This is a genomic window from Roseovarius litorisediminis, from assembly GCF_900172295.1.
Taxonomy (GTDB): domain Bacteria; phylum Pseudomonadota; class Alphaproteobacteria; order Rhodobacterales; family Rhodobacteraceae; genus Roseovarius; species Roseovarius litorisediminis.
Genome location: NZ_FWFL01000004.1, coordinates 114719 through 229382, shown reverse-complemented (window position 1 = coordinate 229382; position 114664 = coordinate 114719). Strand labels below are relative to the sequence as shown.

Genomic DNA, 114664 nt, shown 5'->3' with positions numbered 1-114664 from the left:
AATGCTGCAGTGCTATTTTCTTGCGCGACTCGGATCCATCGGCAAATCTGAACCCATCGCAACGGTTCTTATGAACCCGCGCGTTACGCAAAGGCCCCTCGGGACCGGCGCGGTTGGCAGCGGGCCTTCGGGTTTGCGGCGGATTGCAAAGGTTTGTGGGTTATCGGCCAGATCGTGGTTGTTCTTCGGAATGTCCCGCATCTGCCAGTAGCTTACGGGTTTGAGCGGGTCACAAACCGCCTTCGGGTATGGATGTGACAGCGAAGGCTCTTCGGAGCCCGAGCGGCTGATCCGGGGGCCCTTCGGGGTACGTGGTTCAGTAAGGCGTCAGGGTGTGGCTTTGGCCACAATGCAAAGACCGCGTCTGCGCACCTGGCGCCTTTTCCTATTCTGCCTTCCCCAGATTTTACCGCCCCAAATGCAAACGGGGCCCGTTTACCTTTCAGCAAACCGGCCCCGCCGTCAGTTGGATGCTTACCGCGTCTATGCACCTGTGCGGGCATGAATACACCCGGCTGAGGTTCAAATCAACTATATGTCGCGTGGACAGGCAAAGAATTCACAACATCTGATGCATTTTGGCAAATGTTGCGGCCATCGCCCAGGCGCGACCCTCTGCCCCTGTCATTTCCGGCAAACCTTGCCTATAGAACGGAACAAACAACATCCGGATTCCCAATATGCCCTGTACCCTCTGCGCCGCCGATGACCCCCTTGTCGCCCATCCCGTCCCCGGCGGCCCCGCTGGTGCCGAGGCGCAGATCTGCCAGGTTTGCGATGCCCAGATTATCGGCACGCCGGACCCCAATCACTGGCGCTGCCTGTCTTCTTCGATGTGGTCCGAAGATGCGCCCACCCAGGTGCTGGCCGCCCGGATGCTGGCGCGGCTTTCCGATCACGACTGGGCCCGGGATTTGTCCGATCAGCTTTGGCTGGATGACGACATGCGCGCCTGGGTCGACAACATTCCCCGGGCCAGCGATCACAAAGACAGCAATGGCGTGCCACTTGCGGCGGGGGATACGGTGGTGCTGATCAAGGATTTGCCGGTCAAGGGCGCAAACTTCACCGCCAAACGCGGCACAGCCGTGCATCGTATATCGCTGGTGCAGGATAACCCCGCCCATATTGAAGGCCGGGTTGAAGGCCAGCGTATTGTCATCCTGACCGAGTTCGTGAAAAAGCGCTGAGGCGTGTGGGTGGGTCTGAGCGGCTGATCGCCACCCCTCGTGAATTCCCAATTCGTTTGACGAAACCAAGGCCTATCCGTGCTATCATGCGGGGTATCCATATGGAGGACTCACCCATGAAACGTTTTCCCATTGCCGCTGCCTTTTGTCTTTTAGCAGCCCCTGCTTTCGCCTTTCACTGCCCTGCCGATATGAAAGACATCGACGCGGCGCTTGAGGCGGGCACAGCCATTTCCGAAGCGGAGCTGAGCGAGGTGAAAACCCTGCGCGCCGACGGTGAAGCTCTGCACAAGGCAGGTGATCACCAGGGTGCGGTGGACACGCTGGCCAAGGCCAAGGCGATTCTTGGTTTGAATTAAACGGACTTGCAGGTGTCCCGTTCTGACAGCGGGGCAGGGCTAGGGCGTTACGAGATCAAGTTGATCCGAAGCTTGATCTTAAAAAAAAAGGCCCACACCATCGGTATGGTCCGGGCGTTCCGCCTTATTGTTGTGAGGCACCAATAAGCCGAAACGCTTTAGTTAACCGCGCCTTCCAGAACCTCACCGGCTTTCTGGATGTCCTTGCCTGCACCTTGAATGGTTTCGCACCCTGCAAGGGTCAGGCAGGCGATCAGGCCAAATGTCACGATTCGCATGATGTGTTCTCCTGATTGGATCGTTGCCCGGATATATCGCGGCCTTGCAGGTAGTAAAAGGTGCATTGCATTACCCCGCAATGGGGAGTGAGCCCTGTTGTTGTTTTTCCATGCGCCCCCGTGTGCCAGCGACCGCATTCTGTGCTAGACTTCGGATAGCCGGATCAACCGGCCAGAGGAGGGACCGACAATGACACCGGAATTTCGCCAGACAATCGTGCAGGGCCGCATCAACAACTATTACGAGATCATGCGCACGTCGATTTTCACATTTACCGGGCTTGCGGCCATTATCCAGTTGGGGCCAGATGGCTATTCTGCCCCGTTGACCATGTTAGTGGTCGCCGTAACAGCTTATGCCATTCTGGCCGGGGGAACAGCGCTGGACGATGTGATTAACCTGGCCGAAGACATGGATGACGACATGGCGCAATCTGCATATGGCAAGGGCGTCAAGGCCCGCAACATCCCAATGCTCAAGATGATATCGTCAGGATTGATGGCGTTGATCGGCGTGGCCGAGCTTTTCGCGATCTTTACCTGAGGCAAGGCAACGCCTGACCCAGATCAAAGCATGCGTTGACGGCTTCCTTTATCCGGGGCGGCAAGAATGCGCCAGACATCGGAGGTTGCCTTGCTACAGCTTGGTTTCATTTTACACCTGTTCATCGGATCAACTCTGGCGGGGTCTGCAATCATCGCGGCGTTGCTCATGGGCCATGATGCCGTGACGCCGATTTTGATCGCGGCTGCCGTCGGGTTTGTTGCGGCGTTTCCGGTCACCTATGCGCTGACGCGCAAGCTGCTGGAAAGCCAATAGCCGCCGCGATTGTACCAGCTTTCGGAAAAGCCGGAATTTTTTACAAATGCCGTCCCCGGTTTGCGCAGACCATACCTTCTCAGCCCAGCCATGCGCGAACTGCGGCCTCAAACTCACGTGGTTTTTCAGCATGCAGCCAATGGCCGGCACCAGGAATTTTCAGGAACTGCGCTTTGGGGAACAATTCCTTGATATGGGGACGGTATTCGCGTTTGACATAGTCTGAATTTGCGCCGGACAGAAACAGCGTTTTGCCGTCGTAACTGCTTGAAATATCTGGGAAGCCCATGATGTAGGCCATGTCCTTTTCCAGCACGTCCAGGTTTAAGGTCCAGCGCCGGTTTTTTACGTCAAGGGATTGAAGAAAAAAGGAAATAAGTTGTCGGTCGTCGATATGGGGCTCCAGCAGCGGGGCCGCATCTGCGCGCCTTTCGATACCGCTCAGATCAATGGCCTTCATCGCCTTGATATACTGTATCTGGCTATGGCTATAAGTAACTGGCGCAATATCGGCCACAATCAGGCGATTGACCAGTTCAGGCCGGGTCAGGGCCAGAACCATGGATGCCTTGCCCCCCATGGAATGGCCCAGCACATCAAAAGGGCCGTCAAGCCGTTCCAGGGCCATGGCCAGATCCCCGGCCAGATCCTCGTAAGAATGCGTTTCCTCCCAGGGGCTTGAGCCGTGGTTGCGGTTGTCGATGGCAACCACCTGTCTTTCATCCGACAGCCGTTTCGCTATAACGCCCCAGTTCCGGGCCGAGCCATACAGCCCGTGAGCGATGAGCAATCCGGGTTTGTCGGTGCGTGTGCCGTGTTCAATCATGCTTAACATGCCCTTTGAATATCGCCTGCCAGCGTTAAGGGCCAGACCTATTGAGGCATGGGGTCTTTCGCGCTAATCTGTCCGGCGGAGGAAATCCAAGTGACTGATACAGAACGGTTTAATTCCAGAGTAGAGCAGCTGGAAGCGCAGCTTCGCGCCAAATTGGGCGTCCGGGGCAGAAATCTTGAGGCCCGTCTGCGCCGTGCCGGGCGACGCTTGCCCAAGCGCCTGCACCAGGCCGGGAAAGTCATAACCGAAGCGCAATCAAAGATGGCGCATCCGAAATTGGCTCGCCTGACCGACGCGGAACAGGTCGACCGCGCTTTTTCACATTTGGGGGCTTATCTAGACACCATCGACCGCGCCGACCGCCTCAAAGGCGCTTTACTGGGCATACTGGGCGGATTGGTGTTTAACCTGATATTGTTGATGGTTGCCGTGTATGGACTGCTGCGCTGGCAGGGAATAATCTGATAACATATTGATGTGGAAACAAAAACCCCGCGCGACAAAGCCGCGCGGGGTTTCTTTTTTTACTGAGTGATCAGAGGTTTGGATAAAGCGGGAAACGCGCGCACATTTCGGCGACTTCACCGCGCACCTTGGCCTCGACCGCCTCGTTGCCGTCAGCGCCATTGGCGGCCAGCCCATCAATCACTTCGACAATCCAGTCTGCGATCTGACGGAATTCGGCCTCGCCAAAACCGCGGGTGGTGCCGGCCGGTGTGCCCAGACGGATGCCCGAGGTAACGGTGGGTTTTTCCGGGTCAAACGGGATGCCGTTTTTGTTGGTCGTGATATGGGCACGGCCCAAAGCAGCATCGGTAATGTTACCGGTCACTTTCTTGGGGCGAAGATCAACCAGCATAACATGGGTGTCGGTGCCGCCGGTGACGATATCCAGACCACCCTTGATCAGCTGATCCGCAAGCGCGTTTGCGTTGGCCTTGACCTGTTGAATATATGTCTTGAATTCGGGGCGCAGCGCCTCGCCGAAAGCCACGGCCTTGGCTGCGATTACATGCATCAGTGGGCCGCCCTGGATACCGGGGAAGATGGCTGAATTAACCTTTTTGGCGATGTCTTCATCGTTGGTGACGATCATGCCGCCACGCGGTCCGCGCAGGGTTTTGTGGGTGGTGGTGGTCGCAACATGGGCATGCGGGAAGGGCGAGGGATGCTCGCCTGCGGCAACGAGGCCTGCAAAATGCGCCATGTCGACATGCAGATAGGCACCAACCATATCCGCGATTTCGCGCATGCGGGCAAAATCGATCACACGCGGAATGGCCGAGCCACCGGCGATGATCATCTTGGGATTATGTTCTTTGGCCAGTTCTTCGATCTGATCATAGTCAATCAGGTTATCTTGCTTGCGCACACCATATTGGACGGCGTTGAACCACTTGCCTGACTGGTTGGGGGCCGCGCCATGGGTCAGGTGACCACCCGACGCCAGGTTCATGCCCAGAATGGTATCACCCGGTTTCAGCAGCGCCTGAAACACACCCTGGTTTGCCTGGCTGCCCGAGTTCGGCTGAACGTTGGCAAATTCACAGCCAAACAGCTGCTTTGCACGTTCTATTGCCAGGTTTTCAGCCACGTCTACGTATTGGCAGCCGCCATAGTAGCGACGGCCGGGATAACCTTCGGCATATTTGTTGGTCATGACGCTGCCCTGCGCTTCCATCACCGCCGCTGAGACGATGTTTTCGGATGCAATCAGCTCGATCTCATCACGCTGGCGGCCCAGCTCGGATTTGATGGCGCCATAAAGCTCTGGGTCGCGGGAAGAGAGGGATTCGGTGAAGAAACCGGAATCAGACATGAGAATGTACTCCGTCAGGGGTTGCGTTTTGCAGATTTCCTATCGGAAACACGCCTTGGGCGAAAGACTTTAAAGCGACAAATCCGCTTGCAGGACCGTCACGGCTGGTAAGGCGCGTCAACTTGTGGTTCGATCGGAACCGCAAGACGCGCTTTGGAAACAGGACCGGACAGAATGGCCAAGAGAATCGCCTTTGTGGCAAGCGATGTGCCTTCGGCGCAGACTGCGCGAGCGGCGCTAGCGTCGCGTTTCGGCGATGTGCCCGAAGATGAAGCGGATGTGATCGTCGCCCTGGGGGGGGACGGTTTCATGCTGCACACGCTTCATCGCACGCAAGGCTTGCGTGCGCCGGTCTATGGTATGAATCGGGGCACGGTTGGCTTTCTGATGAACGAGTACAGTGAATCTGATCTGCTTGAACGGCTGGATATGGCGGTAGAAGAAGTCATCAACCCTTTGTCAATGAAAGCAGAATCCATCGACGGCAAAATACACAAAGCTTTGGCAATCAACGAGGTTTCATTGCTGCGTGCGGGTCCGCAAGCCGCCAAGCTGAAGATTACAATAGACGGTCGTTTGCGGTTGGAAGAGCTGGTTTGCGATGGGGCGCTGGTGGCCACCCCCGCAGGCTCAACCGCTTATAACTACAGCGCGCATGGGCCAATCCTTCCCATCGGCTCGGATGTTCTGGCGCTGACGGCGATGGCGGCTTTTCGGCCGCGTCGCTGGCAGGGGGCGCTGTTACCCAAAACCGCCAAGGTGCGGTTTGACGTGTTAGATCCCGAAAAACGCCCCGTCATGGCGGACGCCGACAGCCGCTGGGTTGAAAATGTGCTTTGGGTCGAGATTCAGTCAGAGCCCAGCATCGAACACCACATCCTGTTTGACCCCGGTCATGGTCTGGAAGAGCGCCTGCTGCGCGAGCAGTTCGTCTGACCGTTGACGCGCGCAGATCTGGCCACCCTGCAGGTGTCAGTCATCTTTTTGGGCGAACGCCGCAAGCGTTTTGGGTTTGAGCAGGATCAACCGCTGGCTCTGACGTTTCAGAACACCCTCGTTTTCCCAATCACGGATCAGCCGATTGACGCTTTCTCGCGTCAGCCCCGCAAGATCACCCAAATCAGACTGCGAAAATACCTGCGTCAGCTCTATCGTGTCTGGCTCGGCCTGAGTGCCCCATTTTTCGAAGAGCCGTAGCAGAACAAGGGCCAGCCGGGATTGCCCGTCAGAGGTAAAATACGCCGTATAGGTTGCCGATGTCTGGCGTAGCCGACGGCACAGAACATCGATTACGTTGATCGCAGCCTCGGGGTTTTCCTTTAACAACGTCATGACGGTTGCGCGGTTCATGACCTTGCCCTTGACCACCGTGGTGGCAACTGCATCCGCGCTGCGTGGTGCCCTGTCGAACACCGCCAGTTCCCCCACAATTTCGCCAGGACCAAGGTGGGTCAGGATTGACCGACGCCCGGAGGTCGAGGTACGGCTGATTTCCACACGGCCCTGTTCGATCAGCATGACAGTGTCATCTCCGTCGCCGGTTGAAAAAATCGTTTTGCCAGCAGCGATTTTAACCTGGCGACCGTGGTCGGCAAGAAGCTGTTGAAACCGGTCGCCCAGGCCGCCGGGAATGTTGCCATCATTCGACATGGGGCAGAGCCTGATGGGAATTGGTCAAAAAATTGCACCTTTTTTCGGCGGAGTGTGATGTGAATCACAGCAGTGGCTAAGAATGGCTGACATAGTGATCTTGCGCTTCAGTTGGTTGGTAGTTCAAATACCTTTTCCCGATACTAATCTATTTTCCTGAGTGGCTGAAGCGTGCCGAGATGACACTTTCGTCTACCTCCAGAGGAGGCGTAAGTGAAAGACCGGCTTGGCTGTCTGGCGAAGCGTCCGTGAGTGCGCTGCGCCAGGCAGCCTTCCCTTTGTCTTCTGGCCCGCAAAGGCCAAAAAGGCCCCGGTTTTGTGCCGGGGCCTTTTTTTATTTCGCGTAGCCGATGCTTTGAAGGGCTTCTTTTATCTCGTCCAGAATGGCCGGGTCATCAATGGTGGCGGGCATTTTATATTCGGTCCCGTCGGCGATTTTCACCATGATCGCCCTCAGGATTTTACCCGAGCGGGTCTTGGGCAGCCGATCGACCACCAGCGCAAGTTTGAACGCGGCGACCGGGCCGATTTTGTCACGGACAAGCTTGACGCATTCCTTGGCGATCTCATCATGCGGTCGGTTAACGCCTTTGGTGAGGCAGACAAAGCCGACAGGCAGTTGCCCCTTGAGCTGATCGGTGACCCCGATGACGGCGCATTCGGCCACATCGGGGTGAGAGGCCAGAACCTCTTCCATTCCGCCGGTGGACAGGCGGTGGCCGGCAACGTTGATCACGTCATCGGTGCGGGCCATGATCCAGATATAGCCATCCTTGTCGATCATCCCGGCATCACCGGTCTCGTAATAGCCGGGGAATGTGTTGAGGTAGGATTTGTGGAACCGGTCCCCGGCATTCCACAGTGTGGGCAGGGTGCCGGGGGGCAGCGGGAGTTTGACGGCAATCGCGCCCAGCTCACCAGCGGGCAGCTCGTGGCCGGCGTCGTCCAGGATGTGGATATCATAGCCCGGCATCGGCACGGTGGGAGAGCCGATTTTGACCGGCAGCGCCTCGATCCCCACCGGGTTACCGGCGATGGTATAGCCGGTTTCGGTCTGCCACCAGTGATCATAGACCGGTTTGCCGGTCATCGCCTGGGTCCATTCGATGGTATCGGGATCGGCGCGTTCACCAGCAAGGTAGATCGCATTCAGGCCGCTGAGGTCATATTTCTTGAGGTATTCGCCTTTGGGATCCTCACGCTTGACCGCGCGAAAGGCGGTGGGGGCGGTGAAGAAGCTTTTGACTTTATGTTCTTCGATGATGCGCCAGAAAGTACCCGCATCAGGCGTGCCGATGGGTTTGCCTTCGAACACAATGGTGGTGTTGCCGTGGATAAGCGGCCCGTAGCAGATATAGGAATGGCCAACGACCCAGCCCACATCCGAGGCGGCCCAGAATACATCGCCGGGATCCACGTTGTAGATGTTCTTCATCGTCCAGTTCAGCGCCACCAGGTGGCCGCCAGTGGGGCGAACAACACCTTTGGGCGCGCCGGTGGTGCCTGACGTATAAAGGATATAGGCGGGGTGATTGCCCTCGACCGGGACACAGCCGGCAGGCTCAACACCCGCCTGAAACCCGTGCCAGTCGAAATCAAAGCCGTCTTTCAGTTTGGCAACTTCTTGTTCGCGCTGGAAAATCACGCAGAACTCGGGCTTGTGTCTGGCCAGTTCAATAGCGCCTTCGACCAGCGGTTTGTAATGCACAACGCGGCCCGGTTCGAGCCCGCAGGAGGCGGCGATGATCGCCTTTGGCTGGGCGTCATCAAGGCGGACGGCCAGCTCATTCGCGGCGAACCCGCCGAACACGACCGAGTGGATTGCCCCAAGACGGGAGCAGGCCAGCATCGCCTCAAGCGCCTCGGGGATCATCGGCATGTAGATGACAACGCGGTCGCCTTTTTCAACGCCCTTGGCGCGCAGGGCACCGGCCAGCGATGCGACGCGGGTTTGCAGCTCGGCATAGCTGATCTTGTGTTTGGTATCGGTGATCGGGCTGTCGTAGATGATCGCGGTGCGGGCCCCATTGCCGGCCTCGACATGGCGGTCGACGGCGTTGTAGCAGGTGTTGACCTTGCCGTCGCAGAACCATTCGTACATAGGCGCGTTTTCGTCAAACAGCGCCTTGGTGGGTTTCTCATCCCAGTCGATTGCGTTGGCGGCTTGCATCCAGAACCCCTCGGGGTCCTGTTTCCAGCTGTCATAGACCTCTTTGTATCCCATGGTATTCTCCTCCGATCCGTTAAAGATGTGTTACGGGCCGCTGAACGTCCGGGCAATAGAGTTGGTGTTAGGCGTGTCAGATTACCGCATAAAATTTGCATTTATCAGGCTAGTAGGCCTGCAAATTTTTGCAAAGCCGTAATTTTTATGCGAATACGCAGCGCAGAAAGATTGTTTTGCAAATCTGCAAATATAAATCTGCAAATCCCGCGAATCTGAGTGGACCTGCGGCTAGCCGTAATGCGCCACCGGCGTGCCTGCGATAGCGGCCATATTCAGCAAGCCGCGCGCGGTGATCGACGGAGTAACGATATGTGCGCGATTGCCCATGCCCATAAGAATTGGTCCGACCTCAAGCCCACTGGCCTTCATTTTAAGAATGTTGCGCGACGCAGAAGCCGCGTCAGCGTTGGAAAAGATCAGAACATTGGCTGACCCCTCCATCCGGTTGTCCGGCAAAAGCCGCGCGCGCAATTCCGGGTCAAGCGCTGCATCGACATTCATTTCGCCTTCATAGCAAAAATCACGTTCCTTTTGATCCAGCAGGGAGATGGCTTCGCGCAGGCGCTTGCCCGAATCTTCGCCCTGATTTCCGAATTGCGATTGCGAACAGAAGGCGACGTTGGGGGTAACCCCAAAACGACGCACGTGGCGGGCGGCCCCGATTGCAGTTTCAGCCAGATACTCGGGGTCCGGGAAGGGGCGTACATGCGTGTCTGCGATGAACAAAGGCCCGTCTTCCAGGATAATCAGCGATAACGCACCATGGGGATGATGTTCGGCATCACTCAGCACCTGCGTGACATAGTTGAGATGCCAGCGGTATTCGCCGAACGTGCCGCAGATCAGGCTGTCGGCCTCGTCTCGGTGGACCATGACCGCGCCGATGGCGGTGGTGTTGGTGCGCATGACAGCCTTGGCCAGATCAGGGGTGACCCCGCGGCGCTTCATGATTTCATGATAGCTGCCCCAGTAATCGCGGTAGCGCGGATCGTCTTCGGGATTGACGATGTTGAAGTCGCGCTCGGGCCGGATATCAAGGCCCAACCTTTCGCAGCGTTGTTCAATTACAGTCGGGCGGCCGATCAGGATGGGCTGTTCGCTGGTTTCCTCAAGGATCGCCTGTGCGGCGCGCAGCACGCGCTCATCTTCGCCTTCGGCAAAAACGATGCGCCGCGAAACCTGTGCGGCGGCCTGAAAGACAGGGCGCATCAACAGCGCTGATTTGTAAACGCTGGCGTCAAGTTTTGCCTTATAGGCCGTGAGGTCGTCAATCGGACGTGCGGCCACGCCAGTGTCCATTGCCGCGCGCGCCACGGTGGTGGATACGATGCCGGAAAGCCTTGGGTCAAACGGTTTGGGGATCAGATAATCGGCACCAAAGGTCAGTTGTTCGCCACGATAGGCGGCGGCCGCTTCTGCACTGGTTGTGGCGCGGGCGAGGGCGGCGATACCTTCGACACAGGCAATCTGCATGGCATCGTTGATTTCGGATGCACCCACATCCAGCGCCCCCCGAAAGATGAATGGAAAGCACAGAACGTTATTGACCTGATTGGGGAAATCGCTGCGGCCAGTGGCGATGATAGCATCCGGTGCCACTTCGCGCGCTTCGTTTGGCATGATCTCGGGGGTGGGGTTGGCCAATGCAAAAATGATCGGACGTTTGGCCATTTTCGCGACGTGTTCAGGTTTGAGCACCTTGGGGCCTGACAGGCCAAGAAACAGATCGGCGCCTTCGATCACGTCGTCCAGTGTGCGTTTGTCACTGTCCTGGGCAAAGGCGGCTTTTTGAGGGTTCATATCCTCAACCCGGCCTTTGTAGACCAGTCCGTGAATATCACACAGCCAGATATTTTCGCGTTTCACGCCCAGTTTCAGCAGCATGTTCAGACAGGCGATACCTGCCGCCCCACCGCCCGTCGAAGCGATTTTGATGTCTTCGAATTTCTTGCCTGCCACATGCAGGGCGTTGGTGGCAGCGGCCCCGACAACGATGGCAGTGCCATGCTGATCGTCATGGAAAACCGGGATGTTCATCCGTTCGCGGCACAGTTTTTCGACGATGAAACAGTCAGGTGCCTTGATATCTTCTAGGTTGATCGCGCCAAAGGTCGGCTCTAACGCACAGACGATATCGGCCAGTTTTTCAGGGTCGCTTTCGTTCACCTCGATATCGAAACAGTCGATATTGGCGAATTTTTTGAATAGAACGGCCTTGCCTTCCATCACCGGTTTGCTTGCCAGGGCGCCGATGTTTCCAAGCCCCAGCACGGCGGTGCCGTTGGTGACAACGGCAACCAGATTGGCACGCGCGGTGTACCGGCTGGCATTGGCGGGGTCTTCTTTGATCTCAAGGCAGGCCTCGGCGACGCCGGGGGAATAAGCACGCGCCAGATCGCGGCCGTTGGCCAACGGCTTGGTTGCGCGGATTTCCAGTTTTCCGGGCTTGGGGAACTCGTGATATTGCAGGGCCGCCTGGCGCAGATTATCCTTTTGGCTATCGGTCATGATCTCTCCCTCTGGCGGCATTGTTTAATGTTAAACTATTTTTATTTCGCCGCAAATACCCCAGAAAGTGATGAGGTTTCAAGAGTAGCTTGCATCTTGCAGAGCGCGGACGCAATCTTGAATTTCTTTTTGCGCCAGGTACGCTTTGGCGGTTTTCCCGGAGGATGCAGAATGCCCTATACCCTGACAAAAGCTGTCTGCACCATCTGTGTGCATGCCAACGCACCCAATCCAGGGCTGGCTTTGTGCGCGCCTGTTTCAGTGTTCAACCTGTTTTCAGTTGTTTTCAGGCCGTGCCGGGCGGACTGGGGCTGACATTTTGGATGCACGTTCAATAATAGCGGCGTTGCGCGACCGGCACCCCCTGACCGGCAGAGAGTTGAACTGGTTTGCCAATGGTCTGGCCGATGGTCGTGTCAGCGATGCTCAGGCCGGGGCCTTTGCCATGGCGGCGGTGTTGAATGGGCTGGGTGAAGAGGGTCGTGTGGCCCTGACTCTTGCCATGCGGGACAGTGGCGAGACGTTGAAATGGGATCTGCCCGGGCCCGTGATTGACAAGCATTCCACCGGCGGACTGGGTGATTGTGTCAGCCTGGTTCTGGCGCCGGCGCTGGCGGCTTGCGGAGCATTTGTGCCGATGATTTCGGGCCGTGGGCTGGGCCATACCGGCGGCACGCTGGACAAACTCGAGGCCATTCCGGGTTTGCGCTGTACTCTGGATGATTGGCAATTCCGTCAGGTGATGAATTCTGCAGGCTGCGCTATTGTCGCTGCCTCGGACAGGATAGCGCCGGCGGACCGGCGGCTATATGCGGTGCGCGATGTGACAGCAACGGTCGAAAGCCTTGATCTGATCACCGCCTCAATCCTTTCCAAGAAACTGGCGGCAGGCCTTGAGGCGCTGGTGCTGGATGTAAAGGTCGGCAGTGGCGCTTTCATGAAAGATATGACAGCGGCCCGTGCCCTTGCGACCGCACTGGTGGAAACGGCCAATGCGGCGGGGTGCCGGACAACTGCCGTGATCAGTGACATGAACCAGCCACTGGCACCCGCGCTAGGCAACGCACTTGAGGTTGCCGAGGCGATGAAGGTTCTGACCGGGGCCAGGACGGGGCGGCTGTTTGATCTGTGCGCGGAACTGGGCGGCGATGTGCTTTGTCTGTCAGGGCTTTGCGCCGACACTGAAAAAGGTTTTGCCATGATCCGCGCGGCGATTGCCAGCGGTCGTGCAGCCGAAACATTTGGCCGGATGGTGGCCGCCATGGGCGGACCGCAGCAGTTTGTCGAAAACTGGCCACGTTTCCTGCCCGAGGCAACGGTGATCCGGGAACTGACCGCCCGAAGGGCAGGGTATATTACCGCCATGGATGGTGAGGCGATGGGTCTTGCGGTGATCCGTCTTGGCGGAGGGCGGCAAGTGGAAAGTGACCGAATTGATCCGTCGGTGGGGCTGGATAAAGTGCTCGCACTTGGAAGCAGGGTAGCCCCGGGTCAGCCATTGCTTCGGATCCATGCCGCGCGCCCGGAGCAGGCCGACCAGGCCGAGCAAATTTTGCAGCAGGCGATCCGGATTGACGATTTGCAATCCGATCCGGCACCGCTGATTTATGAAAGGAGTGTCTAGATGCCCCGCGCCTTTCTGGTTGTGATGGATTCCGTCGGCATTGGCGGCGCACCGGATGCGGACCAGTTTTATAACGGCAAATTACCCGACACAGGCGCGAATACACTGGCGCACATTGCACAATCCCTGAAAGGCGGGCTGCACCTGCCGCATTTGACGGCGCTTGGTCTGGGGGCGGCAGTAAAACTGGCCTCGGGCATCGAGGCTCCGGGACTGGGGGGCGCGCCTGCGGGCCTTTGGGGGGCCGCAACCGCCGTGTCGCAAGGCAAAGACACGCCTTCAGGGCATTGGGAACTGGCCGGCCTGCCGGTTCCATGGGAATGGCATTATTTCCCCGATCAGATGCCTGCTTTTCCCGACCAAGTCGTCGATGCTGTGAAAAAGGTGGCAGGTGTGGGGGGGATATTGGGCAATTGCCATGCATCCGGCACGGAGATCATAGCGCGACTGGGCGAGGAACATATTCGCAGCGGATGGCCTATCTGTTACACCTCGGCTGACAGCGTTTTCCAGATTGCGGCGCATGAAGAGCATTTCGGGTTGGACCGGTTGCTGGACCTGTGCCGCGCCGTGGCGCCAACGCTGCACGAGATGAAAGTGGGCCGCGTGATTGCCCGGCCCTTCACCGGCAGCCCCGGCAGTTTTACCCGCACCGCCAATCGTCGGGATTTTGCGATTCCACCGCCGCAACCCACGCTTTGCGATTGGGTGCAGGCCAGCGGGGGGCGCGTGCATGCAATCGGTAAAATTGGTGATATTTTTTCGATGCAGGGCATTGATGATGTGGTCACAGGTTCCGATGCACAGCTTATGGATCATCTGGCGCACGCCGTGGATCAGGCTGAGCGCGGCAGCCTGACGTTTGCCAATTTCGTTGAGTTTGACAGCCTTTACGGACATCGCCGTGATGTCGCGGGCTATGGCGCTGCGCTTGAACGGTTTGACACGGGTATCGGCCAAATTCTGTCGGCATTGCATCAGAGCGACATTTTGGTAATCACCGCTGATCATGGCAATGACCCGACGTGGCCGGGGACGGATCACACCCGTGAAAGGGTGCCTGTTCTGGTTGCCGGGTATGGTGTCGGCACCATGGGTTTGGTGAATTTCGCTGACGTGGCGGCCAGTATTGCGGCACATCTGAATGTCACCTCGATGGGACCCGGGCAATCATTTTTGCCGGTTCGATGAGCGGATCGGCGTTGCCCTTTTGGCTGCTTTCTGGAATGACAGGCGCATCAGCCGCAAAATGTCCGGAAAATGGAGAGACCATGAACCAGCATCTCACCGTCGTGAATCACCCCCTGGTCCAGCACAAGTTGACACTTATGCGGGAAAAGGAAACGTCGACCGCCGTGTTCCGTCAGCTTTTACGAGAAATCAGCCAGTTATTGGCTTATGAGGTTACGCATGAATTGCCGATGACAACCAAGCGGATCGAGACGCCACTGGTTGAAATGGACGCACCGGTACTGGCGGGGCGAAAGCTGGCGCTGATTTCGATCCTGCGGGCAGGCAATGGTTTGCTGGATGGCATGCTTGAACTGATACCCTCGGCCCGGGTTGGGTTTGTCGGGCTGTACCGTGACGAAAAAACGCTGAAGCCGGTCAAGTATTACTTCAAGGTACCGGATTTGCTGGGCGAGCGTCTGGTGATTGTGGTTGATCCGATGCTGGCCACCGGCAACTCGTCAGCGGCGGCTGTCGAAATGCTGAAAGAGGCCGGGGCCAAAGATATCCGGTTTCTTTGCCTGCTTGCGGCACCCGAGGGTGTTGCGCGCATGAAAGAAGCGCATCCCGACGTGCCGATCGTGACAGCAGCACTGGACGAACGATTAAATGACAAAGGATATATCCTGCCCGGACTAGGGGATGCGGGTGACCGCATGTTTGGCACTAAATAGGGGCTGACCTGTTTACTCGGGCGTCAATCTAAGGCAGAGTTTCTGCACATCGTGCGGGGATAAAATGAGAGTTTTCAAGGTAATCGCGGTGGCTGCCATCGCTGCGTCGCTGGTCTTGACTGACGCACAAGCGCAGGTCCTTTCTGACTCGCTCGTTCCGGCCGAAACTCCGCCGGTCGCCTACTCGGGGCGTCAGTATGTTGACAGCAAAGGCTGCGTATTCATTCGGGCCAGTATTGACGGAGCCGTGAGCTGGGTTCCGCGGGTAACGCCCGGTCGCAAAGTGATTTGCGGCTTCCAGCCGACCTTTGCGCCAGCGGCTCCGGCAGCGGAACCTTCTTCCCAAGTCATTGAAGCAAAATCAAATCCCACCCCCCCTGAAGCGATGCCAGCGGTGTCAGCGAAACCAAAACGGTCCAGTTCGCCGAAATCTGTGGCCCGGAAAAAGCCGGTTGTAGCGTCGGGCAGTCCGCGCAAAAGCCGGACTGTGGCAAGCAGTGCAACGCCAACCTGTGTGGGAAACGGTGACGTATCCCGTAAATATCTGAAGTCCCAAAATGCCGGGTTGAACGACTGCGATCCGAAACTGCGCGCCGGGGCGCGCGTTGCGCCGCGCCATGTCTACGAATCGCAACTGGCCAGCCAGAGCGGGATATATGTTCCGGATGGATACAAACCGGCCTGGGAAGATGATCGCCTGAACCGCCACCGGGCGCACCAGACGTTTCAGGGTAAGGCCCGGATGGACCGGATCTGGACAAAAACCATCCCGCGTCGTTTGATTGTTCGCAGCGCTGCAACCAAGATAAACAGCGCAACAAGCGCGCAATATGCTCAGGTAGATGCCAACCGGAATTCGACCGTATCAAGCCGTTCATCCCTTCCCCAAAAACCTGCACGCGCTGTCAGTCACCGCTACGTGCAAGCCGGAGTTTTCGGGGTGCCGTCAAATGCCAAAGCCGCGGCACAGCGCATCATAAAGGCGGGTCTTCCCGCGCGGATGGGGACGATGCAAAGGGGCGGTAAGACTTACTCGCTGGTTTTAGCTGGTCCGTTCCCGAACCAATCCAGCCTTGGCATTGCTCTGAAAAAAGTTCGCAGTCTTGGATTTGGCGACGCGTTTCTACGTAAATAATGACTAAAGCGTTTCGCGATTAACCTGAAGTATGGGTGTGTCGCGAAACGCTTTAGGGTGTCACGCTTCTAGCCTGAGAAGCGTGAACCAGGAGTGGTGCGTGCTTTGCACAGCCGGGGTGCCTTCAGCCGCCACATATGCCTTGCAGCCGCAGCCAGTTTGCGTCGCTTAAAACCGCCTCGGGGGCGCCGGCAACAAAGGGATCAGCCTCTATCAGGCCAAGGGTTGTTTCACCCGAAATGTCTTTGGCATAGGCGTAAGGTGTTGACCGTACTGACCAGGTTTTGAAAGCCTTTAGCAGATTGTCATCGCCCAGAGCGCGTTTTGGTCTGGTCAAAAGATGTTTGGCATAAGCCTGCAACACTTCGTCCTTTAGCGCGCCCGTCGTCAGCAGGCGAAAACTGGACCAGAGCCCGCTATAGGAGAGCAACTCTTCCAGCGGGTCCTGTATCTGGCTGCGCAGATGTTCCGCCACGATATAGCCGGCAACAACGTCGGGTTCTTCAAAATCCTCGACAAGGGCGCGGTTGATGACAATTGTGCCACCTGGCAGGTGGATGGCCCCCTGCACGCCATTGCGCACGACCACAAGTTTGCCGGATCCATCGGGTGCCGGCAGGCGGTTTGCCAGTTGCGCCAGTGCCCGCAGGCCGCCACTGTCGCGACAGGGCGGGCCGGTTACCTTCTGGACATGGCCCAGCAATGCCTGGCCGATCTCGGCACGTTTCACGTCGGGCACGACCGAGACCGCGTGCTGGCGCGTGGCGCCGGGCAGCCAGAACAGCGCCAGTCCGGCGACCATTGCGACAGAGGCCGCAAACATCACCAGCCGCAAACGGCCGGGATGTGGCCGATGACGGGCAATCGCTGCGCGCAACTTTTCGATGGCGGCGATCACATCGGCCTCGGATTCAGGCAGTTCCAAAGTTTCGCCGGGATCGCCATCGGGATGGTATATGGCAGGGAGTTGGCCCGGGTTGGCGCGTTCGATGGCAGGCAGTGACCAATGCGCCAGCGCCCGGTCGCGCATGTCTGTGATGGTCAGCGTGGCATCACCGATAGAAACAATCACGTCACAACGCTGCGCATCCGGCGACGCACGCCAAAGGCCCGAGGCCTCAATCCGCTGATATTCGTTGAGTGCTGTCATGTTTTGCCGGGCCTGCTCTGCCTCTTTGCGGCAACGATAGCACGGCCCAGACACGCCGGGCAATCATGCATCAAGCAAAGTGGCGTGCCTGTCAGCGCACTACGTTCTGAAAAATCTCATGAAAGGCCGGGCGATCACAGATCCTTGGCAATCTTCCGCAGTTCGAATTTCTGGATTTTCCCGGTAGAGGTTTTGGGCAGTTCCAGAAACACAACCGTTTTAGGGGTTTTGAACCCGGCAAGATGTTCGCGGGCAAAGGCCATAAGTTCGGCCGCATCTGCCACCTCGCCTTCTTTTATTTCGACAAAGGCACAGGGGGTTTCTCCCCATTTTTCATCCGGTCGCGCGACCACAGCACAGAGCATCACCGCAGGGTGGCGCATCAGCACGCCTTCGACCTCGACCGAACTGATGTTTTCGCCACCCGAGATGATGATATCCTTGGCCCGGTCCGAAATTTGCAGATAGCCGTCGGGATGCTGCACGGCGATGTCGCCGGAATGGAAATAACCGCCTGCAAATGCCTCGTCGGTGGCCTTGGGGTTCTTGAGATAGCCCTTCATCACCGAATTGCCGCGGATCATGATCTCGCCCGGGGTTTTGCCGTCCATGGGCACCTGCTGCATTGTCTCGGGGTCCAACGCGGTGATGTCCTCCATCATCGGCATCAGCACGCCGGTGCGTGCCTTGATGGCATAACGCTCTTCATCAGGCAGGTTGTCCCATTTTTCGTGCCACAGGCATTCGGTGACATGGCCATAGGTCTCGGTCAGACCATACACTTGCGTGACCTTGAAACCCAGAGGCTCGATCTTGGCCAGGGTAGCAGCGGGTGGCGGGGCACCAGCAGTAAAGACATCAACGATATGGTCGAACGTGCGACGGTGCTCGGGCTTGGCATGCACAATGGTATTGAGAACAATCGGGGCTGCCCCGAAATGCGTGACGCCTTCGTCGGCGATGGCATCATAGATCGCCTTGGCCGTGATATCGCGGCAGCAGACCACGGTGCCACCCAACATCGGCATAAGCCATGTGTGGTTCCAGTTATTACAGTGGAAAAGCGGCACAATCGTCAGGTAACGCGGGTGCAGGGTAAGTTGCCAGCTGACCACCGTGCCCATGGTCATAAGGTATGCCCCGCGATGGTGATAGACCACGCCCTTGGGTCGTCCGGTTGTGCCGGAGGTGTAGTTCAGCGCAAGGCTTTCCCATTCGTCTTTTGGCATGACCCAGTCAAATGCGGGATCGCCTGTGGCCAGCAAGTCCTCATAGCTCATATTGTCGCCGCTGGCGGGATAGCCGGCCTGTTCGTCGGCCACTTCGATCAGCATCGGTGCCTGGCCTTCCATCATTTCGATTGCCTGACGGGTGACAGGTAGAAATTGTGGGTCAACCAGCACCACTTTGGCCTCACCATGGTCGAAAATATAGGCGATGGTTTCGGCCTCAAGCCGTGTGTTGATCGTGTTGAGTACCGCACCGCAGGCTGGAATGCCAAAGCTGGCCTCGCAATGGGCCGGTATGTTGGGTAACAGGGTGGCGACGACATCGCCGGGTGCCACGCCAAGTTGCGACAGCCCCGAGGCCAGTCGCGAACACCGCGCGTAATATTCCGAGTAGGTTTTGCGAAAATTGCCATAAACTACAGCGTCGTGATCCGGGAAGAGATGTGCGGCACGTCTTAGGTGCGACAACGGTGTCAGCGGCACGAAATTCGCGGCATTCTTATTCAGACCGGTTTCGTCATTCATCCAACCCATCGGACCCTCCTTGATTCCCAACGTGTAAAAGGCTTCTGCCAACCATATTGCGTTTGCTTATAGGGTCAAACCTTAAATGTCAGACAATTGAAAGCGGCAGCCTCTGAAGTGGCTGGATCAGCAAACCCATTTCAAGATACCTAATTTCGGAAAAACGCTTTAACGTGTCGCGCATGATCATCTCACCCGGGCGCAACTATATCTTTGTGCACATCCCCAAGACTGGTGGGACCTCAATGGCGCTGGCGCTTGAAGGGCGGGCGATGAAGGATGATATCCTGATCGGCGATACGCCCAAGGCGCAGCGCCGGAAAAAGCGTTTGAAAAAGACCCAGGCGGCCGGTCGATTGTGGAAGCATTCGACCCTGGCGGATATTGACGGGCTGATGGCACCAAGCCGGATCAGGCAGGCCTTTACCTTTACCCTTGTTCGCAATCCCTGGGATCGAATGGTCAGTTACTACCACTGGCTGCGCGAACAAAGCTTTGACCACCCGGCAATAGATCTGGCACGGGAAAATGATTTCAGCAGCTTTCTGAACGCCCCCCAGACCAAGGCAACGCTTCAGGCCAATCCCTACGCAAGCCACATGATCTCTGTTGAAGGGGATGAATGTTGCCGTGCCTATATCAGATTGGAAAATTTGAATGAGGACGCCGCGCCGCTTTGGGCGCATCTAGGGTTCAAGCTGAGGTTACCCGTGGCCAACCGGTCAGACCGGCTTGCTGACTACCGATCATACTATACCAGGGACGACGCTGAATTGCTTGCAAGGCTTTGCGCCAGCGATATCACTCGGTTTGAGTACAGTTTCTGATCGCACTGCCGTTTCCAGGGCAAGCATATCTTGGTACAATTCTTTGGTTCAACAACGCCTCTAAACGGTTTAGCCCTGAGCTGAAACTCGTCCGGAGATGTTTGATGACTCAACGCCCCATCCGTATAGCCCTCAATGGCTTTGGCCGTATAGGCCGCACGCTTTTGCGCATTCTGATGCAGGACGCAAAGGACATAGAGCTTGTACTGATCAACGAAATTGAACCCTTGGATACCTGTGCCTATCTGTTTCAGTACGACAGCATCTTTGGACCGTGGAAGGGAACCGTCGCTGTCGCGGATCAGACCCTGATCGTGGATGGTGTGGCGATCCCGTTTCTGGCCCAGCCAGATCTGCGCGCGCTTGACCTGTCGGGGATTGACCTGGTGCTGGAATGTACAGGCATGGGGGGAACACGTGCCATCGCCGAGCGCGGGCTTGAGGCCGGGGCAGGGGCTGTACTGGTTTCAGGTCCGTCATCCGAGGCCGATATCACGCTGGTGCTGGGGGCCAACGAAGACCAACTGGGTAATCACCGCATCATTTCGAACGCGTCGTGCACCACCAACGCTCTGGCGCCACTGGTGCGGTTGCTCGACGAGGCGTTCGGTGTGATCAGCGGGCAAATGACGACGGTGCACTGCTATACCGGCAGCCAGCCAACGGTTGACAAACCCCGCGGCGCGCCCGAACGCAGCCGCGCAGCCGCCCTGTCGATGGTGCCGACGACGACCAGCGCACAGCATCAGACGGATCTGGTGTTGCCCCATATGAAAGGCCGGATTGAGGCACGTGCAATTCGTGTTCCCACTGCAAGCGTATCGGCGATTGATCTGACGGTTCAGACCGATGACCCGGTGAGCGCGACGACAGTCAATGCCATCTTCAGGGCTGCTGCGCAAAAGTCGCTTGTTTTTGGCTGGACCGAGCAACCGCTGGTCTCAAGCGATCTGCGGGGCCGTTCCGAATCGATCGTGCTATGTGGACCCGAGACATCGGTCTCGGTAGGGGGGCTGTTGCGGGTCTTTGGCTGGTACGACAACGAGTGGGGATTTTCCTGCAGAATGCTAGATATGGCCCGTTTGATCGGCCTGCGCGGCTGAATGGCAAACGGACCTCAGAAATGCTGGTCTCAGCTGTCGTGGTGCATGGAACGGTATCAGCCCGCCAGCCAAGACACCCCGTCGAATGTCAGGGACACCCCGTTGTTGTCCGCTAAGCGGTTTGGGACTTGGTCAGCGGAAACCATCAGGGCCAGCGGCCGCGTGCGCCGCGTAAACAGGCCTAAGTCTTGTCCATCCGTTTGTTTTTGCTGGGCTCATGATGCTAACAAGCAGCGCGCTCTTCCAGCTTTGGAAGCGGCAGGTCTTTCTCCGAAATCGCCACGACGAGCTTTCGTCGCTTCTTGGGTGTTCTTGGGTTCATACCGGCGTCTACATGATCGGATGCGCTGACCGCGTGGTGTACATCGGACAGAGCAATCAACTCAGCCAACGATCTATCGACAGTCTGGGGCGTGTTTATCGCAGGATCCCAGACACAGCGCTTCCCTGGTCTATAGCGTTTGCGCCCTTCGCTTACGAGGACATGGATGAGCATGAAAGCGCAGCCATTCGAGCATATGCGCCCGAATTCAACACTTCGATACCGAGCATGAACAAGAGTCTTGGACGCATGCCGGTCATAGCGGGCACCGCTCAAATCTTCGCGGATCAGGCATCGCGACGACGACGGGCCCAAAGGCGCTCTGCGCCGACGCAAAGACCGGAGAGGATCACGACCTACGTCGAACACAAAGGCGTAAAGATCCACATTGACGAGAAAAGGTCAAACGAAGTCGGTGAGCGCCACCTATTCTTTGAGTGGATGGCAAAAAGCTACGGCAAGGTGATCGCCAGCGGAACAGAACCTGATAAGGCAACCGCTGCCAACAGGGTAATCGACGCCGCGGAAGAACACCTCGCGCTGCCATATCGTTTCAAGATCAACCTGTGCGATGACGGTTCGGTGGTTACGAGGGAAGGCGAGTATCTCGGCACTTGGAAGACGGACGAAAATGGCTACCCCTCTTTTACGCCAGACGGCGAGTCTGAGGTGCTGTTCTTTGAAATGTGGATCGGGATGCTCTGCCAAAAGATAGCTGACTGGCATGAGGCGCAGGATCAAGTCCAGACATCGTGAACGGGCCATGGATTGTCATGCGTAGATGTGAAAGCTGTGGAACGACCCATTGCGGTCACTCGACCAAGGCCTCCATCGCTGCGCTGCGGCCCGTCAAAGGAACCATTCGCTGCGAGTGCAGAATCCGATGGATTGCGAATTTACACATCGCGGATAATTAACCATGCAAACAATTCACTTGAAGGTCCGGTTTGGCAATGAAATGCCAGCAGTTAGAAATCCTCTTGGTTTCAGCGGAACGTGGCGAAACACACAGCCCACCGGCAGGGTGGCATTGCACTCTCCGGATCGCCCGCCAATTTTCTCTCAGCCGTCGGCGATCACTCTGCCAGCCCTGTCCAGATGCTCGACATGACCTGACCCATAGGGTTATCCCGGCGTCTGATCGCAAAAATCTCCGTGTGGCGTGGTGGGTAACCTTCGATGGTTAAGGGAACGAGTTGTCCCGTCGTCAGTTCATTCGCCATCAGGTGTTCCGGAATGCCCCCCCATCCCAGCCCGGCCACGATGATAGATTTCTTTGCTTGAAAATCCGAGACTGTCCAGCGTTGCCCGCCCGAGAGCAGGTCGCGGGTTTGATCATAATCTCGCCCTCCCGTGCCAGACACAATGACTTGCGTATAGCTTTGCATCTCCCGTTTGGACCGAACACCGGAACGCTTTGCTGCCAGAAAGTCGGGGCTGGCGACAGGTCGGATCGTGATTGAGCCAACCGGTAACGTATCAACCTCATCGATAGGGACACCTTCGAGACCGGCGAGGATCAAATCGGCATCTCCTGCCATCAGTCGGGCCAGTGGGCCGCCCATCATCTCGGTCGACACCTTGATGTGCGTCTCGGGAAAGCTTCTTCCGACCTCGCTTAGCACGTTTAGGATCGGTTCCAGCGAGATGGTTGCCGTCATGGCGATGGAAATCATGGGTTCTTGTTCACTGCGCAGTCCCGCAGCCACTGATTTCAGTCCATGTACTTGCTCCAGAACCCGTGTCGTCTCGCGAAAAAAGACTTCACCTTCCGGCGTCAAGCTGGGTCTGTAGGCATCACGCGAGAACAGATCAAATCCCAGCTCCGCCTCCAGCTTTCGAATTTGGTGACTGACGGCAGACTGTGCCTTGTTCAAGCGGTCCGCCGCCGCGCGGAAGGTTCCAGCGGCGACGATGGCGTCGAGCGCGATAAGCTGATCCAGGGTCATCGGTTACACATATGATCTAATAATTAGATCATTATTATGAAAACTCAATATTATCAATAGCACTTTTGCGTTGCTATCAAACACCCGCAACAACAAATGGAGCATATTATGAAACTCTACTACATCCCTGGCGCCTGCTCGGTTGCCAGCCACATCATGCTGAATGAAGTTGGAGCTTCCTTCGAGATCGAGGCAGTCGATCCCGCGGCAGGTAAAACTGAAACCGGTCGTGACTTTCGCGAAATCAATGTCAACGGTTATGTTCCTGCGCTGGAAACGGAGAGCGGCGACATTCTGACCGAAGGCGCGTCCGTCCTGCAGTTCATTGCAGACAGCAATCCGGACCGTGCCTATTCCCCAGCCCCAGGCAGCATCGAGCGCGCGCGCGTCCAGCAATTCCTGAATTACGGTGCGGCTGAACTGCATAAATCCTGGGGCCCACTTTTTGCAGGCGACTCGACCGATGCCGAGAAAGCGGCCGCATCGACAAAGGTTCAGCTGAAGTTCGACTATCTGGAAAGGGTCCTGTCCGACGGACGTGAATTTCTCGTTGGCAATCAGTTCTCTGCCGCAGACGCATACATCTTTATTCTTTCGTTCTGGGCGAACTTCAAGAATATCGATCTGAACGGCTGGCCCAAGCTGTCGGCCTATGTCACCCGGATCGCAGAGCGGCCCGCAACCCAAGCCGCCTTCGCTGCGGAAGGTCTCGCGTGATGGCCGAGCACGATCAAGCTGAAATCGAAAAGCTTTTGGGGCGCTACTTCGACGGTCTCTATAACTCGGACAGCGCCATGCTGCGAACGGTGTTTCACGACGACCTCGTCTATGTGAACGGGACCGCCGGCGACTATGAAATCAAGGGGCTGGAAGCATACATGGCACGAATAGATAAGCGCACACCGCCAGTTTCACGTGGCGACGCCCGAGAAGAGCAAATTGAACGGATCACCCTCAAGGGAGATCGCATCGGCATTGTTGAGGCGCGCATGACCATGATGGGGCGGAACTATCAAGACCTGCTGACGCTCATAAACACAGACGATGGATGGCGGGTGCTGACCAAAGTCTTCTCATTCGTCGAAAGAAAGGGCTGACAGCATGCCTTATGTGAATATCAAAGTGACTCAAGAGGGTGGCCCCAATGGCACGGGTCCTTCGGTAGAGGAAAAGGCGCAACTTGTCGCCGGTGTGTCGGACTTGCTGGAAACGGTTTTGGGCAAAGACCCCGCCACGACATTTGTGGTGATCGACGAGGTGCCGCTCGACAATTGGGGGATTCGGGGTAAGCGCGTCAGCGTAATCCGCGCCGAGCAGTCTTGAGGCCACCGACCCAAGATATCGTATTTGCAACCAATATCGGCGCGCTTGCGAGCGCGCCGATATGAAGGAGGTATTCCATGCGTATTATGACCAATTTCTTTACGACGCGAAAAACTAATCCGGTTTTTCGCCCTAAAAACGACCGAGGCTCCAGTGCGTCTTTTCATTCACTAACAGACTGGTTCGCGCTACCGAGCAAAGGTGGGCACGTTCTGCTGCGTCGATTGCCCACCGAAAAAGACCAGGTGTCCCGTCCAGGACATAGCTTAAAATGATACGCAGCGGCTTCAAAAAACCGATCGTGATCGGCTACGCATGGATGTCCATAGCCGTATTGATCTGGGCCAGTTGGCTTGTGTTGACGTCCTCTGGGCGCATCACCGCACTCACGGTTTTTGATCTGGCAGGGTTTCGGGCCTTAGTTCCGACCATTTTTTTGGCCCCATTGCTTTGGAAACAGCGACGGGAAGTTGCCAGACTTGGCATTCTGAAATGCCTGCTCTTGTTCGCCTACGGTGCGCCCTTCACGCTTTGTGTCGCGTACGGGTTGCAATTCGCGCCGGTCGCCCATGCAGGCGCAACGGTTCCCGGTCTGATGCCGGTATTCGCCACCGTACTTAGCTACGTTTTTCTGGATCAGAAATTAACCTGTCGGCAACTGGCGTCCACCTTGCTCATTCTGTCAGGAGCCATGGCGATCTTGCTTCAATCATCCACGGTATCCGGCGAAGGTGAGCTGTGGGTCGGTCACCTGTTTTTCCTGTTGGGCTCTTTCTGCTGGGCCTGCTTTGCCGTGACGATGAAAGCACACGACATTTCACCTTATCTGGCAACTGCGATCGTCGGCAGTATTTCAACGGCGGTTCTCGTCCCTTTTTGGGCACAACCTGAACTGTCCAGGCTGACTTCGGCACATGTGGCCGACGTTGCGTTTCAGGCAGTGTTTCAAGGCGTCATATCGGGCTTGATCGCGCTGTTTGCATTTGGCCAGGCGCTTCGCTTGGCCGGTGCCCAGGTAACTGCTGTTTCCGCCCTAACACCGGGTGTCGCAACTATACTGGCTATTCCAGTGCTCGGCCAAATCCCGGACCGTGCAGATATTCTGGTCTTGGTGGTCGTGGTGGCGGGTTTGGTCATTGGAACATCTAAGACGAGCAAAATCTCGGGCAAGAATCCAACTTTCAAACGAAATCCCAGGCTGCCGACTTGCAGCAGTCATCTCCGCGATAGGAGCCTTCACTAATGATTTCCAAGCAAACACCAGAAACTAAGCTGTTGCAATTTTGGCAGGTTCTTCGGCAGGAAGCGCGCGTCATGGCACAAACAGAGCCGTTTCTCGCGCCGAAACTAAGTCGCATGCTTCTGCGCCACGGTTCACTGCAAGAGGCTCTTGCAACTCGGCTCGCCAATGACCTCACTTGCTCGGACATGAGCGAAGATGCGTTCCGAACATTGCTGCTGGAAATGCTCAACGAAGATCCGGCTATCGTTGCGAGCTCGGTCCGCGATCTTGTAGCGGTCCATTCAAATGACCCCGCATGCAGGACGTATGTCCATGCCTTTTTGAACTATAAGGGCTTTCATGCCGTACAGGTGCATCGCATTGCCCACCAACTGTGGGAAACCGGAAGAACGGAGCTTGCCGCTTGGCTTTCGAACCGCGTCTCATTGATCCTTGGGCCTGACATTCATCCTGCCGCCCAGCTTGGAACGGGAATCATGCTGGATCACGGATCAGGCGTAGTCATCGGTGAAACGGCCGTGGTCGAGGATGATGTGACCATATTACAGAACGTCACTTTGGGCGGCACCGGAAAGACGCGGGGTGACCGCCATCCCAAGGTGCGGCGCGGAGTTATGATTGGCGCCGGCGCCAACATCATCGGAAATGTTGAAATTGGTGCGTTCAGCAAAGTCGGAGCGGGAAGCGTGGTGCTCAAAGACGTACCCCAAGGATGTACGGTCGCTGGTATGCCTGCGCGAATTGTGCGTCTGCATAGGCACGCAGACTTCCGACTTGAAGAACCCGCCCGACCCATCCACGGCTGAATTTTCCCGTGCCGCAACTCTCGTCGAAGATCTGCGGTTATCGTTATCGGCGACGTGACCAATAACGCCTACCTTGGCCCCTGGCTGTGGAAAGCCGCCGTAGAAAAGGCCGGAAGCTTTGATATCGACAAGATCAAGCTGGCCAATCCTGGCATTGAGATTGACAATGCCCCCGAGGGCTACGTCCGAATTCACGAAACAAACCACCATCTCTACAGCAGGTTGCGTGTCGGGCGGGCGCGCGCAGATGGCCAGTTTGACGTGGTGTATGAATCTGAGCTGAAAGAGCCGGATCCGTTCCCAGAAGGTTATCAGTAACTCTGATACTCCAGGCGGCGCAGCTTAGGCGGCGCCGCCTGACCAAATTAACATTCACATTCAAACTTAGTTGGGTTGTTCGCCCAGCCGCCACCAGTGGACCTACCGTGCAGGCGTGATCAGCTTTGCCGCCACCGATACCCCGACCGAGGACCAGCAGGCCGAGGTCATGGACCACTTCGAGCGTCTGGCCTTCGCGGGGCTGGACCCGACGCAATATGACGTGCTTTGGGTCCGACATACCCACGAAGACCGTGTCGAGCTTCACTTCTGCACGCCGCGCTTGGAGCTGACCTCGGGCCGTAGCCTGAACATCGCGCCGCCCGGCTATGAGAAAGCCTTCGACAGCCTGCGCGACGTGATGAACCAGCGCCACGGTTGGGCCGACCCGATGGAGTTGGAGCGCATCCAAGAGGTCCGCGACACCATCGAGACACCAACGCGTGCGCAGGGGCGCGACGAGCTGCACGCGTGGATTTTGGATCAAGTCAGCGTTGGCCTAATCACTGACCGTGGCAGCATGCTCGACGCCCTTGCCGATGCTGGCTTCGACATCCCGCGCGCGGGTAAAGCCTACCTGACCGCCCAAGACCCCGACACCGGCGAGCGCTGGCGTTTGAAAGGAGAAATCTTCCATGAAAACTGGCAAGCCGACCCGGCTGAGCGAGAAGTTGAACGCGGAGCTGGACACGATCCGGCAGGATTACGCCGCCTCGATGGCATCCCAGCTAGAGAGCTTCAGGACCGATTTGAACAGCATTGCGACCAACGCGCAGCGTACAATCGAGATCGATACCCGCACCTTTCTGCAACAGAACAAGAGCTGGCTGACGATCTCGCCTTGGCTGATCACGGGGACGTTCTTGGTGGGGATCGTCTCGATGATGGCCGCGAGCTTGCTTTGGACGCTGATGCTGACCAGCTCGGAACTTACGGACTTGGGCTTGACGCGGATCGACAGGGAGGACGGGATCTGGCTGGTGCTGGACCCGACCAAAACGCGCCTGAGGACCTGCACGCTGGGCGGCAGATCAGTGACCTGCATCAAGATCGAGGAGGACTAGATGACGACACCCCTGACAGCCTTGGAACGCGATTTGCTCGCCTGCGTCGAGCGGTTGGTGACGGCCTGCGAGGTCTCAGCAAAGGAGTTGAGCGGGTTAGAGGAACGCTCGACGACCAGGATGCAGAGCCAGATGGATGGATTGGCCGCCTGCGTGTCGGTGCTCATTCAATCGCAAGTGGCGTCCGTGGATGCGTTGAACGGCTTGTTGAGCGAGGGCTCGAACTACGGGAGGCTGCGCACGCAACTCGAGACCAGCTTGAAATTAGTGAAAGCCGCCGAGAGGCAATTGAAACAGAACTAGAGACGCGGGAGGTCGAGATGGATCGGGGGATGACGCACTAGGGCTCAGGTTGCGCGAAAAGGTGGCTTAATCCATTGTCTTTCGGGCTCTAGTGACTTCCTATGAAGCCAGCAAAGAGCATTTTTTCGTAGGAGAGTTTCCCAGTGCAACTGAACCCGATGCATTTAACAGTCGCCAAGCTTCTGGACGGGCGGTTGTTCCGTATACCGGAATATCAACGCGCCTATTCATGGCAAAAGAAGCAACGCGCAGACCTATTCAAAGATATCCAAGAAGCTCACAATTCAGGGCGCGAGCACTTTATGGCGACAATTGTCGCGCTGTCGCGAGATACCAAAGCCATCGGAGCTGATGAGTATAAAATTGTTGAATTGGTCGATGGTCAGCAACGTATCACAACTATCGTCGTGCTTCTCAAGGCGATTGAACAGGCGTTGTCTGCGGATGACAAGCAAACCGCTAAGATGAAGGCTGACCTGTCCGAACTTCTCGTCAAGAGTGACGATCATGAAATGATCTTACTTCAAACCAATCATGACAGCAGTTCAGTTTTCAAAGATTACATAAAGACTGGAGAAGTTAGTGAAGATGAAAGATCAACATCAGCTGATCAAAATTTGATTGACGCTGCGAAAGAGTGCGCGAGGTTCGTCGAAAATTGGCAGCAGACTGACAATCTGATTGAACTTTATGGTACGATCCGCAACCGCCTATCTGTCATTTTTCACGAGATCGCTGACGAAGCAATCGTCTATCGGGTCTTTGAGGTACTTAACAGTCGTGGCCTAGACGTAAAATGGATCGATAAGACCAAAAGCCAGCTAATGGCGTCGATTTTCGAATACTCCAATGACCAAAAGGGGCAAGTGGACGGCCTTCATGAGATGCACACAATTTGGAAGGCCATCTATCAAAACCTTGGCCTTCGACAAGACCTTGGAGATGAGGCTCTAAGATTTGCAGGGACATTTGCAAAAAGTGATGAGGATCCCAGAAAGATACTGAGTGAAGAGAAAGCTTCTCAAGAACTCCAGCGGGTTGCGGGTAAGGAAATCAAAACACTTATTGGCTGTGCTAGCGACCTGCAAAAAACGGTTAAGGTGGTGAAGCAGTTACACGACAACCCTCGGCTTAGGGCCCCTGCAAAAATCTTGCATGCAAGGTTTTTGGCCGTGGCGATCTTGCTTCGCAAATTTGATAAAGCCAAAGAGAAAGAGCTCCTCAATGCATGGGAGCGTGTGACATTTCGTATTTTTGGCCTGGGCGATGCAGATGCTCGGAATAAGATCGCAGACTATGTGATGTTGGGGTTTGCAGTTCATAAGAAAACTAAATCTGCAAGCGAAATCCTCGAAGCCATACGGGAGATTGGTGAAGATTATCAGATAGATGATGTCATAACTGGCCCTAAATATTGGGATGACTGCTACAAGGGCTGGACGGAAGAGTTGAGATACGTGTTGTTTCGATATGATGAACATCTAGCGGCAAACGCGGGGGAAGAGATCAATGCGCTTCAGTGGGAAAAAATTTGGCAAAACGACGCATCAAGTTCGATTGAGCACATTGTACCACAAAACAGTGGCCGTTCCGACATTCACAACATTGGCAATTTGACGATGTTACCGCCTAAAGTAAATTCATCTCTGGGTGGAAAGTCGCCAAGTGAAAAGGCGGAGCGGTATACAGATTCTGGGCTGCGCGGGACGATCCAGGTTGGGAAGGAAATCACGAAAAGCCAAAAGTGGACTAAAGCAGATGTTGCTCGGAGGAGAGATGAAATCGAGGCTTTCGTAAAAGATGTGTGGGCTGACTGAGGTGTATGACAAGAACCTCACGCGCTTGACATTTGGTAACACATGTGTCACTAAGGGGTCAGATGAATAAGCTTGTTGTCTATGTCACCGAAACGGGGAAAACGCCGTTCGACGATTGGTTCAATGGTCTGGATACGGCGGCGGCATTGAAGGTTCGAACGGCGCTTGCACGGATAGAGACTGGAAACCTTGGCGACGTGAAGCCGGTCGGGCAAGGCGTGTCAGAGCGGCGCATCACCCTCGGCCCCGGCTACCGCGTCTATTTTGGCAAAGACGGCGATACGCTTGTGATCCTGCTCTGTGGCGGCACGAAAAAGCGCCAGTCGAAAGATATCGAGCAGGCAAAAGCATATTGGGACGACTACAAGGCCCGCAAAGAGAAAGATGACTGACATGCCACTGACCAAAGACTTCAAAGACACGATCAAAGCCCGCGCCGATCGCGATCCTGAGTTCCGCGCGGGTCTGTTCCGCGAAGCTATCGAGGCGATGCTCAGCGACGATCTGGAGACCGGTAAGGTGCTGCTGCGCGACTATGTCAACGCCACGGTGGGGTTCGAGGCCTTGGCCCAAGACATGCAAAAAGACCCCAAGAGCCTGATGCGGATGCTCAGCGCCAAGGGAAACCCGCGCGCGGACAATTTGCTGGCGATGGTATCGCGGTTGAAGCAGCGTGAGGGTATGTCCTTTTCAATCACTCAGAATACTGAATTTCACGCATAGCCGCGGTTTGGATGTTTTCAATACAACGCTTGCGTGCAACGGTCTGAGCAAGCTTGGCCAATTTTGACTTGAGAAATTACTGATGAATAACGGATGTTTCGACCTTACGAGTAACGCGTTTCATATTTTGAAGGCAGGCTACGACGCAGATAGATCAGACATCGCCGAATTAGTTGAAGATGCCGAGTTTGATGAGGTTTTTGCGCCTCAAGAAATCCAACGCGCCCAGCAAAGCCTGTTGGCACCAAATTCTCGATTAGAACAAGAAATCTCATGGCTGCCAGAGTTGAGCCTAGCTCAAACGACCAATGTCCTGAGCCTTGTCGGTTTTGGTGACCTTGAGGCGCTTATTGAAACATCAAAGCACGCCCCTGAACTGGCCAAGGCTAACATTTTGGCACATTTCGCGGGCACGGGAAACGTTAACGACACCCTGTTTCATTCACTGGTGTCAGCGTGGGACGAGATCGATCAAGAGAACATCCTCACTTTCCTCAATGACAATCGTCTGAGCGCAGGATTTCCAAGTGTCGAGCGCCCGCAGATGCGGAACGCGCTTGTGGAGCTCGAAAGACAGCATGCCAGATCGGCGGCGGTGGGGATTTGGAGCCTAGATCGCCCTGGTGAAGTCATGGACCGAATTGTCGAAGCAGAGCTTAGAAGGCATCCTTCGAGTTCGTTCTTGGAGCAGTTTGTTCGCGGTTATGATACGTTAAGTGAACCTGACTTAGCCCGCATAAGCGATGAGATCGACGAGGTCATATCGGACGCTGAAAATACCGACGCCGATCTAGCAGCACTTGTAACAAGAGCATCTGACCTTCTGGTTCGTTGGGATGACGTGAATCAGCCGGTTCAGGTCTATGAACAGCATCAAGGCCATGAAGAAGGGCGATCAAAGCGGATCTACGAAAAACTGAGATCGCTTTGCTTGGATCTCGCCAACAATCGCAGCGAATTTACTGAAGCACGTAGGCTTTCTGAGGCTTTGTTGCGGACCTTCCCTGAGCTTGAATCCGTCGCCGAAGTCCTGAAAGGGGATGTGGCGGCACTTCAAAACTTAGACGAACAACAAAAACTACACGAGGAATACAAGCCGCTTATTGATGCGTGCGAGGCGGCTAAAACAAAGCTGCCGACACCGGTTTCCACTGTCCTCAAGATATTCAAGGATACGGTATCCAAGGGGGGAAATGACCCCATTGCCTTTAACATCCTGCGCGACCTTGCATTGCACATCAACAACGATTGCAATGACCCGCAGACCGCTTTCAAACTGCTTGACGGGGCTCTGACATTTGCTGGCGCTCGACCGCCTCAGGAACTTAAAAAAACGCTTGAAGAAGAGCGGGCGGTTTTGCACCGAAATTGGAAAATGAACGAGCTTGAAAAGAATTCGGGCAATTTGACCGCGATGTCGCAAACTGTGGAGGATTTGCTGAAATATGCACGTGGATCGGAGCGTGCCGAACTTCAGCAGCTAAAGACTAAGCTGGATCGAAAGAGGCTCGGCAAAAAGGTGAAGTGGGGAATTTATGCCTCAATCGCAGCAGTCATAGGGTTCTTTGTGATTGCAGATGAGATGGACAGACCATCTAACCGTTCAACCTATCAGCCATCCGCTCCACGTGTCGCGACGCCAACCCCAACGCCCGCGCCAGCGACAAGCGCGGCGGTTGAGACTATCCCGCCGGTCGGGCAGGGCCTAACACTCAATCGCTCTCAAATCCGCTACTGTGTTTTTCAGGGGCAACGGCTTGATATCATCAGAACACTAACCACAACGGACAATCAAATTGACCGTTTCAATGCGCTGATTGGCGACTTCAATTCACGATGTTCAAGTTTTCGATATAGAAGCGGCGATCTAAGCGCTGCTGAGCGCGAGGCCCGTGAAAATGCCGCTGATTTGCGAGCAGATGCAAGAAGGATCGTTTCTTCATGGTAAGCTCGCCTCCTATGTCCATGAACGCTGAAAGTGTCGCGCAGTTGTGCGTTGAGTTTTGGAAATTGTCAAACGCAACCAAGAAGGCTATCGAGCGCCTTCCCGAAAGTGAAAGCCGCCGATTGAAGGGCCAGTTGAACTTCTCAGATCGCCAGTTGGCTATGCTTGTCGATCAGCTCGGTTTAAAGCTAATCGATTTCGAAACGGAGGGGTTCCATGCTGGATTGGCCACTTCCGCCGATAATGCCGGAGACTATCCCGATGAAGCTGATCTCATCGTCTCAAAAACACTGGAGCCGACCGTAATGGCGGATATGAAAGTAATAAGGCTAGGACGCGTTCTTGTTGAGCCAGCCAAAAGTGAAAAGGAATAAGAATTGTATCTTGGTATTGATCTCGGAACTTCGAACTCAGCAGTCGTTGGCCATATCGATGGTGCGACGCGTCTCTTCAAGACATCGGACGGCACTGATGTGTTGCCCAGTGTCATCTATCTGGACAAGCGCGGGCACAGGTTCATCGGGAAATCGGCCTATGACCGCTTGCTTTCAGCTCCGCAGAATGTCGCCCAAGGCTTCAAGCGCTCGATGGGGACCAAGAATCCGATCTCCTTTGCTGGGCAAACTTGGACGCCAGTTGAGTGTAGTGCCGAAATAATCAAAGCGCTGGTAGGTCAAGCGATGACCGAGGCTGGCAACCAGGAAGTTGAGGGCGTGGTCATCACGACCCCCGCCGCATTCAACCAAATGCAGAGCGAGGACACGATTGCCGCCGCGCGATTGGCCGGTTTGGAGAAAGTAAGCCTGTTGCAGGAACCAGTTGCCGCCGCTTTGGCCGCAATCGCACACAGCAAACAGAAGGACGGTGTTTTCTTGGTCTACGATCTCGGAGGCGGGACGTTTGACTTGGCATTGGTTATGAGCACCGCGGGCGTGGTCAACGTGATCGCTCATGAGGGCATAAACATGCTTGGTGGTCGTGACTTTGACAGAATCATATTCGACAGCATTGTGCGGCCTTGGCTTTCACAGACCTTCAACCTTCCAGCGGATTTTCAGCGCAACGAAAAATACAAGCACCTGACGGACGTCTGCCGCCATGCCGCAGAAAAAGCGAAGATCCAGCTTTCGGCGTCTTCGACGGCCTCAATCTTTGCGACAGAGGATGAAGTGCGCGCGACTGATGAAGACGGTGAAGAAATCTATATTTCAATCGATTTGACGAGAGAGCAGATGACCGACCTGATCAAAGATCGGATTGATGACTCGATAGCTCTTTGCCGAAAGATTATCACGGCTAACGGATACAAGAATGACGACATCTCCAAAATCGTTCCGATTGGCGGCCCGTCAAAGATGCCTATCATACGAGACATGCTAGAGGCTGGTCTCGCAATCGAAGTGGAAAGCGGACTTGATCCAATGACCGCAGTTGCGACCGGCGCTGCAATTTTTGCGGAAAGCCGGGAATGGGCTGGTGAAAGCTCTACGCAGAAGAGTGGGAAACAAAGGGAAGCGGTCACTGGCAGCGTCTCATTGGCCCTAGACTTTAAGTCCCGCGTCGCAAGTGAAGCGGCCAAGGTCCGGCTGAAACCGGCGGCGGACATGCCTACGGGGCATGAGGTGGAAATCCTTGACGAAGAAGGGTCTTCGACAGGCAGAATTCCAATTGATGGGCCGCTCAGCATCAACGTAAATGTTCGCAAGAACGGCGAAAACCGGTTCAAAGTGACCGTATTCGACCAACAGGGCAAGGCAGTCGAGGACGCGTCACGCGAAATCGTCATTACCCGAGCGGAAGCAAGTGCTGCAAGTGTCCCGATGACCTACACTCTCGCGGTCAAGATTCAGCATGGCTTTGTCGGATACGAGCGGAACAAGTTAGAGGTCCTTGTGAAGAAAGGGACAGCATTGCCCGCACAAGGCAAGCAAACCTTCCGAACTGGCAAGACACTAGTCGGAGGCGAAGATGATTTCATCGCGGTCGAGTTTTATGAGATGGCAGATGACATCGACACACCAGAGCACAACCTACATATCGGCAACTTCCGTTTGAACAGCCGCGACGAATTGGAACGTGGCGAGCGGATCAATCGTGGGGATGATTTTGTCATCGATTGGAAAATGAGTGACAATGGTACGCTCAGCTTTTCGGTCGAATTGCCATCTTTGGGACGTGTTATCGACGCCACCAATCTTTACCGATCCGAAGATGGCGGCATCAACTATGACGGCCAGCGCGGGGCAGAGGTTGCCACAACTATGCTCGCCCGTGTTGAGAGTGATCTAGACGAGCTTGAAACCACGCTCGATGAAGATGCTGATCCCAGCGGTGACATCCGCAAGCGGATTGAGCGCCAGCACGCGGCACTTTCGACCTCTGTTGACGCGGACACACATCGCTCGGTAGCCGAAGAAGCGCGCAAACTGCGCCAGGAGGTGGCGTTGCTGAGAATGTCACCTGAGAACGAAGAGCGAGTGCTGGACGATGAAGTCGCCAAGGCTGAAACTTCTTTCGACGAATTGCGAGACATTGCGCAGCCAGTAGATACTGAGCGGCACGACAAGCTTTTGGTGACGACCCGTCGCTCGATTCGGGAAAAGAACTATGATGCCGCGCGCCGATCACTTGATGAGATGCAGGGCATTCGCATGAAGGTGCTCTCTGAAAGCCCTGATTTCTTGATCGAAATCTTCCGGCGCTTGGCAGAAGAGCATCACCTGGCAGTCGATGAAGCGCTTCATGCTCAATTGGTCGACGCAGGAGTCGAGGCCGCAAAATCAGGCGATGTGCAAAGGCTGCGGATGATCATAGGGCAGATGTTTGGTAATAGGGTCTCGACCGGAGCAGATGCGACCGAAATCGTCGAATTGGCCCACCTATTGGGGAGCTGATCTGGCAACGGAGATCAGTTTCCACCTATGGGTTGGTCCGTCTCAATCGCTACCGATGGTGTTGGCATTGCCAGCACCATTTCGGCGAGTTGAGACAGAAAGCACATTCTAGCCTTCGAAAATGTTTAGCTCTCTGCGCCGATGTTTCATTAAAATTCGCAAGAATTTCTGTGCGATCATAATGGCCACAGGACCGAGGACGACCAGCGCCAGATAGAGCGATCGTGCGATATCCCAATCCGGCTGACCTGATGTCGCGATCATCCCGGTGCCGCCAACCAAAAGTGAAATGGCGCCTACAACACCGATTTGGCGGGCGAAAGTGAACACGTCGTGGTCGCAGGGGTCCAAGTCTGACTTTGAGGATTTCAGCGGCTGATATGTGTCGGTCATGTCGGTCTCCTGATTAAAGGGTTTCAAAGTAGTGGCTGGCGACCTGCGCGGGGCTTTCGCCCGTCTGTGCGGCCTGCGCGGCGACAAACCCGATGATTTTGCCGAGCTTGGCGATAGGCAGGTTTGTTCCGCGCCTTTCAGCCTCGGACAAGACAGCGATGGCACTTGCCTCAGCCAGTTCGGGGTCGTCACTCTTGTGGATTTTGCCGCGCCCCGCCAGCAGCCAGTCAAGATTCACTCTGAACGCCTCGCTGATGTTCAGAGCTGTAAGCGCGGGCAAATCCCGTTTTTCCTGCTCATAGTTTTTATACGCGCGGTCAGACACATCGATGGCCGCGGCCATAACAGGCTGAGTAATATCGTTTATTTTGCGAATTTCTCGCAAACGAAGGCCAATGCCGCTCAAGTCCGTTGACACGATGCACCTATGAGTTAATAATTCACCCATATGTGCACTTCTAGAGTGATTTGGGTGATCCTGTTCACTCTTGCAGTGTTTTCAACTGAAATCCAACGGAAAGGTGAGCCGTGACCAAACCTCTCGAAACACCAAAGGAACTGGCCGAGCGCGTAGGTCTGCCCGTGACCAACATCCGATATCTGATCCGCGAGGATATGCTGGACCATATCTTCACTGCACCTGGACAGCGTAACCCCAAGATTCCGAGCGGCGCTTGGGAGAAGTATGTCTCTCAATTTACGGTTAAAGCCCAAAAGCCGGAGCGATGTAGAGCAGGCCGAGAAATGGGGTCTGACAAATGACACGGCACACACCCATCATGGCCAGCGAGACGACCGCAGCCCGCTTGCTCGATCTGCGCACCACCGAGTTCAAGGCATTGGTCGATGAAGGCCACCTGCCGCCGGGGCATGAAATTGCGCCCGGCGTTGTTCGTTGGGATATCGAGGTTCTCAAACGGATATCGGTAGGGGATGTGACAGAGCTATGGGATCAAATTCAGTGGTAGGCCGACGCAAGAAATACCTTTGGCAGCATCCTTCGGGCCGTTGGTATGTGCGCAAGAGCGTCAACGGCAAGATGTTCTATCTGGGACGGATCACGGCGGAGGAAGGCACGGCTGAGTTCGACCAGCAGTATTGGGAGATTGTCAGCGGGAAGAAAGCGGTCGCAAAGACATCATGGGGTGCTTTAATTGATGCGCTACGAGAGACAGACAAGTGGGCGGGCTATTCCCCCCGTTACCGCAACGACCTTGAGCAAGTTTTTGAATATTTGACTGAAAAGATCGGGCGAGCGGACGTGGCACGCCTTACCCAAGCCGACATTTACGATGCGATGGAGAGGAACCGGCATCGCGTCCGCTTTGCCAATTACATCCCGACTGCGATTAGCATGCTATCCAAGCTGGCGATCCGTAGGCGGTGGCGCAAAGACAATCCTGCGATTGATATCGAGCCGCTCAGAGTTCCCAAGGACCGCCAGAGGCCGCATTTGCCTTGGACAGATCGGGCGGTGGAAAAGATGCGCGAAGAAGGCGAGCCATTGCCCCGCCTGATTTTCGAGATTGGCGTTGGAAGTGTGCAGCGCCCCGGTGACTGGGTAGATTTTCAATGGGGCGACTATGATGGCGACACCCTCAAGTTGCGCCAGAACAAGACAGACACAGCGCTTTCCCTGCCGTGTACGATTGCGCTCAAGGCGGCGCTGGACGAGGCGAAAGCTAATCTGGGGTTCGCGCCGCACCCATCGCGCCACATCCTAACCCGTGCTGATGGTTCGAAGATGGATTATCACGCGATGGCGCGTGTCATGGTGCGCGAACGTAAGCGGCTAGACCTGATGGCCTATGATCAGCATGCGCTGCGGTATCGCGGGGTGATGGAATTGGCGTGGGCAGGCTGCACTGACGATGAAATCGCCAGCTACAGCGGTCACACATCCAAAGCGATGATCATCAAATATGCGGGGGAGGCGCGGCAAATCATGCGGGCGCGACAGGCAGCAGCAAAGCGCAAATAATCCCGAACAGACCAGCACAGAACGTGAAACTGATACCAGAGGTGATACCCAATGAGTAGAAAAATTCGTAACCCATTGATTTTATTGGAGGCGAGTACCGGAATCGAACCGGTGTACACGGATTTGCAATCCGCTGCGTCACCACTCCGCCAACTCGCCATCCAGGGTGGTGAAAACCGATTATCTGATCGCCGTAGCCTGCGCAAGTGGTCCGAGGCGGGTTTTCGCTCCCCATAGACATTGCTGTGTCCGGGCATCTGTGTCAAAACCATGGAAATAGAAATCCCCACGCAAGAGTTTAACTCATGACCAACTATGCAACCCGGCGCACAATGATGGTGGATACCCAGATCCGGCCATCAGATGTTACGAAATTCCCGATTATCGACGCGATGCTGTCGGTTCCGCGCGAGGCATTTGTGCCACGCCATCTGCGTGAGGCGGCCTATGTGGGCGAGAATATTCAGTTGGGTGGCGCCCGGGTCGTGCTGGAGCCGCGGACTTTGGCCAAGATGCTGGATGCACTGGAAATTCGCGGGGATGATCTGGTTTTGGATATCGGCAGCGGCCTTGGGTATTCAGCGGCTGTGATGGCACGTATGGCCGAAGCTGTGGTGGCGGTTGAAGAAGATAAGGAACTGGTTGCCGAAGCGCAGGGCCTATTGGCGGAAAATGGGGCCGATAACGTGATTTTGCATGAGGGCCCGCTGAACGAAGGCGCGCCAGAGCATGGCCCGTATGATGTCATCACCTTGCAGGGGGCGGTCGAGCACTTACCTGAAGCTTTGACTGATCAACTGAAGGATGGTGGTCGTATTGCCTGCCTGTTCATGGAAGGCGCTCTTGGTGTCGTGCGCATCGGGTACAAGATAGATGGCCAGATCAACTGGCGGTTTTCTTTCAATGCCGGTGCTCCTGTTCTGCCTGGATTTGAAAGGCACGCAGCCTTTACATTTTAAAGTCTGCCCATCGTAACGCCGAGGGAACATGTTGAAACTCGTTGTTGTTCAAAGACTTTCACTTTTGATTTTCAGCCTGGCGTTCCTGGTTGGCTCACCCTCGGTCGCCCGGGCTGAAACTTTGGCCGACGCACTTGCAAGCGCTTATACTCATAGCGGATTGCTTGATCAGAACAGGGCGCTGTTGCGTGCTGCTGACGAAGGTGTGGCGCAGGCTGTGTCGCGACTAAGGCCGATTATTGATTGGTCATCGGACATGACACGCAATTTTGGGCGTACTAAAAATTTGGGCAGAATCACCTCGACCGGATCGACAGATGTGAATCTGGGGATAACCGCAAGTCTGTTGCTTTACGATTATGGACAGACCAAATTCAGCATAGAGGCGGCAAAGGAAACTGTTCTTGCGACCCGGCAGACACTGATCAGTATAGAACAGCAAGTTCTGCTGCGCGCGGTTCAGGCTTATATGAATGTCATTCGTAATGGCGAATTTGTTGCACTTCGCGAAAGCAACCTGCGTCTTCTGCGTCAGGAATTGCGCGCGGCACAGGATCGGTTCGACGTAGGTGAAGTGACGCGCACCGATGTGGCACAAGCCGAGGCACGTCTGGCTGCCGCACAAAGCGGTCTGGCTGCAGCGCAGGGTGATCTTGTTCAGGCAATCGAAGAATTCAGGGCGGCAATCGGGCGCAAGCCTGGAAAACTGAAAACGCCAACGCGTTTGCCAAGTCTTTCGGATAAGGTAGATGCAGCCAAACAAGCCGCAGTGCGCCGCCATCCTGATTTGCTGAAAGCGCAGCATGATGTGGCAACGGCAGATTTGAACATTCTGGTGGCAGATGCTGCTATGAAGCCGTCGGTCAATCTGACCGGCCGTTTGGGAGCGGGCAAGGAACTGGGCGACGATGACAATGCCCGCACTGGTAGTTTCGGGGTTCAGGTCACCGGGCCGATTTATCGGGGTGGTCAACTGAGTGCGGCCAAGCGTCAGGCAATGGCGCAACGTGATGCACAACGTGGTGCGCTGCATTTGGCACGCCTTCAGGTGGAGCAGGACGTGGGCAACGCCTATGCCAATCTGCGTGCGACCCGGGCCAGTCGTGATTCCAGTCAGGAGCAGGTTCGTGCTGCCACAGTGGCCTTTCGCGGTGTGCGTGAAGAGGCCAAGTTAGGCGCACGGACAACGCTTGACGTGCTGGATGCTGAACAGGAACTTCTGGATGCACGGGCAAATCTGATTTCAGCAGATGCCGATGTGTATATTGCTGCATATGCGGTTTTAGCAGCAATGGGGCAACTTACCGCGAAAGACCTCAACCTGGGTGTTCAGACCTACGATGCGAATGCCTATTTCGACCTGGTCAAAGATGCCCCGACACCCGCGAGCAAGCAGGGCCAGAAATTAGACCGGGTTCTGCGTGCTTTGAATAAAGACTAAAACCCTTTCTAATTGGTTGTATGAAAAGGCACTGCCGGGTAAACTGACCCTAGGCAAGAGTGGTAATTAAATGTCCGAACCGGTTAAAAATGTAGAGATTGAGGACGTCCTTTCGTCTATCCGTCGGCTTGTGTCGACCGATATCCGTAAAGAGCGTTCAGCCCTTGAATCGGCGCCAGAGGGCGCAGAAAAATTGGTACTGACGCCGTCGTTGCGGATTGATGAGCACGGCCAAAAGCAAGATCACGAAAATGGTTCGATGGATGACGACCTACCTCAAGACGACGGGGCGGATGACGTGATTCAGGCTTCGTTGCCTAAGCCCGAAACGTTGCGGTTTTTGACCGGTGCTGCCAGATGTGATGAATTTGAACTGATTGATGCGCCAAACATCGAAATAGCTGAAGAGCAGGATGCACCCGAAGCCGGAACTGATCAGCTAATTGCGCATCGGGTCGACCGGGATGACGCAAGGGCCGAATATGGTCTGGAAGAAGTTGATGAAACGACGGATGCCGCCGACATGGATGCAGGTCAGGTTGACGAAGATTCAATACTTCAGGGCGAGGACCATAGTGCTTTGCGTGCACGTGTTGCCGAATTTGAAAAGTTTGTAGCCACCCGCGATGACCAGTGGGAACCGGATGGATCATCTGACGATGCCTACGCAGGCAGCGAAGTTTCACCTTTGCCGTGGAGCGATCAGATGGCGGATGAAGAAGACGAGGCGGAACAAATTTCTGAAGCGATTGCAGTGGATGAAAATGTTGACGCCGAAGGCCAGATAGAGGAATTCGCAGAAGCAGAAGCAGAAGCAGAAGCAGAAGCAGAAGCAGAAGCAGAAGCAGAAGCAGAAGCAGAAGCAGAAGCAGAAGCAGAAGCAGAAGCAGAAGCAGAAGCAGAAGCAGAAGCAGAAGCAGAAGCAGAAGCAGAAGCAGAAGCAGAAGCAGAACTGCTTCCGGCATTCAAAACCGCAAGGCCTGTTTCGGTTTATTCAGATGCTGAAAGGGTTGAGGACATTCAAACGGTCCAGGCCACCAATGCGCCAGGCAATGACGATTGCCTTGCCGGTGACATGTCGATGAATTCAGATAACGCCATTCTGGACGAAGAGACGCTGCGCGATCTGGTCAGTGAAATTGTACGGCAGGAACTGCAGGGTGCGCTTGGCGAACGGATCACGCGCAACGTACGCAAGCTGGTACGGCGGGAAATTCACCGGGCGTTGACCAGTCAGGACCTGGAATAGGCGGCAGGTTGTTCTGCCAGTCTTAACAATAAATCCAGATCCATATGGGCCTCCAGATGCAGGGCCAATGCGTCAAGCGCTTCGTCAACGCTCTGGGCGTACTCCAGATCAGACGAGGCCCCTAGGCCGTTCAGAAAAGCCGCGCGAAACCTGTCGGATGTGAACATGCCGTGCAGATAAGCGCCACGGATTTGTCCATTGGCGGATGTGGCACCTTCGGGCTGGCCTCTGACTTCCAGCCATGCGCGGCTGCAATCGGGGCCGTTGGTTTCGCCCAGATGGATTTCATACCCTTCGACCAGATCGCCTGTTGGCAGATAACGGGCCTGCGTCAGGGCCAGGCGTTTTTCAGGTTTCATAACGGTGTTAACGTTCAGATGCCCAAGCCCCGCAACTGATCCCGGGGGCCCCTCAATGCCTTCGGGATCAGCTATCTGGTGCCCCAGAATCTGGTAACCGCCGCAAATGCCCAGAACATGACCACCGCGCCGAATATGGGCCTGAAGATCAATATCCCACCCGTTTTTGCGAAAATCGGCAAGATCCCCGATAGTCGACTTGCTGCCGGGGATCAGAATCAGATTGGCGTCGCCGGGCAGCGGCTGGCCGGGCTTGATCATTTCGACGCTCACCCCTGGTTCAGCGGAAAGCGGGTCCAGATCATCAAAATTTGCAATGCGCGAAAGGTGCGGCACGGCCACTTTGAACGCGCCGTCTGTTTTAGAGGCGATGTCCATGACATCTTCGGCAGGCAGGCGCCAGGCTTGATCGAACCATGGGATCACCCCCAAAGACGGCCAGCCGGTGCGTTTTATGATTTCTTCAAGGCCCTCATCGAAAAGTGAGGGGTCGCCGCGGAATTTATTGATGGCAAACCCCTTGATCCGCCCCGCATCTTCGAGGGGCAGGATGACCTGGGTGCCCACAATCTGCGCGATGACCCCACCGCGATCAATATCACCAACAAGTATGACCGGCACGCCAGCGGCCTCGGCGAAACCCATATTGGCAATGTCCCCTTGGCGCAGGTTGATCTCGGCCGGGCTGCCGGCCCCTTCGATCAGAACCAGATCGGCGCTTTTGCAAAGGCGGTGAAAGCTTTCCAACGTCGGGGTCAGCAACTGCGGCTTGGCTTTGGCGTAATCGCGGGCGCGCAAAGTGGCAAAACGTTTGCCCTGCAAGATTACCTGCGCGCCTGTGTCGGTTTCGGGCTTCAGCAAGACCGGATTCATGTCCGTATGTGGCGCGCGGCCAGCCGCCATTGCCTGCAACGCCTGAGCGCGACCAATCTCGCCACCGTCACATGTGACTGCAGCGTTGTTCGACATGTTTTGCGGTTTGAAGGGGGCAACCCTGAGTCCGCGGCGCAGAAAAGCTCGTGCAAGCCCGGCGACAACCATCGACTTGCCCACGTTCGAACCCGCACCCTGTATCATGATTGCCTTGGCCATCTCATACACCTTGACTGATTTCAGCCAGTGATACAAAGGGCCAGAGGTCAGGGAAAGGCGTGAACCGACATAGCACTTTGATTTTCTGCCAGAATGCTAAACGGCGGTTCCTGCCTTGCCAGATAAAACGAAAAGCCCCGCCGTAAGGCAGGGCTTTCGGAAACCAGGTGGCTTCTGATTGTGTTATGCGGCTTCGGCCTGGGCTGCCGCATTGCGGCGCTCACTTTCCTCGCGCGACAGGGCAACCGATGTACGGACACCCTTGGCGACAAATTCCATCAGCCCCGATACGACACGTTCGTTCGGGTCGATCCCGGCGCAGGACAGCACTTCGCGCCCATCGCGCGAACGGGCCCAGCGGGCGATCTGTTCCGGACCATTGCCATATTTCTTGTCGTCAGAGATGGCATCATCCAGTGCGGCCAATACAACGGCTGCGAAAAGTTTACGTGCACGATTGCCCTGTTCGCTTTTGAAGGCTGTGCCGTCAACGAAATCTTTCATGATTCGTCCTTGATCTTATTGCTCTTGTGTTTCGGGCGTGGCGCTTGTTATGACGAAGTTTGTCTGATTCGGATAGAGCATAAATGCATAACTTCTATGCAGTTTATGCATGGCTTCTGCAGGTGCAGCACGATATCTCGTCGTATTGCCACCACCCTGATCCCCAGATATAGGGTGCATCACCCTCTTATCAACCTTTTGTCATGGTTTAGTCACAATGCCCAAAATCAATGGAAATGAGATCCGCCCCGGTAACGTACTGGAACATAACGGCGGGCTTTGGAGTGCGGTCAAGGTCGACCACGTCAAGCCCGGCAAGGGTGGTGCCTTTGCCCAGGTTGAACTCCGAAACCTGCGCAACGGCTCAAAGCTGAACGAGCGCTTTCGCAGCGCGGACAAGGTCGAGCGTGTGCGCCTTGAACAAAAAGATCAGCAATTCCTGTACGAAGAAAACGGCATGCTGAACTTCATGGACACCGAAACCTATGAACAAATCCATCTGCCTGCAGATATTCTGGGCGACCGTCGGCCGTTTCTGCAGGATGGCATGACGATCACGGTAGAGTTCCATGAAAGCGAGGCGCTGAATGCAACCCTGCCGCAGAAAGTGGTCTGCAAGATTGTCGAGACTGAACCAGTCGTCAAGGGTCAGACGGCTGCCAACAGCTTTAAGCCGGCTATTCTTGATAATGGCGTCAAGGTTATGGTGCCGCCCTTTGTGGGCCCGGACGAAGATATTGTCGTAAACACCGAAACTATGGAATACGCCGAACGCGCCTGAAGTTGCGTGTTTTGGTACGATAAAAGGGGCTGGCAACGGCCCCTTTTTGCGTTCAGCCGTATGTCACAGTTGCGTCGCCTGCCAGCATGGTACCCTTGGCCCGATCAAATCGCAGATAGGCAATCGCCTGATTGCCCGACTGTGTAAAAAGCGTGCCCGCGGGTTTGCCATTGGCTGTGATCTGGGTGCCCACGGGGGCTGTGCCCTGAATGTTGACCCGGGTCAGGCCCTTACGCAGTTCAGTCTTGTGTTTCATCCTTGCGGTCACTTCCTGCCCTACGTAACAGCCTTTGCGGAAATCAACACCATTGAGGCGTTCAAACCCGGCTTCCAGAATGAAAGTGTCGGGCGTCAGTTCAATGCCGGATTCGGGAATGCAATGGGCGACTCGGATGGCGTTCCAGTCGGTGCCGTCATCGCCGTCTTGGTCCCCATAAAGGCGCCATCCCATGGCGTTGTGGCGCGGGTCGGGCAGGGCGCCACCGGGGGCAGGACCGGTCCCCTGCCGGACTTTACAGCCCGCCTCGCTCAGGGAAACATCGGCACGCAATTTGTACATGTTCAACCGCTGGACCAGGCCCGGTGCAAGGCTGGCGTCGACATCCAGCAGGATTTTATCGCCCCGCCGCACCAGAAAGAAATCGGCCACATACTTGCCCTGTGGCGTCAGGAACGCGGTATAGACAAGCCCATGATCCAGTTTCGTGATGTCGTTGGTGATCAATCCCTGAAGGAAATGCGCGGCATCGGTGCCGCCAATTTCATAGATCGCGCGTGTCATATAGCTCTCCCGTTGGCCGACCTTCTGTAATATAGGTCAGGACGCCAGGCACAACAGGGGGGCATTTCATGCGCGCGGCATTATCGGTGGTGATTCCGACCCTGAATGCAGCGACTGCGCTGCCAGCTTGTCTTGGTGCGCTGATCGAAGGGCTTGAGGCCGGGCTGATCCGCGAGTTGATCATATCCGACGGTGGCTCGGACGATGGCACATTGCAATTGGCGGACGAGGCCGGGGCGGTGATTGTCCAGGGCGCTGCATCGCGCGGTCGGCAGCTGCGGCACGGGGCCGAGATTTCGCAGGGTGACTGGTTGCTTTTCGTGCACGCGGATACAATTTTACCCGCCGGATGGTCCGGGATGATCAGGGAGCATATGACTACTGAACAACCAGCCCATTTTCGGTTGAGCTTTGATGTCAGCGGGTTAATGCCGGGACTGGTTGCAGGATGGGCCAACCTGCGGTCGCGCCTTCTTGGTCTGCCATATGGGGATCAGGGCCTGCTGATATCACGTGCAGACTATGATGCTGTAGGGGGCTTCAGGGATATGCCGCTGATGGAAGACGTCGCGATGGCCCGGGCCCTGCGCGGCCGCCTGAAATCGTTACCCATGACGGTGCGCACCAGTGCTGCGAAATACCAGCGTGATGGCTGGTTGCGGCGGGGCGCGCGCAATTTAATGCTGTTGTTGCGTTATTTTGCGGGGGCTGATCCGGCCCGGCTGGCCGGGCGGTACTAATTTTCAGAATTTCGGATTATGCGTGGCCTCATATCCGGCCTGAACTTCGGTATTGTCATATTCGGTTGCGACCCATTCCTCGAACCCGATAGGTGCGCGGGCATTGCGCGTCTCATACAGATCAAAGATATAATCCAGAATGCCCGTGCGTGACCATTTGAGATGGATATATTTGAGCCCCAACATCTTGCGGGCTTCGGACAGGGGGCGTCCCTCGATCACCAGCAAATAGATGGCCGAGGCAAAGCCGGCGCGATCTGCACCCGACTTGCAATGCATGACAAAGGGTTTCTCTATCTCGCGAAAAGCGCGAATTACCGCCAGAATATCCTCGCGCGGGGCCGCATAGCGGGCGTGAAGGGTGCAATTGACAAGCGTCAATCCGAGACTGGCACAGCTTTCTTCTTCAACAAGATAATGTGCCGCGCCGGCAGCCCCCCTCAGATTCAGTACAGTGCGGACGCCCATTGCCTTGAGTTTGACAAACCGCTCGTGCGTGGGCTGGTTCGACCGGAAAACGCCCTGTGCCACAGGATGAAAATTGGTCCAGACCTTGCGTAACACCGCATGGTCGAACCACATGTTGTAGATATGCGCCCGGCGACGGTTTTCCGGCGTCGACAGATCAGTATTGTAGGACGCGCGCAGCCGTCTTTCCCAATCGGCGATGCGTTTGAAAAGCTTCATAAACAGGGTGCGCTCCGTTTTGGGGCTTGCTTGGGCCCGGGTCGGACCCATGTAGGGGCAAGAGCCGTGCATGGCAAGCTGATGATCCGCGATTGACGTTGCGGGGTGACAACGTAGAGTTCGCCCGAACATGCAGGAGACTTGCAGATGAGTCTGTCAAACGGCCGCCCCTACCTGGCCATTCCCGGCCCTTCGGTCATGCCGGAAGCGGTGTTGCGTGCAATGCACCGGGCTGCGCCCAATATCTATGAAGGCGAACTGATTGATATGACGGCAGGGCTGGTACCCGATCTGGCCCGAGTAGCCCGCACCGATGGCCATGTGGCCATATACATCAGCAACGGCCATGGCGCATGGGAGGCCGCATTGGCCAATGTTCTTTCCGCCGGAGACCGTGCGCTGGTCGCAGCCACAGGGCGATTTGCGCATGGCTGGAGTGAGATGGCACAGGCCTTGGGAATTACAACGCAGGTACTGGATTTCGGAAAGCATTCGCCCGTAGACCCCGAGCGGCTTGAATCCGCGCTGCGCGCCGATAAGGCCCATGAAATCAAGGCTGTGATGGTAACGCATGTGGATACATCAACGTCGATCCGGAATGATATTGCAGCTACTCGCGCCGCCATGGATGCAGCCTTGCACCCGGCGTTGTTGATGGTTGATTGCATCGCATCGCTGGCCTGTGACCGGTTCGAGATGGATGCCTGGGGCGTTGATGTGATGGTTGCGGCCAGCCAGAAAGGGCTGATGGTGCCGCCCGGCCTGGGGTTTGTGTTCTTCAATGACAAAGCTGTTTCGGTACGCGCAACCAAGACATATGTCAGCCGCTACTGGGATTGGGTTCCGCGCGCAAATCCGGGGTATTTCTACCAGTATTTCGGGGGAACGGCGCCTACACATCACCTGTATGGCTTGCGGGTGGCACTGGACATGATCCACGAAGAAGGCATCCAGGCCGTCTGGGCAAGACATGACCACCTGGCCCGGGCGATTTGGGCGGCCTGCGAGGTTTGGGGGCAGGATGGGCCACTGGCACTTAATGTGACGGACCCGGCGCATCGCAGCCGTGCGGTTACGTCCCTGCGCATCGGTGCTCCGCATGGTTCAGAGTTGCGCAAGTGGGTCGAAGAAAAAGCTGGTGTGACCCTTGGGATCGGTCTGGGCATGGCCGAGCCGGAAGACCCGGAATGGCATGGATTTTTCCGTATCGGGCATATGGGGCATCTGAATGCGCATATGGTTTTGGGGATGTTGGGGGCGATTGAAGCCGGTTTGACCGCGCTGGATATTGCGCATGGTCCCGGAGGGCTGCAAGCGGCCAGCCGGGTGATTTCTACGGCCTAGGCTTCAGGTGCGCCGAAAAGCGATCAAGGTAATCAGCCTATCCAGAATATAGCCTGTTATCAGGACTGCAGGCAGGCCAAGCGTTGCCCATATAACCATGAAAATCCAAATTAGATTCACCAGGCCCATCACCAGTGCTGCATTGGTGTAGTTGGGGGCTGCGGGCATGTTTCCACGTCTCATGGGCCAAGTTTACCGCAAGAAATATCGCTGTCAGGTTAAAAATTTCGCCAGCCGATTATTTGCGGGCTTCTGCCAATGCCAACGGCAGGGCCTCTGCCAATAAATCCAGGTCCTCTGGCCGCCCGCAACTGATGCGGATACAACGATCTTGCGGGGCCACAAACGGCATTCGAACGAAAATGCCACGTGCGACAAGCGCTGCCAGAACCTTGCGGGCAAAATCGCCGTCCGCGCCGCAATCCACAGCCACAAAATTTGTGGCCGAGGGCAGGATGGTCAGCCCGTTGTCGCCCGCGATCCGGCTGATCCTGTCACGGGCCTGGGACACCTTCGCTTGGGTTTGGGCCAGCCAGTCCTGATCGTTGAGCGCGGCCAGCGCCCCGGTCTGCGCCATTCGGTTCATGCCGAAATGATTGCGGATCTTGTCGAAGTTTCTGATCAGACCCTCCGCACCGACCGCATAGCCAATCCGGGCACCCGCCATGCCGTAGGCCTTTGAAAAGGTGCGCATTCGGATAATGCGGGGGTCTTCGACATCTACTTGCGCTGCAGTGCCTTCGGGGGCAAATTCGACATAGGCCTCGTCCAGCAATAGCAAACAATCCTCTGGCAGCTCATTCAGGGCCTGTGCGATCACGGTACCGGCGTGCCATGTCCCCATCGGATTGTCCGGGTTGGCCAGATAGACCAGTTTTGCCTCAACCTCTTTTGCTTTGGCAAAAAGCGCTGCGGGATCCTCGTGATCGCCATTGTAGGGTACTTTGTGAATAATCCCGCCAAAGCCGGTCACATGATAGTTGAAGGTAGGATACGCCCCATCCGAGGTTACAACCGCATCACCCTGACTGATCAACAACCGGACCAGATAGCCCAGCAGTCCGTCTATCCCCTCGCCTACAAGGATATTCTGTGGCTGCACACGCATGTGCGCGGCCAGTGCATTGCGAAGGTCAAAACTGGTCGGGTCACCGTATTTCCAGATTTCCAGCGTTTCGGCCTGCATTGCGGCAATTGCTTTGGGTGAGGGGCCAAAGACATTTTCATTGGCGCCGAGGCGCGCGGCAAACGGCGCACCGCGGGTGCGTTCCTGCTCCTCTGGGCCGACAAACGGCACGCTGGCAGGCAGGGATTGAATCAGTCTGGTGTAGCGTGGAACAGTCATGGATCGCAGATTGGGATAATGCGGGCGGTCGCGCAAGCCCTTGAAATCGGAGAGGGGATGGTTGCTTGAGAATGACTCGCAAAAACTGGGAACCCCTATGGCCAAGTTGACACGTCGCTTGGCATGATGCGCACGGTTGAAAGCGTCGTTCCCTTAGGTCGCGCTGGCAGGCAGGAAAAAATTAAGGTTTCATGGGGTCAATCGAGGGAGGGCGCCATGAGCCGGGTAATTGTCGAAATCGAAGATCACATTGCGAAGGTCACGCTGAACCGTCCGGACAAGATGAACGCGGTTGATCCGGCGATGGCCGAGGAAATTGTCGAGGCAGGTCAAAGCCTTATGGGTGCTGACATCCGTGCGGTGGTGATGTCGGGTGAGGGTAAGTCATTTTGTGCCGGGCTGGATGTTATGAGTTTCGCGCAACTGGCTGCGGGCGACCCCGAGGCGCTGGTGATGCCGCGAACGCACGGAAATTCCAATTTGTTCCAAGAGGTTGCGATGATCTGGCGACGGTTGCCGGTGCCGGTGATCGCGGCGTTGCACGGGGCGGTCTACGGTGCCGGGTTTCAGCTGGCGCTTGGGGCCGATATTCGTATTGCAAATCAAGATGCTAAGCTGGCAATCATGGAGATGAAATGGGGTCTGATCCCGGATATGGGGGGCATGGCCCTGTTGCCGCAACTGACGCGCAGCGATGTGGTCCGGCGGATGACCTATTCTGCCGCTCCGATCACTGCCGAAAGGGCGGCCGCGTGGGGGCTGGTGACCGAACTGGCCGAAGGCCCACATGGCGCGGCCATGGCCTTGGCCACTGAAATAGCAGGAAAAAGCCCTTCGGCCATCCGCGCTGCCAAACGTCTGATCGGGCTGGCCGAAAGCGGGGTGGATCAAGACACGGTGCTGCTGGCGGAAAGCCGCGAGCAGGCCGGTCTGATCGGAAAACCGCACCAGATGGAGGTGATTTCCGCCAATATGTCGGGGCGCAAGCCAGACTTTTCGGGCAAGGCCTGAGCCGGGGCTCCAAAACGTACAATTTGTACGCTTTGTACGTCAAAAACGTACGCTATCTGACCCGTTTCGCAAATCGGACGTACGTTTTGGCCGGTGGCAAGGGACAGCGCAGCCAGCGACAGGGTCAGCCGATTTCGTTCAGGCGGTCGAGGGCGGCCTTGAGCTTGGTATGCTCTTCTTCGCGCAGTCCAAGGTTTTCGCGGGCTTCGACGACGATTTCCTCGGGGGCGCTTGCAACGAACTTGGGGTTGTTCAGTCTGCCGCGCAGGCCCCCAAGTTCCTTTTCAAGCTTGCCAATGGTTTTTTCCAGACGCGCCTTTTCTTCGCCAATGTCGATAATATCGGCCAGCGGCAGACCAAAGCTGCCGCCCTCAACCGCGACGGTGATACAGCCCTTGGGGAAGGTCCCCGCGTGGGTCAGGCTGTCGATCCGGGCAAGGCGTTTGATCATCGCCTCGTTGTTGTCCCAGGCCGCTTGCCCTGCGGCGTCAAGCTCAGTCACCAGAACCGGGATTTTCAGACCGGCGGGCACATGCATCTGGGCGCGGGCGGACCGGACGCTTTCAATCAGGGAAATCACCCAGTTCATTTCGCGGTCGGCGGCGGCGTCTACCAGCTCATTGCCGTAGGTGGGCCAATCGGTGTGGATCAGCATTTTGGGACGGTTGCCAAGGGTGTCCCACAGTTCTTCGGTGATAAACGGCATGATCGGGTGCAGCAGGATCAGGCACTGGTCGATAACCCAGGCCATGGTTTCCTGCGTCTCGGCCTTGGTGGCATCGTCGCCGTCCATCAGCAGGGGCTTGGAGAATTCCACGTACCAGTCGCAGACCTTACCCCAGACAAAAGCATAAAGCGCATTGGCGGCGTCGTTAAAGCGGTATTGCTCCAGTGCTGCGTCAACCTCGGCGCGGACCTGTGCTGTTTCGCCCATGATCCACTTGTTCACCGTGGCGGTGGGGGTGGGGTGATTTTTCGCAGAAAAATCGTGGCCCGTGGCCTCGTTCATTTCAGCAAAGCGGGCGGCATTCCACAGTTTGGTGCCGAAGTTGCGGTACCCGGCGATGCGCTGCGTCGAAAGCTTCAGATCGCGGCCCATGGCGGCCATCGCTGTCAACGTAAAACGCACCGCATCCGCGCCGTATTCGTCAATCAGTTCCAGCGGGTCGAGGACATTGCCCAGAGATTTCGACATCTTCTTGCCCTTCTCGTCGCGGACAAGGGCGTGGACATAGACATCATTGAACGGCTTTTGCCCGACCACGGCATATTGCATCATCATCATCCGGGCGACCCAGAAAAAGATGATGTCAAAGCCGGTGATCAGGACGGAGGTGGGGAAGTATTTTTTGAGTTCCTCGGTTTCCTCGGGCCAGCCAAGCGTGCCGATGGGCCAGAGACCGGAAGAGAACCATGTGTCGAGGACGTCGGGGTCGCGGTGCAGTTCTGCTCGTCTTCCGCTCATTCCTACCACTGCATATCCGGAATACTGAGCCTTTTTGTGTACGAGCAGAGATTTTTCCGAACCATAGTACTGGCGAGCTTGTTTTCGTAGCTCTCGCTCACTCGGTGCGCAAAACACTTTGAAGTTGGCTCCTTCGAGAGATGAATCTAGGCTGAGAAGAGAGGCGCGCGTTATTGCCTTTCCTGTCTTTTTAATTTTGCACTCAGATTTAAACTTTTCCATGGCTGCAAGCGATGGACCATACCAAACCGGAATTTGATGCCCCCACCAGAGCTGGCGTGAGATGCACCACGGCTCGATGTTTTCCAGCCAGTGGAAATAAACCTTGCGGTCCGCCTCGGGCATGATCCGCACATCGCCGTTTTTCACCGCGTCGATGGCGGGCCCGACGATCTTGGCCGTGTCCACGAACCACTGATCGGTCAGCATCGGTTCGATCACCACTTTCGAGCGGTCGCCAAAGGGCTGCATGATGGGTTTCGGCTCGACCAGCGGCACAAGCGACGCCTCGCGCGGGTCGCCGCCCTCTTCGGGGGCGACGGGGACGTGGGCAGCCTTGCCAAGGCGCGGATCGTTTTCGGGCACCATGACGGCAAGGCCCTCATGGGTGATCTCTTCGACGACCTTGGCACGCGCCTCGAACCGGTCGAGTCCGCGCAGGTGGTCGGGGATGAGGTTGAGCGTGTCGACCTCGGCGCCGGTAAACTCGGCCCCATTGGCAATTTCCTGTGCTCGTGTGGCGCAGGTGGCGTAATCAGCGCCGTCATTGCGCATCTGGCCTTTGGTGTCCATCAGCCGGTACATCGGGATGCCGCCACGTTTGGCGACTTCGTAGTCGTTGAAATCATGCGCGCCGGTGATTTTCACCGCGCCCGAGCCAAAAGTGGGATCGGGGTATTCATCGGTGATGATCGGGATCAACCGGCGGTGTTCCTTGGGGCCAACCGGAATTTCGCATAGTTTTCCGACGATTGGCGCGTAACGTTCATCTGAAGGATGAACCGCAACCGCGCCGTCGCCCAGCATGGTTTCGGGGCGCGTCGTGGCGATGGAGATATAATCGCGCTCTTCGGTGAAGAGCACGTTGCCGTCTTCATCCTTTTCGACATATTCATAGGTCGCGCCGCCCGCCAGCGGGTATTTGAAGTGCCACATGTGGCCGGCGACCTCAAGGTTTTCGACCTCAAGGTCGCTGATCGCGGTTTCAAAATGCGGGTCCCAGTTGACCAGCCGCTTGCCGCGATAGATCAGCCCCTTGTTGTACATATCAACAAAGACCTTGATCACGGCGTCGTGGAAATTGCCCTCTTCTCCTTCAGGCGCAGACGGCGCGCCGGACATGGTAAACGCCTCACGCGACCAGTCACACGAGGCGCCAAGGCGTTTGAGCTGCCCAATGATGGTGCCACGCGATTTGATCTTTTGTTGCCAGACGCGTTTTTCAAACGCCTCGCGGCCCATTTCCGTGCGCGACGGTTCCTGATTGGCGGCCATGTCGCGTTCGGTCACCATCTGCGTGGCGATGCCCGCATGATCGGTGCCGGGCTGCCAGAGCGTGTCAAAGCCGCGCATCCGGTGCCAGCGCACAAGGATATCCTGCAGCGTGTTGTTAAAGGCGTGACCCATGTGAAGGCTGCCTGTCACGTTGGGCGGCGGGATCATGATGCTGAAGGTTTCAGCGCCCGGTTTGGCATTGGCCCCGGCCTTGAAGCAGCCTGATTTTTCCCAGGCCTGATAAAGGCGGGTCTCGGCCTCGTTTGAGTCGAATGTTTTTTCCATTGCCATCACGTCATACCTTGCGCATTTCACGGGTTGCCCGACGTCTAGCGAAACCGCAGCCCAAGGGAAAGATGGACGCGGCAATTTATTGGCGCAGCGATTGGGTGACAGGCGGTTAATTCCGGCGCAGACTGTGGGCAAGGCAGGTGGAGGTATGGCGATGGACGGGGTGAGTCAGTGGCGGATCGACAAGGCAGGCCAGGGCAAGCCGATTGATCTGGGGGCCAAAGGGCTGGCCGGGCTGGATGTGTCGCCGCCCGGTTTTGTCTGGGTGCATGTTGATTGCGGCAGGCAGGGCGCGCAGCACTGGCTGGAAGGCATCGGGCTGGAGCCGCTGGTACAGCGGGCATTGCTGGCGCCCGAGACTCGGCCAAGGTGCAGCGTGCATGGCGACGGCGTGCTGATGAACCTGCGCGGCGTGAACCTGAACCCCGGCGACGAGGTTGAGGATATGGTATCGCTCAGAATGTGGATCACCGAGCAGCTGGTGGTTACCGTGCAAATGCGGCGCCTGATGGCGGTATCGGATGTTCAGGACGCGGTGGCCCGCGGTCAGGGCCCGGATGGCGCGGCCGAGCTGGTGGCACGTCTGGCGCTGCGGCTGGCAGACCGGGCCGAACCGGTGGTGGCGGGACTGAACGAGAAAGTGGATGTGCTGGAGGATCAGGTGATCGAGGGGCTTTCCTCGATGAGCCGGCGAAATCTGGGTGATATCCGACGCGTGTCGATCATGTTGCGTCGACATATGGCGCCACAACGCGATGCCCTGAGCACGTTCGAGATCGAGGATCTGCCATGGGTCAGGATGCATGACCGGTCGCGTCTGCGCGAGGCGACTGAACGCATGACCCGGCTGGCCGAGGAACTGGACGCGATCCGCGACCGTGCGCAGGTGGTGCATGACCAGATCATGGACACCCGCGCCGAGGCGATGAACCGGCAGATGCTGGTCCTGTCCGTCGTGGCCGCGATTTTTCTGCCGCTGGGTTTGATCACCGGCCTGTTGGGCATCAACGTGGGTGGTATGCCCGGCGCCAACTATGGTGGCGCCTTTTGGATTGTCACGGCTGGACTGGTTGTGCTCGGTCTGATGCTGTTCTGGATTTTCTGGAAGATGGGCTGGCTTGGTCGGAACTGACCGGGGTAAGCTGTAGAGGCTCTGTCAAAATGGGACCGTTGTTAAAGAAGGTTAAGCCATGGCATTGATCATTCCTGATGGCCCGGTTTCGTTTTTTCGCCTGTTCACGAAAATGGGCGGCTGGCTGGTGATCGTGCTGGGCGCGGTGTGCCTGCTTTTGTCGCTGATCAGTCAGAGCAACCTGGGGCTGGCGCAGCGGTTCGAGGCCGAGGGCCGCGACGCCACCGCAATTGTGACCGAACGGTTCGCCAAACAGCCCAAGGGCGAAGAGGACCGCAACAGGATCACCTATTTTCTGGGGCTGAAATTCACCACCCGCGAGGGCCAGGAGATTGCGGTGGTGCAAAAAGTTGGCCGCCCCGAGTACGAAAAGCAGGCCGAAGGCAGCGAATTGCGCCTGCGCTATCTGGCAAGCCAGCCGGAACTGGTTGAACTGGTACCGGGGCAATACCGGTCAAGTTCGAGCATGTTGCAGGTTATGGCCCTGCTGACCGGGCTGGCGTTTCTGGCCGGTCTGTTTGTGGTGGGCGGCTGGGCGGTTTCGGCCGTGCGTGCGCGCCGTTACGGGCGGCGGGAAACGGCGATGGTGCAAGAGGTAAGATACACCGGATTAAAGCTGAACAACCGCCGCCGGTTGCGCCTGATCTGGCGTGATGCCCGGGGGCGCGAAGGTGCAAGTATCCTGCGCCGCGAGGCCGAGTTGAGAGAGTTCAAGCCGGGCGATCAGATCGAGATTTATCAGGGGGTTAAGCGATCCTGGTGGGTTGGGGATGTGGGCGAACGGGCGAAGGTTTCGCCATAGCCGTGAGGAACGCCGGAATTTTTTTTCAGAAGTCCGCTAAGCGGACAAAACGGTCCGATTCCGGGTTTCACTGAGAGCCCCCCTGAAGCATTGCAGGGTGGGTTACAGAAACTTGATCTGTATTCAAAACGTCAGAACCCTGCTATTTTGGCAGTAAAAGCGGGACACGTTCGTTATGAAGCCACGGTTTTTCGGGACTAAAGTTCAAAAGCGTATGCAGAGGATCGCATACGAACTTTCCCCTTTACTGCAGGATCAATCTGCATTTGGTACCGAAGGCCGCATGTGGGCGATTGATAGGCCCGACTTCGCCGAGGTAGATAAAGTGGCCGCACTTGCATTGCTACAAGGGGCTACGGCCAATCACTATGTCCTAAAATCCCAGGAAGCACGATTTGCGGAAGAATATGCAGAAAAAGGCTTGGTAAATGATCGGTGGGACCAGTTCATGGGGGGACCTCAATGTCTAACCATCTGCGAGGAATACTTGGCCAACTTTGAATTGCCGGATCAATATCACCTGCATCAGCTAAGCCCTGAAACACCCGCGCACATACTCGATGCACTCGAAGAAACTGCAGCAGCATGCGGGGTCTTACCGCCAATGACGCCAGTCTTGTTTGGGCAGATGCGCAATGCTGCGTATTTCTGCCTTGAAGCACCGGACGGTGGCGTTGCGGCTTGTGCTGGTGCCTGCCTGCGCAATCACATTGAAAGTCGCTTCGGCAAAGCCTCGTGGTGGGGTATGCTTGCCACGCGCGATCAGGACCGTGGTCAAAGCCTGTCACTCTATCTCGGTGCGCTGGCGGCTCGCACCATGCACGAGAAATTCGGCGTCGAAGAATTTTACACCGGCGTGCGGTCCGATAATCACGTGTCGCGGCACGTTTGCCAGAAACTGGGCGTCCATGACAGCGAGTACGCGTGTCTTGCAATTCTTGACCCGGCGGCATTCGGCGAAGGTGGCTACACCAAATAAGCATAGCCCTTCCAGGCGGTTTCTTGGCCTTCGCTAAAAGCGCTGCAGTTCGCCCCAAAGTTTAAGTGGGCTCTGACCGGTCATTCGCGTTCTGCGGCGACGCTGGTATTGGTCAGGGGCTCGCGTTCGCCTGCGCGGATGACGGCGGGGTCATAGGGTTTGCGGGCAAAGACCTGTTCGACCATGGGGGCGAAAAACTCCAGAGGCAGGTCGTCGTAATCCGGGTCAAAGCTGGCCTGATCCCACCTTTCGCAGAACTCGGCGCAGTCGTCGAAATAGGGGTGGCCTGCGTGACGCTCGCGCTTGTGCTGGTCAAAGCCATCAAGGTGGTGACCGTAGTAGAGCATCTGGAAATCGCCGTGGGTCTGGACGCACCACGCGCATTGTTCGCGCACAAAGGGTTTGAGGATGGTGGCGGCATATTCGTCGTGATTGTAGGGCGCGTAGATATCGCCGATATCGTGCAAGAGCGCCGAGACAACCCAATCAATATCCGCGCCATCCCGCCACGCCCGGGTGGCGGATTGCACGGAATGCCCAAGGCGGGTGATCTGGTAGCCCGAGAGGCTTTCGTCGAGGTCGACCAGCGCTTTCAGCAGCCGGTGCGCGGTGTGTTTTGTGTGGTCGATTTCATGGGCGGTCAGGAATTCATACTCTTCCTTGGTTCCGTCTTTCATCTGGGTGAAGTTGACCTTGTCCATCTGGGAACTCCCTTTCCTATGAGGCGGCTGCCTTGTTGTATAGTGAAACATCGCCTGTGGCCCCTTGTGCAAGGGCTTTGGTCTGATCGGCGCGGATTTTTTCGTAAAGGTCCAGCGATTGCGGGCTGAAATTGGCAGTGGGCGGCATGTAGTGGATGAAATTACCCGAGGTATCCACACCGCGTGCCATCATCGCATAGTCGCGGTCGGCCACCTGTTGTCTGGCATTCGGGTTGAGATAGCGGATGGCAAAGCCGATGCGGCGGTCGTCTGAGGTATTGGGCCCCGAGCCGTGAATGGTCAGGCCGTGGTGCAGGGACATCTGGCCGGGTTGCAACTCGATAGGGGTTTTGTCGCTATCGGCCACATCAACCGCGATTTCCTGACCGCGGCTAAGCAGGTTATTTTCTGAAAACGTGTCATTGTGCGGCATGATCGGGTTTTTGTGTGAACCGGCGACAAATTCCATGCACCCCGATTGCACCGTGGCGGGTGACAGCGCGATCCATGCCGTTACCTGATCCGAGGTTTCGCCCATGCCCCAATACGTCAGGTCCTGATGCATGCCGACAATATGGGTGGTGTGCGGTTCCTTGATGAAGAATTCAGCCGACCAGATCATCAGGTTGGGTCCCAGAATGCCCTCGACCGCGTTCAGAACGCGCGGGTTCTGCGCCAGGCGCGCAGCCAGTGGCATCACGCATTGGGCGTTGACGCGCTTATAGGTGTTCAGAGGCAGGGGCAGGTCGGCTGGCAGCCAGTCGCGTTCGATCGCCTCAAGTTCGGCCCGGTACTGGGCGGCTTCGGTTTCATCGAACACCTGAAGCGGGAACAAAAAGCCGTCCTCCCAGTAGTGTTCGGTCTGGGCGGCACTGAGGTGTCCGCCGGTCAGGGCAAGGGGCGTGGGCATCGGTGATATCCTGTTTCGCGCTGGTTTGGCCAGATTAGGCGAGATCCGGCAGAATTCAGAACGGTATCGCTGGACGCTTAGGCTAAGTTCTGCTTAGCCTGATATCATGGCAACAAAGATTCCCTCGCTGAACTGGTTGCGCGTGTTCGAGGCGGCAGCGCGCTGTGAAAGCTTTTCTCGGGCGGCAGGGCAGCTGAACATGTCACCGGCGGCGGTCAGCCAGCAGGTGAAGGCACTGGAAGAACGGCTAGGCGCCCCCCTGTTCGAGCGCCACGCCCATGCGGTTACGTTGACCGAAACCGGGCGGGCCTACCTGCCTTCGGTGCAGCAGGCGCTTCTGACATTGGAGGGGGCCACCGACGGGCTGTTTGGCGCGGGGCCTGCGCAGCAGCTGTTCGTGCAGTCGGTTCTGATCTTTGCCCATGGGGTGCTGGCGCGGGGGTTAACCAATTTTGCGGGTCTACACCCGGATATTTCCCTGACCCTGACCACGGCCAACCAGCCCCATGAATTCGCTCAGGGCTTTAACGACATGCAGATCGTTTTCGGCAATCCACAGGCCCATGGGCCGGAAAGTGATCGTTTGATGGGCGAGAAGCTGTATCCGGTGGCGTTGCCCGAGGTTGCGCAGGGCGTCTCATCCCCGCAGGATCTGTTGCAGCATCGGTTGATCGAAGTGGCGACGCACCGGGCGGGCTGGCCCTATCTGTTTGATCATCTGGGTGTTTTGCCGGGTACCGCGCGGTATGTCTATGCCGACAGCACGCTTATGGCGATGGCAATGGCCAGTGAAGGGGGCGGGGTGGCGCTGGCCCGGGCCCCGGCGAGCGACAAGGCGATGGCCGAAGCGGGACTGGTGCCCTGCTTGGATTTTGTCAGTGTCGAGGGGCGCGAGACCTATCATCTGGTATACCCCGATCGCCGGGCGCTGCGCCCGCCTGCGCGTTCATTCCGTGACTGGATGCTGGACTGGACAAAGGGGCTTGACGATTGACAACAGTGCATATGGCCGCGATTTTTCTGCGAAAAATCCGGGTGTCAGGCCTTGGCGGGTAGCGCGGCGTTCAGGGTTTCGGACAGGATACGGCGCTGGATCTTGCCCGAGGGTCCTTTGGGGAGTTCATCAAGGAAATGCACGCGGTCGGGGCATTTGAATTTGCCAAGGCGCCGGGTGCAGAGTGCCAGAAGCTGGTCGGCGGTAACTGCCGATCCGGGTTTCACGGTGACGGCGGCCTCGACCCGCTCGCCGTAGCTGTCGCAGGGGCAGGAAAAGGCCGCGGCCTCGACCACGTCGGGGTGGGCGTAGAGGGCCTCGTCAATTTCGCGCGGGGCGATGTTTTCGCCGCCTTTGATGATCAGCTCCTTGAGGCGTCCGGTGACAAAGAAATAACCATCGGCATCCTGTCGCCCCAGGTCACCGGTACGCAGCCAGCCGTCGGGGGTGAAACTATCCGCCGTGGCCTTAGGATTGTTGAGGTATTCCAGCATGATATTAGGACCGCGCACTGCAATTTCGCCCTCTTGCCCATGAGGTATTGGATTCAGATCAGGTGACAGGATTGTCGCTTCGTTACCAAAGGCGATCCCGGGTGAGCCGATTTTGCGGGGGGCGGGGGGCAGAGGGTTTGACAGGATTTGCGCGGCAGTTTCCGTCAGGCCCATGGTTTCGATGATCGGCACCTCAAACCGCGTTTCAAAGGCGCGCTGAACCTCGGGCGACAGCGGTGACGAGGCCGAGCGGCCAAAGCGCAGGCGGGCGCGGGTGGTAGCGTCGGGGTTCGCGGGACCATGCAAAAGGTGTGAAATGATGGTGGGCACGACCGAGAACCAGGTCGCCTGCGCATCGCGGGCGTGATCCCAGAACCGGTTGGATGAAAATCGTGGGCACATGGCCAGTGTGCCACCAGACACCAGCGTGCCCATGACGGACACGCATAGCCCGTTGATGTGGTAGATCGGCAGCACACAAAGCCCGCAGTCATCGGGCGTGAGGGTATGGGCGATTGTTGTGGTCCAGCCCCCGGCAAGCAGGCTGGACTGGGTATGCACCACGCCCTTGGGTTGCCCGGTGGTACCCGAAGTGTACATCAGCAGCGCATGATCCGAAGGTGCGACAGGGTGCAAGGCGATATCGGGGGTGTTATCAGCCGAGGGGTCCAGCAGGCTCATCCCGCCCGTATCGGCCTGATTGAATAGGGCCAGATGGTCGTCGCCCACAAAGGCAAAGCGTGCGCCGGAATGGCCAAGGGCATATCCAATTGCCTCGGGCCCGGCGACAAGGTTGATCATCGTCGCACGAAAGCCGCCGTAAAGCGTGCCGAAAAGGCATTCAAGCGCGGCGCGCCCGTTGGGCTGCATGATAGCGACGCTTTCGCCGCGGGCCGCCCCCTGTGCTGTCAGAAGCTGGGCGATATCATGGGCGCGGTTGCGCAGGGTGGGCCAGTCAAGCGACGCGCCCCCCTCGGGAAAGGTGAAGGCCGGGCCGCCCGCGTCGGCACGCATGTCGATCCAGTCGCGCAGGGCGCCTTGGGGTGGGGTTGCGCTCATTTTCCGGCCTTTGCCCAGTAGCTGGCGAAGATATCGTCTACGGCAGGTTCACGGCTGGGGATTTCGCGGACGATCTTGGTGGTTTGCATGAAATGCCGCCAGTGCAGATTGTCGTCGATCGAATTGCCGCCCCAACTGCCGCAGCCCATCGACAGGGAAAACGGCATGCCGTTGTTGAAGGCCCCGCCGGTGGCAAAGCAATGCGCCTGATTGACGATCACGCGGCAGGTGGGGATCGTTTCACCCAGATACCGTGCGCGGGTGTCATCAGTGCTGTGCAGGCCAATGGAATGTCCGGCGCCCTGATGGTCGAGGATGCGGGCGGCGATCGCGGCGGCATCTTTGAAATCGGCGGCACGGTAGAGCGCGACGACGCGGCTAAGCTTTTCGCCCGATAGCGGATGGTCGGGACCGATGCTGCTGGTTTCCACTGCGATAAAGCGGGTGTCGTCGGGCACCTGTCCGGTCAGTCCAAGTGCGGCGATCATCTTATCGGCATCCTGGGCGATGACCGCGCGGTTGAGGTGGCCGTCGGGCCATAGCTTTTCAACGATCTGGTCTGCGCCGGATTCAGGGATCAGCGCCCCGCCTTCAGCAGCCATGGCGGCAACGAACGCGTCATAGACCGCGTCGACGACAATCAATTCGTTTTCGGAGGAACAAGAGGTGGCGTTGTCAAAGGTTTTGGACGCCGCGATTTTGGCCGCGGCGGCAGCCAGGTCGGCGGTTTCATCCACAATTACAGTGACATTGCCCGCGCCCACCGCGACGGCAGGTGTGCCGCAGGTGTAGGCACGGCGCACGTTGTCCTGAGAGCCGGTGACGACAACCAGATCGGATTGTTCCAGCATGCGCTGGGTCTTGTCCTTCGATCCCGGCGCCGGAACCATCTGCACAAGGTCATGATCAAGACCAAGACGGTCGAATTCGGCATAGATATACGACAGCAGCAATTCGCAGGTCGCTACGCCTTTGGGCGAGGGCGACAGCACGATGGCGTTACCGCATTTCAGCGCGTTGATGATGTTGTTGGCAGGTGTTGCGCCAGGGTTGGTAGAGGGCACAACCGCGCCGATCACGCCAATGGGGCGGGCGATTTCGGTGATGCCGGTAGCGGGGTCATCGCGCACGACGCCGTGGGTCTTGGCCGATGCGATATCGCGCATCAGGCCCAGCGTCTTGCGGTGGTTTTTGGTGATCTTGTCAGCCACGTTGCCAAGCCCGGTAGTTTTGACCGACAGTTCGGCCAGCGCCCGGTTGCGCGCGGGTTCCATGATGGCCCAGGCCACGGCCTGTGCGGCCAGATCATAGCGTTCCTGTGTCGCGCCATCTTCGAACGCCTTTTGGGCGTGGCGGGCGCGGGCCATGATCTGATCAACGGCTGTGATATCGTCGGGCTTGGTCATTTCGGGGTGTCCTTTGGGTGGGGACAGGGCAGGCAGGCCGCCCTGTCCGGTTTTCTTTCATGGCGCGATCACAGACCGGCCAGCAGTTCCTTGAGGGTTGCTTCGCGGGCCGCCCACATCTCTTTGACTTCATTGCGGGTCATGATGTGCATGGGGGAGCCACCGGCCTTCATCTTGCCGGCCACTTTGGCGTTTGCGAACATTTCAGGCACGGTGGCGGCCAGTTTGTCGATGACATCCTGCGGGGTGCCTTTGGGTACCATGATGCCGCGGAAGTTGACTGACGCGTTGTCGATATCCAGGCCCTGTTCTTTCATGGTGGGCACGTCTGGCAGGAATTCGTTGCGCTCCAGATCAAATACGCCAAGGATTTTCACATTGCCTGCTTCGCGGGCGCGGAAGGCATCGGACAGGTTATTCACACCTGCCAAGACGTCGCCTGCGATCACGGCTTTCATGGCTGCTGCGCCGCCACCTTTGGTGGGGATATAGGCCATTTTGACACCTGCTGCTTTCTCAAGCTGCAGGGCAGCGATGTGGTGGCCAACAAACAGACCCGCACCGGAAAACGTAAGCTTGCCGGGGTTTTCCTTGGCATAGGCCAGGGCATCTTCCATCGAGTTCATCGGGCTGTCAGCGGCCACAACAAAGACCGCCGGATCGGCGCCCCAGTTGGCGATCGGCTCAAAGCTGTCGGCGGAATAGTCCACGCCGCCTTTGATCGACTGAGCGATGAAATGCGGGATGTTATAGGCGGCGAGTGTATAGCCATCGGCCTCGGCCTGGGTGGCGAACCAGTTCCAGCCGACACGGCCCCCGGCGCCGGGCTTGTTTATGATGGCGATGGGCATGCCAAGCGCATCTTCGTTGCCGGCGGTCATGGTGACGATGCGCGCCTGAAAGTCGGTGGCGCCCCCGGCGCCATAGCTGACCATCATCATCACGGGCCGGTCGGGATAATCTCCGGCGTAGGCGCCTCCGGTCAGGGTCATGAGGGCCATGGCCGCCCCTGCGAGTAGTTTCTTCATTTTTGTTTCCTCCCTTGGAATCTTGGTTTTTTGTTGGTTTCAGAACAGAATTTCACGTGGTGTGTAGACCTTTAGAAGTAGCGCGAACACACTGTACATTACCGCGACAAAGCAGGCCGTGACGATCGCCCGCCTGATCCAGCTTTTTGCCTGATCGTGCGGCGCCGGATCGTAGAGCGACAGCAGGATGAAAAACCCGATCGTTGTTGCAGTGTAAAAGCCGAGTGTTTTGGCGGCCCAGAAAACATAAATCAGCGAAACGATCAGTCCGGGCGCCAGATTGATTGCCATGCGCCGGGGGATGCCCGTGCCGATCTTGGACCAGCCAAGCAGCGCCTTGACGAATGTCCAGCCTGCCAGAACCACAAAGGCAGTCGAGATCAGGCGTGGAAAAAGGAAAGCATCGGCGGGTTGCTGGGTATAGCTGACCCAGGCCACCCAGCAGCCAACGGCAAAGACAAGGCCCGAGGGGATGATATGCTGTGTGCGGCTCATACCAGTGTCTCCTCTTGCGGGGTGTTGGTGATGCGGTGCTGGCGCAGTTCCATCCAGACCGAATAGGCGATGGAGGCCACAACGATGGCAATCAGCAGGATGTTCAGCCCGCCCCCCAGGAAATAGGGGGCCATGCCGTCAGTGGCGTTTGCGATCATGCTGCCCTGAATGAAATTGGCCTCGGCAATCGGGCCAAGGATCAGGCCCAGCACAAGGGGGGCTGCAGAAAAGCCGAAACGCTCAAGAAAGAACATCATGACGCCCAGAGTGGCCATGACATAGACATCACCCATCGAACTCTGGACCGAATAGGCGCCAAAAACCGACAGGCCCAGCACCACAGCAGCCATGACAGATTGTGGCACCTGTGCCACCTTGGCGGCCATGCCCGCGATATAGAGGCCAAACAGGCACATCAGCACCTGCCCGATCAACATCGAGTTGATGAAGGTCCAGGCCACATCGGGATGGTTGTCAAACAGGTCGGTGCCAGGAAAGATCCCGTGAATCAGCAGCCCGCCCAGCAGGACAGCGGCAGTTGGACTGCCGGGGATCGAAAGCGTCAGCAGGGGCACGAGTGACGGGCCGACCATCGCGTTGTTGGCAGACTCTGCCGCAATCACGCCTTCGGGATGGCCGGTGCCGAATTTCTTGCGCTCGGGTGAGAATTTCTTGGTCTGGTCATAGGCCACCAGCCCGGCGATCTGACCACCCACACCTGGGATCAGGCCGATGACCGACCCGACAGCCGTGCCAATGGCCATGGCGCGTTTGCGGCTAAGAAGTTCGCGCACGGCGTCCTTGATGGCGTGTTTCTGCACCTCGATCACCTCAATCCCGTCGCCCTGACGCCCCTTTGCAAACATGGTCAACACCTGCGGAATGGCGAAGAGACCGATGAGGGCGGCGATGATGTTGATGCCGCCGCCCAGCGACGGGTGGAAGATAAACCGCTGCGCGCCCATGATGTCATCAAAGCCGATTGTGGCCAGCCACAGGCCGATGCAGCCCGATAGCAGCCCCTTCACCACCGAGGCCGAGTCGAGAGAGCCGATGATCGTGACGCCCAGTATCGCCAGCCAGAACAGGTGCGACGGCCCAAAGGCCAGCGCCCATTTCGCCAGCAGGGGGGTGAGAAAGATCAACAGAAGAACGCCAAAAACGCCACCCACGGCCGAGGCCAGAAAAGACAGCTGAAGGGCTTTTGCCCCTTCGCCCTTTTTCGCCATGGCATGGCCATCCAGCGTGGTGGCGATATTGGCGGGGGCACCGGGAATTTTAAGCAAGATGGCGCTGACCGCCCCACCGGCAACGGTTGAGGTATAGGCGGCCCCCAGCAGGATCAGCCCCTGGACGGCTTCAAGTTGGAAGGTGAAGGGAATAAGCAATGCCACGGCCATGGTCGGAGACAGCCCGGGCGTGGCGCCAAGGATCAGTCCGCCGATCGTGCCGCCGATCAACAGCAAAAGCGAGATGGGTTCGAACACGTTGCCGAAGTAATATATGAACTCCACGACTTCCCCCCCCTTGGTGCAGCCGGTCGGTTCCGGCGCATTTGACAGTCAGGGTAAGTTATGAAAATAGTATTGCAAATGTTTTCATAAAATCCTTGGAAAATGAACCTTAAGTGACTGATAAAAATAAGAGAAAAGCGGATATAATAGCGGTTGCAAAGGCTGCGAACGTGTCACCTTCGACGGTGTCACGCACCTTTAATCATCCCGAACTGGTTAATCCGGCGACTCGGAAAAAAATCACCCGCGCGGTCGAACGGCTGGGGTATATCCGCAACCGGACGGCACAGGTGATGCACGGTCGGCGCAGCGCCACGATCGGGCTGATTGTGCCGACGATTGATCACGCGATTTTTGCCGAAGTGATTCAATCGTTCTCGGATGCGGTGGATGCGGCAGGGTTTACCTTGCTAATTGCGTCGCATGGGTACGATCTGGAGCGCGAGCATGCGATGATGCGCAAGTTGCTGGAGCATCGCGTCGATGGCATTGCACTGATCGGCTTAGAGCATTCGGAGGCCAGTTTTCAACTGATCGAGCAACAGGGCATACCTGCGATTGCGATCTGGAACCACGACGAAGACTCGGCCATGTCCTGTGTCGGGGCAAATAATATTCAGGCCGGGCGTCTGGCGGCCGAACATCTGCTGGAGTTGGGGCATCGCGAAATCGGTCTGATTTTTCCCTCTGTCGCTGGCAACGACCGGGCTGCCGGGCGATTGAACGGGGCGTTGGCGGCATTGCGCAAACAGGGCGTGAATGTGCGTGAAACCTGGCGTTCCGAAGCGCCTTACAGCATTGCGCAGGCCAAGCTGGCGGCGCTGGATTTGCTGGGATCGGAGACGCGGCCCGGTGCGTTGTTATGCGGCAATGACGTGATCGCGCATGGGGCGCTGTTTGCGGCGCAAAATCTGGGCTTGCGGGTGCCCGACGACCTGTCGATCATCGGAATCGGGGATTTCAAAGGGTCCGAGGATATTGAGCCAGGCCTGACCACCATCCGTATTCCGGCGCAAAGCATCGGACAGATCGCCGGCGAACGGTTTGCCCAGATCATCACCGAAGGAGATGAGAACATCTTTCGCTTTTGCTGTGATCTGGCTTGTGTCGTGCGCGGTACAACTGCAGCGGTTTAACGTCCGCGATCCAGTTTGGTTGTCAGGTGGATCAGGCTTTCTGATCCTCTGACACCCTTGGCCTCGCCGATACGGTCCAACGTGTCATCCAGTGCCTCGGTCGTGTCCGCCTCAAGCGTGACGATCAGATCGAACCGCCCCGAGGTGGTGTGGACGCGGCGCACCTCGGGCAGGGATTTGAGCCGCGCCAGAACAGTAGGGCCGCTGCGTGGTTCGATACTGACCAGCACGGTGGCACGCAACGGCGCGCGGGCGGTATCGTGCAGGCGCACGCAATACCCCTGGATCACGCCCGAAGTTTCCAGCCGATCAAGACGGGCCTGCACTGTGGTGCGCGCAAGCCCCAGTTTGCGGGCCATCGTGGCCACCGGAAAACGGGCATTTTCGGACAACAGTGCCAGAAGAGAGCGGTCAGTTTCGTCGGTTTGCATTATATAGCCTGCGATATGACGTAATTTATAGTCACTATATAAGAAGTGCCGCGCAGAATCGACGTCTTTCCGGGGGATACTGAAAAGAAATACCAAAGAGGCACTGCAGATGCGCGATTTTCCCAACTGGCCTGACCCACGGGCACATATCCTGCGGCACCAGCCGGATACGGCGATGTTGTATTTTGCACCCGCGACCTTGCAGGCCACGGCCAAACGGTTTCAGCGCGGGTTTGACGGGTTGGTGACCTACGCGGTCAAGGCCAACATGGGCGAAGAGGTTCTGGCCAATCTGGTCACTGCGGGCCTGCGCGCCTTTGATGTGGCCAGCCCGCGCGAGATGTATGCGGTGCGTGCGGTCTGTGCCGACGCGGTTCTGCACTACAATAACCCGGTACGCTCGAACGAAGAGATTGCCGTGGCGGTCGCCCTTGGCGTGCGATCCTTTTCAGTGGATTGCGAGCGGGAACTGGACAAACTGGCGGGTGTGGCGCCAGGGTCGGAAATGACGGTGCGGCTGGCTTTGCCGGTCAGCGGGGCCGCTTATGATTTTGGCGAGAAATTTGGCGTTGGGCCTGATCGTGCTGTGGTCTTGCTGCAAAAGGTTGTCGCGCACGGTTTCATCCCGTCGATGACGTTTCATCCGGGGACGCAATGTGCCGATCCGGCGGCCTGGGGCGCCTATATCAAGGTTGTGGCGGACGTAGCGCGCAAGGCAGGTGTCCGGCTGGCAAGGCTGAATGTAGGCGGCGGATTTGCCGCGCATCGGTGGGGGGCTGCGCCTGATCTGGAAAAGATTTTCAGCCACATACGAAGAGAGGTGAATAGCTGTTTCGGCGCGCACGCACCTGAACTGGTGTGCGAACCCGGGCGCGCCATGGTGGCGGATGCCTTTACGCTGGTCACCCGCGTGAAAGCGTTGCGCGATAGCGGTGCAGTGTTTCTGAATGATGGAATTTACGGTGGTCTGACCGAGGCGCGCGATATCGGCTGCACCGATCGGGTGCGGGCGATGGGCCCCGACGGGACGTGGCGTAAGGATGCACCCAAGGCGCGGGTAGTCTATGGCCCGACCTGTGACAGTATCGACCGCTTGCCGGATCCGTTACCGCTGCCGGGGGACATGGCCGAGGGCGACTATGTTTTCTTTGACGGCATGGGGGCTTACTCACGCAGCCTGAGCACAGGCTTCAATGGGTACGGATTAAGCGACCCGGTGACGGTGGCCGCGCTTTAACTGCTTTGCCTCTGGACACCGGCGCAGTCGTGCTTAGGTTCCCTGTTGAAGAATGCGTCAGGGGCACATCATGGAAAAGTTCGGTAAAAGCCAACCGGTTAAACGGGTTGAGGATGTTCGGTTTCTAACCGGGCAGGGGCGGTATGTTGATGACGTCGCCCCCGAGGGGGCGTTGCATGCCTACGTATTTCGGTCCTCGGTTGCCCATGCCGAAATTACAGGGTTGGTTCTGGATGACGCGCGTGTCGCCCCTGGGGTGCATCTGGTGCTGGGCGCAGATGATCTGGCCAGGGCCGGAATTTCCGAGGGGCTTTTGGCAAATATAATCACCAACCGCGACGGATCCAAAGCAGCCGCCCCGCGCCGGCCGCTGCTGGCCGAAGGGCGCGTGCGGTTCGTTGGCGAACCGATTGCGTTTATTGTGGCTGAGACGCTGCAGCAGGCACGTGATGCGGCAGAGTTGATCGGGTTTGACTATGATGATCTGCCAGCCAAAATGGCACTGGCGCCGGGGGGCGAGACGCTCCATCCCGAAGCGCCCGACAACCGCGCATTTGACTGGGGGCTGGGGGATGAGGCCGCTGTCGAAGCCGCGATTGAAAAGGCCGCCCATGTGGTGCGCCTGCATGTTGAGGATAACCGGATTATCGCCAATTCGATGGAGCCGCGCGGCTGTTTCGCTGAACCCGAAGGCGACCGTTTGCACGTTTCGGTCAACGGGCAGGGAGTGTGGGGCGCCAAGCGTAATCTGGCGCGGGTGCTGGGGCTGGCGCCCGAAAGGATCCGCGTGACCAACCCTGATGTGGGCGGTGGTTTTGGCATGAAAGCGTTTGATTATCCGGAAACTTTTCTGGCTGCCCATGCTGCTCGGGTGCTGAACCGACCGGTGCGCTGGATGTCGGAACGCGGCGAAGCGATGATGAGCGACAATTCTGGCCGTGCGCTGGAACACGAGCTGACACTCGGTTTCGACCAAAATCTTAGGATCACTGCCTACCGGGTTGATACAAAATGCGAACTTGGGGCCTATAACAGCTTTATGGGGCAAGGTATTCAGACCGACCTTTTTGCCAAGGTTCTGATGGGAACCTATGATGTGCAGGCCACCTATCTGCATGTTGAAGGATTCTATACCAACACCACACAGGTGGACGCCTATCGCGGCGCGGGCCGGCCCGAAGCGAATTATGCACTGGAACGGATTTTGGACCGCGCCGCACGGGAGTTGGGCGTGGATACGTTTGAGCTGCACAGACGTAATTTTATCGCCCCGGATCAGTTTCCCTATGTCTCGGCCACCGGCGAAACCTATGACGTGGGCGAGTTTGACCGCGTGCTGAGCCGGGCCGAGAGTGAGGCCGATCGCGTAGGCTTTGCCGTGCGCAAGGCCGAGAGTGCTGCGCGCGGGCGTTTGCGTGGAATGGGCTTGTGTTACTATATTGAAAGTATTCTGGGTAATCCTTCGGAAACGGCGAAGGTTGAGTTTAACGAGGATGGCACGGTGTCGATCTATGTGGGCACACAAAGTAACGGTCAGGGCCACGAAACGGTTTATGCTGCGTTTCTGTCGGATCAGACCGGTATTCCCGCCGATCTGATCCATGTGATTCAGGGGGATAGCGACCTGATTGCCAATGGCGGCGGCACAGGCGGGTCACGTTCGGTTACAACCCAGAATAATGCGACGCTGGCCACGGTGGCCCGGATGATCGAGGTGTTCATCCCCTATCTTGCAAAAAAGATGGGGGTTGAAGCGGACGAAGTTTCATTTGACGACGAAACCTTCCGCGCACCGGGGTCAAACATGACGCCAACCTTTCTGGAGGCTGCGGAGATGGCGCGCGCCGATGGTCGCAGCGATCTGTTGACCCACGAGGAAACGGCCACCTTGCCGGGGCGGTCCTATCCCAACGGTGCCCATGTAGCCGAGGTAGAGGTGGACCCTGAAACCGGCCATGTCAGCGTGGAGCGCTATACGGTGGTGGATGATTTCGGTAATCTTATCAACCCGATGCTGGTTGAAGGCCAGGTGCATGGCGGGGTCGTTCAGGGGATTGGTCAGGCGTTGTGCGAGCATGTGGTTTATGACGAGGACGGTCAGCTTTTGACTGCAAGTTTCATGGATTACGCCATGCCAAGGGCTGCAGATGTGCCGATGTTCAAATTCGCAACTGAAGCGGTACCGTCGACCGCGAATATCATGGGCATGAAGGGCTGTGGCGAGGCGGGCACTGTCGGTTCGATGGCGGCAACGGCGAATGCGGTGGCAGATGCGTTATGGGATGTTGGAGTGCGGCAGGCGGATATGCCTTTTACGCCGCACCGGGTATGGAAAATGGTGAATGATGCCTTGGCGTAAGTGGACCAAACAGCTTTATGGCCTTCTGCGGCCAGGGCTGCGCAAGCAGCAAAGCAGTTTTGCCCACCGGCGCGGGCAGGTTACGCATGTTCTGATCCTTGATGGTACGATGTCGTCGCTGGAACCCGGATGCGAAAGCAACGCCGGGCTCACCTATAAACTGCTGTCCGAGGTCTGCGGCACCGATCTGTCGGTTTATTACGAGGCGGGGTTGCAATGGTATGACTGGCGTTCGACCCACCACGTGATGATGGGGCGCGGGATCAACCGGCAGATCCGCCGCGCCTATGGCTATCTGGCCAGCCGCTATCGCCCCGGGGACAGGATTTTCCTAATGGGCTATTCGCGCGGGGCCTACGCGGTGCGCTCATTGGCGGGGGTAATCGACCGGGTGGGTTTATTGCAGGACAGACATGCAACGGAACGCAATATCCAGACCGCATATCGCCACTATCAGTCCAGCCCGGGTAGCCCGGCAGCTGAAGAATTCATGCGCGCCTATTGCCACAAGGATGTATCGATCGAGATGGTCGGCGTGTGGGATACGGTCAAGGCGCTGGGCCTGCGCCTGCCGTTTTTGTGGCGCTGGAGCGAGGAGGCTCATGCGTTTCACAGCCACCGTCTGGGCCGGGCGATCCGGCATGGCTATCATGCGCTGGCGCTGGACGAAACCCGCGAGATGTTTGCACCGGTTCTTTGGGAGTGCTCGGACGGGTATGACGGCGTGGTGGAACAGGTCTGGTTTCGCGGTAGCCACGGGGACGTTGGCGGGCAATTAGGCGGATTTGACGCAGCGCGACCATTGGCAAATATTCCACTGGTGTGGATGCTGGACCGGGCTGAGATCTGTGGTCTGACACTGCCAGAGGGCTGGCGCGGGCGGTTTGCGTTGGATCGAGATGCGCCGTCGGTGGGAACATGGCGGGGCTGGGCCAAGATATTCGTGATCCGAAAGGCCCGGAAGGTGGGGCAAGGCCCGACTGAGCGATTACACGAGTCTGTGCAGGGGCGAGATATTCTGTTGGAGAAGGCCGGGCAGGTGGTGCGGGGCTAGGCGCTGGTGGAAGGTTTGAGCCCAATGCGGACACACCAAAGTATCCATTCATTTGTTGAAAATTGCGCGTAATTATCCAAAACCCACTGCAGCATCGGGATGCGCCTCTTGCTGCAGCCACTTTCGGACGGCACGGACGGCTCGGCGTCGACCTGCGCGTTGGTTGGTCGCAAGATAGTATCCTCCGAAACGGATTTCTACATCATTAAGGCGTACTAGGGCTCCAGTTTCGAATTCAGTTTGACAGAGGTGCTTGTCCATTAGAACCGCACCAAGTCCCGCAACTGCCGACTGGATTGACAGCAGAGCCCCCAATGGATGTGGTAGTTTCAGAGCCGGAACCTCTGTCATACCAGATTTGTGAAACCATTTCGGCCACAGGCGAAAGGTCGCCTCTTCGATCAGAGGGCCAGAAGCCAGCGCTGTAAGGTCAATCTTAGAGCCGGTTTTCGAAATAAAGTTCGGTGCAGCAAAAGCCCCGACAAGAGATGGGAACAATAGGTCATACCCATCGGGTGGATCAGTGCGCAGATATCTTAAACCTAAGTCAAAATCATGCGCTTGGATGTCCATGACATCAGTCGTAATCGAAAGGCGCAAGTCTATGTCCGGATGCGCAGCCTTTAATCGCGGAAGCCGTGGCACCAGCCATTTTTGCGCCACTGCACTCTCTGTGGTCATTGTGACGACACCTTTGGGTTCAGCGATCAACGCTTCGGTCGCATTGGCAATTTGGTCAAGCGCAGGCGTAATTTGGGCCAAATAGGCTTGCCCCGGTTCAGTTAGAGCAACACCAGATTTTTGTGTCCGGAAAAGATGCACATTTAGCCGTTTTTCCAGTCCGCGTATGTGACGGGAAATTGCAGAGTGTGACACGTTCAGCTCATCAGCCGCTCTGGTAAAGCTACCCAACCTTCCAGCGGCTTCAAAAGCACGAAGGGGATTTAAGGGCGGTAAGTTTCTCGGCATGACCTATTGTGACTTTTTGGAACACATAATGTCAAGAAACGGCGTTTGTGATTTTAGTGTTGGGGTGCAATTTTTCTAATGTAGTCAACACTGGAGAACACTATGAAACACTCAGATACGCTTGAGTTTACATCACAATTCGAACCTACATTTCCATTCACCAATCGTTCAACGACCATCCGTGAAAAGATCAAAGCACGCTTCAGTTCTTTGTTTGCCCCACGATTTGACCCGACAAAGATGAAGAAAGTTGAACAGCGTGAAGCGGGTATTATGGAGTGCGAAGTTGACTGGTACAACGCGTTGCATGGGCCTTTGATAAAGTGAGCGAAGCAATCTCATTACCGAAGCGATCACTGAGAGCGGCTACAAGTCGCTCTCATTTATTTCTGAACGGCGGCTTCAGTCCGCAAAGCAGCCATACCCGCCTAGCGGCCCTTGCTGGCCTGCATGATGATACAGGTGGTTGAGCCTGTGGCATAAAGACGGTCATCGTCAAGACCGCGCACTTCGCCCATGGCGACACCGGTTGAACGACCGGCGTGCTGGACCGTTCCGATGGCGCGCACCTTGGTGCCCAATGGAATGGCGCGGGTGATGTTTATCTTGAATTCCAGCGTTGTGTAATACGAGCCGCGGGGGACTTTGGTCATTACCGCGCAGGCCATGCAGCTATCGAGGATGGCCCCGTACCAGCCGCCGTGCACGCCGCGCATCGGGTTGGTTGTATTGAATTCCGGTGTGCCTTCAAAAACGACGCGGCCGTCCTCAGCCAGAACCGGCCAGAACCCCAGGGTCGCGCCGATAGGCGGCCCGGAAAGCCGCCCGTTGATCACGTCTTGCATGAATTCCAGACCCGAGCGCGATAGAAGATCTGCCTGATCCGGCAGGTCATCCAGTGTTTTTGCTATGTTTTGCACCATCGCGCCCTCCCCTGTGTAGCTGGAGCAAGGGTAGGCGCGGTGGTGGCCCGGCGGCAATCCTTACGCGACGTCGCGCAGTTCCACCTTGGGCGTCACGCCAAGGGCGTGGCAGACATCGCGGGTCAGGTCAGGGCGGTTCAGAGTGTAGAAATGCAGGTCTTTCACGCCACCCTCTATCAGGTCGCTGCACAGTTCGGTTGCCAGTGCCGTCGCCAGAAGATCATGGCGATTGTCGCGGATCGCCTTGCCAAACAGATCATCCAGCCATGCGGGCACGTTGGCGCCGCAGGCCAGGGCAAATTTCCGGGCGCCTTGCCAATTTTCGATCGGCAGAACGCCGGGAATGATTGGCGCGTCGATCCCGGCCTTGACGCAGGCATCGCGGAAACGGAAAAACGTGTCGGCCTCAAAGAAAAACTGGGTGATCGCCTCGGACGCGCCAGCGTCGATCTTGCGCTTCAGCCAGTCGATATCGGCAGCCTGATTGGTAGCCTCGGGGTGTTTTTCAGGGTAGGCGCCGACACGAATGGTGAATTTGCCGGTGTCCGCCAGCGCTGAAATCAGTTCACAACTGTCAGCGAAACCCTCGGGGTGGGGCTCAAAATTGGCAGCCCCTTTGGGCGGGTCGCCGCGCAGGGCGACAATCTCGCTTACGCCTGCGGCGGCGAATTCATCAGCGATGGCCAGCGTTTCCTGACGCGAGGCATCAATGCAGGTCAGATGCGCGGCCACGTTCAGGCCCGAGGCGTTGTGCAGGGTGCCAACGGCATCGCGTGTCAGGCTGCGGGTTGTGCCGCCGGCGCCATAGGTGACCGAAACGAACCGGGGCTCTAGCGGGGCCAGCGTGTTGACCGTATCCCAAAGGCGGAACGAGGCCTCAAGTGACTTGGGCGGGAAGAATTCGAACGAAACGTTGGGCGTGATCATTTGCGCAATCCTTGAAAATCTTGCTGTTGTCCTCTTGTTGCAGGCGCAGCATTGTGAGACAACTTCATAATATTCACGATTAAGATGAGGCGTGTTAATATATGCATATCGAGTTCCGGCATCTCAGAACGATACGGGCGATCCATCAGGCCGGCGGGTTGGCAAAAGCGGCTGACCTGCTGCACATCACCCAGTCGGCGCTGAGTCATCAGATCAAGGGGCTGGAGGATCAGGCCGGTGTCGAGTTGTTTGTGCGGCGGTCCAAGCCGCTGAAACTGTCGGCGGCCGGGCACCGGCTGTTGCGGGTGGCAGAAAACGTGTTGCCCGAGATCGAAGCATTGGAGGCCGAATTCAGTGGCCTGCGTGCAGGCAGTGCCGGGCGGATGCATATCGCGATTGAATGCCACGCCTGTTTCGAATGGCTGTTTCCGGTGCTGGAACAGTTTCGAAAGGCCTGGGGAGAAGTGGATGTGGATATTCGCCCCGGACTGGCCTTTGACGCATTGCCTGCGTTACAGAAGGAAGAGGTGGATCTGGTTGTGTCGTCTGACCCCGAGGATCTGCCCGGCGTGATATTCAAACCGCTTTTTGACTACGAGCCGGTTTTTGTCGCCTCCAGTCAGCACCCGCTGGCGCAGAAGGACTACATCGTTGCCGAGGATCTGCGCGATGAAACATTGATTACCTACCCGGTGGATCGGTCGCGTCTGGATGTGTTCACTGAACTGCTGACCCCGGCCAAGGTTGAGCCCAAGGCCACGCGGCGGGTGGAACTGACAGCGGTGATCCTGCTGCTGGTGGCCTCGAACCGCGGAGTGGCTGTGCTGCCTGACTGGGTGGTGCGCGAAGTGAAAACCAGCAGCGACTATGTCACCCGGCCCCTGACCGAAAAAGGTCTGACCAAACGGCTATATGCGGCCATCCGCGAGGATGAGGCTGACAAGCCCTATATGGCGCATCTGATTAAACTGGCGCGCGAGATACCGGTGCGGTTGCAACGGGGGTGAACCAGCTGCAAGGGCCTCTGGCGGTGATAATTTAAGCAAGAAGAAACGCTGAATTTCGTCAGATCGAGGGCGCAGCGCAGCTGGCGATATGCGGCCCCTTGTATGACGGGGCCGGGGGGCGTATACGCGCGGCCTGAACAATTGGAGCGAAGTCGGATGCCGGGCAGTGCAAATCTAAACGTCATGATCAAGGCCGCGCGCAAGGCGGGGCGGGCACTGGCCAAGGATTTCCGCGAAGTCGAGAATCTGCAGGTGTCGATGAAGGGGGCGGGGGATTTTGTCAGTCGCGCTGATATCGCCGCCGAACAGATCATCAAATCCGAGTTGATGAATGCGCGCCCGACCTATGGCTGGCTGGCTGAAGAGGGCGGCGGTGAAGAGGGCAAAGACCCAACGCGCCGCTGGATCGTGGACCCGTTGGATGGGACCACCAATTTCCTTCACGGGTTGCCGCATTGGGCCGTTTCGATTGCGCTTGAGCATAAGGGCCAGATTGTCGCGGGCGTGATTTATGACCCGACCAAGGACGAAGCGTTTTTTGCCGAAAAAGGCGAGGGTGCGTGGATGAACGAAAGCCGTCTGCGGGTGTCAGGGCGTAGCAAAATGATCGAGTCGATCTTTGCCACCGGGCTGCCTTTTGGCGGGCGTGCCGATCTGCCCGACACATTGCAGGATCTGGCACAATTGCTACCGACCTGTGCCGGGGTGCGGCGTTGGGGCTCGGCGGCGCTGGACATGGCCTATGTGGCCGCAGGGCGCTACGATGGTTTCTGGGAGCGTCGACTAAACCCGTGGGATATGGCCGCAGGCATTATCATTGTGCGAGAGGCAGGCGGGCTGATCCAGCCACTTGACCCAAATGGCGATATTCTGGAAGACGGCGAAGTGATTTGCGCCAACGAGGCGATTTTCGACAAGTTCTCCAAAACCGTCCGTGCCACCTGAGAAACCGTTTTAACGCCGCGGGCCGACCGTCACATTCTGAGGCTTGGCCCTGCGCGTAAGATACCCAAACACCATAAGAGTCCTGTTTTTCAGTGGGTTGGGGATTATGGCTGCGGGTCTGGACGCCTTTAGGCTGGCGGCGTCCATTCTGTGTTGCGAAATAAGGAAAAATCTGGCCCGCAGCTTTGAATTTGCAATGCAATCAGAAGTTTTAAATACTTTTTTATATTTGTTTACAGATATTTAGATAAATTATCTCAGGTAATGTCAATAATTGGAATGGATCAATTTTTCTGCAAATTTGAGCCATAATTGGCCTTTAAGCTTGGTTCATCACTAGCAATTGTGAATGGGACAGGGCCGTGAATGTAATTCTGAATACCGCACTCAGCGATTTGACACACGTCAGCGAGGTCGAACGCTCGATCCGTCTGGTGCTGGACAACACACCGACCAAAGCCACGTTTGAGAATATCGCCGTCGTCGGGTTGGGGTATGTCGGTCTTCCGCTTGCTGTATGTCTTTCCGAAAAATTCAAAAAAGTCGCTGGTTTCGACATCTCAGACCGGCGTGTCGGTGAGATCCAACGAGGCCACGACGCGACAAATGAGATCAACGAATTCGCCCTGAAAAGAAGCGGGCTGCGTGTCAGCAATAATCTGGCGGAAATTGCCGAGGCGTCTTTTTACATTGTCACGGTTCCCACGCCAATCAACGATGCGCGCCAGCCCGATCTTTCTCCGTTGCGCTCGGCGTGTGAAATGATCGGTCCAAACCTTGATAAGGGTGACGTGGTTGTTTTTGAGTCCACCGTTTACCCGGGTGTTACCGAAGATTTTTGTGCGCCGATTCTTGAAGAATTTTCAGGTCTCAAGGCCGGCAGGGATTTTGGTTTGGGCTATAGCCCAGAGCGTATCAACCCCGGCGACAAGATCAACACGGTTGAAAACGTGGTGAAAGTCGTGTCGGGCGATACGCCGGATACCCTGAATCGGGTCATCGCGGTTTACGATCTTGTGATTGAAGCCGGTGTTCATGCCGCGCCGAACATCAAGGTGGCAGAAGCCGCCAAAGTTCTTGAGAATACGCAGCGTGACGTCAACATCGCTTTGATGAACGAAATGTCACTGATCTGCGACAAGATTGGTATCAGCACGAACGAAGTGATCGAAGCGGCCGCCACAAAATGGAACTTCCTGCCCTTCACCCCCGGATTGGTTGGTGGGCACTGTATTGGCGTTGATCCTTACTATCTTGCCTCGCTTGCTGAAAAGGTGGGTCATAACCCGCAGGTCATCATGGCGGGTCGTCGCACCAATGATGGAATGGTCCGCCATATCGCGGACGCCGCATTGCGGCTGATGATCGAAAAAGGCAGCGCAGTGCGTGATCTGCGCGTTGGTGTCTGCGGCATCACCTTTAAAGAGAATGTGCCGGATGTGCGCAATTCAAAGGCTTTGGAACTGATCGAGGCGCTGCGCGGGTATGGCATTGATCCACTGGTGCATGACCCACACTGCAGCCCGGATATTGTCAGACCTCTGGGTGTCAAACTGTGCAGCGCCGAGGACATGTCTGATCTGGATGTGATGATTTTGGCCACACCGCACGAGAAATTTATCTACGATTCTCGATTTCTCGACAAAATTCGCGATGATGGAATTCTGGTCGATGTAAGAGGCGCCTTCCGCAACTCTAAAAAGGCCAGGGCGCTGACGTATTGGTCGCTTTGACCAGAAGATGCGAAAGGGGCTCGCAGAAATGTTCAAAGTTACGCCGATCGGATCTTGTCGCATCACAGGGCCACTGCGCCATGGGCAGTCGAACTATGGCATTCAGCTAAATCAGGGGCGGTGCTATGGGTATTGCCACTCGCCGGCTGAAGCGGTTCAAATGGCCCGCTTCATGCGGGGTGATCTGACAATCCCCGGTGATATCTGGCCCCTTGTTTCACGTTCGCATGATCTGAGCACCATTTCGGCGTCGGAGCACACGATGTCTGATCTTTATGTGGTTGAGCTTGCGTCCGCCAAGGAAGTGACCATTGATGGTGTGTGCATACAGCTGAATTATCTGAATTCGGTCTATGCAGACTTCTTTTCCGATGCAGGGCGCGCGCAAGAGTTCTGGACCTGTGCAGAAGCCGGCGATGAAGGTGCGATGCTTAATTTTCTGGACCGGCATTGGGCTGATACAGAACAGCAAAGGGCACAGGCGGCCACACTTGGAAGGATACGACTGAAATTTGTCACGCGCAGAAGTCTGCGGCGCAATATCAAAAGGCTGAAACGTAACCTGCCGGATATCTTGTTTGTGTCGCACATTGATGCTCGCAAACCGGACGGGCGTACGATCGGATCGCGTTCAGATTTCATCAAGCTGGTCGGCGAAGAGGTTCGCCGGGCTGGATGTAAATTCTACAACCCCACTGATTTGATGGAAGAGTTCGGCCAGTCAGCCGCGATTGAAGATGAAAGCACGGGCCTTGCGCATTTCACCAGGGCCTTTAGCGACGCGGTGATGGACGACTGGATGCGCCAGGTCATTGCGCCAAAAACCGACAAAGCGGTTCAGGCCGGTCCAAATGATGCTGTTGAGCAGCAACTGAAGCCACAAATCGAGGCAGCTTGCCGTGATGGTCGATATGCTGACGCCAGTGCCCGCTTGGCCATGATTTCGCCGGTGACTGACTGCGTCACTCCGCTGTTGGACGACACCATGCAGCGCCGGGACGAGGCACAAAAGCGTTTCATTGAAAAAACGCTGGCTGAAGCAGGGCAGGATTTGGATGAGGCTGAAAGAAATGATCTGATTTTGGCGGCTGGTGCGCTTGGGCTTTTTGAGACGGCGCTTGATCTGGCGTCACAGGCCCGCGGAGGTCTCAAATCAATACAGGCAAGCACCCTTATACGCGTCGGGCTGCAGGCCAAAGGAGCCAGAGACACAGATAACGCTTTTGAGTTTTTTCTGGCGGCGGTCTGCAGGAACCTGAAACTGACACGCGCCGGAAGCGGGCTTGCGGCGTTGGCGATCAACGAAGAAATCAACGTTTTGGCAGATCTCAAGCCCGAACAGTTTGCCTCGGTTCTGGAACACCTGGAGCTGCCCGAGAGGCTGCGCCTGCTGCAGTTGAACGGAACCTCTTTTACCGCAGCGATTACAAAGTCCTCTACTGTAGAGGACGTCGCAGAAATAGCCTCGTATCTGGCGGTTCATCATGGGATTGGTCTGGGGGCCGAAGCGCTGGCCTTCTGGCGGGATCTGCAAGGAATAGACCGGATAACGGACGCCGGACTTGTCAGCCTTCTGGACCAATGGGTTGAAAACGCGCTGGCCGCAGCCGAACCCATCGGTCGCATTCAGGGTCTCAATGCGGTTTTGCATGCAGACCCACGCCATGCCGGTGCGCGCAACGCGGCGCGCGATACACGTCATGACCTGGCCCTTCGTATTCGCGCCGCCGGTAAGGCCGGCGATATCGATGCACTTGACGCGCTTACCCTCGAGGCGGATGCGTTGAATTCGGACATGCCGGAACTTGATCTGTGGCGCGCCAGACTGAGGTACGGGCTTGGTGAATACGGGGCCGCCCTGGAATTGGGGCAATCGGCCGCAGCGGCGTTGCCGGAGACGCTTAATGTATGGGTGCTGTTGATGCGGGCCGCGACCAAGGCCAAGGATGCCGCAAAAGCCACTGAGTTTGCCCATAAGGTCATTGACCTGACATGCCTTGAAACCGAGAAGTTGAAATCCGAAGCCGAAGCGGTACTGCAATGCCATTTGGCCCGAGCGTAAGCGATGAAACTGATCTCTCAACAACTCAATTTTGCGTCGGACGCAGCGGTTTTACCGGATGGGTTTTCGGATGAAATCTATGAGTTGAGCCGAAAGGTCGATTGTCCCGACAAGGCCAAGCTGATCTATGAAAGGCTGCAACCGGTGCTGAGGGATTATCGTGCCGATCAGACGCTTGCGATTGCCTGTGGCCTGTTGCTGGAAAAACAGCGCGTCGAAGAAGGCATGCGGACGCTTTGGGATGATCTGCAACATCTGTACCCTGACGATCTGACGGCGTTGCGCATGCTGATGCGCTGGTATCGCCGGGATCACAACACGGATGTCGGCATTGCCCATATTCACGAGCTGTTCCCGGGCAGCTGGCACAGTCTGAAACAGGCCAACAAGGCCATCCTTGGTTTGGCCGAGCTCAAGGCCTGGACCGAAATCGATAGAATAATGGCGACGATTTTGGTATTACACTCCAAAGAACGTCCGATCCGGATGGCTTATATCAAGATCCTGAATGAACAGTCCCGCTTCATTGATGCAGCACGTGTTGCACTTCATGTCCACGGTCGCGACCGGATGGGCAAGGCCTCGCAGGAACTATTGGGCGCGGTGCAGCGGAATGCTGACATAATGCGTAAGCATGATCGCACAGATGCCGTGGATGTCATCGACGATATCGTCGCACGGGCGACACCGCCGCGAAACCTGACATCAACGGAGCGTGTGGTGTTCTTTACCGGGCAACTGGGCACCGGCGGCGCCGAGCGGCAAATGACCCGTATCGCCTGCGCTTACCAGAAACTTCACGACGAGGGCGAAACGCTTGGCGTGGCGCCTCAGGTGTGGGTGAAACACGCCACAGCCGCCACAGGTGCGGATTTTTACCGCCCGTTGCTGAAAGAAGCAGGTGTTGCCACCCGCGTTTTGGCGGAAGAGGAAGATGTCCCTATCGCCGATCTGCAGGATCTGTCGGATGAGGTGAAAGAACTGCTTGAATTGCTGGCGCCGGATGTGCGTCGCCATACCTGCCAGCTGTACAAGATGTTCAAAGAGCATCAGACCGACGTTGCTTATCTTTGGCAAGATGGTGGGATCGTTCAGTCGGCGATCGCGGCGGTGCTCGCGGGGGTGCCGCGGATCGTGACATCATTCCGTGGCCTGCCGCCCAATCTGAGGCCAAATTTCTTTCGTGACGAACTGCCTGTGCTTTATGCCGCGCTGGCGCGTCTGCCGAATGTTACTTTTACTGCCAACAGCGAAAAAACCGCGGCCGCCTATGAAGAGTGGTTGTCGCTGGACGCCGGAGAGGTCGTGGTGATTCCGAATGCTATTCCCGGTGTTCTGCCGGATGGCGACGAGACAGATCAGGATTTCTGGAGCGATGTTCTTGCCGCATCCGAACCCTGCTGCAAAACCGTTCTGGGGGTGTTTCGTTTCGACAACAACAAACGTCCGGTACAGTGGATCGAAGCGGCGGCGCGATATCTTGAAAAGCACGATGACGCGCGGTTTGTCATGCTAGGCAATGGTGTGCTGCACCCGGATTGCAAAGCGCTGATCGAAAGCCTGGACCTGACTGATCGAATCTTCCTTGCCGGCATACGCAGTAATGTGGGTTTCTATATGCACCGGGCTGATCTGCTGATGCACCTTGCCCAGATGGAAGGGCTGCCCAATGTCCTGATCGAGGCGCAGTTGGCCGGAACGCCCGTTCTGGCAACCCCGGCTGGCGGCACGGATGAGGTTGTGAGCAACGGTGTGACAGGGGTTATTCTGTCTGCAGCGGATGAATTGCCCTTGCAAGAGCTTGACAATCGGCTGGAAACCTTGCTGTCAGACGAGGATGAACTGGCAAGGCTGGGTGCCGCAGCACTGGCGGACTCGGGCGAGCGATTTTCGGTCGGGACCATCCTTTGCCGCACAACCGAACTTTTTAATTCCGTAAATCCGGGTGCTTAAATGAAAACTGTCTTTGTCACCGGAACTGCCGGGTTTATTGGATTCCACCTTGCCAAACACCTGTTGGACGAGGGTTTTAAAGTTGTCGGGTTTGACGGCCTGACCGATTACTACGATGTGACGCTTAAGAAGAAGCGTCATGAAATGCTGGAGCGCAATCCGAATTTCACGGCGCATATCGGCATGCTGGAAAATAACGAACTTCTGTCGCGGCTTGTGGCCGAAACAAATCCCGATGTTATCGTTCACCTCGCCGCGCAGGCCGGTGTACGCTACAGCCTTGAAAACCCGCGGGCTTATGTCGAGACCAATGTGACGGGCACTTTCAACCTGATGGAAGCCGCCCGCGAAACAGGCGTGGACCATCTGCTGATGGCGTCGACATCTTCGGTTTATGGTGGCAACACCCAGATGCCGTTTGAAGAAACCCAGAAGACCGAGCTGCCGCTGACGCTTTATGCGGCAACAAAAAAAGCGAATGAGGCGATGGCGCATTCCTATGCGCACCTGTGGCACATTCCCACGACCATGTTCCGGTTCTTTACGGTCTATGGCCCCTATGGACGGCCTGATCTTGCACTTTTCAAATTTGTGCGCGCGGCCCTCGCCGGTGAGGCGATTGACGTCTATAATCATGGCGAAATGGCCCGTGATTTTACCTACGTGGATGATCTTGTGCACGCGATCCGGTTGCTGATTGATGCGGCTCCCGCGCGGCCCGATGCTGGTGCCGCCGCCATTCCCGGTGACAGCCTGAGCCCGGTCGCCCCATTCCGCACGATCAACATCGGAAACGGCAAATCCGTCCCGCTGATGACCTTCATCGCCGAGATTGAAAATGCCCTTGGCCAAGGGATCAAGAAAAACATGATGGAAATGCAAAAAGGCGACGTGCCCGGTACCTGGGCCAATACCGATTTGCTTGAGGCATTGACCGGATATCGCCCCAATACGTCGGTGAAAGAGGGGATCAGCCGGTTCGTCGAATGGTATCGCGAGTATTACCAGGTCTAGATGATGGCGGCGGCGCAACATATCTCGCCACCCGGTACAATGGCCCGGATCATGGTGTTACTGGAGCGGGAACGCAAAACCCGTTTTTCGGGCGGGATGTTGGGCTACCTCTGGGCGTTTATCATCCCAAGCGCCTGGATTGCACTGGTCTTTGCCCTTTTCTGGGTGCTTGAGCGGACTCCGCCAATTTACGTCGGTGCAGAAGTTTTTATTGCAACGGGCGTGTTACCATATCTGTTTTTCCGGCAGACAGTGACCTCGTTAAGCCGCACACTTTCGGCCAACCGTTACATGCGGTATTTTTCCTCGGTTTCACCCAACGATATCCTGTCGGCGTCCATGCTGTTGGAAAGCTTCAATGTATTGATGACGTCAGTGTTGATCTTCGGCATGGTTACCGTGGCATTCGGCAGCCCACTTCCGGCTTCGATGCCCGGCGTTCTTTTTGGTCTTGGTTTGTCATGGTTGCTGGGCTGCGGGATCGGCCGGTTTGTGGCAACTGCCGGCTTGCTTAGCGACACATTTGCACGCGCAGTCCCTTTGATCCTCAGGCCGTTGTTCTGGCTGTCGGGCATCTTTTACACGGCCGCCGAACTGCCTGGCGCGGTTCAGGATATTTTATGGTATAGCCCATTCCTTCATGTCACCGAGATTATCCGCGAGTCCTATTTTTTAGGCTTTAAATCTCCCGTGGCAACGGTCTGGTATCCGCTTGCGATTGCGGCGATGTTTTATCTTGCCTCCATTCCGCTTGAGCGTTTCGCTCACAACCGGCGTTTAATGCGGGGCCGGCTATGATTGCGCTGGAAAATGTCACCCTTCTGAAGCCGGGGGTGATGACCCGCGACCCCATTCTGCTGGAGGCAACTGAGGTCTTCCGCATGGGTGAACGCGTCGGTATTCTCGCCACACCGGGAAGCGGCAAGTCTTCGATCGCGCGTCTGCTTGCCGGTATTGAACACCCTGATCGTGGCACCATCCGCCGGGAGGCCAGGGTCAGCTGGCCGATTGGCTTTGCCGGGTTTCTGCATCCCGAGCTTGGCGTCGCCGAAAATCTCAGTTTATTTGCAAGACTGGTCGGTGTGGCGCCCAGAACGGTGATTGATTTTTGCGACGATTTTTGCAGCATTCCAAATCTCAGCCGCAAGACCATGAAAGATCTGCCACCAACGCAACGCGCGATGCTGGGATATGCCTGCGCTTTATCTGTTCCAGGCCCTGCGATGTGGATCGCTGATGAGGTGATTACGATCGGCGAGCCACGCGACCGCGAGCGGTGCGATGAAATACTTGCTGAAAGGCTGGAACAGGGAGGTCTGGTGTTTTTGTCACGCAATGCGCGACAATTGAAGGCGTATTGTGATCGTTTTCTTGTCCTGATTAACCAACGGTTGGTACAGTGCGACGATCTTGAGGTTGCGCAGGAAGCGCTGGAATTGTCGGCGCATCTTTCGGCCCAGGAGCAAATGAGGTCAGAGCATGCCTAATTCTAACGCTTCGGAAGAAGAGCGGATCAAAGCCTGGAGGGCTGAGCGTGCGCGCATCGCGGAGGCGGACAAGGCTGCGCGGCTTCTGCAAAGAGAGGCTGAAAGAATTCAAGCGGCTGAAACGGCCAAAGAGGATCGCAAAGACGCGGCGCTGACCCTTTTGTCATCGTCGCGAAAGGGCGCCTCACAAGGGCGCATCAATGCCACGTCAATCTCTGGATGGTTCAGCAAACTTGGAAACTGGCAACTATTCTTTGCCATGGTTGTTGGCCCCATGATCCTGGTGATGTTTTACCTGTTTGTAATCGCGACCCCGCTTTATGAAGCACAATCTGTCATTGCGATCACAAAATCCTCGGATGCGGGGACAGGTTCACGTTCGGGTTTGCTGGGCAGTCTGGAAAAACCATCAAACTTGCCCGAGGTGTTTCGGGCGCATTCCTACATCAACAGCCAGGCGTTGATGGATTCACTGGAGGCCGAGCTGGCGCTTGTCAGCGAACTTAGCAGCGATGCGATTGATCCGATCCAGCGGTTGCGTACAATTCCATTTTTGTCGTTGAGCAAAAGCATGCAGTTTGATCGCTTTGTTGAGTCTTCAATAGATATCCAAAGCGGGCTGTTGACGCTTTATGTGCGCGCGCCAAGCAACGCACAGGCGATTTCCGTTTCCGAGTCGGTCCTGCGCAATGCCGAGATACAGGTTTCGACCTTAGGGCAACAATTGTTCGACAAACGCCAATCACACGCAGCCGAAGTACGCGCTGCTGCTGAAACGCAGGTCGCTGACGCGCAGGCTTCGCTTGTCGACTTGCAGTTCAAATACCAGGAGGTTGATCCAAGAAACCGGGTTGAAAGCATTTACGCCCGGATCAAAGAACTGGAGGATGAGGCCCAGCGATTGGATAACGAAGTCCAGAAAGCCGAGATCGCGGGCATTGGCGATAGCCCTCAGACAAGCAAGCTTGTCGCACTTGAGGCCCACATAAGGGACCAGATCAAACAAGAGAGAAGCAAGCTGGTTGCGCCAAACGGCCCCTCGGCCACATCACTGAATAATCTGCTGATGGAATATGAACTGGCCAGTCTTGAAGTTGACCTGGCCCGCGAAGCCGTCAAGACAGCGATCGAAGCGCAGGCCGAAGCAGGACGCGAAGCCGCGCTGAGCCGAAGCCTTTTTCAGGTGGTGGTCCCGCCGCGCACGGCGCAAACCCCGATTTATCCAAGAAAACCGGGTACGCTTTTGCTGGTAATGATCATCTGCCTTACCTGCTTTGCGGCTGCCACGACGTTCCGCGCTGCGAAGACCTGAGTATTTCGCAACTCTGGCCGAGGTTCGCCCAAAGAATGAGGTCCGGGACGATACGCAAACCGTCACGCCTTTAGCCCGAGGTACCAGATAAGAAGTGCGAGGCGCGCTCTGTTCGGTTGGCGCACGGCGCCCCCGCCAATTCCAGTGACTGGTTTTTTTGACGGCGGCCGCTCTGGTCCTGTCCCGGGCCAGTTCGTTTAAACGATGAAAAAATCGTTTTCGTCGATGGCCAGCCCGGTGGTGAGGGTGGCAAAAGCAATACCGTCCGTCACACCGTTGCCATCGCTGTCAAAATACAGGCTACCGGTCGCGCTGTCGTAGATGATCCGCTGCGCGGCATCTTCAGCAAGCCCGGTCGCATTGACGTGGAATTGCGTTGCGTCAAGGGCGCCCGCCGTCAAACCGGTAAAGACAACGCTGTCCAATTGGATCGTATCGCTGCCTACACTGAAATCGACGATGCGATCCACGTTGCCTGTGCCGAGTGCTGTTTTGAAGATGAACGTATCGGCACCAGCCCCGCCGCGCAGAACGTCGTTTCCGTCACCGCCATCCAGCGTGTCGTTACCATCATAGCTGTACAGGATGTTCCGCGCGCCGTCTCCGGTCAACGTATCATCAAAGTTCGAGGCATACACATGCTCGAAACCCGAAATGACGTCACCAGTGGCTTCGCCGCCCGAGGCCTGCTGAAACCCTGAGACATCCGCATTGAGATCAATTGTGACACCAGATGTAGAGCCGAGATAATGCAGCAGATCCGTCCCGTCGCCACCTTCGAGTGTGTCGGCGCCTGTGCCGCCGCGGATCGTGTCATTGTTGGCGCCGCCATTGATGGAATCGTCGCCGTCAAGCCCTAGAATGGTATTCCGTTCGGCATCACCAATGATCACATCACCAAAGTCAGAACCGTTCACGTTCTCAAAACCTGAAACAAGGTCACCTTCGGCGTCACCGCCCAAACCTGTGCTGGCGCCGGTCAGATCAACTGTAACGCCAGATGAGGAGTCGCTATAGAGCAGAAGGTCGATACCGTCGCCGCCTTCCAGGGTGTCGGCACCAGCGCCGCCAATGACGGTGTCATTACCGCCAGCACCATCAATGGAATCGTCCCCGTCAAAGCCGACCAGATAGTTTGCAGTGCCGTCGCCGGTGATCACATCACCAAAGTCTGAGCCCTGCACATTTTCAAAACCAGAAGCGATGTCGCCGGTCGCATCCCCACCTGACACCTGATGAAATCCTGCGCCATCTAAATTCAGATCAACCGTTACGCCGGCTTCGGACCCCAGATAGCGCAGCCAGTCCAGCCCGGCACCGCCGATAAGAACATCGCCGCCTGCGCCGCCCCTAACCACGTCATCGCCGTCGCCAGCATCGATAACATCGTCACCGCCATAGCCGAAAAGAATGTTCCGGTTGCCATCGCCAAGAATCACATCACCAAAGTCCGAGCCATAAACATGCTCGAACCCTGAAATGACGTCTCCTGTAGCATCGCCACCAAAGGCCACTTGCGCGCCGGTACCAAACAGATCCAGATCAACGACAACACCGTTTGATGACCCTTCGTATTGCAATACGTCCAGGCCGTCTCCGCCTTCCAGGGTGTCCGCGCCGGCACCGCCGTTGATCGTGTCATTACCGCTGTCGCCAACGATGGAGTCATTTCCGCCCCGGCCGTAAAGATAGTCGTTCCCTGCCAGGCCCAGAATTGTATTGATTCCGGCATCACCCGTCAGCGAGTCATCGCCCGGCGTGCCAGTCAGATTGTCAGGTGTGTCGGTGATGTCCACCTGCAACGTGCCAAGCGTCGTAGAAACCCCTTTGACAACGGTGGTCAGCGTCAGGGTTGCGGCATTGATGCCAAAAACATCCTGTGCTCCGGTGTATGTCACGGCTGCCGTATTTTCGAAAAAATCCTCGATATCAGAACGTTCACCAAACAAAATCAGCGTATCCGTGCCCGAGCCGGTCACTGTTACATCGCCATTACCTGTCGCGTCAAAAGTGCCCGAACTGGCCTCGAGAACCACGGTTACAAAATCTTTTTTCTTGGCGATCTTGTTAAATTTGACATCCGACAGATCAACTGCTGCAGCGGTATCTTCGGCAGCAGGCAGACCGGTCGGCACACCTTTTGCCCCTGCCGGGCCTTTTTTGCCGGAACCAGGAAAATTTGGGTTGTTCAGAATCCCTGTATTTTGACCATTGAGGCCAGGGCTCTTTACGGGTTTGGGTGGTTTCATGTTTACGGCTTCCTGGTACGCGGTGGCTAAAGCTGGCTTCTGGTCATCAGTGCTGAATCGCGAGGGTCGTCTTACCCTCGGAAATTAAACGGCTTTGCGCAGATGATTGGCCCCCTGGAGTTGTGGCGTGTGCATTAGTTAAAAGTTTATTGATTCTAAATGAGGTCAATTCAGGGCACTTCCGGGGCTTCTACGGGACGTAAATGGGATCAAATGAGTTGCGCGACTGAAGCAGTCCCCAAAAGCCTGCCTGCACAGGGGTTTCTGCGCGGTTGGGCGACTTTCAGACGTTTTATAATGACCCTGCGGGATGCATGCGTTGGGCGTTGGTAAAGGGCAGGAATTTGTTATTGGAGCGAAGATCGAAAACAATTCAGGATTGTTTTTCAGGTAAGTTCGATGCCTTCATCAGGCATGAAACTTGAAAGGCGCCAAGTAACTTGAATGCAGATGGCGTCCGTTGTCGGTTCATAAGGCGGCATGGCAGGTGCGCTGCCTGTTACATGAATTGAATAACTGTCGGTGGTGGCGGTTCTTGTTCTTATCTGTCTGAGGGGTGGTTGACACCATCGACCCAGCCAATATCGCCCAGGTCGCGCGGATTGATGTCTTCGAGTGCACCGAGGTTCACGCCAAACTCATTTGGGTTTGAGCGGCGCTGGTGATGGGTGTAGATGCCACAGACCGAGCAGAAGTAATGTTTCGCCGTTTTCGTGCCCCATTGATAAATCGCAAGCTTGTCCGAACCTTTGACAACCTCGACCCCACCAAGGGGAGCTGTAACAGCTGCAGCCCCGCGCCGACGACAGAACGAACAATCGCAGCGGCGGGCCGTTGCCAGGCCCTCGTCAACAAGCGTGACGCGTAATTCCACGGCGCCGCAATGGCAGGTTGCTTTCATCGGTGTCATCGGCGTTTTCTTACCCTTGGTATATGACTGCGCTGGTAGGTGTATTTCGCCTCTGGATGGGGCGGACGGCCATCGGTGCGACCCCAGAATTTTGGCCCGCCGTGGCGCAGGAACAGGGGCAGTGTCAGGATTATCCCAACGATAAAGCCGCCCGCATGCGCCCAGTAGGCCACGCCGCCGGTGGTCGGATCAGCGCCAAAGCTACTGAAAAGCTGGATGGCAAACCAGACACCCAGCATGATCCAGGCCGGGATGGAAATGATTTTGAAGAAGATCACAAAGATCAGCAGCACATCCACCCGTGCCTTTGGAAAGAGCAGCAAATACCCCCCCATCACCCCGGCAATTGCGCCCGAGGCCCCCACGGTGGGTATCTGGCTATATGGCGCTGACAGCACTTGGGCCAGGCCTGCGCCGATGCCAGCGGCCAGGTAGAAGCCAAGATAGCCGAGGTGGCCCATCTCGTCCTCCATGTTGTCACCGAAAATCCAAAGGAACAGCATGTTGCCCGCCAGGTGCATCGGGCCACCGTGCATGAACATCGAGGTCATGAGGCTGGAATAAGCCCCGTCCTGCGTCACCAGTGCCGGGATCATGGCCCATTGGTAAAAGAACAGATTCAGCGCCCGGGGATCGCTGAAAAGCGGCCAGTAACTGAGGAAAACCAGTATGTTGGCGGCCATTAGCGCATAGTTCACATAGGGCGTGCGCCCCGAAGGGTTATGGTCGCGGATCGGAAACATGCCCGCACGCTAGCCGGATTTTCCACCCCGGGAAAGGGTCAATTCCGGGGCTGGGCTTGTGGCCCGGAGCTTTCAAAGGCTCCGGGCGGTTTTTGTCAGGCGGCCCCCCCCAGAAGGGCCGCGTTGCCGCCCGCTGCGGTGGTGTCGACGCAGACGTGGCGTTCGTGCAGCGCGTGGCCAGTGTCGGGCAGGCCGGTGATCAGCGGCACGATCGGACCCGAGCGCGCGCTGAGCGCTTTGGTGTAGGCGCGCGCGGTGTCCACATCACCCCAGTACAGCACGCCGGCCAGGCCACCCAGGGTGGTCAGGGCCTCGGGTGCCACATGACCGGTGGCCGCAACCGCTACGCCACCCAGATCGGTCACGGCTTTGGCCTGTGCCGCCGCTGTTTCTGCGTCAGGTCCAAGGCACAGAAGCGCCGGCCGGACATGGGCGGTCAGACGGTTGGATTCACCCGTGGGGCCGGGCAGGACAATATCCTGACGCGCGCCGCGCGGTTTGGCGTTGGCCTTGTCCAGGGCGCCCTGTACGTCGGTTGCGGACATGTCGCTTGACCATTGGCTGCCGGCCTGCGGTGCAGGGGCGGCTGAAAAGCGTGTCAGATAGTGCGGGCCGCCTGCCTTGGGGCCGGTGCCCGACAGACCCTCGCCGCCAAAAGGCTGCGAGCCGACGATCGCGCCGATCTGGTTGCGGTTGACGTAAATGTTGCCTGCATGGACCGCTTCGGTGACGTGCTGCACCCGGTCGTCGATCCGGGTCATCAGCCCAAAGGTCAGGCCATAACCGGTCGCGTTGATGGCGTTGATCACCTGATCAAGCTCGTCCGAGCTGAAGGTTGCAAGATGCAGGACCGGGCCAAAGATTTCGCGCGTCATATCGCCGATACCGTTCACGCGGATCAGGGTGGGTGCCACATAGGTACCGGCATTTGGCGTCATCAGTTCGTGCATCAGGCGGCCTTCGGCGCGGGCGGTCTGGATATGGTCGGCGATACCGCTTCTTGCCTCTTCATCAATCACGGGGCCGCAATCGGTGGACAGGTTCCAGGGCAGGCCAACGTTTAGTGCGTCCATGGCGCCGGTCAGCATCTCGATGAAAGAATCGGCGATGTCGTCCTGCACATAAAGGCAGCGCAGGGCTGAGCAGCGCTGACCGGCTGATTGGAAGGCGCTTTCAACAATGGCTTGCACGGCCTGTTCCGGCAACGCGGTTGAATCGACGATCATTGCGTTCATACCGCCGGTTTCGGCAATCAGCGGTGCGCCGGGGGCCATATTCTTGGCCATAGCTGTGCGGATCTTCATCGCCGTTTCGGTCGAACCGGTAAAAGCCACGCCGCCGACACGGGCGTCCGAGGTGAGTGCCGCGCCGACGTCGCCCATGCCGGGCAGAAGCTGAACCGCGGTGGCGGGCACGCCGGCCTTGTGCATCAGGCCGACAGCCAGATGCGCGATGATCGGGGTTTGTTCAGCGGGTTTTGAAAGTACGGCATTGCCTGCGGCCAATGCGGCTGCGATTTGCCCGGTGAAGATGGCCAGGGGGAAGTTCCATGGGCTGATGCAGGTGAATGTGCCAACTGGCCCGGCGGCGGGCGCGTTGGCTGCGTAGTAACGCAGGAAATCAACCGCTTCACGCAGTTCCGCCACGGCATCGGGGATGGATTTGCCGGCTTCGCGGCAAAGGATTGCAAAGATCTCGCCAAAGTTTTCCTCGTAAAGATCGGCGACCTTGTTGAGTACCTCGCCGCGCTCGGCCGGGCTGGCATCCCAGGGGGCAGCATTTGCCAAGGCTGTTTCCACGTCGTGGGGGCTGGCCATGGCAACCGAGCCCGGCTGATCTGCCGGATCAGCCGGGTTCTGCACGGGCTGCGGTTCTTGTGGTTTTACTTTGCCTGCAAGCAGCGGAGCAGCTTGCCATTTGTGTTTGGCAAAAGGTGCGCGGGCGGCTTCGATCAACTCGAGTGTAGGTTGATGTTTAAGGTCGAACCCCTTGGAGTTAATGCGTTCCGGCTGAAACAGTTCGGGGCCCTTCGGTAGATGTGGTGTGGGGTCCTTGATCGCTTCGAACGGGTCGCGAGCGACAACCGCGGGCGGTACGTCTTCGTCCACTATCTGGTTGACGAAACTGGAATTTGCGCCGTTTTCCAGCAAACGTCGCACCAAATAGGCCAGCAGGTCACGGTGCGCACCGACTGGGGCGTAGATGCGGCAGCGGGTGCCTTCGGCGCGCAGGATAATGTCGTGCAGCGCCTCGCCCATGCCATGCAGGCGTTGGAACTCGAAGGTCGATTTGTCGTTAGCCATTTCCAGAATGGCGGCGGCAGTGTGAGCGTTGTGGGTGGCGAACTGTGGATAGATCCGGTCAGTCATTGACAGCAGTTTGCGGGCGTTGGCGATGTAAGAGATATCAGTCGCCGGTTTGGTGGTGAAAACCGGAAATCCATCGATGCCGCCCACCTGCGCTTTTTTGATTTCCGTATCCCAATAGGCGCCTTTGACCAGCCGCACCATGATACGACGGTTGAGCCGCGAGGAGAGATCATAGAGGTAGTCGATGACATGGGACGCGCGTTGACCATAGGCCTGCACCACCACGCCAAACCCATCCCATCCGGCCAGGGCGGGTTCGGAGAGAACAGTTTCGATAACGTCCATCGACAGGGCCAGACGATCGGCCTCTTCGGCGTCAATGTTAAGGCCCATACGGGCGGATTTGGCCAGCAGGGCCAGACTGCGCAGGCGCGGTACCAGTACCTCCATCACCTGGTCGCGCTGAGCCACGTCGTAGCGGGGATGCAGCGCCGAAAGTTTGACCGATATACCGGGATTGGAACGGATATCCTTGTTGGTGCAGGCAGTCGCAATTGCGGTGATCGCGCGGGAATACGAAAGGTGATAGCGGGTGGCATCAGCATCGGTGCGCGCGGCCTCGCCCAGCATGTCATAGGAATAGGAGTAGCCTTTTTTCTCCATTCCTTTTGCGCGGTCCATGGCGGCCTGAATGTTTTCGCCCAGAACAAACTGACGGCCCATTTCCTTCATCGCGCGGGCAACGGCGGTGCGGATCACAGGCTCCCCCAGGCGTTTGATGGCGCCACGCAAATGGCCGACGGGGCCTTTTTTGTCTTCGTGGAGAACCTTCCCGGTCAGCATCAGGGCCCATGTTGAGGCGTTCACCAGCGGCGAGGTCGAATGCCCCATATGCTTGCCCCAGTCACTGGGCGCGATCTTGTCCTCAATCAGCGCGTCGATGGTTTCGGCATCGGGTACACGCAGCAGGGCCTCGGCCAGACACATCAGGGCGATACCTTCGTCGGTCGAGAGGCCGTATTCGGCCAGGAATACCTCCATCAGCCCAGGGCTGGACTGGCCGCGAATGTCAGTCACCAAACGTGCGCCCCGGGCGCAGATGCGCGCGCGGTCGGCTTCGGTCAGGTTCGCGCTGGTGACCAGTTGGGCGATGGTTTCGGCCTCACTGGCGTAGGTTTCCAAGTCTATGGCGCGGCGCAGATCAGTGTCGTTTGTCATGGAAAAATCCCCAAAGGTTGATTGTTCCAAGTTATCATTATTGAGTAAGTTAAATTTCCTGTTTATTGTAGTAAACGAAGTCTATTTAGCTATTTTAAGGGGGTATTGCAGTGCAGAACGATCAAAATGATCTGGATCGCTTTGATCGGGCGATTCTTCGGGTTTTGGCCGGGGATGGCCGGATAAGTATAACTGAACTGGCGCGCGAAATCGGATTGTCGAAATCGCCCACGCAGGCACGTCTGCGGCGTCTGGAAAAGGACGGGGTAATCACCGGCTATCGCGCTTTGTTTGATCCGATCCGGCTCGGGCTGGCTCACGTCAGCTTTGTTGAAGTGCGTCTGCATGACACCCGCGAGTCGGCATTGGCCGAATTCAATGTCGCAGTGGCAAAGATCCCCGAGATTGAACAGGTGCACCTTATAGCGGGCAATTTCGATTATCTGATGAAGATCCGCACCCAAAGCATGAGCGATTATCGCCGGGTGCTGGCCGAGCAGATTTCGACCCTCCCGCATGTTGCCAACACTTCGACCTATGTGGCGATGCAGGCGGTCAAGGAAAACGCGTTGTCAGATGTGATTTGACGCAAGGCTATCTCGTGTGAATATCCTGAACCATGAGATACGCAATATTTGCCCTTTGTCTGGCCAGCCCGACGCTTGCCGAGACCTGCCCTGAAGCCCCAGACCATTCCGAGGCTTTGGCGGCGCTAATAGCGGCCGTGCAGAACGCCCCGAACGAAATGGAAGCAAGGCGCATATCCAACGACATGTGGAAGTTTTGGGCCGATGCCCCCGATTCCTATGCACAAGAGCTGCTGGACGAGGGAATGTCGCGGCGGGAATCCTACGATTATGCCGGCGCGGCCAAGGCGCTTGATGCGCTGGTGGATTATTGCCCGGACTATGCCGAGGGGTACAACCAGCGCGCCTTTGTCAATTTTTTGCGGCAGGATTATCGGGCGGCCTTGCCCGATCTGGAGCGCGCCATCGAATTGTCGCCCCGCCACATTGCAGCCCTGACCGGGCAGGCGTTGACGCTGGCTGCACTGGATCGCACGGGCGAGGCTGCGCTTGTCCTGCGCGCGGCGCTTGCGCTTAATCCGTGGCTGTCAGAGCGGCACCTTCTGACGGTTCTGGAAAAGGTCGAGGAAGAGCTTTAAGGCCTGCCAGTGCTGCAAGACAGTCATCCGTTCCGGACACCATAAAAGGTGGGAAAGCGGTCTTTACACCGGAAGCAGACAGGATATTGTCCGCCCATCTTGCGGGCCTGCCCGCGTCAACTGCAACAACGCCAGATGCGGGCGTGATGGAATGGTAGACATATCGGACTTAAAATCCGAAGGGCTTACGCCCGTGTGGGTTCGAGTCCCACCGCCCGCACCAAATTCTATATATAAAACAGATCAGTAGAACCCTTTTGTAGTGGTTGCTGACTTATTTCCAAGAGAAGCTGCGTTGCTTTTTTAGTCTTATGGTGTCCGCGGATTTAATCGTGTGTGCCTTGCGGCGCTCACCACCGCTCGAGATCAATACTTCTAGCTCGGGGTTTTCAATTATCGCCTTGTGGATATCATCCTTGTGGGCAGGTGTTTCATCGTAAATTCCAAGGTGGAAATCTTCCGCAGTGATGATGTCCCCATTTTCCAAGATCAGTTTCGGTATATCCTCTAGTAGTTGCTCTTTGGCGGCTTCGCGTGCGTCTTGGTCGAAAAGATAGAGTGCACCAATCTCGTCCTTGGGGTTGTAGGCAAGCATTCTCAGCCCAGACCTACCGAAGTGAGCCTGTTGGCTACTATTGTCATGCAAAATATCATTGTAAACTTGTCGGGCACGATATGACCTTGCGAAGTGGATATGCTGACGGATCGGACCGTTCCGCCAACGCCGCCCACTTGGACATAGTCGCCTTCATCGAAGGGGCGGTTGATCATGATCATCAAGCCACTTGCGAGATTACCCAGCGTGTCCTGAAAGGCGAAGGCCAGAAAGAACGAGGCCCCTCCGATCATCGCGAAAAGTGGCGTGACGTTCACGCCAAGCGCGGCCAGAACGAACAACAATCCCACAGCGATTATGAGCCAGAAAGCAGCCCCTACGAAGAACGCTTCCAGTATTTTTGACATGTTGGGGACACGGCCAAACCACCGCCTTGCAAGACCTCTTGCGAAGCGTGATACAAACAACAGTGCCACGAACGCTGGGATGACAATTCCGATATCCTTGACGATGAGCAACCCGCCATCGGGGCGCGTCAGTCAGGTCCAGAAAGCAATCGCAACGGCCTTTGGGCTTGCGAGCAAGGTTTCTTTGAACAGTACAGAATCCCGGTAGGCGCGGAGTTCAGTCACAAGAGCCTCATCGCCTGCTTTGCTTTCAAAGGCGTCGACGACCATCGAAAAGCGCTCAAAAAGGCCCGCGCGGTCTTTGACCAAGCGGGCAAGTTGCTGGTGGGCCGCCTCTGTGGCCGCCGATGGATCGCTCAAAAGAGCGACCTGTCGGTCGGAAATCTCCCAAGTCTTGGATTTGAAGATCTCCAGCCTGGCTCTTGCAAGCGGATCGAGTTCCTCTCGTGTCAGTGGGATTAGGCGAAGGGCGAGTTCCTAAATCGAGATGTCGGGATCGATAAGTTCGGCCGAGGGGGCTGTAGCTACAGCCTTCGCCTCGGCGTTCTGAGCGAACGACGGTTCGGAAAACGCGACAAGGCCAGTCAGAATGAGACTGAAAAGCCCCATCAGCACCGCGCAGAACGGGCCGATCATCGCGTCTGATCCATAGATATCCTTTGGTTTTTTGTTCATCAGTTCCTCGACATCAGGAACTCTGCTACCGACTGGTAAGCTGGCAGCGAGGTGGGGTCGATGAAGCCGTTCTGCGCGCGCGGATACGAGGCCAGTCGCACCAGAACCATTTCAGCCGTGGGATCAACATAGATAGTCTGCCCGTGAACGCCGCGTGCGGCGTAGGCGCCGTGATCGTTGTGAAAGACCCACCACTGACTGGTGTAGCTTCCGTCTGGGATCGTAGAAAAGCCGCTGAACTTGGACTGGTCGCCGCCGTCGCTGATATTCGCCACGACCTCTGCTGGGAACAGGCGCTCGCCGTTCAGCTCGCCTTCGTTTAGCATCAGGTGCCCCAGCCGCGCCAGATCGCGCAGCCCCGCGGTGATGCCGCCACCCGCGAATGGAACGCCGGTACCGTCGACGGTCTGATACGCGTCCTGCTCGACCCCCATGCGCCGCCACAGACGCTCCGCGGCCAGTTCGGTCACCGCCTTGCCCGACACCCGGCTGATGATCCAGCCGAGCATGTCGGAGTTGATGGTCTTGTAGTGGAACTCATCGCCGTGATTGCCCTCGGGCTCGACCTGCTGGAGGTATTCCCAGTAACCGTCCGGACCCTCATAGTTTTCGGGCTTGGGCAGCGGGCTGGCAGCGCGGGAATACAGCCAGATATCGGCGTTGGGGTCCGAGTAATCCTCGGAATATTTCACGCCCGTGGTCATATCCATGACTTGCCGCACGGTGGCTGTCGCAAAGGCGCTGTCGCCGATCTCAGGTATAATGTCGCGCACGAGGGCTGTGTCGTCGAGCGCACCTTCCACAACCATGATCTCGGCCAGAAGGCCGGTGAAGGATTTTGTCATCGACATGATGGCGTGCTTGCCGTCTTCTTCAAGGCAGCCAAAGTAGCGCTCGTAGACGACCTCACCCTTGTGCAGGATCAGCATGCCGTCAGTGTAATTGGCGTAGAGCGACTCTTCCCACGTCATCTCTTCGTTGCTGTTTTGCGGCGTGAAGGTGACCGCGTCGATCTCTGCTCGCATGTCGGCAAAATCGGACGGTGACGGATAGATCAAAGGTATCGGCGCGCCGAGGCCGCGGCTGATTTCCTTGGTGGGCAGGAACTCTCGCAGGTGACAGACCGACCAGCGCAGCCTTGGAAAGCTGAAATAAACGCTGTCGGGTTGCGTGATGATCTTGTCCTCCGGCGGAGGAAACCCCTGCATCCAGCCCATCACGTTCGGGTCGGAGTCCTGCGCCGACAGCGGGGCGGATTGCGCGTCCGCATCGGTTGGTACGCTAAGTGCGATAGCAACACCCATGGCCAATGCGATGAGATTAGAAGTTGACGACGACATTGAGAAAACCTCCTGTCCAAGGGGATGCGTTCCGGCCAATGACGTTGTCGATGGCCTGTCCGGGAAAGGAGACCGAGACGCCTGTGGTCAAGAACATGTTGCGATTTATTACGCGGCTGTATTCGAGGAACAGGTCGTCGGAGAGATGCGCATCGGTGACGCCTGAAACCACATTCCCGTTGATATTAACGCGGGTCGCCTGGCCGAACTGGACCGGGCTGTTCAACTCGTTCGCACGGATATGCGCATACCGAAACGTCCATTTGTCCTGTCGCGTCGGCTCAACCCGCAGCGCCAGCGTCAGCGCGTTCACGTTGGAATTGATGAACGTCGAAGCGGATTTTGACCCCGTCGCCCAAGCGCTCGGACTGCCTTGGTAATAAAGGGGGTCGAACCGTTCGAGCTTCGTTGTGTCCGGATCGTCTCCGGAAAAGGTCTGATAGCCCAAGGTGAGGTTCGGCGACCAGGGCAGGCTGGCAAAGGTGTAGCCGACTGTCACGCGCCCGGCCCAAGCCTCCATGTCGATCCTGTCGTTCCATTGGTAGGCAAAATCACCTGTGAAAGTCCAATTCTCCAAAGTGCCCGCGAAAGGGTTCGTTTTGGCATAAAAGCCAAGCGTTTTGGTGTCCTCTCGTGCGCCCGGTGTCACAGTCGGCGCGCCGACCCCGCCCGGTGCAGCCTGCGGATAAGGGGAGCCGGAATTGAGCACACTGACGAAAGTCGCACCCAAATAGCCGCCTTGCGGTTCGTCGTAACGCAGGTCAATACCCGCCAGCTCGTTGTTGCCGTCCGTGGAAGGCAATTCGTTCGGATCGAGATAAAAGGCCGTCCCGGCGGCATTCCCGTAGGACAAGCGCCCGATCGCGGCCATTTCCCAGGCCTTGCGCGGCCCGAATTTCAGCGCACCGCGCTCGAACCCGCTGGTGGCACCGTTCGCGATCAGCATACCTGTGCCAAGGGTCAGTTCACGCGGACCCAGCGAAACGTCATACGACAGGCCTGTGCCCAGATCGCCTCGGATGGCGAGATACGCCTCTTCCAGAGTTGTCGCGCCATTGTCGCCCGTATCGAACGCGTCGGTGCCCCAAGTGTAGGAAGAGACTGCAGAGAGTTTACCGTAGAAAACCGCACCCGTATCGAGTTGAAACTCAAAGCTGAGGCCGGGCTTTATGTAGCCCTCCAGCCATTCCGTATCGGGATCGAATCCGCTCGCGGGCGCGGTTGTCGCGGCAAGGTCCCAGAACAAGTTGCTTTCGCTGACCGCATTCAGACCGAATTGCAAATGCCCGCGTATTTTTAGACCGTTGGCATCATGAAAAAGCATCGGGTCCCGGTCCTGAGCTTCGGCGGGACTGTCTCCACACGCCAGTAGAAAAACCACCGCTGCGGTTATGCTTGGGATATGTTTTGGCGAACCAGTCCACATACGGCGTTCTTCCTCCAAGTAAGCTCTTGAGCGGTTGCCAAGCAAACTGAAACTCGCTGAGTAATCACGCGATTTTGGCTAATTTTATTTCAAAAATTAGTGTTGATTAGATTTCATTGCATATCAAGAACATTTCCGCCCAAAATGGGCGGAACCTCAGGAGTTTGCTTTCATGCCGACACGCGATACCAAACAAGGCGCTTTCATTAAGGCAAATTTCGGCACGGTTTGGCCAGTGCATCTGGTGGGCTTCACCCGTCTGCTCGTGCAACTAAGAAAGCGTTTCGACGGTGATCTCGATCTTGCGCTGGTGCTGGCCGTGATCGGCAGCAGAACGCAGACCGAGCAGTGGACGCCGGAGCTTGCCGAGCTTAGCCAGCTAACCAATTGGAATGAAGTTAACGACAAGCAGCTCCCGATCAACATACATTCGGTCGCGGAGTATTCCGGCATCCCGAGAGAGACGGTCCGACGGAAGGTGGTTACGCTGCAAGAGAAGGGATGGGTTACGCGAGGAGCAGATGGCCATCTTTCCGTTACGCGAGATGCTGCGCCCGATCTGGAAGACGCCACCGGCGATACGATTGCGTACCTCGCGGCACTTCTGAAAGCCATTGAGACGGCGCAAGACAAAGAAACGAACACCGGGGTGTGTTGACCGCTTCATCTGCTTCCAATCAAGTGTCGTTCCATCAAGACCCAATGCCAACGATTTCCATCCATTTCTCGCCGGGCGAGGTCTCTATACTTGGCGAAAGTCGACTTGAGTCATGTTACGTCACTGGATTGGCTGCTGCGCAGCGATGAACTTTGGGTCGGTTAATGACGCATAATGACAACTAAATCCCGCGAGCTGGTCACTGCTCTTTTTGAAATGCTGCACAGGAGATCAACGTCCGGATTGGGACCGCTGCACCGTCGCTCCGGCTCAGCTGATGAATGGCTGGAAAGGGCCGGTCATGTAGCTTCTTCCTTTGACATGAGGGGCGGTTCCGGACCTTCGCTGCGCTAAGCACCAAGGTCTGCTCAGCGGACATTGCAAGGTTGGTTCCTTTCTGGAGGCCGGATCGTGTGATATAGTGCCGCATAGGGGTCGAGATGGATTTTGAAATGTCAAAGGCTTCCAGCACACTTGTCGTGATCGCTGTTACCAGCTGTGCTTGGGCTCCGCTGGCGCACGCAAACGAAGTGACTGACGTGCTCATAGCGGAGTTTGCGGCCGTCTGTCTGGCATCGGATGTTGGCGAAGATCGTTATGATGCGCTGTCTACCGCAAACGGGTGGGAGCCACTTGATCCGGCTGCAACGAATGATCCCAACGTAACGGCAAGCTATGTCAAACTCTTGCAGGCTCAACCAATCATCAGCTCCTTCGGTTTTTCGGAGGGTGAAGTAACTCCGTTTTGCAGCATCCAGAGTATGAGCGGCGATGTCGGGAAACTGACAGCTTGGGTGGCCGAGGAATTGCTTGGCAGCAATCCACAGGTGGTACCCGGCATGGTTGTCAAAACGATTTATGAGGTGAACGTCGAAACGGCTCCCAATGTCTCGACCGTAACCGTTCAGAGTGCCTTTGGCATCGTGTCGCTCATCGGCAGCCAATAGATCGTAAAGGTCTGCGCAACAAGACGCGCTCGGTTTTGAATAGTGAATGGAGCCCCGTGCACCACTCTTCAGAAGAACCGTTGACGAAATGGCCAAGATTGGAGCGAGGAATGTCTCTATTTCGAAATATCAGCTACATGCTAGTGGCGGTTGGGATTGTCTTCAGCTCCGGTGTAGTCACTTTGGCGCAGGGGGAATGTCCAACCGCGCCGGGCAAAGCGGATCCGTCCTGGTCCGACGAGCAAGCGCGTACCCACAGCATTAAAATGTACAAACATGGGCTGTGTAGCTATCAGGAAATCCGAAAGAATTCCGAGCGCATCAGGACCTCGGCCGATGATGCCGTTTTCGATTGGGTTAATGAATATTTTAACGACCTACTAAAGCTGGTGGAAACACGTTCGACCTATCCCTCAAAAATGCTCCGGGACCGCTTTGAAACTTCGGAGCGGTTTAAGGACCATCAGGCAAGATGGTGGGATGTCATCACCTATATCGAGCTGTCCAAAGGCATCTATGTCGAAGAAAACTGCGAGCAAAAAGGTTCTGACGGGCTGTGTGTCGGTAATCCCTACATACAGATGGCCTTGGCGCAGGGCAAAACGCCCCGGCAGGAGTTGGAGCGGACCGCGCACGCCCCGCGCCCGCTCTTTGCCGATCCGTGGTTCTTGCTGGGGGATGTCATCGTGGATGACAGCGAGCTTTCGGAAAAAAGTTTTCTTCTGCGCCATGCCAACCGGCAGGCCAAGAAGGCTTATGACTTGGCCAAGGAAACAAGGGACATGCGGTGGCAGGAACTGGGCGATGCCGCCGAAGCTCACGAAGAAAACGCGACCGCGATACGGGCGCCCGTTGACAAGCTGAAGCGCAAGATTGTCGATATTTTGGATCGTTATGGTCGCAGCGACGAGGAAATCGAAAACTCTGATCCCTTCAGAAGGCTTGAAGTCAGGGAGGCCGCCATCCGCGATCGCCTGGGCGAGATCGAAAAGGCTGTGGATTACCTGTTCAAGCAATATCCTGCAGACGACGAATTCGCCAACACCCGCATGCAGGAGCTTGACGAAGAAGCACGGCCACTTGAAGCCGAACTGGCTCAGATCGCCACCGAACGCGAAGAGATCAGGCTGCCCGACATCCCCGACGCCGACCGCAATCGGCTAAAGATGTTGCGCGATGATCTGGAGTTGGTCGAAAGGGATGCAGAGCGCCGTATCGCGCGCGACAGGGAGAATTACTTGACTGCCAAACGCCTGCATGAAGGTGCCCAAGAGCGTTTAGACGCTGCTGAACGGGCACATGCCAAAGCGGACGTCGAACTGCGGGAATTCATGGACGAAACTCGGTTCGTGGTCACCTCGGTCTGGACCAACGACGCGGAAATCGAGCTGGATTTCGACTCGATCACCAAAATCATGAAGATTGTCGAGGCTGACCTGAAAGACAATGTCGAGGCGCTGGAACAGCTCAAGCGCGTGCGCGAACGGGCGCGCGAGGCGATGATCGACGCGGCCGATGACGTGGACTTCTTTGCGGACGAGCTGTTGTCTGCAGGCTACTATGCCTTGGCCTTGCAATTGACCGTTGAATGGGCCGATGCGGCCAGAAAACTGATCCAGTCTGCGAAGGCCGGGCCCGTAGGCGTCGGCGTTGAACTAGTTAACCAGTTTGTTACTAACATCATATTCGAGCCCAGCTATTACGAGTACAAGGGTGGCAGGCTGGACGATTACCGGAAGGGTGAGTCACCCTGGCTGAACCTTGGTATGGCCGAGACGATCTATCCGGGCGAATTGCTGGATTCGACCATCAAGCGCGCGGCCAAGGATGCGGTGGGTTTCTTGTTTAAGCTCGAGAAACAGAACCTGACTTCGCAGCAGTTGCAAAAAATGATCCGAGGGGTCGAGGTGGAGGTCGCCGGTCATCTGCAGCGGTTCTCTCCCGAAGGATACAAGCAGACCCTGAAGTTGCTTACCGACAAGTCGGTGCTTGTCAGAAGCCTGAAGGAGTCGGATCTGGCCCTGTCGACGCTGACCGGTCAGCAGGGCAAGAGGGCCTTCGCCGGCAAGGTGGGCGCGAATTTACTCAAGGGACTGGCGGTTTCGCTGGCCAAGGAGGAACTTAAAAAGGCCGCCAACCTGATCGAGCAGGATGAATACGACAACTACATGATGGCACAGATCTACCTGAGCAAAGCTGTCGGCACGTTCCGAAAGGCAGGTAATGACTATTGGGCCCAACTGCAGATCGTAAAGATAAAACGCTACGTCCGGGATGCCTTGATTGAAGGTTACAACCCCGAAGAGCAGCAGTTTGAAGGCAAGAACCTGCCTTTCTTCGCCGACCCTGGTTATCAGATTTCCCTGGACGTGGAAGAAGAGTTCGAAGGTCAGTTCAAGGCCAAAGTCACCCTGGGCGGTATAACGCTGGAACGCGACCTTCGGCGCTCAACGCCGGTCTGGAAATTGCCTGACGACAGCCTGGAGTTGTTCACCTCTGACATGCCGGAACGTTTGGAACTCAAAATTGTACTGAAATGAGCCTGAAATTTTATCGTGCACCTAGAAGCTAGTGCACTGTGGCCGTCACCAAGGCGACACAAAAATGGTCGGTTCGGAACGGTGACCGCATCCGTTTCGGGCTCGACCTGGTCATCTGAGGCTTTCTATCAGATGTCGGCTAAGCGGTGTTGAGGAGCTATTCAGGAGCAGCCGAGATCTTGGTCATGTCCGCTTTTACGCCTTGGCCATCGCTTATGGCGAACCGGACATTCGGGAACCGAAAGCGCCAACAGGATATTGCATGACCGCTGGATTGAAGGAGCCACCGAGTACAAGACCGAGTGGGAAAGGGAGTTACGGCGGCGCGAGGTGCCGGGGATCACTACAAATGATCTGCCTGCCCCCTTGCCGCATCCCGACAATGTGGCCAAGCGGCACTGGATTTTTCGCAGTAGCGGCATTCTCCAGGCTGCGAGCGCATGCAGCAAGAATTTGACAGGTCCAGTGCGGGCGCAAAGCTGCCCTGCGCTGCATACGGCACGAAGATCTGCTAGCAAGACTGCAGTTTTCAAGTCACCTGGACAAGGGAGGCGCGCGGTAACGTGCACATAACGCGGAATTTTTGCGCATCCGGCGCCAGGATCGAACTAAATTCTGGCAAGTCGCGAGACACATAGCTGCATTGCAGCATTTTCTATTGCCGCGACGCAGCATGGCTTTTAGTCAATGATGCATAAGATTTATGACGGACTTTCTCCTCCCAGAGACCCCGGCATAAATTTGCAGCAAGCTTTCACCTCCTCCCGAAAGCAAACTGCACACTGAAAAGGTCCGCTGCACCTCCTCCCGTGGCGAGCCATTCAAATAAGCGGTGGGCTCACCTCCCGAGGTCACCGCTTATTTTTTCTAAAATCTCCAGTATGGCTCGAGGCCTTCAAAAAAATCCTGCGACCGGGTCCTGAGAATTGCAGGTGCGCACCGCATCCGCGCTACCGGCCTCCTTTTCAGCCTTTGCACGAATGACATTCATCAATCGGCCCTATGCCTGACTATGTGACACTTGGCCGGTAGGGTGTGTGGTAATTTATGAAGTTTATCGTTTCCAGCAACGACGTAAGTTGGCTGCGTGCTCTACACCACGTCGAGGACTCTTGGGCACCTGCAGTTGCAGGAAATCACTCCGATCCGTCGATAAAATCCCGCGCCTCTTTATCGAGAACTGAAACCAACCTCCGTATATCTTCCATCTGCTTCGTCCGCAGTCCATGTTTATAGTTCAGATGGGCTGAACCCGATGGCGCACCACCGCCAGCGCCGTGCAGGCGGCAGACGTTCCAACCTTGCTTAGAAGGATTGCGGCAACGTTGGCCCGTAGACTTGGCCTTGCGCTGCATCTGGGCGCATCTCTGAGCCTTTGCGTGGGGTCCAGGGGGTTACCGTTACTTTTCATCCTCAACCCTCCCCCGATGGCTTACGGCACCCACAATCGCCTGCCCGCCGCTTTCAACATTAACGCGCTCGACGCGCACCGTTTGCGGTGCCTCGTGCGCTTGTCGACCATCATTGAAATTATTTTCGTCCCAAAACCGGGATTTTACAGGAAGTGACCTGCGGGTCCGTAAAAATCTAAATGCATCTGAAATTTGGCAGTACCGATCGCGGGCAGTGACCAAAAGGCGTCATATGACGCAAAAGCGGCGATTCCCCCAGGTCGAAGAACCGCCGCCCGCGTCAAACAACGACTTTTAAAAACTCGTACTTTTGACCCAACTCATTACCAACTCGTTACAAGTTTATGTTTGGCGGAAACAAGTGACCAAAATCGGGCACTCAACTGTCAGCAGCATGAACTGTTGAAAATCCGAGAAACTATTTGTTTCTTAAAGTTCACGTATGCGCGAGGTCAACGTGGGGGGCGGGGCAACAGAGCCATTCCGTAAAACCCCATTTTTATTACCGGAAAACAAGTGCAGGGGATTTGTCAGATACGTTGGTGCTGGTTCTGGGCCGTCTGGGCCGTCTGGCCCGACTGGCCGGACAACTACCAGCATTCGGCGGTAGACAATCATCGCGAAACCTTCACTATTCCTGACGGCATACAGGCAAATTTCAAATTTACCTTCTTGCTTTAAGAGCCAAAGAAGAGAGGCTGCAGAATGGTGATCCGTTGGACTGACGAGGCTGAAAGGGGATATCCCTATTGGTGGCACGCCCTTGAAGGGCAGAGCCCGTTGAACGAAGCCCTGCCTGAGAAATGCGAGCTTTTGGTCATCGGTGCGGGTTATGCAGGCCTGTCGGCTGCGCTGGCGGCGCAGAATTGCGGTGCGCAGGTGGTGGTGGTTGACGCGGACGAGCCGGGGCAGGGCGCCTCGACCCGCAATGGCGGGATGTTCGGGGCACACCCCCGGCTGGGGTGGCATGATCTTGCGGCGCGGTTCGGAACAGCCACGGCAGATGCGCTTTTCGCCGAGGCAAAACCAGCACTGGATTGGGCCCGGGGGCTTATTGCCGAACAGGGCATCGAGTGTGATCTGCAGGAAAGCGGCCGGGTACAACTGGCCTGGACCGCATCGCATTTTGAGAACCAGAAACGCCTGGCAGGCCAAGTGAGAGACAAAAGCGAGGTCCAGGTCAGGATCGTTGAACGCGACGACCTGAAGCAGGAAATTGAAACGGACCGGTATTTTGGCGGGTTGGTTTTTTCCGAGCATTGCGCGATCCATCCGGCCAAGTTTCACCAAGGGCTGTTGCGGGCTGTAAGGCGCAAGGACATTCCGGTGGTGGCCCATGCACGGGTTGACGCATTGGAGCGAGCCGGTGCGGGATTTGAGGCGCGTACGCCCAAGGGGGTGATACGGGCGGATAAGGTGCTGCTGGCGACGAATGGCTACACGACCAAACCGTTTGGCTGGCATGCGGCGCGGGTGTTTCCGCTGCCCAGCTATCTGATCGCCACCGAAGAACTGCCCCCCAACCTGATCGGGCATATCGCGCCAGGGCGGCGGATGATGGTCGAGACCCGGGCACGCCACAGCTATTACCGTATATCGCCGGATGGCAGACGTATCCTGTTTGGTGGACGTGCCTCGATGACCAACATCGACCTGGCTACAGCGGCAAAGAGACAACACCAGACAATGTGCGAGATCTGGCCCGTCCTGGCAGATGTAAAACTTAGCCACGTCTGGACCGGAAACACCGGATACAGTTTTTCGCATATGCCCCACGTCGGATCAGATCGCGGGCTGCACTATGCCATGGGTTTTTCTGGTTCCGGCACGGTAATGGCCCCCTATCTGGGCGCCAAGGCGGCGTACCAGGCAATGGGTGACATGCGGGGCAAGACGGCCTATTCCGACACCCGATTTAACCGGCACTGGTTGCATCCATTCAACAAGCCGCATTTTCTGAAAGCGGCTGATCTGTGGTATCGCGGTTGGGTGGACAGGTGGGAAAACCGGCAGGGTCGGTAGCTTCAAGTGTTGGCAAAAGCGTTTCGAGAAAAACCTGAATCACGGGTTTTATCGAAACGCCTGCAACATTTGTATGTTTCACTGCGTTTCCACTTAACCCTGTCTCAGGTTTAAGTAGAAACGCTTTAATATTGGCAGATCTGAGGGAATACCCGTCATTCAACCGAAAAGCGGCCCCTGACACACAGGGGCCGCTTTGTTTTTCAGGTCAAAGATGACGCGCCTATTCGTGCGCTTCCTCTTCAAACACCCTTTTTAATCGCTCAGGTGAGCGCGCCGCGGCCTCATCGGCCTCGAACTCTTTTTTCTCGATCTTGGCCTGTATGACGTGGAAGAGCAGCCAGAAGGCAAGCCCGATGAGAAAGAGTATAAACTCTGTGCCCACCATTGGGTAAATCGGACCAATCTGCGATAGATCTGCACCTGCCCAAGTTGTCACTTGTGTCGTTGACATGGAATAGTCCTCCTTACGTCAGCAGGCCAAGGCGCTTGGCCTCGGCTATGTCGGCCTCGGATACCTCGATGGCATCCATTTCCTCGGCGATCTCTTCGCTCAGATCCAGACCGACTAGTTCAACAGCAGGCGGTACCCGCAGCATGCCCATGCCCATCAGAATTTTCGAGACGATGAAGGCAGGCAAGAAGCCCAGAACACCAAACATGATGATGGCGCCCGCCAACTGGCCCCAAGGTGTGATCAGCGTCGCCGGATCATGATAGGCCGCCGTTGCCGGGTGACCCCAGAGCATGAAGCCACAGATGATCAGGCCGATGAAACCGGCATAGCCATGTACCGCAACCGCGCCTACCGGATCGTCGATCTTGAACTTACGCTCGACCCAGAAGTGCAGTTTGTAGGCACAATAGGCACCGATCGCACCGATGATCATCGCCTGAATCGGGTGGTAAAGGTCGTTCCCGGCTGATGCCGTGATGACCCCTGCCAGACCGGCCGAGTATGTCCAGAATGCTTCGCCTTTGGACACCACGTAGCCCATAATCAGACCGCCAGATAGTGACATCAGGAAGTTGAACGTAATGGCTGAAAGCGTGGTTGGTGTCAGATAGATTGTGGTTGCTGTGAAGTTCACAACACCCTCGGCACCGCCCAATGACTGGTGATCAATTATCGGCACGTTACAGGCCACATAGAAGCCCCAGAAGCCGCAATAGATCATGAACAGACCGATTGTGACCAGCCACTTGTTATGCGGGTTGATGTTGCGCGGGGTGCCGTCGGGAGCAAATTTGCCAAGCCGCGGACCCAGAACACAAATCACACCAAGCGCGAAACCACCAGCAATGGCATGGATAACACCCGAGGCATAGGCATCATGATAGCCCAGCTTCGTGACCATCCAGCCATCCGGGTGCCAGCCCCATGCGGCGTCGATGATCCAGGTGAACGAGCCAATGACAACGGCCAAAATCCAGAAGGCCGAGGGGCGAATGCGTTCAATGGTGGCACCTGATACGATCGAGGCCGCCGTCCATGAGAACAGCAGGAACGCCGCCCAGAACACACCGTTGATGCGCGCCCAAAAGCCGTTGCCCAATTCAACGCCGTAACCCATGACCGGGTCTTGGCTGGCAACACCAGGGCCGCCCAGATGGGTGCCCATCAGCTCACCCCAAGGAACCGCGTTGTCAGATTGTGTTAGACTGGCACCGGGGAAGGGGCCAAAATTAGGGAAGGCAAAATAAATCCACCATCCAAAGAAGAAGAAGGTGATGGTCACCAGTGGGATGAGCATGGTGTTTTTCATCAGTGTGTGCATGTGGTTTTTACGGCGGGTGGCGCCCACCTCGTACATGCAGAAGCCTACGTGAATCAGGAACATGAGCGGTATAGTCACCCAGTAATAAAACTCGGTGAATATCACCGTCAATGCGCCAATATCGGTATCCATTCAGATGTCCTCCCGTTTGGACAGTTTGGTTATATTTAGGGCTCTGTTGGCGTGGCCCCATTTAGATTGGATCAAATTTGGTCCAGTCATGCCTTCGACGGTACACCAATAATAATCCAAAATCGACTGTTTTTCGAATAAAACGGACACTCATAAATTCACAGGCCGACAAGTTTCTTGAGAGTAAAAAAATATTCCACAAAGTCAATCAAGAAGGTTGTGAAATATTTTATTCTGACGTTGCATGCCGCAGTTTTGTGACCGCGACATGACGGCAGGAAAAGGTTCAGCCGAGGGTTGCCAGATGGTCTGCGGCCTTGGAAATGGCGGCTTGTGTCCGTTCCAGATCATCGTCGGTAATTGCCAGAGAGGGGTAAGTCTTACCTGGCGATTTAAACAGCCCTTCTGAGTGCAACACCGAGTTATAGGCGGATTGCGCTGCTGTGTTCGAGTTCATCACATCACGATAGTCACGCACTTTTCGAGCGGTAAATACCACCTCGAAAAGCGTAGGGTGGCCAACAACACGGTGGGGGATCCCATGCCTGTCGAGGGCGGCATGCGTCATCTGCATGATCTGCTGTCCGGTCTGGCGCAGCCGGTCGTACTGGCCTTCGCGGCGCAGGATTTCCATGGTTTTCATCCCCGCCACGGCCGCCACCGGGTTGCCCGACAGCGTGCCAAGCTGCATCATCCACTTTTCAGGCCCCACTGCGGCCTTATCGAAATGCGCCATGATGTCCGCGCGGCCTGCGATGGCGGCGAGGGGGAAGCCGCCACCGATGACCTTGCCCAGCGTACAAATGTCCGGGGTCACGCCGTACAGTTCCTGAGCACCGCCATAGGAAAAGCGGAATCCGGTGACAACCTCGTCAAAGATCAAAACGATGCCGTGTTTGTCGGCCTCGTCACGCAGGAGCTGCAGAAATCCGGGCAGCGGCGGGATGATCCGCTGCAGCGGCTCCACGATGATGCCGGCAACCTGTTCGCCATACTCGGCCAGAAGCGAGCGGATGTAGTCGAAATCGTTGAACGGTGCGATCAGCATTTCAGCCGCCACGCTGTCGGGGATGCCTGCACTGTCCGGGACGGCCTGCGGGAAGTTGACCGTGCGGGCGGGAGCAAGGCTCATCTGGGCCTCGGCGGACATGCCGTGATAGCCGCCTTCGAATTTCACGATCTTGTCGCGGCCCGTGAACGCGCGCGCGGCGCGGATGGCATACATGTCCGCCTCGCCACCCGAAGAAACATAGCGCAGTTGCTGTGCGCAAGGGACCGCATCGCAGATCTGTTCAGCCAGTTCGATCCCGGCGGCATTATTGGCAAAAAAGGTCATCCCCTTGGGTAGCTGCTCGAAAACGGCTTCCAGCACTTCCGGATGGCCATGGCCCAGCATCATCGGGCCAGAGCCGATCAGATAGTCGATATATTCATTTCCGTCCTCGTCCCAGACACGGCTGCCTTTGCCGTCGCGGATGATGATATTGGGATCAAAATTACCAAAACCACCACCGGGCAATACAGCCTGTGCGCGGGCAATCCACTCTGATTGTGTGCCGATTTTCAGCATGATTGTTCTCCTAATTCAGAACCATGTCAGGTGTGCCCAAAAGGGACTCGTCAACGGTGATGCCAAGGCCAACGCCCTCGGGCGGGGCAATGCGGCCTTTGGCGCGCGTGGGGCCATCTGGGGCCAGACGTGGGCCGACATAATGGCTTAGATCGCAGCAGTTCATCAGGCCCCGCGCCGGTGTTGCCGCTGCCAGATGCAACACGGCGGCAGTGGTGATGTCGCTGCCCCAGGTGTCTTCAATGCACATACGCGTGCCCAGACTGAGACACAGATCACGCGCTTGCCGCATCGCACTTAGTCCGCCGAATTTGCTGAGTTTCAGGGCGACCGCATCCATGCATCCCGCAGCATGTCCTGCCAAAAGGCTGGCCGTGTTATGCGCGGCCTCATCCAGTTTCATCGGCAGGCCGCAGGCGGCACGCACCATGGCGCACTCGGGGATTGTCGGGCAGGGTTGTTCCAACATTACATCCAGATGGGACACGGCGCGTCCTACACGCGTGGCGTTCAGCGTGTTGCTGCCGCAATTCCAGTCGCCATAAACCAGCGCGTCTGTGCCAACCGCCTCGCGCACCTGAGTCAGTCGTGCAACGTCGGCCTGCCAGTTGCCATCGGCGCCCAGCTTGACCTGAAACTGGGTCATGCCCCGTTGTTGAGCGTCAACCGCCATGCGGGCCATTTCATCGGGTGCTACACAGGTGATCGAGTGATAAAGCGGCATATCCGCCACCTGCCGTCCCCCGAGCAACGCGTAGAGCGGCAAGCCTGCCACCTGACCTGTGATATCCCACAGGGCCGTATCAAGGGCGGATTTCGCATAGGGATGTCCCTGCAGATGCCTGTTAAGCCGTTCCATCAGCGCTTCGGGACCAACCGGATCAGCCCCCAGCAGGATCGGTGCCATTTCTGCAATTGCCGGGGCGACACCGCTGGCATAGGCGGGCAGGTAATGCGGGATCGGGCAGACCTCTCCCCAGCCGGAAACACCGCTGTCGGTGTCGAGCCTGACGATGACCGAAGATGTCGTATCGCAGGTTTTGCCGCCCGCCATGTAATAGGTTTCGTGGCTGGTGAGCGGTAATTGCCAAAGCGTGACGCGGATAAGTTTCATGACCAGTGCCCCTTCAGGAGTCGCGTCGCGCCCTGCGCGGCGTTTGAGGAGGGGTGCTTTGCCACAACATAGAAAATTCGCCGAATTTTCTCGGCTCCCTCAGATGAATGTTGTCGGAAAAAACCATGGTATCAGCTTTCATAGGTGGCAACGGGCGTGCCCAGCAGGGCCGCGTCAGGCGTAACGCCCAATCCTGGCGTAGAGGGCGGTTTGGCAAAGCCATTGATGTTGCGCGCGCCCTGACCGGGGACAGGATCCACATCAAGATGGTAGTGACACAGCCAACTGGCCAGCCGGTTGGCCTGCGGGGTTGAAGCGGCAAGGTGAATGGCTGCGGTGTCGGCAAGGGCCGAGCCGCCCAAATCCTCAATGTGCATCTGCCAGCCGACAGAGACACCAAAGTCGCGGATCTGACGCGCGCGGGTCAACCCGCCCAGCCGGTTGGGTTTGATTTTGACGCCTTCGCAGGCGCGGGTGCGCCACGCGTGAAGATGGTCAGTGAAATTGTGCAGGCATTCATCTAGCATGATCGGGTTTTTTACGCGCGCGGCCACATGGGCGCATTGATCCAGTGTTTCGCAGGGTTGTTCGACCCAGTCGCGCGCACTGACAGAATTGAGCACCTGGATTGCCACGCCCGGCGTCCAGGCGCGGTTGACGTCAAAGGTGACCTTGTGACCGTCGGGCAGGGCGGCGCTGATCGCTTCGATCCGGGCAATATCAAGCCCCGTGTCATCGCCGCCCACCTTGGCGGAATGTACGGTATAGCCCTTTTGGGCCGCACGGTTGATCAGCGCGATCATTTCATCCGGCGTGCCGGTCGATATCGAGGAATTCACGGCCACCGGATTTGCCGCGTCACCACCCAGCATCTGCCAGAGTGGCAGACCAGCGGCCTGACCGGCGATATCCCAGCAGGCCATGTCGATGGGGGATTTTACATAAGCGTGGCCGGGCAATTGCACATCCATCACCCGGTTCATATGATCAAGGCTGCGCGGGTCCAGGCCAAGCAGGGCGGGCGCCATAGTTTCAACCCCGGCCCGGATCCCGGGGCCATGAGCGGGAAGATAGGTATGGCCCCAGGGGCAGCCTTCGCCCCAGCCGCTGATACCTTCATCCGTGTCGATGCGCACGAATGTGCTGTCCAGACATTCGAATTTCAGCCGTCCGCCGGAAAGCCAATAAGGTTCGGTCAGGGGCATATCGAGTTGATACACGGTAAGTCGAGTGACTTTCATTTGCGGGGCGCCTCCGGCGGGAGTATTTGGGGAAAAATGAAAGTCATTTCAGTTCCACCTCGACAAAGGACATGGGGGCGTCGCCGGCATTGATGACGTTGTGTTCAACCCCTTCGTCGCGACGGTAGGCGGTACCGGCGGGGACAGTCACCTGAGATATTTCCCCGCCGGGCAGTTCCAACCGCATATGGCAATCGGTAATGGCGGTAATCACGTAGTCGAAACCATGTCGGTGCCAACCGGTTTTCTGGCCCGGTTCAAAATCAAACCGGGTGACGCGGGTGCGGGTATCGTCAATTAGCTGGGTGGCGGTGCAGGTCATGGTCATGCGGGATGCCTCCGGCGGGAGTATTTGGGGAAAATGAAAGGTCAGGGGGTCTCAAAAACGGCGACGGGCGGCCCAAGACTGGCCAAGTCGGGAGTGACGCCAAGGCCGGGCAGGTAGGGTGCTTCGGTGCCGCCGTTCTGAACGGGCGCCTCAAAGTTTGCGGTGCTGCAGGTCACCATCGCGCGGGTGTCCAAAGCGCAGCGCAGCATGGCACGGGGCGTGGATTGGGCGATGTGCAGGAGGGCGGCAAAAGCGATTTCGGACCCCACGGTATCCTGTACTGACATCACCATGCCCGCCGCTGTCGCAATGCTGCGCTGACGGATCATCGGGGTCACACCGCCCTGTTTGGAAACCTTGAGGCCGACCCCGTCGCAGATGTCATTTGCGATGGCCTGTAGGAGGTCTGCCTCGGTCTGGATCAGTTCGTCCAGCAGGATCGGGGCATGACAGCGGGCACGCAGGCTCTGGGTTTCGCGCCATGTGGCACAGGGCGCTTCCAACACAAAATCAAGTCCTGGCGGCAATAGCGCCAGCATGCGCAACGCGTGCTCGGGCGAGAGGCCATTGTTGGCGTCGGCCAGAAACCATTCACCGGCCTGGCGGTCGGCAAGACAGGCGCGGATGCGCTCGGCATCAAGCGCCGGGCCGCCTTGGGCTTCGGTAGCGCCGATCTTGATCGAGTGACCAATGAACCCCTGTGCCCGGTGATCTGCCACCTTGGCGCGCATGGCATCGGGCGTGTCGCCGCCGATCGACGAGATTACCGGTACCGGGCCGGGGATTCTCCCGCCCAGCATGTCGCAAAGCGGCATGTCTGCGGATTTGGCAGCGATATCCCAGCAGGCCACATCGAGGGCACAACGGGCATCGCGGTGGCCCTTGAGCGTGTCACGCATCCGATCCCAAAGCCGGTCATGCTGGCGCGGGTCCATGCCCAGAAGCGCCGGGGCCAGCAAGGCGATACCGGCGCGGGTGCCGCTGGCGTGCGCGGCCACGTAGGTGGCCCCGAAAGGCGTGCTTTCACCCCAGCCGGTCATGCCGCAGTCTGTGGTGATGCAGACGATCGTTGCATCATAAGACAGATATTCACGCCCGCCTGACAGACGATAGACCCTGCCCCGCACCGGCAGATCTACCTGGTAGACCTCTATCCGTGAGATTTTCATGGCGTGGTTATCCTGTAATCATTCTTTTGTCATTCGTGGAGCATCGGCCAGCCCGTCGCCGCGCCAGATCACGAAAGTCAGAATCGGATCAGTCGTAGTGGTAAGGGCGTGAGGTTGGTTTGAAGGGTGCAGACGGGTGTCGCCGGCCGACAACCGCAGGGTTTCGGCCCCGTCGAGCATGAAATCTGCCGCGCCCGAGACGACGGAGTAAAGCTCTTCGGGGAGGTGCTGGTGGCGGCCATAGACCAGCCCCGCGCCCCAGAAACCGATGGTCATGCGGACCTGGTCGCTGAGGTAGTGCCCGTCGGGGCCGATGAGTTCAAACCAGCCATAGCGTTGCAGAAAATCGGCACCGACCTCGGATTCGGTATAGGTGTGGCGCCATTCCACATACGGGGCCAGATCGATCAACGCGGTGCAAAGCGCCTGACTGGCGGCGGTCGCGGCACCGGGATTGGCCTGAAGATGCGTGATGGCCGGGACGGCCACAGCCGGGCGGTCGGCAAATCGCGCGCCGTCTGGCCAGTCGCAGAACGCGCCAAGGGCGGGCAGGGCGGTGTGCCAGTCGCGGGCGGCCTCAAACGCCGCGTCAAACAGTGCGCGGGTCACGGGACGACCACGATATTGCCGGTGTGTTTCTTGGCAATGAAAGCTGCCTGTGCCTCGCGCAGTTGGCTGAGGGGGTAGGTGGCGGCCAGCATCGGTTTGATCTCGCCCCGCTCGATATAGGTGACGACATCGGCAAAGACATGCGGCGGGATCACGGTAGAGCCGGTGAAGGTCAGATCGCGCAGGTAGAAGGTGCGCAGATCCAGCTCGACCATCGGGCCTGCGATGGCGCCCGAGCAAGTATAGCGCCCGCCGCGTTCCAGCACGTCAATCAGC

Annotated in this window: 109 protein-coding genes and 2 tRNA genes (1 of these 111 only partly in view); 62 read left to right on the top strand and 49 right to left on the bottom strand. The window is 56.9% G+C overall.

The annotated features are described in order from the left end of the window. Positions 1-680 precede the first annotated feature (680 nt). Both PEL8287_RS09575 and PEL8287_RS09570 read left to right on the top strand, forming a co-directional pair. The gene (locus PEL8287_RS09575) at positions 681-1190 is read left to right on the top strand and encodes a PhnA domain-containing protein (protein WP_085892155.1); all 510 of its coding nucleotides are present in this window, start codon (positions 681-683) and stop codon (positions 1188-1190) included. Positions 1191-1306: 116 nt separating this feature from the next. Further along, entirely contained in the window at positions 1307-1549 is a 243-nt protein-coding gene (locus tag PEL8287_RS09570; protein WP_085892154.1) for a PA2433 domain-containing protein, read from the top strand. A gap of 158 nt (positions 1550-1707) precedes the next feature. Here the strand turns inward: PEL8287_RS09570 and PEL8287_RS19760 are convergent, their stop codons facing one another. Further along, positions 1708-1827, bottom strand: a complete 120-nt coding sequence (locus PEL8287_RS19760) for an entericidin A/B family lipoprotein (protein WP_139837757.1) — start codon at positions 1825-1827, stop codon at positions 1708-1710. A gap of 190 nt (positions 1828-2017) precedes the next feature. Between PEL8287_RS19760 and PEL8287_RS09560 the strand changes: the two genes are divergently transcribed. After that, the gene (locus PEL8287_RS09560) at positions 2018-2371 is read left to right on the top strand and encodes a hypothetical protein (protein ID WP_085892152.1); all 354 of its coding nucleotides are present in this window, start codon (positions 2018-2020) and stop codon (positions 2369-2371) included. Positions 2372-2437: 66 nt separating this feature from the next. Further along, positions 2438-2647, top strand: coding sequence for a CTP synthetase (locus PEL8287_RS09555; protein WP_306372182.1), 210 nt, complete (start codon positions 2438-2440; stop codon positions 2645-2647). Between the two features lie 79 nt (positions 2648-2726). Here the strand turns inward: PEL8287_RS09555 and PEL8287_RS09550 are convergent, their stop codons facing one another. After that, entirely contained in the window at positions 2727-3482 is a 756-nt protein-coding gene (locus PEL8287_RS09550; protein ID WP_085892151.1) for an alpha/beta fold hydrolase, read from the bottom strand. 90 nt (positions 3483-3572) lie between these two features. Between PEL8287_RS09550 and PEL8287_RS09545 the strand changes: the two genes are divergently transcribed. Next, positions 3573-3947 (top strand): hypothetical protein, encoded by a 375-nt coding sequence (locus PEL8287_RS09545; RefSeq protein ID WP_085892328.1) that lies wholly within the window; start codon positions 3573-3575, stop codon positions 3945-3947. Positions 3948-4017: 70 nt separating this feature from the next. Here PEL8287_RS09545 and glyA read toward each other — a convergent pair whose 3' ends face one another. Beyond that, a complete protein-coding gene (gene glyA, locus PEL8287_RS09540; RefSeq protein WP_085892150.1) occupies positions 4018-5301 on the bottom strand; it encodes a serine hydroxymethyltransferase in 1284 nt (427 codons plus the stop codon). 174 nt (positions 5302-5475) lie between these two features. Here glyA and PEL8287_RS09535 point away from each other — a divergent pair, with 174 nt between their 5' ends. Next, positions 5476-6237 carry an NAD kinase gene (locus PEL8287_RS09535; protein WP_085892149.1) on the top strand — a complete coding sequence of 254 codons (762 nt, stop codon included), beginning with the start codon at positions 5476-5478 and terminating at the stop codon, positions 6235-6237. Positions 6238-6273: 36 nt separating this feature from the next. On the opposite strand, the gene PEL8287_RS09530 is transcribed toward PEL8287_RS09535, so the two are convergent. From PEL8287_RS09530 to PEL8287_RS09520, 3 genes are all read right to left on the bottom strand, one after another. After that, complete coding sequence (locus PEL8287_RS09530; protein ID WP_085892148.1) at positions 6274-6951, bottom strand: Crp/Fnr family transcriptional regulator; 678 nt, start codon at positions 6949-6951, stop codon at positions 6274-6276. 334 nt (positions 6952-7285) lie between these two features. Further along, positions 7286-9175: a propionate-CoA ligase PrpE gene (gene prpE, locus PEL8287_RS09525; protein ID WP_085892147.1), complete on the bottom strand. Its 1890-nt coding sequence runs from the start codon at positions 9173-9175 to the stop codon at positions 7286-7288. Between the two features lie 231 nt (positions 9176-9406). After that, complete coding sequence (locus tag PEL8287_RS09520; RefSeq protein ID WP_085892146.1) at positions 9407-11686, bottom strand: NADP-dependent malic enzyme; 2280 nt, start codon at positions 11684-11686, stop codon at positions 9407-9409. A 319-nt stretch (positions 11687-12005) separates the two neighbouring features. Here PEL8287_RS09520 and PEL8287_RS09515 point away from each other — a divergent pair, with 319 nt between their 5' ends. The 4 genes from PEL8287_RS09515 to PEL8287_RS19995 all read left to right on the top strand — a co-directional run bounded on the left by PEL8287_RS09515 (position 12006) and on the right by PEL8287_RS19995 (position 16349). After that, positions 12006-13310, top strand: a complete 1305-nt coding sequence (locus PEL8287_RS09515; protein ID WP_176228605.1) for a thymidine phosphorylase — start codon at positions 12006-12008, stop codon at positions 13308-13310. After that, positions 13311-14501 carry a phosphopentomutase gene (locus PEL8287_RS09510; protein ID WP_085892145.1) on the top strand — a complete coding sequence of 397 codons (1191 nt, stop codon included), beginning with the start codon at positions 13311-13313 and terminating at the stop codon, positions 14499-14501. Positions 14502-14581: 80 nt separating this feature from the next. Continuing rightward, entirely contained in the window at positions 14582-15214 is a 633-nt protein-coding gene (gene upp, locus PEL8287_RS09505; protein WP_085892326.1) for a uracil phosphoribosyltransferase, read from the top strand. A 487-nt stretch (positions 15215-15701) separates the two neighbouring features. Next, a complete protein-coding gene (locus PEL8287_RS19995) occupies positions 15702-16349 on the top strand; it encodes an SPOR domain-containing protein (protein WP_176228604.1) in 648 nt (215 codons plus the stop codon). Positions 16350-16473: 124 nt separating this feature from the next. Here PEL8287_RS19995 and PEL8287_RS09495 read toward each other — a convergent pair whose 3' ends face one another. Both PEL8287_RS09495 and PEL8287_RS09490 read right to left on the bottom strand, forming a co-directional pair. Continuing rightward, on the bottom strand, positions 16474-17499 hold the full coding sequence (locus PEL8287_RS09495) for a M48 family metalloprotease (protein ID WP_085892143.1): 1026 nt from the start codon (positions 17497-17499) through the stop codon (positions 16474-16476). Between the two features lie 134 nt (positions 17500-17633). Next, complete coding sequence (locus PEL8287_RS09490) at positions 17634-19262, bottom strand: AMP-binding protein (protein WP_085892325.1); 1629 nt, start codon at positions 19260-19262, stop codon at positions 17634-17636. 173 nt (positions 19263-19435) lie between these two features. Here PEL8287_RS09490 and PEL8287_RS09485 point away from each other — a divergent pair, with 173 nt between their 5' ends. From PEL8287_RS09485 to PEL8287_RS09475, 3 genes are all read left to right on the top strand, one after another. Beyond that, positions 19436-20080 (top strand): sulfotransferase family 2 domain-containing protein, encoded by a 645-nt coding sequence (locus tag PEL8287_RS09485; RefSeq protein WP_085892142.1) that lies wholly within the window; start codon positions 19436-19438, stop codon positions 20078-20080. Positions 20081-20184: 104 nt separating this feature from the next. Beyond that, complete coding sequence (locus PEL8287_RS09480; protein WP_085892141.1) at positions 20185-21183, top strand: type I glyceraldehyde-3-phosphate dehydrogenase; 999 nt, start codon at positions 20185-20187, stop codon at positions 21181-21183. A 484-nt stretch (positions 21184-21667) separates the two neighbouring features. Then, the gene (locus PEL8287_RS09475; protein ID WP_139837756.1) at positions 21668-22261 is read left to right on the top strand and encodes a hypothetical protein; all 594 of its coding nucleotides are present in this window, start codon (positions 21668-21670) and stop codon (positions 22259-22261) included. 320 nt (positions 22262-22581) lie between these two features. On the opposite strand, the gene PEL8287_RS09470 is transcribed toward PEL8287_RS09475, so the two are convergent. Continuing rightward, on the bottom strand, positions 22582-23454 hold the full coding sequence (locus PEL8287_RS09470) for a LysR family transcriptional regulator (protein WP_085892139.1): 873 nt from the start codon (positions 23452-23454) through the stop codon (positions 22582-22584). A gap of 108 nt (positions 23455-23562) precedes the next feature. Here PEL8287_RS09470 and gstA point away from each other — a divergent pair, with 108 nt between their 5' ends. From gstA to PEL8287_RS09440, 6 genes are all read left to right on the top strand, one after another. Next, positions 23563-24171 (top strand): glutathione transferase GstA, encoded by a 609-nt coding sequence (gstA, locus tag PEL8287_RS09465; protein WP_085892324.1) that lies wholly within the window; start codon positions 23563-23565, stop codon positions 24169-24171. Beyond that, complete coding sequence (locus tag PEL8287_RS09460) at positions 24171-24551, top strand: nuclear transport factor 2 family protein (RefSeq protein WP_085892138.1); 381 nt, start codon at positions 24171-24173, stop codon at positions 24549-24551. Before gstA ends, PEL8287_RS09460 begins: the two co-directional genes overlap by 1 nt. Before the next feature lie 4 nt (positions 24552-24555). Beyond that, entirely contained in the window at positions 24556-24777 is a 222-nt protein-coding gene (locus tag PEL8287_RS09455) for a tautomerase family protein (RefSeq protein ID WP_085892137.1), read from the top strand. A gap of 271 nt (positions 24778-25048) precedes the next feature. Continuing rightward, positions 25049-26020: a DMT family transporter gene (locus tag PEL8287_RS09450; RefSeq protein ID WP_085892136.1), complete on the top strand. Its 972-nt coding sequence runs from the start codon at positions 25049-25051 to the stop codon at positions 26018-26020. After that, positions 26020-26826, top strand: coding sequence for a serine O-acetyltransferase (gene cysE / locus PEL8287_RS09445; protein ID WP_085892135.1), 807 nt, complete (start codon positions 26020-26022; stop codon positions 26824-26826). The genes PEL8287_RS09450 and cysE overlap by 1 nt, the downstream gene beginning before the upstream one ends. 54 nt (positions 26827-26880) lie before the next feature. Then, the gene (locus PEL8287_RS09440; protein WP_235862266.1) at positions 26881-27144 is read left to right on the top strand and encodes a transporter substrate-binding protein; all 264 of its coding nucleotides are present in this window, start codon (positions 26881-26883) and stop codon (positions 27142-27144) included. Positions 27145-27643: 499 nt separating this feature from the next. On the opposite strand, the gene PEL8287_RS20535 is transcribed toward PEL8287_RS09440, so the two are convergent. Further along, on the bottom strand, positions 27644-27781 hold the full coding sequence (locus tag PEL8287_RS20535) for a hypothetical protein (protein ID WP_370737919.1): 138 nt from the start codon (positions 27779-27781) through the stop codon (positions 27644-27646). On the opposite strand from PEL8287_RS20535, the gene PEL8287_RS20315 reads away from it, so the two are divergent. The 8 genes from PEL8287_RS20315 (at position 27780) to PEL8287_RS09405 (ending at position 35890) form a co-directional block, all read left to right on the top strand. Then, positions 27780-28208 carry a hypothetical protein gene (locus PEL8287_RS20315; RefSeq protein WP_235862274.1) on the top strand — a complete coding sequence of 143 codons (429 nt, stop codon included), beginning with the start codon at positions 27780-27782 and terminating at the stop codon, positions 28206-28208. The genes PEL8287_RS20535 and PEL8287_RS20315 overlap by 2 nt on opposite strands. After that, on the top strand, positions 28209-28511 hold the full coding sequence (locus tag PEL8287_RS20310; protein ID WP_235862273.1) for a hypothetical protein: 303 nt from the start codon (positions 28209-28211) through the stop codon (positions 28509-28511). It begins immediately after the preceding gene. Between the two features lie 143 nt (positions 28512-28654). Continuing rightward, positions 28655-30328 carry a DUF262 domain-containing protein gene (locus PEL8287_RS09430; protein ID WP_085892133.1) on the top strand — a complete coding sequence of 558 codons (1674 nt, stop codon included), beginning with the start codon at positions 28655-28657 and terminating at the stop codon, positions 30326-30328. Positions 30329-30390: 62 nt separating this feature from the next. Next, entirely contained in the window at positions 30391-30720 is a 330-nt protein-coding gene (locus PEL8287_RS09425) for a type II toxin-antitoxin system RelE/ParE family toxin (RefSeq protein WP_085892132.1), read from the top strand. Position 30721: 1 nt separating this feature from the next. Then, positions 30722-31051, top strand: coding sequence for a helix-turn-helix domain-containing transcriptional regulator (locus PEL8287_RS09420; RefSeq protein WP_085892323.1), 330 nt, complete (start codon positions 30722-30724; stop codon positions 31049-31051). Positions 31052-31133: 82 nt separating this feature from the next. Then, positions 31134-32999, top strand: a complete 1866-nt coding sequence (locus PEL8287_RS09415) for a hypothetical protein (protein WP_085892131.1) — start codon at positions 31134-31136, stop codon at positions 32997-32999. Then, positions 32993-33370 carry a hypothetical protein gene (locus PEL8287_RS09410; protein ID WP_217807674.1) on the top strand — a complete coding sequence of 126 codons (378 nt, stop codon included), beginning with the start codon at positions 32993-32995 and terminating at the stop codon, positions 33368-33370. The genes PEL8287_RS09415 and PEL8287_RS09410 overlap by 7 nt, the downstream gene beginning before the upstream one ends. Before the next feature lie 3 nt (positions 33371-33373). Beyond that, positions 33374-35890 carry an Hsp70 family protein gene (locus PEL8287_RS09405; protein ID WP_085892129.1) on the top strand — a complete coding sequence of 839 codons (2517 nt, stop codon included), beginning with the start codon at positions 33374-33376 and terminating at the stop codon, positions 35888-35890. Between the two features lie 108 nt (positions 35891-35998). Here PEL8287_RS09405 and PEL8287_RS09400 read toward each other — a convergent pair whose 3' ends face one another. Together PEL8287_RS09400 and PEL8287_RS09395 are read right to left on the bottom strand one after the other, a co-directional pair. Further along, positions 35999-36283: a hypothetical protein gene (locus PEL8287_RS09400; RefSeq protein WP_085892128.1), complete on the bottom strand. Its 285-nt coding sequence runs from the start codon at positions 36281-36283 to the stop codon at positions 35999-36001. A 13-nt stretch (positions 36284-36296) separates the two neighbouring features. Further along, a complete protein-coding gene (locus PEL8287_RS09395) occupies positions 36297-36731 on the bottom strand; it encodes a helix-turn-helix domain-containing protein (RefSeq protein WP_085892127.1) in 435 nt (144 codons plus the stop codon). A gap of 80 nt (positions 36732-36811) precedes the next feature. Here PEL8287_RS09395 and PEL8287_RS09390 point away from each other — a divergent pair, with 80 nt between their 5' ends. Genes PEL8287_RS09390 through PEL8287_RS09380 form a run of 3 tightly spaced genes read left to right on the top strand, consistent with a single transcriptional unit; the run spans position 36812 to position 38264 of the window. After that, entirely contained in the window at positions 36812-37045 is a 234-nt protein-coding gene (locus tag PEL8287_RS09390) for a MerR family transcriptional regulator (protein ID WP_085892126.1), read from the top strand. Further along, complete coding sequence (locus tag PEL8287_RS09385; RefSeq protein WP_085892125.1) at positions 37042-37251, top strand: hypothetical protein; 210 nt, start codon at positions 37042-37044, stop codon at positions 37249-37251. The genes PEL8287_RS09390 and PEL8287_RS09385 overlap by 4 nt, the downstream gene beginning before the upstream one ends. After that, on the top strand, positions 37230-38264 hold the full coding sequence (locus PEL8287_RS09380; RefSeq protein ID WP_235862264.1) for a tyrosine-type recombinase/integrase: 1035 nt from the start codon (positions 37230-37232) through the stop codon (positions 38262-38264). Before PEL8287_RS09385 ends, PEL8287_RS09380 begins: the two co-directional genes overlap by 22 nt. 85 nt (positions 38265-38349) lie before the next feature. On the opposite strand, the gene PEL8287_RS09375 is transcribed toward PEL8287_RS09380, so the two are convergent. Then, positions 38350-38423: transfer RNA gene (locus PEL8287_RS09375), tRNA-Cys, on the bottom strand. 146 nt (positions 38424-38569) lie between these two features. Here PEL8287_RS09375 and PEL8287_RS09370 point away from each other — a divergent pair. The 3 genes from PEL8287_RS09370 to PEL8287_RS19990 all read left to right on the top strand — a co-directional run bounded on the left by PEL8287_RS09370 (position 38570) and on the right by PEL8287_RS19990 (position 41913). Further along, positions 38570-39223 (top strand): protein-L-isoaspartate O-methyltransferase family protein, encoded by a 654-nt coding sequence (locus PEL8287_RS09370; protein WP_085892123.1) that lies wholly within the window; start codon positions 38570-38572, stop codon positions 39221-39223. Between the two features lie 28 nt (positions 39224-39251). After that, a complete protein-coding gene (locus PEL8287_RS09365; RefSeq protein WP_085892122.1) occupies positions 39252-40664 on the top strand; it encodes a TolC family outer membrane protein in 1413 nt (470 codons plus the stop codon). A gap of 70 nt (positions 40665-40734) precedes the next feature. Beyond that, positions 40735-41913 (top strand): hypothetical protein, encoded by a 1179-nt coding sequence (locus PEL8287_RS19990; RefSeq protein WP_176228602.1) that lies wholly within the window; start codon positions 40735-40737, stop codon positions 41911-41913. Here the strand turns inward: PEL8287_RS19990 and PEL8287_RS09355 are convergent. Together PEL8287_RS09355 and PEL8287_RS09350 are read right to left on the bottom strand one after the other, a co-directional pair. After that, positions 41898-43364: a cobyric acid synthase gene (locus tag PEL8287_RS09355; RefSeq protein ID WP_085892121.1), complete on the bottom strand. Its 1467-nt coding sequence runs from the start codon at positions 43362-43364 to the stop codon at positions 41898-41900. The two genes, PEL8287_RS19990 and PEL8287_RS09355, sit on opposite strands and share 16 nt — an antisense overlap. Positions 43365-43547: 183 nt before the next feature. Further along, a complete protein-coding gene (locus PEL8287_RS09350) occupies positions 43548-43868 on the bottom strand; it encodes a DUF6280 family protein (protein ID WP_085892120.1) in 321 nt (106 codons plus the stop codon). Positions 43869-44085: 217 nt separating this feature from the next. Between PEL8287_RS09350 and efp the strand changes: the two genes are divergently transcribed. Then, the gene (gene efp, locus PEL8287_RS09345) at positions 44086-44649 is read left to right on the top strand and encodes an elongation factor P (protein WP_085892119.1); all 564 of its coding nucleotides are present in this window, start codon (positions 44086-44088) and stop codon (positions 44647-44649) included. Between the two features lie 52 nt (positions 44650-44701). Here the strand turns inward: efp and ygfZ are convergent, their stop codons facing one another. Continuing rightward, entirely contained in the window at positions 44702-45430 is a 729-nt protein-coding gene (gene ygfZ / locus PEL8287_RS09340) for a CAF17-like 4Fe-4S cluster assembly/insertion protein YgfZ (protein WP_085892118.1), read from the bottom strand. A 68-nt stretch (positions 45431-45498) separates the two neighbouring features. Between ygfZ and PEL8287_RS09335 the strand changes: the two genes are divergently transcribed. Continuing rightward, positions 45499-46170 carry a TIGR04283 family arsenosugar biosynthesis glycosyltransferase gene (locus PEL8287_RS09335; RefSeq protein ID WP_085892117.1) on the top strand — a complete coding sequence of 224 codons (672 nt, stop codon included), beginning with the start codon at positions 45499-45501 and terminating at the stop codon, positions 46168-46170. A gap of 3 nt (positions 46171-46173) precedes the next feature. On the opposite strand, the gene PEL8287_RS09330 is transcribed toward PEL8287_RS09335, so the two are convergent. Further along, the gene (locus PEL8287_RS09330; RefSeq protein WP_085892322.1) at positions 46174-46857 is read right to left on the bottom strand and encodes a tyrosine-protein phosphatase; all 684 of its coding nucleotides are present in this window, start codon (positions 46855-46857) and stop codon (positions 46174-46176) included. A gap of 147 nt (positions 46858-47004) precedes the next feature. Between PEL8287_RS09330 and PEL8287_RS09325 the strand changes: the two genes are divergently transcribed. Next, complete coding sequence (locus tag PEL8287_RS09325; RefSeq protein WP_085892116.1) at positions 47005-48201, top strand: pyridoxal-phosphate-dependent aminotransferase family protein; 1197 nt, start codon at positions 47005-47007, stop codon at positions 48199-48201. Positions 48202-48439: 238 nt separating this feature from the next. Here the strand turns inward: PEL8287_RS09325 and PEL8287_RS09320 are convergent, their stop codons facing one another. After that, the gene (locus PEL8287_RS09320; protein ID WP_085892321.1) at positions 48440-49546 is read right to left on the bottom strand and encodes a pyridoxal phosphate-dependent aminotransferase; all 1107 of its coding nucleotides are present in this window, start codon (positions 49544-49546) and stop codon (positions 48440-48442) included. 216 nt (positions 49547-49762) lie between these two features. On the opposite strand from PEL8287_RS09320, the gene PEL8287_RS09315 reads away from it, so the two are divergent. Next, positions 49763-50557 carry a crotonase/enoyl-CoA hydratase family protein gene (locus tag PEL8287_RS09315; RefSeq protein ID WP_085892115.1) on the top strand — a complete coding sequence of 265 codons (795 nt, stop codon included), beginning with the start codon at positions 49763-49765 and terminating at the stop codon, positions 50555-50557. Between the two features lie 124 nt (positions 50558-50681). On the opposite strand, the gene PEL8287_RS09310 is transcribed toward PEL8287_RS09315, so the two are convergent. Beyond that, entirely contained in the window at positions 50682-53807 is a 3126-nt protein-coding gene (locus tag PEL8287_RS09310) for a valine--tRNA ligase (RefSeq protein ID WP_085892114.1), read from the bottom strand. Between the two features lie 154 nt (positions 53808-53961). On the opposite strand from PEL8287_RS09310, the gene PEL8287_RS09305 reads away from it, so the two are divergent. The 3 genes from PEL8287_RS09305 to PEL8287_RS09295 all read left to right on the top strand — a co-directional run bounded on the left by PEL8287_RS09305 (position 53962) and on the right by PEL8287_RS09295 (position 56720). Beyond that, a complete protein-coding gene (locus PEL8287_RS09305; protein WP_085892320.1) occupies positions 53962-54939 on the top strand; it encodes a zinc transporter ZntB in 978 nt (325 codons plus the stop codon). A gap of 58 nt (positions 54940-54997) precedes the next feature. Next, positions 54998-55741, top strand: a complete 744-nt coding sequence (locus PEL8287_RS09300; RefSeq protein WP_085892113.1) for a hypothetical protein — start codon at positions 54998-55000, stop codon at positions 55739-55741. A gap of 175 nt (positions 55742-55916) precedes the next feature. Then, positions 55917-56720 carry a hypothetical protein gene (locus PEL8287_RS09295; protein WP_139837752.1) on the top strand — a complete coding sequence of 268 codons (804 nt, stop codon included), beginning with the start codon at positions 55917-55919 and terminating at the stop codon, positions 56718-56720. Positions 56721-56800: 80 nt separating this feature from the next. On the opposite strand, the gene PEL8287_RS09290 is transcribed toward PEL8287_RS09295, so the two are convergent. Both PEL8287_RS09290 and PEL8287_RS09285 read right to left on the bottom strand, forming a co-directional pair. Then, positions 56801-57421: an HD domain-containing protein gene (locus tag PEL8287_RS09290; protein ID WP_085892111.1), complete on the bottom strand. Its 621-nt coding sequence runs from the start codon at positions 57419-57421 to the stop codon at positions 56801-56803. Positions 57422-57437: 16 nt separating this feature from the next. Continuing rightward, positions 57438-58331, bottom strand: a complete 894-nt coding sequence (locus PEL8287_RS09285) for a phytanoyl-CoA dioxygenase family protein (RefSeq protein WP_085892110.1) — start codon at positions 58329-58331, stop codon at positions 57438-57440. Positions 58332-58437: 106 nt separating this feature from the next. On the opposite strand from PEL8287_RS09285, the gene PEL8287_RS09280 reads away from it, so the two are divergent. Further along, on the top strand, positions 58438-59325 hold the full coding sequence (locus tag PEL8287_RS09280; RefSeq protein ID WP_085892109.1) for a LysR family transcriptional regulator: 888 nt from the start codon (positions 58438-58440) through the stop codon (positions 59323-59325). Positions 59326-59369: 44 nt separating this feature from the next. On the opposite strand, the gene PEL8287_RS09275 is transcribed toward PEL8287_RS09280, so the two are convergent. The 5 genes from PEL8287_RS09275 to PEL8287_RS09255 form a co-directional block, all read right to left on the bottom strand. Next, the gene (locus PEL8287_RS09275; protein ID WP_085892108.1) at positions 59370-60878 is read right to left on the bottom strand and encodes an AMP-binding protein; all 1509 of its coding nucleotides are present in this window, start codon (positions 60876-60878) and stop codon (positions 59370-59372) included. Next, on the bottom strand, positions 60875-62284 hold the full coding sequence (gene sauS / locus PEL8287_RS09270; RefSeq protein WP_085892107.1) for an acylating sulfoacetaldehyde dehydrogenase: 1410 nt from the start codon (positions 62282-62284) through the stop codon (positions 60875-60877). Before sauS ends, PEL8287_RS09275 begins: the two co-directional genes overlap by 4 nt. 68 nt (positions 62285-62352) lie before the next feature. After that, a complete protein-coding gene (locus tag PEL8287_RS09265) occupies positions 62353-63312 on the bottom strand; it encodes a tripartite tricarboxylate transporter substrate binding protein (RefSeq protein ID WP_085892106.1) in 960 nt (319 codons plus the stop codon). Between the two features lie 39 nt (positions 63313-63351). Beyond that, entirely contained in the window at positions 63352-63807 is a 456-nt protein-coding gene (locus PEL8287_RS09260; RefSeq protein WP_085892105.1) for a tripartite tricarboxylate transporter TctB family protein, read from the bottom strand. Next, positions 63804-65321 carry a tripartite tricarboxylate transporter permease gene (locus PEL8287_RS09255; RefSeq protein ID WP_085892104.1) on the bottom strand — a complete coding sequence of 506 codons (1518 nt, stop codon included), beginning with the start codon at positions 65319-65321 and terminating at the stop codon, positions 63804-63806. Before PEL8287_RS09255 ends, PEL8287_RS09260 begins: the two co-directional genes overlap by 4 nt. Before the next feature lie 113 nt (positions 65322-65434). Here PEL8287_RS09255 and PEL8287_RS09250 point away from each other — a divergent pair, with 113 nt between their 5' ends. After that, entirely contained in the window at positions 65435-66457 is a 1023-nt protein-coding gene (locus tag PEL8287_RS09250; RefSeq protein ID WP_085892103.1) for a LacI family DNA-binding transcriptional regulator, read from the top strand. Here PEL8287_RS09250 and PEL8287_RS09245 read toward each other — a convergent pair. Then, a complete protein-coding gene (locus tag PEL8287_RS09245) occupies positions 66454-66888 on the bottom strand; it encodes an Lrp/AsnC family transcriptional regulator (protein ID WP_085892319.1) in 435 nt (144 codons plus the stop codon). The genes PEL8287_RS09250 and PEL8287_RS09245 overlap by 4 nt on opposite strands. A gap of 109 nt (positions 66889-66997) precedes the next feature. Here PEL8287_RS09245 and PEL8287_RS09240 point away from each other — a divergent pair, with 109 nt between their 5' ends. From PEL8287_RS09240 to PEL8287_RS09230, 3 genes are all read left to right on the top strand, one after another. Then, a complete protein-coding gene (locus tag PEL8287_RS09240; RefSeq protein ID WP_085892102.1) occupies positions 66998-68125 on the top strand; it encodes a type III PLP-dependent enzyme in 1128 nt (375 codons plus the stop codon). Positions 68126-68195: 70 nt separating this feature from the next. Further along, complete coding sequence (locus tag PEL8287_RS09235) at positions 68196-70484, top strand: xanthine dehydrogenase family protein molybdopterin-binding subunit (protein ID WP_085892317.1); 2289 nt, start codon at positions 68196-68198, stop codon at positions 70482-70484. Then, a complete protein-coding gene (locus PEL8287_RS09230) occupies positions 70471-71538 on the top strand; it encodes a T6SS phospholipase effector Tle1-like catalytic domain-containing protein (RefSeq protein WP_085892318.1) in 1068 nt (355 codons plus the stop codon). Before PEL8287_RS09235 ends, PEL8287_RS09230 begins: the two co-directional genes overlap by 14 nt. 72 nt (positions 71539-71610) lie before the next feature. Here PEL8287_RS09230 and PEL8287_RS09225 read toward each other — a convergent pair whose 3' ends face one another. Then, positions 71611-72507 carry a LysR substrate-binding domain-containing protein gene (locus PEL8287_RS09225; protein WP_085892101.1) on the bottom strand — a complete coding sequence of 299 codons (897 nt, stop codon included), beginning with the start codon at positions 72505-72507 and terminating at the stop codon, positions 71611-71613. Between the two features lie 102 nt (positions 72508-72609). Here PEL8287_RS09225 and PEL8287_RS09220 point away from each other — a divergent pair, with 102 nt between their 5' ends. After that, positions 72610-72834, top strand: coding sequence for a hypothetical protein (locus PEL8287_RS09220; RefSeq protein WP_085892100.1), 225 nt, complete (start codon positions 72610-72612; stop codon positions 72832-72834). 101 nt (positions 72835-72935) lie between these two features. On the opposite strand, the gene PEL8287_RS09215 is transcribed toward PEL8287_RS09220, so the two are convergent. Then, complete coding sequence (locus PEL8287_RS09215) at positions 72936-73430, bottom strand: PaaI family thioesterase (RefSeq protein ID WP_085892099.1); 495 nt, start codon at positions 73428-73430, stop codon at positions 72936-72938. A 60-nt stretch (positions 73431-73490) separates the two neighbouring features. Further along, complete coding sequence (gene metF, locus PEL8287_RS09210) at positions 73491-74357, bottom strand: methylenetetrahydrofolate reductase [NAD(P)H] (RefSeq protein ID WP_085892098.1); 867 nt, start codon at positions 74355-74357, stop codon at positions 73491-73493. Positions 74358-74458: 101 nt separating this feature from the next. On the opposite strand from metF, the gene PEL8287_RS09205 reads away from it, so the two are divergent. The 9 genes from PEL8287_RS09205 to PEL8287_RS09165 all read left to right on the top strand — a co-directional run bounded on the left by PEL8287_RS09205 (position 74459) and on the right by PEL8287_RS09165 (position 85870). Then, a complete protein-coding gene (locus tag PEL8287_RS09205) occupies positions 74459-75364 on the top strand; it encodes a LysR family transcriptional regulator (protein WP_085892097.1) in 906 nt (301 codons plus the stop codon). 156 nt (positions 75365-75520) lie between these two features. Continuing rightward, positions 75521-76309 (top strand): inositol monophosphatase family protein, encoded by a 789-nt coding sequence (locus PEL8287_RS09200; RefSeq protein ID WP_085892096.1) that lies wholly within the window; start codon positions 75521-75523, stop codon positions 76307-76309. A gap of 362 nt (positions 76310-76671) precedes the next feature. Next, positions 76672-78042 (top strand): nucleotide sugar dehydrogenase, encoded by a 1371-nt coding sequence (locus PEL8287_RS09195; RefSeq protein WP_217807673.1) that lies wholly within the window; start codon positions 76672-76674, stop codon positions 78040-78042. A gap of 28 nt (positions 78043-78070) precedes the next feature. After that, the gene (locus PEL8287_RS09190) at positions 78071-80104 is read left to right on the top strand and encodes a hypothetical protein (protein ID WP_139837751.1); all 2034 of its coding nucleotides are present in this window, start codon (positions 78071-78073) and stop codon (positions 80102-80104) included. A gap of 3 nt (positions 80105-80107) precedes the next feature. Further along, the gene (locus PEL8287_RS09185; RefSeq protein ID WP_085892094.1) at positions 80108-82057 is read left to right on the top strand and encodes a glycosyltransferase; all 1950 of its coding nucleotides are present in this window, start codon (positions 80108-80110) and stop codon (positions 82055-82057) included. Further along, the gene (locus PEL8287_RS09180) at positions 82058-83071 is read left to right on the top strand and encodes an SDR family NAD(P)-dependent oxidoreductase (RefSeq protein WP_085892093.1); all 1014 of its coding nucleotides are present in this window, start codon (positions 82058-82060) and stop codon (positions 83069-83071) included. Positions 83072-83074: 3 nt separating this feature from the next. After that, positions 83075-83869, top strand: coding sequence for an ABC transporter permease (locus PEL8287_RS09175; protein WP_176228600.1), 795 nt, complete (start codon positions 83075-83077; stop codon positions 83867-83869). Then, complete coding sequence (locus PEL8287_RS09170) at positions 83866-84558, top strand: ATP-binding cassette domain-containing protein (protein WP_085892091.1); 693 nt, start codon at positions 83866-83868, stop codon at positions 84556-84558. Before PEL8287_RS09175 ends, PEL8287_RS09170 begins: the two co-directional genes overlap by 4 nt. Then, on the top strand, positions 84551-85870 hold the full coding sequence (locus PEL8287_RS09165; RefSeq protein WP_085892090.1) for a KpsE/RkpR family capsule polysaccharide export protein: 1320 nt from the start codon (positions 84551-84553) through the stop codon (positions 85868-85870). The genes PEL8287_RS09170 and PEL8287_RS09165 overlap by 8 nt, the downstream gene beginning before the upstream one ends. A 197-nt stretch (positions 85871-86067) precedes the next feature. Here the strand turns inward: PEL8287_RS09165 and PEL8287_RS09160 are convergent, their stop codons facing one another. The 4 genes from PEL8287_RS09160 to putA all read right to left on the bottom strand — a co-directional run bounded on the left by PEL8287_RS09160 (position 86068) and on the right by putA (position 93299). Beyond that, positions 86068-88119: a calcium-binding protein gene (locus tag PEL8287_RS09160; RefSeq protein ID WP_085892089.1), complete on the bottom strand. Its 2052-nt coding sequence runs from the start codon at positions 88117-88119 to the stop codon at positions 86068-86070. 541 nt (positions 88120-88660) lie between these two features. Further along, positions 88661-89020, bottom strand: coding sequence for a GFA family protein (locus PEL8287_RS09155; protein ID WP_085892315.1), 360 nt, complete (start codon positions 89018-89020; stop codon positions 88661-88663). Positions 89021-89025: 5 nt separating this feature from the next. Further along, positions 89026-89772: a rhomboid family intramembrane serine protease gene (locus PEL8287_RS09150; RefSeq protein ID WP_085892088.1), complete on the bottom strand. Its 747-nt coding sequence runs from the start codon at positions 89770-89772 to the stop codon at positions 89026-89028. Positions 89773-89867: 95 nt separating this feature from the next. Next, positions 89868-93299 (bottom strand): bifunctional proline dehydrogenase/L-glutamate gamma-semialdehyde dehydrogenase PutA, encoded by a 3432-nt coding sequence (gene putA, locus PEL8287_RS09145; protein WP_085892314.1) that lies wholly within the window; start codon positions 93297-93299, stop codon positions 89868-89870. 104 nt (positions 93300-93403) lie between these two features. On the opposite strand from putA, the gene PEL8287_RS09140 reads away from it, so the two are divergent. From PEL8287_RS09140 to PEL8287_RS09130, 3 genes are all read left to right on the top strand, one after another. After that, on the top strand, positions 93404-93886 hold the full coding sequence (locus PEL8287_RS09140; protein WP_370737917.1) for an Lrp/AsnC family transcriptional regulator: 483 nt from the start codon (positions 93404-93406) through the stop codon (positions 93884-93886). Between the two features lie 32 nt (positions 93887-93918). Then, positions 93919-94464 (top strand): tetratricopeptide repeat protein, encoded by a 546-nt coding sequence (locus PEL8287_RS09135; protein WP_085892086.1) that lies wholly within the window; start codon positions 93919-93921, stop codon positions 94462-94464. Positions 94465-94601: 137 nt separating this feature from the next. Beyond that, positions 94602-94687, top strand: a tRNA-Leu gene (locus PEL8287_RS09130). 51 nt (positions 94688-94738) lie between these two features. Here PEL8287_RS09130 and PEL8287_RS09125 read toward each other — a convergent pair. The 6 genes from PEL8287_RS09125 to PEL8287_RS09110 all read right to left on the bottom strand — a co-directional run bounded on the left by PEL8287_RS09125 (position 94739) and on the right by PEL8287_RS09110 (position 98766). After that, positions 94739-95059: a hypothetical protein gene (locus PEL8287_RS09125; protein WP_085892085.1), complete on the bottom strand. Its 321-nt coding sequence runs from the start codon at positions 95057-95059 to the stop codon at positions 94739-94741. A gap of 2 nt (positions 95060-95061) precedes the next feature. Continuing rightward, positions 95062-95427, bottom strand: coding sequence for a mechanosensitive ion channel domain-containing protein (locus PEL8287_RS20305; RefSeq protein ID WP_235862263.1), 366 nt, complete (start codon positions 95425-95427; stop codon positions 95062-95064). Between the two features lie 132 nt (positions 95428-95559). Further along, positions 95560-95787: a hypothetical protein gene (locus PEL8287_RS20300; protein ID WP_235862262.1), complete on the bottom strand. Its 228-nt coding sequence runs from the start codon at positions 95785-95787 to the stop codon at positions 95560-95562. A 117-nt stretch (positions 95788-95904) separates the two neighbouring features. Continuing rightward, positions 95905-96102 (bottom strand): hypothetical protein, encoded by a 198-nt coding sequence (locus PEL8287_RS20295; protein WP_235862261.1) that lies wholly within the window; start codon positions 96100-96102, stop codon positions 95905-95907. Then, positions 96102-97442, bottom strand: a complete 1341-nt coding sequence (locus tag PEL8287_RS09115) for a serine hydrolase domain-containing protein (protein ID WP_085892084.1) — start codon at positions 97440-97442, stop codon at positions 96102-96104. The genes PEL8287_RS20295 and PEL8287_RS09115 overlap by 1 nt, the downstream gene beginning before the upstream one ends. Next, positions 97423-98766, bottom strand: coding sequence for an alginate export family protein (locus PEL8287_RS09110; protein ID WP_085892313.1), 1344 nt, complete (start codon positions 98764-98766; stop codon positions 97423-97425). The genes PEL8287_RS09115 and PEL8287_RS09110 overlap by 20 nt, the downstream gene beginning before the upstream one ends. A 274-nt stretch (positions 98767-99040) precedes the next feature. Between PEL8287_RS09110 and PEL8287_RS09105 the strand changes: the two genes are divergently transcribed. The 4 genes from PEL8287_RS09105 to PEL8287_RS09085 all read left to right on the top strand — a co-directional run bounded on the left by PEL8287_RS09105 (position 99041) and on the right by PEL8287_RS09085 (position 106447). After that, the gene (locus tag PEL8287_RS09105) at positions 99041-99526 is read left to right on the top strand and encodes a hypothetical protein (RefSeq protein ID WP_085892083.1); all 486 of its coding nucleotides are present in this window, start codon (positions 99041-99043) and stop codon (positions 99524-99526) included. Positions 99527-99966: 440 nt separating this feature from the next. Then, complete coding sequence (locus PEL8287_RS09095; RefSeq protein WP_085892081.1) at positions 99967-100473, top strand: hypothetical protein; 507 nt, start codon at positions 99967-99969, stop codon at positions 100471-100473. A gap of 110 nt (positions 100474-100583) precedes the next feature. After that, entirely contained in the window at positions 100584-103013 is a 2430-nt protein-coding gene (locus PEL8287_RS09090; protein WP_139837748.1) for a hypothetical protein, read from the top strand. Between the two features lie 2117 nt (positions 103014-105130). Then, positions 105131-106447 carry an NAD(P)/FAD-dependent oxidoreductase gene (locus tag PEL8287_RS09085; RefSeq protein ID WP_085892079.1) on the top strand — a complete coding sequence of 439 codons (1317 nt, stop codon included), beginning with the start codon at positions 105131-105133 and terminating at the stop codon, positions 106445-106447. Positions 106448-106670: 223 nt separating this feature from the next. Here PEL8287_RS09085 and PEL8287_RS09080 read toward each other — a convergent pair whose 3' ends face one another. The 9 genes from PEL8287_RS09080 to PEL8287_RS09040 all read right to left on the bottom strand — a co-directional run. After that, positions 106671-106901 carry a hypothetical protein gene (locus tag PEL8287_RS09080; protein WP_085892078.1) on the bottom strand — a complete coding sequence of 77 codons (231 nt, stop codon included), beginning with the start codon at positions 106899-106901 and terminating at the stop codon, positions 106671-106673. Between the two features lie 13 nt (positions 106902-106914). Beyond that, positions 106915-108357, bottom strand: coding sequence for an ammonium transporter (locus PEL8287_RS09075; RefSeq protein WP_085892077.1), 1443 nt, complete (start codon positions 108355-108357; stop codon positions 106915-106917). A 286-nt stretch (positions 108358-108643) separates the two neighbouring features. Then, positions 108644-109927 carry an aspartate aminotransferase family protein gene (locus PEL8287_RS09070; protein ID WP_085892076.1) on the bottom strand — a complete coding sequence of 428 codons (1284 nt, stop codon included), beginning with the start codon at positions 109925-109927 and terminating at the stop codon, positions 108644-108646. A 10-nt stretch (positions 109928-109937) separates the two neighbouring features. Then, the gene (locus PEL8287_RS09065; protein WP_085892075.1) at positions 109938-111041 is read right to left on the bottom strand and encodes a mandelate racemase/muconate lactonizing enzyme family protein; all 1104 of its coding nucleotides are present in this window, start codon (positions 111039-111041) and stop codon (positions 109938-109940) included. A gap of 131 nt (positions 111042-111172) precedes the next feature. Continuing rightward, complete coding sequence (locus tag PEL8287_RS09060; RefSeq protein WP_085892074.1) at positions 111173-112282, bottom strand: mandelate racemase/muconate lactonizing enzyme family protein; 1110 nt, start codon at positions 112280-112282, stop codon at positions 111173-111175. Positions 112283-112325: 43 nt separating this feature from the next. After that, positions 112326-112610 (bottom strand): cupin domain-containing protein, encoded by a 285-nt coding sequence (locus PEL8287_RS09055; protein ID WP_085892073.1) that lies wholly within the window; start codon positions 112608-112610, stop codon positions 112326-112328. Between the two features lie 41 nt (positions 112611-112651). Beyond that, on the bottom strand, positions 112652-113779 hold the full coding sequence (locus PEL8287_RS09050) for a mandelate racemase/muconate lactonizing enzyme family protein (RefSeq protein ID WP_085892072.1): 1128 nt from the start codon (positions 113777-113779) through the stop codon (positions 112652-112654). An 18-nt stretch (positions 113780-113797) separates the two neighbouring features. Continuing rightward, positions 113798-114388 (bottom strand): dimethylsulfonioproprionate lyase family protein, encoded by a 591-nt coding sequence (locus tag PEL8287_RS09045; protein ID WP_235862260.1) that lies wholly within the window; start codon positions 114386-114388, stop codon positions 113798-113800. Next, positions 114385-114664, bottom strand: the final stretch of a protein-coding gene (locus tag PEL8287_RS09040) for an alcohol dehydrogenase family protein (RefSeq protein ID WP_085892071.1). It continues 803 nt past the right edge of the window; 280 of the gene's 1083 nt are visible here — the last part of the coding sequence; its start codon lies off the right edge, out of view — the gene reads right to left on this strand; it ends in the stop codon at positions 114385-114387. The genes PEL8287_RS09045 and PEL8287_RS09040 overlap by 4 nt, the downstream gene beginning before the upstream one ends.

Bases quoted from the DNA above. Each gene is read 5' to 3' on its own strand.
- PEL8287_RS20305 (WP_235862263.1), bottom strand. From the start codon at position 95,427: ATGTCAAAAATACTGGAAGCGTTCTTCGTAGGGGCTGCTTTCTGGCTC.
- PEL8287_RS20295 (WP_235862261.1), bottom strand. From the start codon at position 96,102: ATGAACAAAAAACCAAAGGATATCTATGGATCAGACGCGATGATCGGC.
- PEL8287_RS09115 (WP_085892084.1), bottom strand. From the start codon at position 97,442: ATGTCGTCGTCAACTTCTAATCTCATCGCATTGGCCATGGGTGTTGCT.
- PEL8287_RS09365 (WP_085892122.1), top strand. From the start codon at position 39,252: ATGTTGAAACTCGTTGTTGTTCAAAGACTTTCACTTTTGATTTTCAGC.
- PEL8287_RS20310 (WP_235862273.1), top strand. From the start codon at position 28,209: ATGACGACACCCCTGACAGCCTTGGAACGCGATTTGCTCGCCTGCGTC.
- PEL8287_RS09070 (WP_085892076.1), bottom strand. From the start codon at position 109,927: ATGCTGAAAATCGGCACACAATCAGAGTGGATTGCCCGCGCACAGGCT.
- PEL8287_RS09090 (WP_139837748.1), top strand. From the start codon at position 100,584: ATGTCTCTATTTCGAAATATCAGCTACATGCTAGTGGCGGTTGGGATT.
- PEL8287_RS19760 (WP_139837757.1), bottom strand. From the start codon at position 1,827: ATGCGAATCGTGACATTTGGCCTGATCGCCTGCCTGACCCTTGCAGGG.
- PEL8287_RS19990 (WP_176228602.1), top strand. From the start codon at position 40,735: ATGTCCGAACCGGTTAAAAATGTAGAGATTGAGGACGTCCTTTCGTCT.
- PEL8287_RS09520 (WP_085892146.1), bottom strand. From the start codon at position 11,686: ATGACCGATAGCCAAAAGGATAATCTGCGCCAGGCGGCCCTGCAATAT.
- PEL8287_RS09085 (WP_085892079.1), top strand. From the start codon at position 105,131: ATGGTGATCCGTTGGACTGACGAGGCTGAAAGGGGATATCCCTATTGG.
- PEL8287_RS09110 (WP_085892313.1), bottom strand. From the start codon at position 98,766: ATGCTTTTTCATGATGCCAACGGTCTAAAAATACGCGGGCATTTGCAA.
- putA (WP_085892314.1), bottom strand. From the start codon at position 93,299: ATGACAAACGACACTGATCTGCGCCGCGCCATAGACTTGGAAACCTAC.
- PEL8287_RS09330 (WP_085892322.1), bottom strand. From the start codon at position 46,857: ATGAAGCTTTTCAAACGCATCGCCGATTGGGAAAGACGGCTGCGCGCG.
- PEL8287_RS09295 (WP_139837752.1), top strand. From the start codon at position 55,917: ATGAAGCCACGGTTTTTCGGGACTAAAGTTCAAAAGCGTATGCAGAGG.
- PEL8287_RS09215 (WP_085892099.1), bottom strand. From the start codon at position 73,430: ATGGTGCAAAACATAGCAAAAACACTGGATGACCTGCCGGATCAGGCA.
- PEL8287_RS09480 (WP_085892141.1), top strand. From the start codon at position 20,185: ATGACTCAACGCCCCATCCGTATAGCCCTCAATGGCTTTGGCCGTATA.
- metF (WP_085892098.1), bottom strand. From the start codon at position 74,357: ATGATCACGCCCAACGTTTCGTTCGAATTCTTCCCGCCCAAGTCACTT.
- PEL8287_RS09170 (WP_085892091.1), top strand. From the start codon at position 83,866: ATGATTGCGCTGGAAAATGTCACCCTTCTGAAGCCGGGGGTGATGACC.
- PEL8287_RS09410 (WP_217807674.1), top strand. From the start codon at position 32,993: ATGGTAAGCTCGCCTCCTATGTCCATGAACGCTGAAAGTGTCGCGCAG.
- PEL8287_RS09530 (WP_085892148.1), bottom strand. From the start codon at position 6,951: ATGTCGAATGATGGCAACATTCCCGGCGGCCTGGGCGACCGGTTTCAA.
- PEL8287_RS09150 (WP_085892088.1), bottom strand. From the start codon at position 89,772: ATGTTTCCGATCCGCGACCATAACCCTTCGGGGCGCACGCCCTATGTG.
- PEL8287_RS09425 (WP_085892132.1), top strand. From the start codon at position 30,391: ATGAATAAGCTTGTTGTCTATGTCACCGAAACGGGGAAAACGCCGTTC.
- PEL8287_RS09055 (WP_085892073.1), bottom strand. From the start codon at position 112,610: ATGACCATGACCTGCACCGCCACCCAGCTAATTGACGATACCCGCACC.
- PEL8287_RS09355 (WP_085892121.1), bottom strand. From the start codon at position 43,364: ATGGCCAAGGCAATCATGATACAGGGTGCGGGTTCGAACGTGGGCAAG.
- PEL8287_RS09275 (WP_085892108.1), bottom strand. From the start codon at position 60,878: ATGAGCGCAACCCCACCCCAAGGCGCCCTGCGCGACTGGATCGACATG.
- PEL8287_RS09200 (WP_085892096.1), top strand. From the start codon at position 75,521: ATGCCGGGCAGTGCAAATCTAAACGTCATGATCAAGGCCGCGCGCAAG.
- PEL8287_RS09560 (WP_085892152.1), top strand. From the start codon at position 2,018: ATGACACCGGAATTTCGCCAGACAATCGTGCAGGGCCGCATCAACAAC.
- PEL8287_RS09225 (WP_085892101.1), bottom strand. From the start codon at position 72,507: ATGCCGAGAAACTTACCGCCCTTAAATCCCCTTCGTGCTTTTGAAGCC.
- PEL8287_RS09495 (WP_085892143.1), bottom strand. From the start codon at position 17,499: ATGACAGCACTCAACGAATATCAGCGGATTGAGGCCTCGGGCCTTTGG.
- PEL8287_RS09050 (WP_085892072.1), bottom strand. From the start codon at position 113,779: ATGAAAATCTCACGGATAGAGGTCTACCAGGTAGATCTGCCGGTGCGG.
- PEL8287_RS09095 (WP_085892081.1), top strand. From the start codon at position 99,967: ATGGATTTTGAAATGTCAAAGGCTTCCAGCACACTTGTCGTGATCGCT.
- PEL8287_RS09415 (WP_085892131.1), top strand. From the start codon at position 31,134: ATGAATAACGGATGTTTCGACCTTACGAGTAACGCGTTTCATATTTTG.
- PEL8287_RS09460 (WP_085892138.1), top strand. From the start codon at position 24,171: ATGGCCGAGCACGATCAAGCTGAAATCGAAAAGCTTTTGGGGCGCTAC.
- PEL8287_RS09205 (WP_085892097.1), top strand. From the start codon at position 74,459: ATGCATATCGAGTTCCGGCATCTCAGAACGATACGGGCGATCCATCAG.
- ygfZ (WP_085892118.1), bottom strand. From the start codon at position 45,430: ATGACACGCGCGATCTATGAAATTGGCGGCACCGATGCCGCGCATTTC.
- PEL8287_RS09260 (WP_085892105.1), bottom strand. From the start codon at position 63,807: ATGAGCCGCACACAGCATATCATCCCCTCGGGCCTTGTCTTTGCCGTT.
- PEL8287_RS20315 (WP_235862274.1), top strand. From the start codon at position 27,780: ATGAAAACTGGCAAGCCGACCCGGCTGAGCGAGAAGTTGAACGCGGAG.
- PEL8287_RS09190 (WP_139837751.1), top strand. From the start codon at position 78,071: ATGTTCAAAGTTACGCCGATCGGATCTTGTCGCATCACAGGGCCACTG.
- PEL8287_RS09290 (WP_085892111.1), bottom strand. From the start codon at position 57,421: ATGGACAAGGTCAACTTCACCCAGATGAAAGACGGAACCAAGGAAGAG.
- PEL8287_RS09490 (WP_085892325.1), bottom strand. From the start codon at position 19,262: ATGGGTTGGATGAATGACGAAACCGGTCTGAATAAGAATGCCGCGAAT.
- PEL8287_RS09475 (WP_139837756.1), top strand. From the start codon at position 21,668: ATGGATGAGCATGAAAGCGCAGCCATTCGAGCATATGCGCCCGAATTC.
- PEL8287_RS09310 (WP_085892114.1), bottom strand. From the start codon at position 53,807: ATGGCAATGGAAAAAACATTCGACTCAAACGAGGCCGAGACCCGCCTT.
- PEL8287_RS09075 (WP_085892077.1), bottom strand. From the start codon at position 108,357: ATGGATACCGATATTGGCGCATTGACGGTGATATTCACCGAGTTTTAT.
- PEL8287_RS09235 (WP_085892317.1), top strand. From the start codon at position 68,196: ATGGAAAAGTTCGGTAAAAGCCAACCGGTTAAACGGGTTGAGGATGTT.
- PEL8287_RS09450 (WP_085892136.1), top strand. From the start codon at position 25,049: ATGATACGCAGCGGCTTCAAAAAACCGATCGTGATCGGCTACGCATGG.
- PEL8287_RS09185 (WP_085892094.1), top strand. From the start codon at position 80,108: ATGAAACTGATCTCTCAACAACTCAATTTTGCGTCGGACGCAGCGGTT.
- PEL8287_RS09395 (WP_085892127.1), bottom strand. From the start codon at position 36,731: ATGGGTGAATTATTAACTCATAGGTGCATCGTGTCAACGGACTTGAGC.
- PEL8287_RS09080 (WP_085892078.1), bottom strand. From the start codon at position 106,901: ATGTCAACGACACAAGTGACAACTTGGGCAGGTGCAGATCTATCGCAG.
- PEL8287_RS09280 (WP_085892109.1), top strand. From the start codon at position 58,438: ATGGCAACAAAGATTCCCTCGCTGAACTGGTTGCGCGTGTTCGAGGCG.
- PEL8287_RS09305 (WP_085892320.1), top strand. From the start codon at position 53,962: ATGGACGGGGTGAGTCAGTGGCGGATCGACAAGGCAGGCCAGGGCAAG.
- sauS (WP_085892107.1), bottom strand. From the start codon at position 62,284: ATGACCAAGCCCGACGATATCACAGCCGTTGATCAGATCATGGCCCGC.
- PEL8287_RS09570 (WP_085892154.1), top strand. From the start codon at position 1,307: ATGAAACGTTTTCCCATTGCCGCTGCCTTTTGTCTTTTAGCAGCCCCT.
- PEL8287_RS09165 (WP_085892090.1), top strand. From the start codon at position 84,551: ATGCCTAATTCTAACGCTTCGGAAGAAGAGCGGATCAAAGCCTGGAGG.
- PEL8287_RS09555 (WP_306372182.1), top strand. From the start codon at position 2,438: ATGCGCCAGACATCGGAGGTTGCCTTGCTACAGCTTGGTTTCATTTTA.
- PEL8287_RS09060 (WP_085892074.1), bottom strand. From the start codon at position 112,282: ATGAAAGTCACTCGACTTACCGTGTATCAACTCGATATGCCCCTGACC.
- PEL8287_RS09135 (WP_085892086.1), top strand. From the start codon at position 93,919: ATGAGATACGCAATATTTGCCCTTTGTCTGGCCAGCCCGACGCTTGCC.
- PEL8287_RS09510 (WP_085892145.1), top strand. From the start codon at position 13,311: ATGCCCCGCGCCTTTCTGGTTGTGATGGATTCCGTCGGCATTGGCGGC.
- PEL8287_RS09265 (WP_085892106.1), bottom strand. From the start codon at position 63,312: ATGAAGAAACTACTCGCAGGGGCGGCCATGGCCCTCATGACCCTGACC.
- PEL8287_RS09420 (WP_085892323.1), top strand. From the start codon at position 30,722: ATGCCACTGACCAAAGACTTCAAAGACACGATCAAAGCCCGCGCCGAT.
- PEL8287_RS09285 (WP_085892110.1), bottom strand. From the start codon at position 58,331: ATGCCCACGCCCCTTGCCCTGACCGGCGGACACCTCAGTGCCGCCCAG.
- PEL8287_RS09320 (WP_085892321.1), bottom strand. From the start codon at position 49,546: ATGACTGTTCCACGCTACACCAGACTGATTCAATCCCTGCCTGCCAGC.
- upp (WP_085892326.1), top strand. From the start codon at position 14,582: ATGAACCAGCATCTCACCGTCGTGAATCACCCCCTGGTCCAGCACAAG.
- PEL8287_RS09220 (WP_085892100.1), top strand. From the start codon at position 72,610: ATGAAACACTCAGATACGCTTGAGTTTACATCACAATTCGAACCTACA.
- PEL8287_RS09245 (WP_085892319.1), bottom strand. From the start codon at position 66,888: ATGCAAACCGACGAAACTGACCGCTCTCTTCTGGCACTGTTGTCCGAA.
- PEL8287_RS09155 (WP_085892315.1), bottom strand. From the start codon at position 89,020: ATGAAAGCAACCTGCCATTGCGGCGCCGTGGAATTACGCGTCACGCTT.
- PEL8287_RS09230 (WP_085892318.1), top strand. From the start codon at position 70,471: ATGCCTTGGCGTAAGTGGACCAAACAGCTTTATGGCCTTCTGCGGCCA.
- PEL8287_RS09370 (WP_085892123.1), top strand. From the start codon at position 38,570: ATGACCAACTATGCAACCCGGCGCACAATGATGGTGGATACCCAGATC.
- PEL8287_RS09125 (WP_085892085.1), bottom strand. From the start codon at position 95,059: ATGCTTGCCTACAACCCCAAGGACGAGATTGGTGCACTCTATCTTTTC.
- PEL8287_RS09380 (WP_235862264.1), top strand. From the start codon at position 37,230: ATGGGATCAAATTCAGTGGTAGGCCGACGCAAGAAATACCTTTGGCAG.
- PEL8287_RS09575 (WP_085892155.1), top strand. From the start codon at position 681: ATGCCCTGTACCCTCTGCGCCGCCGATGACCCCCTTGTCGCCCATCCC.
- PEL8287_RS09325 (WP_085892116.1), top strand. From the start codon at position 47,005: ATGAGTCTGTCAAACGGCCGCCCCTACCTGGCCATTCCCGGCCCTTCG.
- gstA (WP_085892324.1), top strand. From the start codon at position 23,563: ATGAAACTCTACTACATCCCTGGCGCCTGCTCGGTTGCCAGCCACATC.
- PEL8287_RS09385 (WP_085892125.1), top strand. From the start codon at position 37,042: ATGACACGGCACACACCCATCATGGCCAGCGAGACGACCGCAGCCCGC.
- PEL8287_RS09105 (WP_085892083.1), top strand. From the start codon at position 99,041: ATGCCGACACGCGATACCAAACAAGGCGCTTTCATTAAGGCAAATTTC.
- PEL8287_RS09160 (WP_085892089.1), bottom strand. From the start codon at position 88,119: ATGAAACCACCCAAACCCGTAAAGAGCCCTGGCCTCAATGGTCAAAAT.
- PEL8287_RS09180 (WP_085892093.1), top strand. From the start codon at position 82,058: ATGAAAACTGTCTTTGTCACCGGAACTGCCGGGTTTATTGGATTCCAC.
- glyA (WP_085892150.1), bottom strand. From the start codon at position 5,301: ATGTCTGATTCCGGTTTCTTCACCGAATCCCTCTCTTCCCGCGACCCA.
- PEL8287_RS09240 (WP_085892102.1), top strand. From the start codon at position 66,998: ATGCGCGATTTTCCCAACTGGCCTGACCCACGGGCACATATCCTGCGG.
- PEL8287_RS20535 (WP_370737919.1), bottom strand. From the start codon at position 27,781: ATGGAAGATTTCTCCTTTCAAACGCCAGCGCTCGCCGGTGTCGGGGTC.
- PEL8287_RS09535 (WP_085892149.1), top strand. From the start codon at position 5,476: ATGGCCAAGAGAATCGCCTTTGTGGCAAGCGATGTGCCTTCGGCGCAG.
- PEL8287_RS09300 (WP_085892113.1), top strand. From the start codon at position 54,998: ATGGCATTGATCATTCCTGATGGCCCGGTTTCGTTTTTTCGCCTGTTC.
- efp (WP_085892119.1), top strand. From the start codon at position 44,086: ATGCCCAAAATCAATGGAAATGAGATCCGCCCCGGTAACGTACTGGAA.
- PEL8287_RS09350 (WP_085892120.1), bottom strand. From the start codon at position 43,868: ATGAAAGATTTCGTTGACGGCACAGCCTTCAAAAGCGAACAGGGCAAT.
- PEL8287_RS09065 (WP_085892075.1), bottom strand. From the start codon at position 111,041: ATGAAACTTATCCGCGTCACGCTTTGGCAATTACCGCTCACCAGCCAC.
- cysE (WP_085892135.1), top strand. From the start codon at position 26,020: ATGATTTCCAAGCAAACACCAGAAACTAAGCTGTTGCAATTTTGGCAG.
- PEL8287_RS09485 (WP_085892142.1), top strand. From the start codon at position 19,436: ATGATCATCTCACCCGGGCGCAACTATATCTTTGTGCACATCCCCAAG.
- PEL8287_RS09315 (WP_085892115.1), top strand. From the start codon at position 49,763: ATGAGCCGGGTAATTGTCGAAATCGAAGATCACATTGCGAAGGTCACG.
- prpE (WP_085892147.1), bottom strand. From the start codon at position 9,175: ATGGGATACAAAGAGGTCTATGACAGCTGGAAACAGGACCCCGAGGGG.
- PEL8287_RS09335 (WP_085892117.1), top strand. From the start codon at position 45,499: ATGCGCGCGGCATTATCGGTGGTGATTCCGACCCTGAATGCAGCGACT.
- PEL8287_RS09175 (WP_176228600.1), top strand. From the start codon at position 83,075: ATGGCGGCGGCGCAACATATCTCGCCACCCGGTACAATGGCCCGGATC.
- PEL8287_RS09400 (WP_085892128.1), bottom strand. From the start codon at position 36,283: ATGACCGACACATATCAGCCGCTGAAATCCTCAAAGTCAGACTTGGAC.
- PEL8287_RS09455 (WP_085892137.1), top strand. From the start codon at position 24,556: ATGCCTTATGTGAATATCAAAGTGACTCAAGAGGGTGGCCCCAATGGC.
- PEL8287_RS09470 (WP_085892139.1), bottom strand. From the start codon at position 23,454: ATGACCCTGGATCAGCTTATCGCGCTCGACGCCATCGTCGCCGCTGGA.
- PEL8287_RS09550 (WP_085892151.1), bottom strand. From the start codon at position 3,482: ATGTTAAGCATGATTGAACACGGCACACGCACCGACAAACCCGGATTG.